The following is a 115,343-nucleotide window of genomic DNA, read 5'->3' as shown; positions in this document are numbered from 1 at the left end:
CGAGGTATTGAGGTTTCCAGCAGAGCTGGCAGTAAAAGTATTCAATAAGGCCTTTGAAGTTTTTGATAGTATCATTGAAAGGCCTAGGGTATTCTTTGTGAATATGCTGCAGACGGCGAAGTTGGGCTTTATAGGTTTCTTTGAACGTAAATGGACCCATTTGAGAGAAGGATTTACGACTTGGCTGTTTGATGCTGTCCAAGGTAGTCCGATCTATATTCCTAGGGCATTTAACTTTTCGGAGATATTCAAAATGTTAGGTAGCCTGTTCAGTGTGGGAATGGAAAAGGTGTATCGGAGCATTGAGCGGAAAAGAGGGGCAGAGCTGGCCGCTAGGGTCCGGTTATGGATCGGAAGGATCGGTCGAGCAGCCGCCCAAGCATGGAGTTGGGTCGTTGCCCTCCATGAACATAGTTTGGATGAAATCATTAGCATGATCAGGGATCGTGGTGCTGAACTGTTGCAAACCTTGGTTGATTCGGTCATTGATTGGATCGTGAGCAATATTATCACGCGGGTGAGTGCAAGGCTGGTCAGCATGTTGGACCCGACAGGGATCATGGCAGTTGTCAATTCCATCGTGACCTTATATAGAGCTGTCGAAACTGCTATCGATAGGGCCAGGGAAATCTTGGAACTGGTCGAAGGGGTGTTGGATAATGTAGGGGAAGTGATGGCAGGTACCTTTATGAATGCGGCTCGGCGTTTTGAGAATAATTTGCAGCGAGCAATACCATTGTTTTTAGAGTTCTTGTCCAATCAGGTAAGCATGAGCCGGGTAGGTAGAAGGATTAGGGAAATGGCCACTCGGGCTGAGGAATGGATAGATGAGAAGATAGATTGGTTAGTGGATCGATTGCTGGCAGCGGGAGATTGGTTGGTTGATCGTGGTCGTGAAGCTGTAGCAGCCATTGTGGGTTGGTGGACAGCGATGAAATCGTTTAGGGCAAGGGATGGCAGGGACCATGAGTTATATTTTAACGGAGAAGAGGAAAATGCCACTTTGATGGTGGCCAGTAGAAGGGGTACAACATTTGAGAGTTTTATTCGAAATGTTCCTGTTGCCAATGATGCCGATAAACAAAGGGCACAGCAGGCAGCTATACCTATAGCGCAAGAAATAGACCGTGAAAAGATGAATTTTATTCCTAGGACATTGACTCCGGAAGAGAGGCGTGTGGCATTTTTGGCTAAGAAAGCCAGATTGGATCTGATGTTGAATAATCTTTCTGAACATGTAGCCATATTGATCTCTGAAGGGGATTTGCCAGATGGAAGTTATGAAAATCCAATTACCATTCGTTGGACCAAACGCGGACATCTGCTTGCTATGACTGACCTGATTCCAAAAGATTCTTTATGGAGAAGCAGGGGCATGAATCCACCAGATCCGATTGAATATGCACCAGCCGACCGAAGGACCCGACTGGAGCTTCCGCCAACAACCCGAAGGGGTTATGGTGGTAGGAATGAAATGCCTGGTGAGGGTACTGAGTTTATTATGATTGGGGTTGATAGCGATAATTTTGTAAGGATAGGGGATAAATTGCAAAGGAGTTCGAGCTCTGGCAGCGGCGCTGAAAAGGATAGGTTCAGAAGATTGATGACAGAGAATTATCATCTGACCTTATCGGGTTATGATTTTGACCATGTCAAAGACCTAGGGTTTGGAGGCAGGGATCAGGTATCGAACCTGTGGCCATTGCAGAATGACCTGAATCGGAACTGGGGTAATTTTGTCTATAGACAGACGGTTGCCTATCGGGATGCTGATGGAAGACCACAGGTAAGTACCCCAATGGATCTAAGGAATAAATGGTTTGTGGTCAATGAAATTGGAGATTTATAAAAAAAAGTGGCTGCCAAATGGAGCAGCCACTAGAATATAATAATTAACCGTTTTTCTTACCAACCTGGGTTTTGTACCAGGTTTTCATTTTTTACAATCGCCGTAGCCGGGATAGGATACAGGTATTGTTTGTTGTTAGGATCCCAAGTACGAGGTTGGGCTTTGAACCATTCCAAGTGTTTATCCGCAGTAAGGGTTTGGAAGTTGGTCGCCTTTCCACCGATAGCGACTTTTGCAACACCTGAAGGTACCGTAATGGATGGTCCAGATTGACTTCCATCATAGAATACGACATCCATCTTACCATCATGGTCTAAATCCATTAAAGTATTCAAGGTTGGTACATAAATACCAGTCCAAGGAAGGTTTGCCATTAATTCTCCTAATTTCCAACGCTTCAGGTCATTGAACCTAAATCCTTCTAGAGCGAGTTCAACCTGTCTTTCGCGACGAACTTCTAGCAAGATAGGATCGGAAATATTAGAGAAGAAAGTCTTTTGAAGGAAAGGGTCAACCTTTGTAGGTAATGCATTGATTCCTCCAGTCACGCCCGAACGAGCACGAAGTGCACCAATTGTTTTCTGCCAATCTGTAACTGATAATTGTTTCAATTCAGCTTTTGCTTCGGCATAATTTAATAAGACCTCAGCAAAACGCATTAATGGAACTGCATTGGTGTTGTATCCGCCATTATCATAGAAACTGTCGTCCAAGGTATATTTGATAGGCTGATACCCGGTATAAGTAAAGCTGCTGAAGTTCGGCGGAGCCGGAGCATCATTGCGTTTGTATCCCGGTGTACGGATCAACTGCGAAAGACGATTGTCCCTGTTTTGGGTCTCTTCAAAGAACTCTTCTGTTTTATAATTTGCACGGTCGGTGTACGGTGTTCCGTCGATGTTCAAGATGCTATTCACGAATTCTCTAGATAAGCTCAATCTTGGTCCATAGGTGGCAGAAGTCCACCACCAGTTGGCATCATTTAAGATTGCCAATTCCTTGCTGAATGCTACTGCCAACATGACCTCAGAGGTCACTGGGGTATTACTGATAAAGAGCTGTCTTTGAGATAATTTAACCCCTTGAGCTGTATTTAGGGAGTATGGACCTTGGGTCATCAGGATATCGCCGGCATCAACCACCATTTTGAAGAAATCATCTGGTTTAGTTGGTAAATCTAGAGCATGGTATTTACGAAAGGTCCCTTCGAAAAGTGCTACTCGGGTTTTTAGACCTAATGCCGTCCATTTGTTGATTACTGTTCCATCGCCTGCGCTCTCCGTGATATTTTGATAAGCATAATCCAAGTCCTCCATGATGTGCTTTACGACCACTTCACGGGAATCTTGCTTTGCGAATAGGACTTCTCTTTCATCTTGTGAAATGGGATGGTCTATCCAAGGCACATCGCCAAAACGGACCACCATATTGTAATAGAACCAAGCCCTGAAGAAACGAGCTAGACCGTTATAATTATTACGGATAGTTTCGTTGACTTCCTCGCGGTTGTTCTTGACTATCATTTGGTTGATGTTTCTCAGGGTTGACCAAGACCAGCCCGTGCTTACTTCAGGAGAATAAGCGCCCTTGACCATAAAGTCATTGAGGCTATTGACAACGGAGTAATCGGTCATGGCATCGCCTTTGAAGGCATCTGAGCCAGAGGTAATGTTGTTATAGAATGAAATACTGTAGGTTTTCAATCCGTTTTCGGTTCCAAAGATATCATCTTCGGTTGCGGTTGCTTGTGGCGTTTCAGATAGTTCACAAGAACTAAACAGTAATGCGATAGCAGGTAGATATAATAAATTTCTTAATGTTTTCATGATTATAATCCAATAGATAGGTTAAAACTATAGCTTTTCATAACCGGGTAATTGAAACCATCGCCATGTCCTGTTGAGATATCAGGATCCGAAGGTCTTAAGTTGCCCACATCTAAATCTTTTGTTCTCTTGTAGAATGGAGACCAGGTAAATAGGTTTTCGCCAGACAATCCAATCCTTAAGCTTTGAACCTTAAGTTTTGAGGTGATAGAACTTGGGAAGTTATAACCTATCTGCAGGTTTTTCATTCGCAGGTAAGAGATGTTCTGTAAGAACCTTGTTTGTGGATTGACCTTGATGGATTCATTATATCCTGCATAACGTGGGAAATACCCATTTGGATTATCTTCAGTCCAGTAATTGTCCACATGCCAAGAAGGTAGGTTGTTGTAAGGTCTGTTGTATTGTCCCCAGAAGATAGATTCATTTCCAGGATACCATTGCTGCTTGCCTACACCTTGGAAAAAGGAGGAGATATAAACGTTCTTCCAATCCAAGTTCAGGTTGAAGCTATAGATATAGCGAGGTTCTTTGTTGCCAATGATTCTTTTATCACCATGGTCATTCAAGGTATTGGTTCCATAGTCAATGACACCGCTGCCATCTAAATCTGCAAACCTGACATCACCTGGATAGATCTTACCAGAATTGGAAGATTTAATTAAAGATTGGGTCGCTGCTGCATCAATTTCGGCTTGGTTCTGGAAAAGACCTTGGGTTTCATATCCCCATATTTCTCCTAGGGTCTGGCCGATATAATAATCGGATAAGTTTCCGGTTTCATTGTTGTAGCGATCAATGGTTGACACATAATCAGCCAAAGTTCCTTTCACGGACCAGTTAAATGGACTTCCTGAAGCTTCAAAGCTATCTCTATAGCCAAGGGAAAGTTCAAAACCCTGCGTGGTCATGTCGGCATAGTTTCCTTTAGGGGATGCTGCTCCAAATACATCTGGTAAGGTCATGCCAACGGTATACATGTTCAAGGTTTTACGTTGGTAGAAATCGGCTGTAAAGGTCAGTTTATTGTTGATAGCAGATAGATCCAAACCAATGTTGGCTGTTCTTGCTGTTTCCCAGGTTAGGTTATTTGGGATAACCACAGGAACCCCGGTATATGGGTTTTTTACACCGCCAATCACTCTATTGGAAATGCTGATGGAATATTGGTCCATAAAGGCATAAGGGTCTATATTACCATTACCCAAAGAACCATAAGAAGCTCTTAGTTTTAAATCAGAGATCGCGCTTTTGTCCACTTCGAAGAAAGGTTCTTCGGAGATCCTCCATCCAACGGATGCGGAAGGAAAAAATGCCCATTGTTCATTGATCGGGAATTTAGACGATCCATCATAACGGCCATTAAATTCAAATAGGTATCGATCTTTATAGATGTAATTCGCACGCATAAAGACCCCGATATTCCTGTATTTGTTGTAACCAGCTGTTGCGGTGGTGTTTTGACCTAAAGCCAGGTTGATATTGTCAACATCTTCGGTCAGTAGACCAGTCTTTGTGATGTAATCGGATTCATAAACGCGTTGCTCATAATTATATCCTAACAAGCCTTTGAAATAATGATCTCCAATGGTTTTTTCATACTCTCCGTATAAGTTTCCGAAAAGGTATCTCCATTGTTGGTCCACGAGGTAGATGTTGTTGTTCATGGAAGTTTCCAGTTTCAGCATCTTACCTTCAGCAACACTATAGGGAACCGGTACTCGTACCCGGGTAGAATTAAAGTCCCGGTTTCTGAATGTGAAATCACCCTTAATCCTTAGAGAATTGTCCAAGAATTTGGTCTCGAATGCGGTGGTATTGCGGAGGTCAGCATTTTTTGTTCCAGTACCGTTTTTACCATAAATGAAATCACCGACTGTATATGCTGCCGAGAAACTGAAGGAGCCATCTGGATTGAAGATAGGCGAGGAAGGGTGGCCTTCATCGGCAATATTTCTCCAGATATTTCCACCTTCACCCGCTGTGGAAGGATCCCAATATTTAGCAAAGGAATAGTCGATGTTATTGGTAATCCTTAACCAATCGTTGACTTGCATTCCTGCCTTTGCTCTGGTGTTATAAGTATTGTAATTGTCGGTATTGTAATTGTACATACCGTTGTAGTCATAAGTTCTTCCGGATAGGTAATAATCGAATCTTCCAGAGTTTCCAGAAATGGAAAGGTTATGGTCCTGCACAAAGGTGTTGTCTTTGATCAGGGTGCCATAATAGTCCTCATTGCCATAATAAACATAGTTTCCTTTCTCATCAACTGTTACCTCTTCGGTGATTCCCTGTTCCTTGCGGCGTTTGAACTCCTCAAGCCATTCCATTGTGAAGATCTGTGTTTTGTTCAGTTTACTAGGGATGGATGAATAGTTGTTCCAGGCATTGTAAGCCGTGAAGAAGTGGGAAGCATAGGTATAACCGTCCGTTATAAAATCGGGTCTTGCGATCGGTTTCTGGAAGGAGGCATTTCCCGAATAAGTAATGCTAGTGCGATCAACTTTAGCCCTTTTTGTGGTAATGAGAACCACTCCAAAAGTACCTCGTGAACCGTAGATTGCCGATGATGAGGCATCCTTTAAAACGGAAACCGATTCGATATCATTCGGGTTAAGAGAGGATGGGTCGCCTTCAACTCCATCGATCAGGATTAGGGCACTTCCACCTTGTCCGATAGAAGTGGTACCACGAATGTTAAAGCTGGGGTTACGGGTCGGCTTACCATCGGCAGGGACGATGTTTAAGTTAGGTACCGCACCTTGCAGCATTTGGCTCGCATTTGCCAATACCCTTCCTTCGAAAACCTCAGGACCTACTTGGTCTACGGCTCCGGTTAGGTTGGCTTTCTTTTGCGTTCCATAACCAACCACAATCACTTCTTCCAAATTGGTGTCATCAGGGCTCAAGGTAATCTGCACATTACTGGAAGTAACCGTTACGTTTTGGGCTTCAAAACCTAGGTAGCTGATCCGCAATTGTTGCCCTTGATTGGCTTCAATTTCGAACTCACCATTGTCATTTGTACTAGTGGACTTTTGGGTGGTCAGGTTAGTAATCGTGACGGAGGATAAAGGATTTCCATCCTTATCTTTTACGACACCTCGGATAGTCGATTGTCGCAGTTCTGAACCAATAGCTTTGAAAGGCTCAGCAAGTCTCAAGTCCACATTTGCCCAACTAGGGTAGGATAGGCATAGGGCGAGACTAACAATTAATGTTTTTCTCATAGTGTATTAAAACGGTTTAGTTATTTGGTCAAAATTGTAGTTTTAAGATTGATTCAATGTTAAGCTAATATTATATTAACTTAAAAATCTTAAATAAGTTTGAAAAATACTGGATAGATAGGAGTTATGTTAAAAGATATTTTAAGATTAATAAAGAAAAAAAAGGAAAGTTTTAGCAAACGATTCTTGAAATATCCTTGTATTTTTAAATCATAACCCTTGATGACATGAGAAAATTATCCCTTTTTATAGCATGCAGTTTAGACGGCTTTATTGCTAAACATAATGATGATCTCAGCTTTTTGGAAATAGTTGAAAAACAAGGCGAAGATTATGGATATGCTGATTTTACCGCAGATATCGATACTATTATTATTGGCAGAAAGACCTTTGATTTTGTGGAAAGGACCTTAGGTGCTGAACATTATGATCAAGCAGGTCGTCAAGTTTATGTGGTTACAAGTTCTGAAAGACCTGCAAAGGGGAATATCATTTTTTACAATGGAAATGTAGTAGCATTAGTAAAGGATTTGAAAGTAGAGGAAGGGAAAGGTATTTATTGTGATGGAGGTGCAGAGCTGATCAATGAACTTCTAAAAAATGAACTGATTGATGAACTGATCATTTCAGTAATTCCAATTTTATTGGGCGAGGGTATCAGGCTATTTAAAGAGCATCAGACGGAGCAAATCTTGGAATTGCAATCTGCAAAATCATTCGAAACTGGATTGGTACAGCTATATTATCGACGAAAGCAAAGTCCAAAATAGCATCGGGAAATCAATAGAATTCTATCAGTTTTTCATTGAATATGTCATACTCATAAAGTTTCCTGTTTTCATTATCTATATACAGCCATTGAATAACGCTTTGCTTATTTTCATGGTTAGTTTCTAGGCTAATGACCATATAGGGTCTGTTTTTAAAGGTTATTTCATCGACTTGATAAATCATCTTGGCTTGACCCTTTTCCTTTAGGATTTCCTTGATAAGGGGTTGGGTGCTGTAAGCGATATAGTATTCTAAGTAAGCAGTTAAATAGGCTAGATAGGAATCCGTTAATTTGAGTTCAGAAGACTTGTCATATTGTAATAGGTTCGGATGATTCTTTCGGAGAGTATGTACCTTTCCATCCTTTAATTTTGAATAGTCCAAAAGGACTTGATTGATATCCATTAAATCATTATCTATATTTCTTAATTTCTCCTTTTTCCATACCACTTCAACGATATCTCCGCGAAGTAAATCTTTGCTAGGCTCATTTTTGGCTTTGAATACCATTGGCCAAGATTTATTCCCTTCTTGCACATAGAATAGAACTATGTCGCCGTCATCATTATATTCTTTAAAGATCAGTGTATCCTTAACCTGTGCATAAATAGCATTTATTTGGATAAATATTAGTGCGCAGAAGAATAGTAAATGTCTAACTATCATGATTTATCAATTTGGAATTGAAGGGATGAATTTTAAAGCATTCAGAATTTACGAATAAAGCTTTAGAAATTTAGCGTTTTAATCGATTATTAACTGAAAGTAAAAATAATGAAACCTATGAATATTGTTTTGAGTACAGGTACACATTTGCTTTTCGGAAAGCTATATTTGCGGCAGATTTATAAAAATAGCTGTATTAAATAATAGAAAACATGAAGATCATTTTAACTGCCGATTTATGTGATGCGTATATGCCAAACCTACAGGTTGTAAAGCCGATAGGGTTCAAGAATTATGGGAAGAAGAAGAGCTTTTATGGGCAGATTGCAACTGTAAAGGTCTATGAAGCCAATGAATTGATCCGTGCGATACTGGAGGAAGATGGAACAGGAAAGGTTTTGGTTGTTGATGGTGCTGGCTCTGATCGCAGAGCGTTGGTAGGTGGTAATATCGCTGCTTTGGCTCAAGCGAACGGCTGGTCTGGAGTGATCATCAATGGAGCTATCCGTGATGTATTGGAAATTGCTGAAGTAGATATGGCTGTTCTGGCACTGTACAGCAATCCACACCGTAGCGCCAAAGAGGTGCAAGGCGAAAGAGATCTTACCCTTCATTTTGCCGATACAGACTTTATCCCTGGGCATTTTATCTATGCTGATGAAGATGGAATTGTTGTTTCAGAAAAGGATCTTTCTTAGTCACTCTAGATCAAAAAGAACCATAGATATACATTCTTGGCTGTAAAAGATGCGCTAATACGCATAGACTGTATTAATTTAACTAACTTTGTAGCTTTACATTCATTTTAAATATTCAGCAGTGTCTTTAGATAAATTAAAACTTAGCAAGCGTCTCCATGCATCGATGACCGAATTGGGTTATTTTACAGCCAAGGAATTCCAGTTAAATGCTCTTTCTCGTATAGTTGGTGGCCATAGTATCCTTGGGATTGCTCCTGAAGGTGCCGGAAAAACCACGACTTACGTCTTGGGGGTATTGATGCGCTTGAAATATACGGATGATGAAGCTCCCAAAGTTTTAGTCTTAGCACCTAATGAAGAAAGAATCAATGAAATCGTAGAGCGCTTTTACACCGTAAGCCGCAATAAGAACCTGCATATCATGGGACTGAAGACCAGCGGTGGGATGGAAGAGGAGATTGAGGACCTGGTACGCGGGGTAGATATCGTGGTGGCGACACCAGCTCGTGCACGTGCTGTCTATCTGAAATTGGGTCTGAACCTGAACAGAATTGAAACCTTTGTTATCGATGATGCTGAAGAAATTGTAAAACAAGGTTTTCAAACCAATGTTCGGGAATTGGCGCAAAGTTGTGGAAAGGTGCAATACTTATGTTTCAGTACTGTAGAACATGATAAGCTGCACCTGATGATCGATGACTTTATGCCTTTTGCTACCTTGGTTGAAGTGGATGAACTGGGAGAAAACAGTCATGAGACCCATGATTTGATGCTCTATCAGGTTCCTAACTTCAGTACCAAGATCAACCTGCTGAATGATCTTATGTCTGACGATGAAGTCTTCGATAAGGTCGTTGTCTTTGTCAATACTAAACATACGGCACATAATCTGTTGGATAGGCTTCATGCCAAAAAAGGCGTGGCTGCTATCTATAAGCCTATGTTCCATGATGATTATGGATTTGATGATATCAATATCTTTAAGCAAAAGCCGGAATGCCGAATCTTGATTGTTGCCAATGAAGGTCTGGAGGATATAGACTTATCCTTGGTGCCTTTTATCTTCCATTTTGAAATCCCAGAGAACAGAGAGGAATTTATCAAGCATGTCCTGAAAACGGGAGATGATGAAAGTATTGCCATAAGCTTTGCAACTGATATTGAACTTCCTGATGTTAAAAAGATCGAACAGAGCCTTGGTAAAAAGATACCTGTTATGCCGCTTCCAGAGGACCTAGCGATTTATAAACCTTCGGAGACTGCCAAAGAAAAAGCTGTTGAAGATGAGAGTAGAGGTGGGGCCTTCCATAAGAAAAAGGAAAGCAATAGCAAGACCTATAACTATGGAAGTGGTGAGAAGGCGCGGATGACCAGAAAGAATAAAAAAAGGTAGTTGCTTAGATCAGCTTTTTGATTTCTTCGATATCATCTATTTCTGATGCTAGTTTGTCTTTTCGCCAACGAACTATTCTGGGGAATCTGAGTGCGACTCCCGATTTGTGCCTGTTGCTTGCTGCAATCCCTTCGAAAGCGATTTCGAATACCAATTCAGGTTTTACGGTACGGACAGGGCCAAACTTCTCTAAAGAGTTTTCACGGACGAATTTGCTGACCTCAGCAATTTCTGTATTACTGAGACCTGAATAGGCCTTGGCAATGGTTACCAGTTTATCGCCATCTTTTACTGCAAAGGTATAGTCTGTATAGTGCCCGCTTCGGCGACCACTACCACGTTGCGCATAAATCAGTACAGCGTCTATGCTCATCGGATCCACTTTCCATTTCCACCAAAAACCTTTCTTTCTGCCGACTTGATAGGCGGAATCTTTAGCTTTCAACATCAGACCTTCTGCGTTTTTATCCCCTGAGGCTTCCCGAATCCTATTAAGCGAATTCCAATCGCTGAAATCCAATAGCTCCGATAATAAGTAATTTTCTGAATTCAATTTATCCAGCAGGTCTTCTAAGATTTTCCTTCTTTCCTCCAAGGGTATGTTTCGAAGATCTTGCCGGTTCAGTTCCAAGATGTCAAAAGCAATAAATTTTATTGGAACCTCCTGCATCATTTTCTTGGAGATATTCTTCCGATTCAAACGCCTCTGCAGTTGGTTGAAACTCATTACCCCATTTTCATTGTAAGGCACAATCTCTCCATCGATCACAAAATCAATATCCTGATCCTTCAGTTCTTCCAATAATTCTGGGAATTGCTCATTGACAAGCTCTTCTCCACGCGACCAAATAAAGATTTCCCCATCCCTTCGGATAACCTGTCCGCGGATTCCATCCCATTTAAATTCCACTTGCCAATCCTGCTCCTTACCAAGACTTTCTAGATCTTGAACTAAAGGATTTGCAAGGCTAAAGGGATAGGGAACAGAAAGGTTGATGTTGATATGTTCACCCTTGATAAATTTTTCAAAAGAGAGCAATTCAGGGTCCCAATCCGACATAAGGCTATGGGCTACCAAATTCGCGTCGAGTTCATAGAACTTAGCAAAGGCATTGATCAAGGTTTTAGAAGATACACCGATCCTAAAACTACTGCCCATGAGTTTGTTGAAGACAAAGCGTTCGGTCTGTCCTAAGCTTTCCCATGACGTCAGGATATACCCCTTGATTTCATCCTCAGGCATTCCTTGCAGGGACATGATTTCCTGCATCCATTGGTCCAAGCTTTTGTCGATGGTATGTTTTGCAGGTGTGATGATCAAGGCGATGGTTTCCGCAAGGTCACCAACTGCGGAATAGGACTCTTGAAATAACCATTCTGGAATCCCACTGTATTCAATGGCCAATTGGCGCATGGTAGTGGTCTTCACTGAACGGCGAGGTCTTTTACCGGTAAATAGACGGATAAACCAATACTTGTCCAACTCTGTAGAATCCGCGAGGAACTGTTCAATTGCAAGGATCTTGCTATTGGTCTTATTGCTGCTGTCCAGCGCATTTATCAATCTTGCCAGTACCTTCATCCTTATTCCTTGATTAGCGGTTCATCAGTTTCATCTTCAGCTCCGAAGGCGGTAGTTATTTCCTCAGCTTCTATGCCTATTTCATTTAAATACCTTGTAAATTCAGCTTTAAAGCCATGCGTCACATATACCTTTTCGGCTCCTGTTTCCTTCACTGCGGTCAATAATCCTGGCCAATCAGCATGGTCGCTAATGGCAAAACCTGCATCTGCACTGCGCCATCGTCGGGCACCGCGCACCTGCATCCAACCGGAGCAGATCGCTGTCTGTGCATTGGGTATATTCTTCAATAAATTGGAACCAAATAGGGAAGGCGGGACGATAATGATTTCCCCTTTCATATCCTTGGGGCGATCATTGAAATCAATGGTTTTATAAGAGGGTAGGGAAATACCACTTTCCGTAAATGCTTCATTGATCCTGGAAATAGCATAATGCACATAAAGGTCTTCATAGACTTCCAAAGCCTTCATGATGCGCTGTGCCTTTCCTAAGGCATAGCCTATGAGTATTGAATTATTACCGTTCTTTTTATTGTTTACCACCCAATCCACTAGGTTTTGGTTGATCTGCTCAACAGGGAGCCAATTGTAAATGGGTAAGCCAAAGGTGCTTTCAGAAATGAATTCATGGCAGCGAACCGGTTCAAAAGGAGTGGAGAGCCCATCATCCTGGATTTTGTAGTCACCAGAAACAACCGTTACTTTCCCTTGAAATTCCAATCGGACCTGTGCAGAACCAATTAAATGCCCTGCAGGGTGCAGGGATACCTTTACAGAATTGATATGGAGAGCTTGGTTATAAGCTAAAGTTTCAACTTTAATATCTTGACCTAGACGCAGTTTCAGGATCGGTGCTGTCAGTTCATGGCAGAGATACTGCTTCATGCCTACCCTTGCATGGTCGGCATGGGCATGCGTAATGATGGCATAATCCACTGGCAACCAAGGATCAATATAAAAGTTTCCCTGAGGACAGTATATCCCTTCTCTCCTAAATTCCAGCATAGGCGTTAGGCTTTTGTTCCTAATCTTTAAAACTATAAAGGAAGATTACATCACCTACATAAACAGGCTTATCAGATTCCTCACTAATAAGTTTAGCTTGAATGGTCGCCTTGACCGTACCACGTAGGTTATTGATAGATTTTACCAAAGCATGCAATTGAACCCGGGTATTGACCTTTACTGCCTGTCCGAATTTAAGGTTCTCAATACCGTAGTTGATTTCCATCTTCACATTCCTAACATCGGCGATCTGCTTCCATAAATGGGGGATAAGGGATAGGGTCAAGTAGCCATGGGCAATAGTGGTTCCAAATGGGCCTTCATTCTTCGATTTTTCCTCATCCACATGGATCCATTGATGGTCCAATGTAGCATCCGCGAATAGATTGATCTGTTTCTGGTCGATTAAATGCCATTCAGAAAGACCTAATTCTTTCCCTTCATAAGTTTTGTACTCTTCGTAATTATTGATGATTACCATAGGTATTATTAGTATATAAAAATAAGCTAGTGATTTTTTTTGATTAATTAAAGGTTATTAATCCAAATTAATCCCAATTAGCTCAGTCTGTAGGGTTTAATTACCCTAATTTCTAACAATTGATAGCTCCATATGTTTGCATAGGAGCCTAGGTTTCCCTAAATGGGATGTGAATTGAATAGGGGGTTATTTGAAAAGCGGATATCTTTTATCAGTGTGTAATATAATAGAAAAACTCACCTACAGCTTCTCCTAACTTATAGATCATCAAAACAGCAATCAATGCTGCAAATCCAAGTATGATTTTTTTATTTATCATAATCCGTTTTTATAATTGGTTATCTTAATTCGGTATTCGTTACAAAATTTACTTAATTTAAGTAAAATTCTTTTTTCAAGCATTAATTTATTTCTGATTCCATGCAATTATACAATTCCAAAATAGAGTTGGACAGCTTAGAACCATCTGAATTACAGATATATCAAGATTTAGATATGGAACCTTATGGCATTGACATAGCCACAAAAGTCTGTAAAAAGCTAATGCAAAATCCTGGCGAGGATAATGGACTTTATTTTTCCCATCGCGATTATTGCGGATTGGGATTGTATTATATCAACCTACAATTTATCCTAGGCGTGGTCAATGATGGGTATGGACCAGCCCCCTTGCTTGCAAGCTGTGATTCTGAAACTGATTTTGTAGATTGGCTGAGTCAAGAATCTGATCAAACCATGTCACTATATGGAAGTCACTTCAATAACCAAACCATTACAAAGTCCCGTTTGGAATGGTATCTCGAAGATAATTATTCGCCTACCTGGAATATGTACTGTTTGTATATGAATGATAGGCGAGGGCAAGAAAGATCATCCTAATATTTTGAATTTTGAATAAAGCCTAATCCAAAAAATAGGCTTTATTGATATTAGTTGATTTTTTTACCGGTAAATAGGATCTGCTTAGTAGCCTTACTACCCAAGGTAGATACCGATAATGAGTTTTCGTCTTTGATATAAACGAACACTCCCTTTGGATCATCGTCATCATTGCTCATAGTGCCGTTCTGCTCATAGACATCAAAAGTTTCCGAAACACTTCCCGAAGCTGGATTTGTTGTGAATTTTAACTGGCCTTCACCCACTTGGGTAACCGTTACGATGCTATTGTCATAACTTGTGAACTTGCCGGTAGAGAGATGAATGCTCAAATCCCCCTGATAACTACCCACGGCATCAATCGGCTTCAAATTACTGTCTTTGCTACAAGACGTAGTTCCAATAAGACCCAATGCAATAAATAGCATAAAGTGTAATTGCTTTTTCATATTAAGTAGATTGTGTGATTTCTTGACGAGAAACAATTTCCTTGCCAAAGATAAAAAAGCTAGGTAATCGGTAAGCGGTTAAATAGGGATGTATTATAAAAAATAAAGAAAATCAAAAAGTTTAATTCTAATGCAGGCTAAGCTGCTTTTTTGGAGTTATTCAAGGCTAAGTAGATAATTGAACCAATCACATTAAAAACCAATACAACCAATATCCAGATCACTCTTTGGCCACTGGATAGGTCTCGGTTCGTGACGATATGGTAGATGGAAAAGACTGTAATAAATAACATTAATATCCAAATCGCACTAGCTAATAAACTGCCTAAGAAAAGTAAGTTCATAATGATTGATAATTATGGTGATTGATGTTGTTATCATGAATTTAGGAAGAATAGTCGGGGAATCAAAATAGGGAAGGGAACCATTAAGGGTTATTTATTGGAGTGAATGTTTCCAACAATGATAATAATTTCACCATTGCGTAACATTTGTTTCATATTCAACATCTTTATTTGTGCCAATTTATTAAGCTATATTAATGAAAAAACAAATCCACACACTAGCGACTGCTTTAACCATAATTGCAGCACTAACTTCTTGCGAAAAAGATCAAGATCACAACAAGTCCAAAGTTGTAAACTATCCTGCTATGGCGGAGGTTGAGACTCCCAATGTATTAATGACGACCAAAGAGAGTGTAAAAGTCTACAATGGGGGTTTTGGTTCAGCCGTAGTCGCAGACCCAAATGATCCTGAAGTATTCTATATGATGACAGACCGAGGAGCCAATGTAGCTGGACAGGCTAAGAACGCTATCATCATTGGAAAAGCAGACTTCGCTCCACAGATTGGAAAATTCAGATTGAAGGAAGGAAAATTAGTCCTGGAGCAAGTAATCGAATTGAAGAATGAAAAAGGTGCCAAGTTAAATGGTTTACCGAATCCTAAGGGAATGGGCTCAACTGGCGAAATCCCTTATGATCTGAATGGACAGCAATTGGCTGCATCTGCAGATGGTATCGACTCTGAAGGATTGGTAATCGCGGCTGATGGGACCTTCTGGATCTCGGATGAATATGGTCCACATATCGTGCATACTGATATGAACGGAAAAACCATTGAACGTATCAACCCTTTTGGTACTGGCTTCGGCGGACGTAAAATTCCTGCTGTCTTTGCGAATCGCAGAGCTAATAGAGGGATGGAAGGCTTGACGATTACCCCTGATGGCAAGACCTTGGTCGGTATTATGCAATCCCCGATGTACAATCCCAGTTCGGCTGCCGTATCTGGTTCTGTAATCATTCGTATCCTGACCTTTAACATCGCAACCGGAGCTACGAAACAATACGCTTACCTAATGGACAATCCCTCACTTACCGGTGTAAGCGAAATATTGGCCTTGAGTAATACGACCTTTCTAACCTTGGAAAGAGATGGTCTCTATGGTGCTGATCCTGCAAAACCTGCGCAATTCAAAAAGATATTCAAAATCGATATAAGCAAAGCGACTGATATCTCGGATGCTTCAAATGCTGCTTCTGGAAAATTGTATAAAGGAAAAACTGTTGAAGAATTAAAGGACCAAGCTGGACTAGCTTCTGCTGGTATTACGCCAGTAACAAAAACGCTAGCCATTGATTTATTAAAGGATCTACCTGAGGTCTATCCACACGATAAGGCGGAAGGTCTTACCATGTTAAAAGGAAATATTCTGGTGGTTTCTAATGATGATGATTTTGGAGTAGTCGATAATGGAAATAGTGGCTTTGCCCAGAAAGTCCTTCCAAGTACCAAAAGCGTGGATAGGAATAGATTGTATTTCATTAAAATGAAATAAGAAGGAGTACAGGATTAATATAAATAAATGAGGCCGTATCAAAATATGAATTGATACGACCTTTTTATTTTGTTTGATTTAGGGAACTGAATTTGTTAGTATATTATTCCTAATAATTGTCATTACCCTGAACCCAAATTCAAGAATGCTTTGCATTAAATATGGATTTAAGGTACAGTATCAAGGGCAGTAAATTTTAAATGATCATCAGACCTAAGCCAAATACCAAAATCAACACCTTCATGACCAGGAGCAATTTCATCTTTAGCAATTATCCTGTAGTATACTATATAAGAAAGATAAGGTTCACTTTGCCTGACTATAGACTTAGGAGCTGTCTTTAATTTAGAAATTAATGCTGGAGTAATTATTTCCTGAATCCTATCCGTAAAGAAGGTTTTAGAATCTATGTATTTTTCTATTCCAGTTTCATTACATAGAATGCATCTAATTGAATCGGTACTATTAATGATTAAGGAGTCAATATTCTTGCTTTCAATCAACTTAATTATGTAATCTGCTTTCTTGTAGATTGAGCTTGTATCTATCTGACCATAAGATTTTGAACAGAGTAAAAAAAGAAAAATTACAGCTAGAGTCTTCATGATCGCATTTTGAGTATCGGATTGGTTTGTTCATCAATAATAATTACAAGCTATCGATCAATGAATCTTTTATACAAAGCCTCTCAAAATGATTAGGTTTATTTTGTGATAAGCGAAATAAACTCACCTACGATAAAACCGAATCTATAAATAGCAAAAGCTGATAATATCACCAAAATTGCTAGAACTAAGTTTCTGTTCTCAATTAATATTTCAATTGTTCTATTCATAGCCTTAAGTTATTAAGAAATATTGAATATTTGAATGTGTTTTTGCGCTTTATTTAAAGCTGTGTTTTTTTTGGATTGGTATATCTTACTAATATCAGATGGTTATTAAGATAAATTTTTAATGCTGACATGGATATTTCATAATCGAAAAAATTGCTAACAAAAGTAATATCATAATTTTTTAGAATATTTAAGAGGCAATAAATTGTGACTAAATTGATGGGGTTATTTAGGAGGGAATAGGAGGTATGTGGTTTTATTTTCCTCTAATAAAATTTCGATACAAAAAGTACTTTACTTTGATTATCAATGTTTTATTTTAAAGTAAATACAAATAAAATTCAAATTTGTGATATTTTATTATCTGAGATGTCTTCTTAGATATTTTAATTTAATCGTCTTATAAGTTAAACTTTTCAAACCAAATCTTACGGCTTCTATGTACTTTACGTGATCAAGCAATTATTGAACAATAATTTTAGCATAGAACGGAGAAACATACTTCACATCGACTACTTAATATTACAATTCTCAATATTTATGAAAAAATAATATTTCTTAATTACATTGCAATTAAGTAGCTAGATATCTTTATTTTTTTAACGACATTATCATAAATTTATAGTAATATCTTTGTTCTTTATATTTGTTTGTTGAACATTAAAACCAACCTTTTTCAGCTCTTCTATATATTTATTTATAGGATGTCCATATGAATTTCTTCCTACAGAGATAACAGCAACATCTAATCTAGCTGCAACAAGTTTATTATAAATAAATTTTCCTGCCTTCCCCCCATGATGTGGAACAACTAAAATATGTGAATTTGAAGTCTTTAGATTGACCAAAATATCGGAAGATAATTGATAATAGTGTGCATCTCCAGAAAGAATTACACTTTTATTTTTAGATTGTACCAGCATTAATAATCCTGACATATTTCTATTTTTATGTTTCTGGGCATTAAACAAAACGACGGAATCTGTAAGTTTATTCATATTCGTCAGACGAACCAATCCACGCCTTGCAGACCGATCTTCTGCGGCTATTGCAATTACATTAGTAGATCCAATTGCAGAGTTTATTTTATTAAAAAGATTTATACAAGTATTGTTTGGAAGAAAATCGCGACATACAAAATGAGAAAATGATTTTTTAATTTCTGACTCACTCATCCCTATCAAGCAATGATAATGGTCCTTATCCCAATGTGATAGAAATAAGACAGGTTTTGATTCTTGATAAACTAATAATCTATTTTCTAATAATTTAATTACATCTTCTTTCAAAAAATGCATTGATGCTCCACAATCATACACTATTACCACGTTAAAATCTGATTTAATCTCATTCCAATTTCCTTGACCTACATTCCGTACAGTTACACTTATATCTCCTTTAAGTTGAAAAAAACTATCTAAGAACTTATTATCATTTGTGTAATAATTTCTAGAAAAATCTCCGAGAGAAATAGGTAAACTAAATATTTCCTCTTCTATATCCTCCGAATTTATATTATAAGTGAATAAAAAAGATTTATCATTCCTTCTTTCAGAAGAAAAACTCTCTTTCCATTTCTTAATGACACTAGGTTTCACGGAATATATTGTGTTCTCTTGAACTTTGCGCTTTTTATAATTAACAAGACAAAACATAGTTGAAGACTTTTCGTCAATAGGCATAGGGAGTTCTATAGTTCTAAAGAAGGTTTCATACTCATTAGAATCAAAAAAGTCAACTACTATTGTGTTATCATACTTATTATATTCTTCTATATAAAGTAAGATGTGGTCTGGATGACGACTTTTATACAAACAATAATCCATATAAAACAAAACAACTTTAATTAAACCTAGGTGTTCCAGAGTCTGGCTTAATACCTGGCTCGTCTATTTTTAACAAAATAGGCATGGGGAAATCGACCCCAGTAAGGATAGCTTCTCCCTCTCCCAATATTGGTAGAAAATCTAAGGTATTCCTATTTGCTGAACTACACGCGTTTGCTATAGCCTCTTTATCAAAATGATTGATTAAACGATGTACAATAAAGGTTCCCATCTGACTCAACGTGCCTGGAGGAATATCTCTTGGCATTTGTGTAGCAATACAAAGAAATAATCCATGTTTACGGCACTCTTTTGCTATTGAGTCAAAAGAGTCAAGTTTTGTTCCTTCGAAAAACTCTCCTCCAATAGTTTTATTTAAAAATTGATGAGCTTCGTCCATAAACAAAGTTAATGGAGTGTTTTTAAAAGATCCCTGCCGAGCTTTGTTAAGAAGAAAAGATCCAATTGAGTTTGCAAGGATTTCTCGTACCTGAAAGTCGAAAGGGACATTAAGGAAATTCAGTCGTAATATTAAGTCATCACTTTTTATGAATTCATCAATTATATGTGATATATCAGATTTATCTTTAGGCTTTTTGAAACCAAAAATTTTTTGAAATACGGGCGACGTAATAATATTATTAATTCTGGATATTAGGCTTACATTATAAGATACATCTGACTCATTTCTGTCTCCCCATTTTTCAGGTACATCTACCTTAACCCTTGGATTTCCCTCCCATCTGGAAGCTGAATCCCAAATACATTCGTGTGTCAACTGGAATGGAAGCCTTTCAATATCAAATTCGGCCATTCCGTTCTCTACCTTTTCGATATGTTCATAATAGAACTTTTCATATGGACGTTTATCTGTACCTGCCTTTTTCAAAAGCCCATTTTGAATTAAAGTCTCCAATTCTACTCCTTCAATAACTCTTTTGATAGTTGCACCATTATTCAATTTTACAATTTTCAAGGATCGAATAGCTTCCATTAACTTAGGTGCTTGAGTTTTTGTAGATGGTTTGAATAAATTAAAAAGGTCATCAATCCTCAATTGGGTGTAATGAAAAACATGCTTTCCATCGCCAATATCGATATTCACTAAACCTTCATATTTACCTGAATACTCTCCAGTTGCATCAATAATTATCGCTTTTGCTTTTTTTTGTGACAATACCTCTAATAGCTTGCTTACGGTAAAACTCTTTCCTCCACCAGTGGTTCCCACGACTGCACAATGCCTGCCAAACAGAGACTGTAGATTTATATGCACTTCAGTATCTCGATTGGCGACCAATCGTCCTAATACTACAGGACTCACATCCTCATCCTCTTTTGCACCAAACCTAGACATAAATTGTTTAACTAGTCCGGAGGAGCAAACATAAACTTTACCTCCTATATTAGGGTAACTGGATAGCCCCTTCTTCACTACAAAGGGATTGTAAAGATCGAAAGATAATAGTATTTCAATTTTGCCTTCTGGATGAAAGTCTTTTGTCTGGAATGACTTTTCACTTAAAGACAACCTCTCTTTCTCAGGAAGAACCAACTCAACTAAACGTCCTAAATATCCGTAATTATCGCCTTCAATCACAACGAAATTACCAACCAAGCCTCCATTGAATTCTTCTCCTTGGTGTATAAAGCCACTAAGAAGTACAGAGGAGGGGAAATGAACTTTAACATACTGCGGTAATACTTGATTAATGTACCCAATAAAGTATTCATGCGAAAATGGATTAATTTTATTGCCCTTCATTTCGTAAGTTTATTGGTTGTAACCTCAATTCGTTATCATAAGTCTGAATTTCAGGATAATAATTTGCAAAATCTTTAAATCTTTCTGAAACAACCATAATTCGGTCTGATTTAATTGCACTTCTAATTACACTTTTATAAGCCTCAGAACCACTATTATGTGCGTAGACTAAATATGGATCTATAACAGCCATTCTAAATCCAGGATTTTGATTAATTGCTTCTTCTATTGCTGCATTTATATGATTATCATTAAAGCTATATCCTATACAAATCAAAAGTGTATCATTACGTTCTCTCAAATTACGCTGAAATCGTGCTATCATCTCAAAAAATGGTTGACCATACGAATCTTTATATTTTCCTTCTCTTGGATATACCATTAAAGGAGTCTTCGTACAATCATCAATGATAATATTTCCTGATTCTTTTTCCCTATGCCAGTTTAATGAACCATGCAATTTATATAAATGAAAAACTCTAGTAATAAAATTATCTTCTTCATTTACCTTACTACCTTCTCGAAGAACAATATCATAATCAAAGAAACGACCACTAAATGTTCTAGGAGAAGTGAATGAAAAACCGTCAATAATTACAGCATTCATTTTGTTTGCTGCTTTTTCAAACAATAAATCATAGTTTAAAGTGAAAACCTTCACTCGAGAACTTGTTTGTTTTCTCTGAAGCAATTTTTCAAGTATTTTGACATGGGGAAAATCCCCTTTAGGTTCTTCAACTGCAGTTTCTTCTCGGATGACTTTAAGAATATCTTCTCTATAATCACTTAATTTGCGATTATTAATTTCAGCATCACCTCCATACTGAATAACTCCCTCCAGTCTGGAAATTAAAGCTTCAAAATCATTAACTGTATTATGATTTATTTTCTTACATAGTTCAATAAATATCGGTTCAGTAATTTTTTCCTTAACCTTTTTCCATAAATCCTTCATCAATGGAAGTCCAACATCTATTGATGATCCAGCGCCTGAAAGAATCAATAAATTCTTAAACGACTTTTGAAAAAATTCTTTATATAATCTTTGCTTTGCTTTTTGAGCATCCTCGATTGTTGGTTTTAATTCAGTCCCATTTTCGTCTTTTTTTGAGAATGGAGCTAAGTTGTCAAATCCTACAAGGTTGCCTTCTTGCATTTTAACATTAGTTGCCGTTAAAAATTTGTCTGGTCCGTTTACAAATAAATAGGACAAATCTGGCCGTGACTCTTGTGCCTGCTGTCTTACACCTTTCACATCCTTACTTGAATCACTTATTGAAATATTTTCTTTCTCTTCAGATTCTTCAGTGGATTTCCTTTTATCATTAAAAGCTAAACTTTCACTCTGTATTACATCTTTTCTTTCAGAAATCGATTCTTCATTACTCTCTCTATTTCCTTTTCTATCCGCTGCAATTACCGCAGATGCTTCCTTGATATCTTCTGATTGGACTTCCAAATGAGTACCATCCTTAACAGATTCATTAACAATCTCATTGCCATCAGCTCCTTGTTCTATTTCTTCATTATCTTGCATATACCTAAATATAATTCTTTTATGATTTTTAATAGCTATAGTTCTTCCAATTTCAGACCTTCACCTATAATTATATTTTCCTGCATCGTCCTGTAAAAAGCTTCCCACTTGTCCATTATTGAATCATGTGATATGATACTCAATTTTCCTTTCACATGATTAAAATATTCTATTCCTCTTAAAGGCGTTTTATGTGTATTCTTTTTGCTACTACCTTCTAAGACTTGGTATACAATATTACTGTTACTTCAATTAACCAAAGAACATCTCATTATTAGCCATTAGTAAATGTTTACAAATCTATTTTAAAGTCAACATTATGGAATAATTCGATGACTCATTCCAACGTTTCACTTTGGTGTTTTTATGATTGGCATGAGGTTAATATTCACTGGCAATATACTCAATAATAGCTATTCTAAATACGGGAAACCATAAGAAAGAGAATGCAATAAAAACATATAGCTGATAACAAGAAAAAACTCTACTTCTAGGAAGTTGATAAAATTGATTTAGCACAATATTTAAACAGTATCACCATGTCTCGATCAGTACGAAAAACTAAACTATTCGGAATCACTGCAGCTGAACAAGAAAAACAAGACAAGCGACGATGGAATAGAACGTTCAGGAAAGTTTGTAAAAAAATAATCCTATTTCAAATAGAAGACCCAACTAAAATCCAAGGTGTAACTAGTGTGTGGGATGATGCAAAAGATGGAAGGAGATATTATCATAATGCCACAAAAAAGATATGAAAAATTAATTTTTCTACTTAATTGATTAGGGGTTACTTCAGTCTACACCTCAACAATCAATTCCTTATCATACCCATTGTAAGGTTCATCGATATATCCATGAGGGTCACAAATAATTTCGGTCTTACCTATATGATAACGTGTTGGAGTATGGATATGACCATGAATCCAAAATTCAGGTTGATGTTTTAAAATAAATTCTTCCATTATTAGAAGCATAAGCCGCAGTTATTGGATCTTTTTTATACTGTTCAGGAACTGACTGTAAACTTGGCGCATGGTGAGTCACTACAATATTTTTAGACAGATCCGAATTTTCTAAACTTTGCTCAAGCCACTTCCTAGATACCTGATGAATTTTATAAGTATCTATTTAGCGCATTTTAGAATAAGAAGGATCACGTCTAATCATTTTATAATCATTCATTGCAGATTGGCAAATGATTCCGAACTCTATTGGATCACCAAAAATTGAAAAATCTGTCCATAAAGTGCAACCATGAAATCGAATCCCATCAATATCAATAAATGAATCTTCCAGCAAATGAACATTGGAGTTTTCGGCTATTGCTTTAACTTTATTTAGCGTTTTCGGATAAGAACCTTTGTAATACTCATGATTGCCAAGCACATAAAGAACAGGCTTATCTTTAATTTTCTTTTGAATCCACTCAATACCCTTTGTGCCAAGATTTATCACCAGCAAGCACTACTACATCGGCCTTTTCAAAAGTTAATTCTGATATTCCAAATTCTTGATGTAAATCACTGATTACCTGAATTTTCATAAATTACATTAAAATTTCAAATAAAACACCAATAAAAATCGAACATAAGCCAAATTTTAAAGATTTCATCTTAATAGTAACTAGCATTATCCTATAATAAACTACTACTTCCCGATACAAAACTTACTAAAAATATTCTCCAGCAAATCATCCGTAGTCACCGTCCCGGTAATCTCCCCAAGATGGTGCAGCGCTTGCCTGATATCCATCGCTAAAAAATCCGAAGTAATCGGGTTATCGATCCCATACAACACCTTCTCCAGCGCTTCCTGCGTATGCTGCAAAGCTTCCACATGCCTGATATTCGTCACCATGACATCATCGGTGTTAATATTAGAAAGATTAACCTGGTTCAGCAGCTCATCCTTCAATTCATCGATACCGATTTGATGCTTGGCCGAAATATATAGCGGATTCAATATCGCATAATCCTTTTTCTGTTCTTCCGAGAGAAGATCAGACTTATTGATAATGGTCACAAAGGGAATATTCAAACCTTTGACCTCATCGATCTGCTCCTGTACGGCAGAGATCTGGTCTTGGGTAGGGTCGAAGAGGTAGATGATCAATCGGGCCTGCTTCATTTTTTCGCGGGTCCGTTCCACGCCGATGGCTTCAACCACATCTTCCGTATGACGGATTCCGGCGGTATCGATAAAGCGGAAAGTTACGCCATGTATATTGATCTCATCTTCGATGGTATCGCGAGTCGTACCGGCAATATCAGAAACAATGGCTCTTTCCTCGTTCAACAAGGCATTCAATAGGGTAGACTTTCCCACATTTGGTTTCCCGGCAATTACCACTGGAACACCATTCTTCAGCACATTGCCTTGTTCGAAGGAACGGATCAGTTTTGCAATGACCGAGTGGATTTGTTGGATCAGGGCTTTCAGCTGGTCACGATTGGCAAATTCCACATCTTCCTCCGCGAAATCAAGTTCCAATTCGATCAGTGATGCGAAATGGACTAGGTCTTCACGTAATTGCTTAAGCTGATTGGAGAATCCACCACGCATCTGCTGCATGGCGATCTGATGGGACGCCGCCGAATTGGAGGCGATCAGGTCTGCCACTGCTTCCGCTTGGGATAGGTCCATTCCACCATTTAGGAAAGCCCTTAAGGTAAATTCACCAGCACGGGCCGCTCTAGCACCTTTCTTGATCAGAAGGGTGATAATGCGTTCAATGATATAGGCCGAATTATGGGTCGATATTTCAATGGTATCCTCCTTGGTATAGGAGTTAGGCCCTACAAAGAGGGTCACCAATACCTCATCGATAATATGTTCGCCATCGCGGATGGTTCCAAAATGCACGGTATGCGAAGCTTGCTTCGTCAAATCCTTACCTTTGAAAACCTCATTGACCAAGCTGATGGCCTTGGAGCCCGATAGACGGATCACGGCAATTGCGCCATTGGCCCCTGGAGAGGTCGCCAAAGCGATAATAGTATCTTGTGAAATTAACCCTGTAGACATATCGCAAAGATAAGAATAGTCGGGAGTATTTGGAATGGAGGATAGCTAAGCTTATGCTATACTTCATTAAAATCTTTAGGTTTATCGCTAGGCTAGCCTGTTTTTGAACCGTCCTGAAATCAGAAAAAGTATTGCCATTCCTTTCTGAGCTTAGATTGATCTTATTCGAGACATATTTTGAATTTTCCGAATATGTCTCGAATAAGGGTAAAGCTAGTCCCGAACAGGAGTCAGGAACAGCTTCCCAACAAAAATCCAGATTTTTTGGCCTTTTCCATTTGTTCAATAATTGAGTAAACTACTTGCCTGCAAAATAGATTGTCAAAATTTCAATACGCAAATGCAAGTGCTCGATGCAATCCCTACCTTTGCTCGGCTTAGAAAATTATTACACATATTTAGCCGAGCAACTTTTATATGGAAGAATCCACTAAAGCACCGCTTTCTGCATACCAGAAATTGGTGATTTTCATACTAGCTTTTACCCAATTTACCGTTGTCCTGGATTTTATGATCATGTCTCCAATGGGGGATATGCTGATGAAAGCAATCGACTTAAAACCTTCTGAATTTGGTGTGGCCGTTTCTGCCTACGCCTTCAGTGCTGGGATTTCAGGACTCCTGACCGCAGGATTTGCCGATCGTTTCGATCGAAAAAAACTCCTGCTGTTCTTCTATTCCGGATTTATTATTGGAACTTTCCTTTGCGGTTTTTCGACCAGTTATCCCATGTTGGTGGCTGCTCGAATAGTGACCGGCCTGTTCGGTGGAGTGATCGGTTCCATTTCCATGGCAATTATCACCGATGTTTTCACCTTGGACCAACGTGGTAGGGTGATGGGTTTTGTGCAGATGGGTTTCGGCGCCAGCCAAGTTTTGGGGATTCCAATCGGACTCTATATCGGCAATGCCTGGGGTTGGCAAAGTGCTTTTCTGATGATTGCCATTGTAGCGGTCCTAATTGCCGTACTGATCTTCCTGAAATTAAAACCTATTACCGATCATATAGGCTTACAGAAAAAACAATCCGCCCTGCAGCACCTTTGGGGAACCTTTACCCGCAAGGAGTATAGAATCGGCTTTATGGCGACCGCATTACTTTCCGTTGGAGGTTTTATGATGATGCCATTCAGCAGTGTTTTCGCCGTGAACAACCTACACGTTACCCACGAACAGCTGCCACAGCTCTTTATGATCTCAGGAATTGCTTCTCTTTTGATTATGCCAATGGTCGGTATGCTCAGCGACCGTTTCGATAAGTACAAGATCTTCGCCATCGCGACCACCTGGATGATGATCATGGTCTTGATCTACACCTCTCTAGGTCCAACAGCGTTCCCGGTCGTAGTCGTATTGAACATCTTGATGATGATGGGAATCCTAAGCCGTGTTACACCATCATCGGCATTGGTGTCCGCTGTCCCTGAGAAAGAAGACCGTGGCGCCTTTATGAGCGTCAGCGCATCCCTGCAACAGATGTCGGGTGGGATAGGAGCCATTATCGCCGGCTTGATCATCGTACAACAAACCAACGAAAGTCCAATCGAACACTATACCACGTTGGGTTATATCGTCGTCGTGATCAGTATTATTACGCTGCTGATGATGTATGGTGTGAGTAGGTATGTCAAGGGGAAGAGTATTTAGTATTTAGTATTTAGTATTTAGACGGTTGAACCAGGATTAATGGGATGGGGGGATCGGCTCCGCTCACCCACCGGATGGGCCAAGATCAATTTTTCGCTTGAAAGTCCCCGATACTGTAGGGGCGAATTGCATTCGCCCGCCATATACAAACTTGAAATAATTTCACCCTTTAAGGTGAATAAAACCTTCAACCATCTCTTTAAATCGACAAAAATATGGTTTCCTCATCTTACGATAGCGGAATGAGAAACTCCAATAAATGAAAAACAATAGATTCTTCGTTTTACTCTGAATCCCTCTTTAGCGCATTTTGATTCTGAACGAACAGTGAAGAATCTGTACGGTTCCCCTCCCAAGAGGTCCTGTCATGCTGTACCGAAGGTACAGGAACTGTACACCAATATAAATTAATTGTAGATAGAAGAACCGTGCGCCAATGCAATGCATTATGTTTTCAATTGGATTTTGCATGGTTCCGAGATTCTTCGTTCCTACCGATGACAAGTTTGTTAGAACTGTGTTTTTAGCCATTCGGACCCATATTTATTTACCAGATGATATTTCTAGCCGCCATACATCCCCAGAGGGGATGAATTATTTTAGCATGAATGGTAAACAATAAAGGGGTAATGCAAAAACGATGTTCGATTAATCGAACATCGTTTTTGCGCGACTTCCAGGCTAACGTGCCATGTCTGCTAAAATAATGGAACCCCAAATGGGGTTCTATATTTAAAAAACAAAAGAGCTAATAGATTTTCATTGCCAACATGATGTCATCACCTTCCAATAAATTTAGCCCAAATTTTTACTTCTCAGAATGACCCCGAAAAGGGCTTAAATTTGTAGAAAAATATTTCACCCACGCTGTGGGTTTTTCCCTTGAAGATTTCTGATGTCTACAAAGATTTCACCCCTTCCAGGGGTTTTCTACAAACATCATCCTTCCGAAGGAAGCGGTTTGGTTAATTTGGGCTCCAAAAGTAACGAATAATGGTTGCCATCTCAACGGTTATCGAGCAAAGCCGAGACGCCGCTCGACCATTGGTCTTGGTGCATCCTCTCATCCCATTAATCCTGGTTCCTTACCAGATCTTGGTCCATCCTCTCATCCCATTAATCCTGGTTCAAATGCATGTGCGGGCGAATGCAATTCGCCCCTACAAAACGTGATAATTTATAGCTGAATGAAATTCTGGAAATGATCCTGTTTCCTGGTCTTGACGGTTATCGAAGCTGTGATGCCACTATATGGTCCTTTGGGATACGATAGAGGTCATCTCGACGCCGCTCGATGGTCATCTCATTTCGACGCCGCTCGATGATCATACAGCTCTTCCTACCAGCCGATCCAATAATTCACCTTCAGCATAAAGGTATTTGTCGGAGCAATTCTCCAGATATTATCGAGGTTGCTGCCCCAGCCGGGTTGATAAACGGGCATCCTGCCGGATCGGTTGTGTTCCCAAACGAGGTAAAGGGTTGAGCCGGGCAGGTATTCCCAGCGTGCTACCAAATTGGAACGGAATTCATTGAAACTGAAATTCGGATCCTTGAAGCTTCCGGCTTGTGCACCCCTGCCTACGCTATACATGCCATCTGCATAGCTGAGCTGCTCCGGACTGAATTCCTGGAAACGCTCTGAATAGGTTCTTGAAAGGGTATTTGTGGCGTATTTAAATCGATCGTACTGCGCAGTCGAAGTAAATGGTGAGCCATAATATTGAATGGAAAGGTCTGGGGTAATATTGCCCTGCAGCCTAAAGGTAAATCCATAAGTCTCCTGACGCATCCTTCCCATCACATAAGTTGCTTCATCTGTATTAATGCTAGGGAGGTCGCTCGTGCTGACATATTGCAGGTTATCCTTGTTCCAAGCATAATTGAACTGGGTTACCAAATGTATATGATTGCCTAAACGGAAAGTCAGGGAAGGCCTGATTTCATTATACCTAGTTTCTCCGTCCAAGAAATGCTTGCCATCGTAGTCTACCTTAAGGAAAATACGTTTTGCACGGTCGGAGTTCATGGAGAAAGTACTTGTAAAGTTGGGGTTATAGCGTAGGTCGTAGCCACCACGGAGCATACGGCTGTCGACTGAATTCCAGCTAAAGGCTTCCTTGAGATCCATTTCTATTCTACGCTTGATGGTCAAGCTCCTAAAGCGAACTGCAAGGTTGTTGTCCATGGCCTTGCCACCGTAGTTCCAAACGTTCCTTTGGGTCAAGGTGATACCGGCAGCGCGGAATGGTCCCCAAGGATCGGTCTTGCGGAAGGCAAGTTCCGATTCGTTCAATTTATAGTCGGTCTGCTTCAGGTAACCGACCTCGTTCAGGTCAAAGCCAGGGGAGGACCAGCTGAAAGTTTCGGCATAGTTCCATTGCGCATTACCTTTCTTACCGGCCTTGATATATCCGCCTGTTCCGCTCAGTGAGGTGGCATCCGGATTCATGTTGAGGTATTCGGCTCCTGATTTGCGTTGGAAGAAGTGCGTGGCATTGGTCTTGGTAGCCATTAGGGCGTCTTTTGTTCCCGAAAGCGTACTGTACATAGCTTTGGTTTCTACATAATATAGGCGATTGGAGAAATACTTGGTGAAATCTACACCTGCGGTAAAGGCATCTTTAACCAGGAACTCCTCTAGATGTGGAGCATCCATTTTACGGTTGACCGAGGTGATCATACCGCCCAATAAGGTGTTGCCGTCCCAGTTCTTCTGTACCCTCGCTACGGTATAGTTGGTCAGAGGTTCGGTTTGGATTTTTTCTTCAGCAGAACCGAGTTGGGTAACCTTTTGGGAAGTTTTAGCAGTTATACTTTCCAAGATCCCAATGGTAAGGCCTTTGCGGTTCGTTCCCGTTAGCTTCATTGCACCCAGGATGGGTACGAAATCGGTGCTGCTGGCAAAGATCTGTTGATTGTCTACTAATGGGTATTGGTATCGAGATCTGGAACCAATCCGGCGGGAATAGAACATCATGCCGCCTTCATTATTGTCAAACTCCAAAATATGCTTTCCCTCCAAAAAGAAGGGTCTTTTTTCCTCATAGAAAACCTCGTAGGCAGTCAGGTTCATGACCGATGGATCCAGTTCGACCTGACCATAATCAGGATTGATGGAAAGATCCATGGTATAATCGGAGATCGCGAATTTAGCATCAAGACCTGCATTAGGTTTCCAGCGGTTACCATCTTGGTAAGGGCTATTAGCGATCTTAGGTTCGCGGATCAGTTTGTTCATCACATAAGGCAGGAACTCAATTCCTTTTGGTTTTGGCAGGTCTTGCATGCCATGCATGGTTCCGAAAGAGAACACGTGTCCATTGTTCTTGATCGGGATCATGGACCAGTTCTGTACCTCATTATTTCTGCGGATAATCCGGCGGACATGCAGTCCCCAGATTCCATCGTCATTCTTTTGATTATAGCGGATTTGGTTGAAGGGGATCCTAAGTTCCGCCGTCCAGCTGGAATCCGCGAGATCTTGATGGGTGCGACCTTCCCAAACGGCATTCCAGGAAAGGTTAACCGATAGCTTGTCCGTAACCGTAAGGTCCGTTTTATTTCCGCCAAGGTTGATATTGAATTCCACTGCCGCGCGGTAATCGTGGTAAGGGTCGAAAGCGATACTGATCAGGTCACCATTGCTATTGTCATCCCGGTTCCCGATAAAGGCGTTCATGGTTTCAGGATGTATATCCTTGCAATAAACCCCTACATAGATGTTCTTGTCATCGTAGAAGATCTTCATCTTGGTCCAAGAACCGGTATAAGCCCTCTCAAAGGGGATAACCTGCGAGAATTTTTCTGACCAAACTCCTTTGTTCTGCCATAGGTCTTCATCCAGTTTTCCGTCGATTTTAGGCTGATGGTCCGAGATTTTGGTGGCTTGGTAATCCCGTTTGTATGCATCTTCAAAAGATACAACAGGTTTACGTTCATCCTGGCAGTAGGCAAAGCTTATATTAATGATTAAAAGTAATGACAGTACGTATTTCATCGGTTGAGTTTAGGAAAACACGAGGTTTTAAATCGATCGTGCCAAATGTATTAAATTATTGATTAATAATAGGGGTGGGGATGTTTAATTTCTGTTACCTGATAGGAAAAAAGGAGGGGGATGCTTGGTATTGAACTAGGATGCCCTTCGACGCCGCTCAGGGGTACGGGATGGGAGGATAGACCAAGATTTGGGGAGAGAGCCAGGATTCAATGGATGGGAGGATTGGCCAAGATCAAAAGTCAGTATAACCGCCATGTTGGTAGGGGTTTATTGCATAAACCCGCTGACATTTGAACCAGGATGTTCGGGATGGGAGGATAGACCAAGATTTGGGGAGAGAACCAGGATTCAATGGATGGGAGGATTGGCCAAGATCAAAAGTCAGAATTACCGCCATGTTGGTAGGGGTTTATTGCATAAACCCGCTGCATATTTGAACCAGGATGTTCGGGATAGGAGGATAGACCAAGATTTGGGGAGAGAACCAGGATTCAATGGGTGGGAGGATTGGCCAAGATCAAAAGTCAGAATTACCGCCATGTTGGTAGGGGTTTATTGCATAAACCCGCTGCAAATTTTGAATAAATATTTCGGATTGCATTGGCGTACAGGTTCTTTACCTTCGGTAAAGAATGACAGGCATATATTATGGAGATCCGTACAGATTCTTCAATAATCGTTCAGAATTGGAAATGTCTCAGGGAGGGATTCAGATCAGAGCGAAGAATCTATTTATTATTTTTTTGAGGTGGTTGTCATTTCGTAATCGTAAGATGAGAAAACCATTTTTGGTCGATTTTATGGGTTGGATAAAGGTTTTATTCACCCTAATGGGTGAAATTATTTCATGTCTGTATATGGCGGGCGAATGCAATTCGCCCCTACAGTATTGGGGACTTTCCAGTGACAAATTGATCTTGGTCCATCCCCATATCCTGTCCCCTGAGCTGTTCCCTAGCGGAGTCGAAGGGGAGTCGAAGGGCATCTTGGATCAACCCCACCCAACCTCATGTGACATGATTTATTAATTTTTTAATCATTGATAATCAGGTGAATATGCTTTTGTTTTATATGTATATACTTATTAATTTTATTTGTATTGTTTTCTATGCTATTTTTGTGATACAGACAGTAGAATATTATTTCTATTATTGATTTACATCTATGTAAATCAATATATTACAACATTAATAAGATTTTGTTATTAATGTTTGTCCAGTATGTTTATACAATGATGAGTTAGCGCGTCAGGACATGAACGAATAATCAACCAGTAATTTATTGCTGAAACCTAAGATTCTCGTTTAGTAAATTGAATTAAAATGTTACTTGTGGGGGATTATGAGGGTGATTCCCCATTAAGTAATATGCTCCCTAATCAAAGTCAATTCTTGTTGAGTGAGCTCCCCAATCGAATCCGAGTTACCGCTCGAACTTTGGAATTGATCCTGGTCTATCCTCCCATCCATAGAATCCTGGTTCATTCCCCGTTCTTGGTCTATCCTCCCATCCCGAACATCCTGGTTCACCCCTCCCGAAACGGAATACATATTACGCCAGAAAATGTCCCATATCTCATATCTCATATCTCATATCTATTGTCTATTATTTAATTTTTGCCTATCTTAAAAGCTATAAACCTTAAAACCTCTATCCTTATGGGAAATATAAACCTCAATCGCAGGCAATTTATTTTTGGGACTGGTGCCTTATTGTCCATTGCAGCCTTGCAACAGGCGGGCTTTGCTGCAGAAATCTTGAAAGCAAGAACTGTAGCCTTGATTGGTGCCGGTTGGTATGGGAAAAGCGACTTGTTTAGGTTGCTACAGGTAAGCGATGTAGAGGTGGTTGCGGTTTGTGATGTGGACAAAAAGCATTTGGAAGAGGCTGCTGAGCTGATTTCCCAAAAACAGAAATCGAAAAAGGTGCCTAAGAAATATTCCGATTATAGGAAGCTATTGGCCGAGAATAAGCTAGACTTGGTGTTGGTGGGCACTCCAGATCATTGGCATGCCTTGATCGGTATTGCAGCCATTGAATCGGGTGCACATGTTTATCTGCAAAAGCCCATCAGTGTGGATGTGCTGGAGGGAGAGGCGGTAGTTGCTGCGGCTAGAAAGCATAATAGAAAGGTTCAGATTGGTACGCAGCGTAGAAGTACGCCGCACATGATCGATGCCAAGGAAAATATAGTAGAGAAAGGTTTGTTGGGAAAGATTTCACATGTTGAAATGTGCTGTTATTACCATATGAAAAGCAATGCCAATCCACCTGAAGAACCGGTTCCGGACTTCTTGGATTATGAAATGTGGACAGGACCTGCGCCATTGAGGCCTTATGATGGGCTTCCGCATGGTGGCTGGTGGCGCGCATTTATGGAGTACGGAAATGGGATCACGGGCGATATGTGTGTGCATATGTTCGATACGGTACGTTGGATCTTAGGTTTGGGTTGGCCCAAAAAGATATCGGCAACAGGAGGGATCTATGTGCAGAAAGAAGCTAAATCCAATATTGCAGATACCCAAACGGCTATTTTTGAATACGATGATCTAAACTGTGTGTGGACCCACCGCACTTGGGGCACGCCGGCAGATCCTGAATTCCCTTGGGCTTTTGTGATCTATGGCGATAAGGGAACACTGAAAGGAAGTACCATGAAATGGGAATTTATTCCAACAAAAGGGGAGAAGATCGTTCGAGATGTGGTCTATGAAAGGGAAAAGTATCCTGAAGATCTGAAAGAACCTCGAATTGAGCTCAATGCAGCGCCAGCAACCAGAGGGCAGATGAGGAATCTTCTGTCGGCAATCGATACCAATACATTACCCGTAGCAGATGTCCTTCAAGGGCATATCTCTACAGCTTCCTGTATCTTGGCCAATCTGTCCATGGAATTAAATCGTCCATTGGTATATGATCCGGAGAAGAAGGTCTGTGTGGGCGATGAAGAAGCTACAAAAAGATTAAAAAGAGAATATAGGGCACCTTGGAAACATCCATACCAAGGCGCTTAAAAAGAAATACTATTTTATGTTGTTTTGTATAGCCTGAAAGAGTTTATTAAAGCTGTGCTTAAGCTCTTCAGGCTCTTTTATTTCTATATGGTCCCCAAACATCATCAGCCATCTCGGGAATTCATGTTCTATGTCGCGGCTTTCAAAAACCATCTCTATTTTATCCCCAACCTTAGCTTCAGATACATATCCATAAGTATTTCTTTGCCAGCGTATAAAGGGAGCGAAATCACGGCTAACCAGAATCTTGGATTTAATCTTGGGTAGCTCTGGAGATTTCTGGTTGGACATATATTCCTCAATGCTGATATGTCTTTTGCTGAATTTATTTTCCAGTGCTGTTACCTGGGCTATTCGATCACTCCTGAACTGCCTGAAGTCCATCCGTTGAAGGCAATAAGCAACGATATACCAAAAGCCTATCTCGTGGACAATGCCGATAGGTTCGATTATCCTGAGGATGGCTTCATCATCCTTGATACCTTGGTATTCAATTTGGATCTGGGTTTTATTGGCAATGGCTTCAATGGTGCTGCTCAATACATGGGGTACCTTTTCAGGGAAGATCGGTACATGCTGTTTCCGCATGATGATCTGTTCCTGCATATTGGTCACCATGTCTTGGTCATTGCTCTTTAATATCGCCTTGATCTTCATCAATGCGGAAGAGTAAAGCGAGAAACCAGCTTGATCCAGGTATTTCTCGGCTAGTTTCTCCGTGGCGACAAAGCAAAGGGCTTCTTCCTTACTGAAGGAGACCGGCGGGAGCCGATAGCCATCCATGATGCTATAACCCATTCCAGCTTCGCCGATGAGGGGGACTCCAGCTTGTTCCAAGCTTTTGATATCCCTATATATGGTTCGTAGGCTGACATCAAATCGATCGGCCAATTCCTGCGCCTTTACAACCCTTTTGGATTGTAATTGAATCAATATCTCAACAATACGGTCGAATCTTTTCTTGATATCTACGGACATGAATAGCTTAGATTTCGCTTAATTTAAAAGTGTCTTTCAGTCTAATTCCTTTTTCAGTGTACTGCAATGTTGCGCATTCATTTACGGAATCATGCTCGAAGAACATGATATATTCATTATCAACGATCTCTTTCCAATAATCTTGTCTTTCCTGCATGGTAACCAATGGTCTGACATCATAACCCATGACATAAGCAATTGGAATATGGCCTACAGAAGGAAGCAAGTCTGCCATGTAGAGAATGGTTTTGCCTTTATATTGGATCTGCGGAAGCATCATAGCTTCGGTATGGCCATAAGCAAAGCGCATTTGGATCTCTGTATCGTATTGTGGGCTTTCAATATCGATGAAATTGAGCTGACCACTTTCTTGGATAGGCATGATATTCTCCTTTAAAAAGGACGCTTTTTCCCTAGGATTCGGATTTACGGCCCACTCCCAATGCTCTTTATTCGACCAATACCTTGCATTCTTAAATGCCGGCAGCAGCTTATCACCCTCTTTTTTAATGGCATCACCACAATGGTCAAAATGCAAATGAGTCAAGACCACATCCGTAATGTCATCACGATGGAAACCAAGTTTAGCTAAAGACTTATCCAACGTATCGTCGCCATGCATATGGAGGTGGCTAAAGAATTTTTCATCCTGCTTGTCGCCGATCCCAGTATCGACCAGTGTCAATCGCTTGCCATCCTCAATTAGCATCAAACGGTTTGCCCAGGTACATAAGTTGTTTTCGTCAGCTGGATTCGTTCTCTGCCAGAGGCTTTTTGGTACAACGCCAAACATGGCACCACCATCTAATTTGAAAAATCCAGTATCTATGCTATGTAGTTTCATTTGTGATTACATTTAATGTTCTCATTTGGCAGGTAAGCCAAGTATTATAAAATTGATGTTTTATGTCGGCTAAACCAAGTATAATTTGAGATTTTCGGTATAATGAAAGTCAAAAGTAAAATTGGTAGTTAATCCTGTAATCCATATAAGCATTTAATTGTCTATTCTACAGACCTTTGGAATACATTAAACCATCAGAGAATATGAGAACAAACAATCGTAGAGAATTTTTAAAGAATGGAGCATTAGCAGGATTGGGACTGATCAGCTCCAATGTTTTATTTGCTAGTTCAACCATGGAAATAAATAAAGACAGTAGCCTCAATTTTCAGGAAACAGGAAAGAGGCTGTTAGGATCTGGAAAACATCAATTGGAAGTATCCGCATTTGGTTTAGGCTGTATGGGTATGAGTTATCACCGTAGTTTCGTTCCTGATCGTCAGGTAAGCATAAATCTAATAAGAAAGGCAGCTGAATTGGGTATTAATTTCTTTGATACTGCCGAGGCTTATGGTCCATGGATTAATGAAGAATTAGTAGGAGAGGCCTTACAGCCTATTCGGAAGGAAATATTGATTGCTACCAAGTTTGGTTTTGTGGACGGCACACCGGCGAAAGGATTGGATAGCAGACCAGAAACGATCAGAAAGGTTGTTGACCAATCGTTGAAGCGTTTAAAGACTGATTATATAGATCTATTGTACCAACATCGGGTTGACCCGAATGTGCCGATGGAGGATGTTGCTGGAACGGTAAAAGAATTAATCCAGTCCGGGAAAGTCAGGAACTTTGGATTGAGTGAAGCCAGTGCAGAAAATATTAGGAAAGCCCATGCTGTACAACAAGTGACGGCTTTGCAAAGTGAATATTCCTTGGTTACCCGCCAACCTGAAACCACAGTGATACCTGTCTGTGAGGAGTTAGGGATAGGTTTTGTTCCTTATAGTCCATTGAGCAGGGGTTTGATTACAGGTTATATCAATGAACGAACCAAGTACAATGCGAACAATGATAATAGACCAGCATTGCCGCGCTATCAAAAGGATGCCATTATCGCCAATTGGACTCTGATTGATGCGCTGAAGGATTTTGGAGACTTGCGTGGTTTGACCGTCGCTCAGGTAGCTCTAGCTTGGTTATTGGCACAGAAACCATTTATTGTTCCTATTCCAGGGACCACCAAACTGGCTCATTTGAAGGAAAATTTTGATTCGAGAGAATTTCAATTTAAACCTGAAGAATTGAAGGAGTTGACTGCTGCATTGGACAAAATCAAGATTGTAGGTGAGCGAGCAGTGGGCCAACAGGCAAGCCAGATCAATAATTAAGGTTTGTAAACCCAACAATTCTGATATTATTTGGGTTGTAATTGAAGAAAATAAATCACGCTATGGAAATTAAGTTGAATTTGAGGTATTTATTGGGTTTTATTCTGGTTTTTTCTTTTGGAAATCTCTTTTCGCAGGAAAAAGCTGTGGATTTGGGTGGAAATAAACAAATTCACTTGGTTAGGATGGCAGAAATTGAGGTAATTCCAGAATATTGGGAAGAATATAAGGAAATCTTGCTCTATGGAGCTCGAGAGTCCGTGGAGAAGGAGGAAGGAGTGATTTCCATTTTCCCGATGGAGATCCAGGCTGAAAAATATAAGATCAGGATTCTCGAAATCCACAGAGATCAAAAAGCCTATGAGGACCATATCAAGTCCAAACATTTCCAGCATTATAAAACCACCACCTTGAAAATGATCAAGGATTTGAAATTGGTAGATATGAATGCCTTAGATGTGGGACTGATCAAGAAGATCTTTATTAAAGAGGGTATTGCAGAAGAGAAAAGGTAATTACCGTAATTGTGGTATCTGAAACCGTAATAGATATAAAAATAACAAGGCTAGAAGTGGGATATTTGAGGAGTTAGTTTGTTATTTTATTAAAGAATAGCATCAATTGAGGGGAAAGGGAAATCCCCTCTTTTTTTTTTGAATTAGGATGCCGCTCACCCATCGGATGGGCCAAGAGCTGGTATTGAGTCAGGATGAAATGGATAAGAGGATGGACCAAGAACTGGTATTGAACCAGGATGAAATGGATAAGAGGATGGACCAAGAACTGGTTTTGAACCAGGATGAAAGGGATGAGAGGATGAGCCAAGAACTGGTTTTGAACCAGGATGGAATGGATTGGAGGATGGACCAAGATCATTATGCATAATGTGTCAGTCTTGGAACTATCCACTCTTTATTTGAAATGGTTTTCTTCATTGGAAATGAGCCGGGGGCTAAAGGACTTCCTTCGGAAGTAGGGACGTTTGTAGAAACCCACAGCGTGGGTGGAATCTTTATAGAAAATAGATGTACGAAAAGGCCAACCCACAGCGTGGGTGAAATATTTTTCAATAAGACTTTCAGCAGAGTGAAAATAGTTTGCTCATCTTACGATTTCGCAATGAGACAACGAACCATAAAAAAACAAAAAATAGATTCTTCGTTTCACTCTGAATCCCTCTCTGGAATATCCAATTCTGAACGAGTAGTGAAGAATCTGTACGGTTCTCTATTATTAATGCTTGTCATTCTTTACCGAAGGTAAAGGACCTGTACGCCAATGCAATTATGACACAGGAAAGGAAATAGTTCTTGGTCCATCCTCGGATCCCTTTCATCCTGGTTCAAATGTCAGCGGGTTTATGCAATAAACCCCTACCTACATTTCGGTAATACTGGCTTTCGATCTTGGTCCATCCTCGGATCCCTTTCATCCTGGTTCAAATGTCAGCGGGTTTATGCAATAAACCCCTACCTACATTTCGGTAATACTGGCTTTCGATCTTGGTCCATCCTCGGATCCCTTTCATCCTGGTTCAAAAGCGGGTTTATTCAATAAACCCCTACGAAAGTGGTGCAAAACTGCGTTTTGTTCCCACTCCCCACCACAAAAAAAGGGGCAATCTTTGCAGAAGCCCCTTAATGGTTATTGTTTCTTGTTTAGTTAATGCTTAGTGGATAAAAAGCAATTCGCGTAATTTTGGCAAAGGCCATTTTGCATCATCAACGATTTTTTCAAGTTTGTTGACGTGGTAGCGGATTTCGTCGAAGAATGGTTTTACGACTTCGTCGTAAGCGATTGCTTTTTCGCGCATGTCTTCGATGGTGTTTGCTTTTTTACGGGCTTGACGCATTTCCTCGGCTTGTTCAAGGATAATGTTCACATGCTTGGAGATACGTTCAACATAGTTCAGTTGTGAACTATAAGCTTCTTTGCTTAGACCTAAATCTTTAAGGCCCTTTACGTTTTCAATCAATTGGTTTTGATAGATCAGACATGCAGGAGCAATTTGGCTAGTTACCACATCGCCAATCACACGAGCTTCAATCTGAAGTTTCTTGAAGAAGTTCTCCAATAAGATCTCATGTCTTGCTTCCGATTCACGTCTTGAGAAGATTCCTAGGGTTTCGAAAAGCTCAAGAGATTCTGGTTTTACATAGACATCAAGTGCTTTTGGCGTTGATTTGATGTTAGAAAGACCTCTACCTGCTGCTTCGATTTCCCATTCTTCGCTATAGCCATTTCCTTCGAAACGAATCGCTTTTGAATCTTTGATATATTTACGGACTACGTTTAAGATCGCAAGGTCTTTTTTAATTCCTTTTTTGATTTGTTTATCAACCTCTGTTTTGAATTCAATCAATTGTGTAGCAACGATTGCATTCAAGATGGTCATTGGCAATGCCGAGTTTGCAGAAGAACCAACTGCGCGGAACTCAAATTTATTGCCGGTGAAAGCAAAAGGAGAAGTACGGTTACGGTCGGTGTTGTCCAATTTCAAATCAGGGATTTTTGGGATACCGTGCCATAAGTTAGCATCAGCCTTAACTTTTTTGGCAACGCGAGCAGATTCTACCTCTTCAAGGATTTCATCTAATTGAGAACCTAAGAAGATAGAGATAATTGCTGGGGGAGCTTCATTGGCACCAAGACGGTGGTCATTGGAATGACTTGCAATAGATGCTCTCAATAAATCAGCATGCTCATAAACAGCTTTGATGGTGTTCACGAAGAAAGTCAAGAACATCAAGTTGTTTTTAGGAGTTTTGCCAGGAGATAGCAGGTTCACACCAGTATTGGTGATCAGGGACCAGTTGTTGTGTTTTCCAGATCCGTTAACTCCGCTATATGGTTTTTCGTGCAATAAAACTTTGAAGTTGTGACGAATGGCAACTTGTTCCATTACGTTCATCAACAATTGGTTATGGTCGATAGCCAAGTTGATCTCTTCAAACATAGGGGCACATTCAAATTGAGAAGGAGCCACCTCGTTGTGACGAGTTTTCAAAGGGATACCTAATTTCAAGGCTTCGTTTTCAAGGTCAACCATGTAAGCTAATACACGTTCCGGAATTGCTCCGAAGTAATGATCTTCTAATTGTTGTCCTTTAGCTGACATGTGTCCGAATAAGGTTCTTCCAGTCAATTGTAGATCAGGACGAGCATTATATAAGGCAAGGTCAACCAAGAAATATTCTTGTTCGATACCTAAAGAAGCATTTACTTTGGTAACGGCTTTATCAAAATACTGCGCAACATCAGTTGCAGCTTTGTCAATAGAAGCGATAGCTTTTAGTAAAGGCGCTTTGTAATCAAGGGATTCGCCAGTGTATGAGACGAATACAGTAGGGATACATAAGGTCTTGCCAGCACCAGTTTCAAAGATAAAGGCAGGGGATGAAGGGTCCCAAGCAGTATATCCTCTAGCTTCGAAGGTATTACGGATACCGCCATTCGGGAAAGAAGAAGCATCTGGTTCTTGTTGTACCAATGCATCTGCATTAAATTTCTCGATTGCGCTTCCATCAGAATCTGGTTCAAAAAAAGCATCGTGTTTTTCAGCTGTTGATCCAGTCAAAGGTTGGAACCAGTGGGTATAATGCGAAGCACCATTTTCTAGGGCCCAAGTTTTCATAGCTTGCGCAATGAAATCCGCTAATTCTCTGCTGATTTGTTTCCCTTCGTCGATAGATGATTTTAATTCGCTAAAAGTAGACTTTGGAAGGTAATCTCTCATTTTTGAGATGCTGAACACATTTTTGTTGAAAATGTGAATGGCGCGTTCTGAATTTACCTCAGTAGTTTCATTGAACATGTGCTTTGAGGCAGTTTCAACTGCGGATAGTCTGGAGTTTAACATGCTGTTAATATTAAATATACTTAAGTTTTTGTTGATTACTGAATTATTTCTTCTAAATTTTTATCAAAAGTATAGTAAAAACAATTTACTTGGATAAAATTTTTGAAAAAAAATGAAAAAACTGAAGATATTTAGTGTTTTTTAACAAAAACAGGTGGTAATTTCTAGAAATTACCACCTGTTTTAATGGAGTTTTGTAAAATTAGTCGACTTCAAGTCCCCAATCTATACCTTTTTCAGTTGCTTTGACACCTTTCTTAATCCAATTAGCAGCTGCTTTTCCTTTTAGGAAGTGATCAAAGAATTGAGCTTCGCGGATTTGTATGTCTTTTCGGTTCTGTCTTTGGATTAAGTTATGGTCATCACCGTTATAATTCAATAACCAAACCGGTTTATTCAACCTTCTCAAAGCTGTGAAGAATTCAATACCTTGGTACCAAGGCACTGCTCCATCATTGTCATTGTGCATAATAGCAACCGGAGTGTTCACCTTATCCATAAAGAATAGGGGTGAGTTCTCGATATATAAGTCCCTAGCTTCCCATAATGGTTTTCCGATGCGGCTTTGGGTATTTTCATACTGGAACTGTCTTGACATACCTGTTCCCCAACGGATTCCACCATAAGCAGAAGTCATATTGACAACCGGAGCACCAGCCCAGGCTGCAGCATACATATTGGTGCGAGTGATCAGGTGGGCAACTTGGTAACCACCCCAACTTTGTCCTTGGATTCCCATTTTGGTTGAATCAACCCAATTATTGTTCCTAGCTAGGAAATGCATTCCTGAATTAATAAATTCTTCAGCGGATCTACCTGGGTAACCAGTTTCATAACGTATATCTGGAGCAAAGACCAAATAGCCATTACTTACAAAATAAGGGATGTTCAAACGCGATGGGGTTGGAGCTGGAGCTTGGTAAGTATATAGCCCATCAGATAAGGTTTCATAGAAATAAGCGATAATAGGATATTTCTTGTTAGGGTCGAAATCTTCTGGTTTATATAGGATACCTTCGGATTTATAACCTTTAGGGGTTGTCCAATGAACCAATTCTGCTGTTCCCCAGTTATAATTTGCCTGTTGAGGATTAATATCAGATAGCCTAGTTTCGTTTTTAAAGTTGGCCAATAGATATAGGTCAGGAGAATGCTGGTAATCTTCCTTGGTATAAATGATCTTGTTTAATTTTTCATCCGCACTAAGCATTCTATAGGTATGAGGACCTGACCACAACTTGCTGATGTCTTTCTTACCTAATTTATATAGACCTTGGATTTTATCTATTTTATTGAAACCATTTAAGAAAACGGTCTTTGATTCATCGATCTGGTTATGATTGATTCTAGGATCATCATTTTTGAACAGTTCTTCAATACGATAAACCATCTGGTTTTGTCGTCCTTGACCATTAGTTAGATTAGTTTTGGTTTTACCATCCAGGCTCAGCTTCCAGATATCATATCGATCATTGATATAGATGTTTTTGCCATCTTTGGACCAACCCGCGATTCCGTAGGGTCCAGGAGCTGCAGGAACGTCATTTTCTTCATCCACGAAGCTAACTGGCAATCCTTCATTTAATTGTTTGCTGGTTTCTGAAGCAATATTGAAGCTGTACCAATTTCCATTGCTACGATTGAAGTAGACAATGTAATCTCCATTTGGAGATAAGGAGGCATATCCGGAATTTGATTTAGTAACCAATTTATTTTTGCCGGTTAAGGTAGAGATTGCATAAATATCGGAACGCATACCACCTTCCCATTGGGTCTCTATCCTGTATTCCTTGTCAGAAGTCGCCATAGCCCATTCATTGTCGGCATCGCCTGTTAAGGAGATTCTATTGAAGGTTTCATCCGATAGAGGGATAACATTTCTATTGGAGGCTAAATTAATCATAGCCGTATAGTTCCTAGAAAGATCTCTTTTTAAGTTCACCAATTGCATAGGTTGCAGATAGTCATCTTGCCAATGCCAAATATCCACTTTTGCATGTTCGAATTCTACCAATGTGGTATCCTTTACTCTTGGGATTGGAGCCAGACCGAAAAACAGTCTTTTGCCCGATTTGCTAAAGGTTAAGGCGCCATCGCCAGAAACAAACCAGTTTTGAGGAATCCCATTTGAATTTCTATCGGCCAATATCACTGCTGAATCTTGGGATGCAGTATAATAGTAGAGCTTAAATTCTTTTAATAGTGATTTTTCTGCTGTTTTGTCCGCCAAGAAACTCAATTGCTTTGTAGCGTCGTCAAACTGTATGTTTTTATAGTTTCCTTTTCCAGAGCTGATTTTCTTTTTGGATTTGTTTGCCAAGTCCATAATAAATAGGCCTGATTCGTTCAAAGAGTCCTTTTCTGGGCCTTTAATGGAGTAAACTAGGAACTTTCCATCATCACTCCATTCGTAACTATCCGCTTTTAGAATATTGCTTGTGTCGGCCGTATTTAAATTTAGGACGGTTAAAGTAGATGTGGGTTTGTCTTTTTTCGATCCCGACTTTGTTTTGCTGCTATCCGAAGTACTTGGAAGTTTAGTTTCATGCAGGAAGGCAACAAAATCATTTCCATTTCGGGCGATTTTATATGATTTGACCTGTCCAAATTTATTGGTCTGGTTCTTTGCGATATTGAAGACCAAAAGAGAGTCCTTTGGCATTTCATCAGGCTTCTTTTTCTTGATCTTTGCCTGTCTAACCTCTTGGAAAGAAGCTTTGATTAAGCTGACCAAATGTTTTTCATCTTTAGTCAACTTTAAATCTGCTCCTCGAGGGATTTGAATCAGATTTTGGTTGTTGGCATTTTTTAAGATGGCAGTGGCATCGCCCTCTTGTGGAGTAATGCTATAAAGAATAAGATTTCCAGATTTGCTGATCTCGGGTTTACTGATAACATTCCAGGAATCATAAACAGTGTGATCGATTGGTTTTTTCTGTGCATACGTTAGGGAAATTGCACTTAAACCAAGAAGTATTAAGCCAAATTTACGTTTCATATAATTTGATGTTTGGAATTCCAATAATACCCAAAATTTGTTAACTTAGGTTAGGTTAAAGGATAACAATTTTAGTATAATCACATTAACACGCTTTATATGAAAAACACAGGGATTATTATCAGTATTATCGCCGGCCTTTCCATCATTGTTTTTGCTATGATCTTTGGTAATGCCTATAAGTATAAGTACAAAAATTCCAATACGATTAATGTGACCGGTAATGCGATGACCAATTTTGAATCTGATATAGTGAAATGGTCAGCGGTATTCAGCCGTAAGTCCATGGATTTGAGCGAGGCCTCTGAACAATTGAAGCGGGACCGTGAGTTGGTGAAAGACTTTTTGGTTCGCCAAGGAATAAATGAGAAGGAAATTTTGTTCAATGCCGTTAATATTGCCCGTGATTTTAACTACCATACCGACCAAAACGGTAATAGTTTCAATACTTTTACAGGATATAGCCTTTCCCAAAATGTTTCCATTGAGTCGAAAGATTTAGATAAAGTGGCTAATGCATCCCGTGAAATCTCCACTTTGATTTCGCAAGGAGTGGAGTTGGCTTCCAATGCGCCGAATTATTATTTCTCTGGCCTTGAAGACCTGAAATTAAAATTAATCTCCGAAGCGTCCCAAAACGCAAAAGTTAGAGCTGAAAATATCGCCAAAGAAGCTGGATCCTCATTGGGATCCCTTGTGAAAGCAGATTTAGGTATCTTCCAGATCACCGGCCAGAACGAAAACGAAGAGTATTCCTATGGTGGTGCCTTTAATGTGACCTCAAGAAAGAAAACCGCGAATATTACGGTGAAGACGAGTTATTTATCGGAGTAGTATTTAGTTTAAAGTATTTAGTATTTAGACTTTTGGTGGACTTGGTATTTGAACCAGGATTGGGTTCGACTCCGCTCACCCACCGAGGATCCGAGGATGGACCAAGATCATGGTTTGAACGTAGTTTCTAAGACTATATTTAATCATATTTCCGTAGGGGCGAATCGCATTCGCCCGCTTCATATTCTGAATAAATAATAGGTTTGTAAGACGTAATTTCCTACATTTTCGGTTTCCGCCACGGTGTCATTCTGACGCAGGAAGAATCTCGGAACCATGCAAACCTAATTTCATTGGCGAACAGGTCCTTGATCTTCGATCAAGAATGACAAGAAAATGTTGAGGCATTCACGTACAGATTCTTCACTGATCGTTCAGAATTGGAAGCCTCCTGAGAGGGATTCAGAGTAAAACGAAGAATCTATTTCTTATTTTTTAAGGATGCGGGTCATTTCGAATCGCAAGATGAGAAAACTGTTTTTTGTGAAGCCTGCTTAGTTCCGAGACCATTCGGCCGAGCCTTCAGGGTGACACAAAAGGGTTATAGAAAAATATTTCACCCACGCTGTGGGTTGTCCTTTTGACGATTCACCTTTCTATAAATATTTCACCCACGCTGTGGGTTGACCATTTCAAACATACAATTTCTAAAAATATGTCACCCCCGCCGGGAGTTTTCTCTACAGTAACAAACTGTCTAAATACTAAATACTTTCTACTAAATACTATTACGGATATAAAAAAAGGTCCTATGATGTTTCACAGGACCTTTTGTCTAAATACTAAATACTTTCTACTAAATACTCCCACTACGGATCTATCCTAACGAATTTACCGTCTTTGTCGAATACGAGGTCTAGACCGTTTGTAAGTTCGACATCGTAGCCGTGGTTTTCTCTTTCGATGCTATTGATGCCAGCATTAGCATAGTTTTGTTTTACATAGTCGTTGATAGCTGTAGGGATCAAATTTTCTGGTAGTCTGGCGGTATCGGCTTTAGCGTCGATATCTAACCATTGACCGTTTTTGTCGAATTTGATCTCGATCCCATTATCAAGAAGTACATCGAATTCTTTTCCAGAAAGGCCTTCTTTTTCTTCAACTACAGAAAGGATTTTCACGCCGCTGAAGTTATCCTTTAGGAATTGATTTGCGCTTTGAGGAAGTTGATCTTCAGTGATTACTGATTCTTTATCACAAGACATCGTTAATGTTGCGATTGAAAACAGGACAGTTAGTGCTAGAAGTAATTTTTTCATTATAAAGTTTTATTAAGATTATTGTGTGTAATTCAATTAGTCATCAATTTTGATGAAGTCTGCATTTTTGTTGAATTTAACTTCGATTCCGTTTGTTAATTCAATTTCATATCCCTTTTTATCTTTTTTAATCTGAACGATTTTATTGTCAGGGAAGCTCTTTTGAACGTATGATTTGATTTTTGCAGGTACAATATCCTGAGGTACAGCCGCGGTATTGGCATCTACTTCAGTCCAATCTCCTTTAGAATCGAATTCTACTTCAGTTCCACTTGCTAAGACAACTTTATATTCGATTGGAGATAGAGTTTCCTTTTCAGATTTAGTCAATGCAACCTTGTCATTGTTATAATGATTTTGTAGAAAGCTTTGTGCTGTTTTTGGCAAGTTTGCAACTTCTATAACCTTTTCTTGTGCGATTGCTTGGAAAGAAAATCCAGCAATAAACAATACCATAAGTGTTTTTATTAGATTTTTCATGTCGTTTAATTTTTTGTTTAATCAAATTTCTATGTCAAATCTGGAAAGAATTAGGAAAAAGAAGTTTTTTTAAGAATTATTTAAACTTTTTTAATTTAAAATGCTGTTCCGCCTGGGCATATTCATATTCTATATGGATATGGGGGTATTTGTCTAGGATCGTTTGGACAATGGAAAGCCCTAAGCCATTAGATTGGCTATCTTGGTTGCCTTTATGGAAACGTTTGAAAATATATTGCGGATTTAAAGCTCCCGAATCGCTGCTATTAGCAAAATCAATTACATTATTACTGATGGTGATTCTAATATGACCTTCTTGGAAATTGTATTTAATGGCGTTCCTGAGGAGGTTGGATATTAAGATATGGGCAAGATCCAAATTCAGGTTTGCAATAAATTGTTCATTTTGTACAAGATCGACCTTAATTTCCTTAAACTGGATGAAATCTTCCAATTCCTCTAGCTTTTTGATGATAAGGTCATTGAAATTGACTTCCGTGCTGCTACTGTACTGGTTGTTTTCAATTCTTGATAGCATTAATAAGGATTTATTTAATGCCACCATTCTATGCAAAGCTTGCTTTGCTTCTGCTATTTTAATGGTTTTTTCCTCTGGCAGATCTCCTTCTTGCAATAGTAGGTCTAATTTTCCAATGGTTATCGCTAGGGGAGTCTGCAATTCGTGTGATGCATTCTCCAGGAATAGCTTTTGCTCTTCAAAAAGACCTTCATTACGATCTATCATTTGTTTGATTTGGGAATTTAACTCTTCAAACTCCTTTACCTTGGTGATGGTTGGTTCGAAGGTTTTGCTATGACCAAACCGGTAATTGCTCAGGTTTCTTAAAATTTTCTGGAAAGGTTGCCAACCCTTGCTCATAACGAAGTAGTTGATGACCAAGATGCTCAATACAATGACTAGGTATAAAACAGCAAGAGCGATGGCGAGATTGATCAGATAATCATCTTCTTCGACAGTGGAAGTCCTGATATCTAAACCGTAGGCTTTTCTATCCTTGGAATAGAAACCAGTCTTTAAGATCCTATAGGGTTCATCTTCATCATCATAGGGCATATACATCAATTCCCTAGAAAAATGGTTTTTATCAATATCTTCCTTGGGTTGAATGGGGTATATCTTGAATTGGTTTATACCATATTCTTGGTTATTGTTGATAATATCGGGGTTGTTGTAGGCTTCACGAATGATTTCTAGCTTTTGGTTCTTTAACCCATCGTCGATGTTGTCATAAACTTCGTCCATGAGGAAGGCATAGAACAGCAAGGCCCAAACTGCCATAATGATCAGGATGGCAATCGCTAGAAACTTATTGGTGTAATATTTAATCGAAACCGACATTATACTAGTTTATATCCGACTCCATACACCGCTTGAATATCCATGTCAGCTGCAGAGTCTTTCAATTTCTTACGGATGTTTTTTATTTGTGAATAGATAAAGTCCAAATTATCGGCTTGGTCGGTATGGTCGCCCCAAACGGACTCTACCAAACTTGTTTTCTCCAATAGCCTATTTGGTCTCAGGAGGAAATAATGGAATAAATCAAATTCCTTGCGATTAAAGGCGATATCGGTATCATTGATGAGAATAATCCTGCTTTCTGGATTTAAACTGACATTTTTATATTTAACCCATTGTTCGCCATCATTGGAATTCCTTCTGATGATCGATTTGACCCTGGCTAGTAATTCAGCAAGATGGAAAGGTTTGGAAAGGTAGTCATCCGCACCTATTTCCAGACCCAATACCTTATCTTCAACGGAATCCTTTGCAGATAGAATCAATACAGGTTGTTTCTTATGTTCATCCTTTAGTGCTCGGAGAATGTCCAAGCCACTTCCATCCGGTAGCATAATATCAAGCAATATGCAGTCATATTGATAATTCATGGCTTTTTCTAAGGCTGTATTGTAATCCATAGCTGATTCAATCAGGAAGTTTTCAGATTTAAGGAATTCTTCAATGGTCAGCAATAGCTCTTTCTCGTCTTCAATAATTAGTATCTTCATCTTAATTCAGTTTACAATAAAGCCAATAGATTCTGGAAAGATTCTGGAATAAGTAGGATCCTTACATAATCACTTTGACACCGGCATAAAAATTCCGAGTAGGCGCTGCATTAAAATAACGGTTTCCCATTGCATTTATGTCATTTCCAAGGCTGTATTTTTCGTCCAGTATATTATCTGCTCCTGTAAATACCTGTAATTTATATTTGCTTGAGATTGGGGTAAGCCAAGAAATTTTAGCCTGTAACACATGGTATTTGGAGGCAGAAACGGTGTTCGCATCGTTTAATGGGATGCTTGAAGTAAAATTATGTAATAGGTTTAAATCTATATCTTTAATGAACTTGAAAGATAAAGTATTTGCCCAAATCCAGTTTGGAACGGAGGTTACTTTGTTTCCATTGAAGTTGTTTTCTCCAATTACATAATCTTTGAATTTATAATCTTGATAAGTAAGGTTGCTGGAGAGAATCAGACCGTTTAGGAATTGAGCATTTTCGTTGGCAATCAATTGGGTCAATATCTGAGCTTCTATTCCTTTTTGATCAATTTTTCCAGCATTTTGGAAGAATTCATTTCCGGCTTCATTCAACTGTCTGATGATAGCATTATCCATTTGATAGTTATATGCGGCAAGATCGGCAATAAATCTGCGATCATGGGTTTCAAAACGGATTCCAGCTTCGTAATTGATTCCTGTTTCAGCATTTAGGTTTTGGTTGATCTTATTATCGGAAGATCTAACTTCGGCAATGGTAGGAGTTGAGTAGCCTTTGGATATGGAAGCTCTCAAAGCAAAGTTCTCGGTCGCTGCATAGGATAGACCTAGCCTTGGCATCCAGCTTTTGTCAAAATTGATTTCTCCATTTACATTATCTTCCCCTTCAGCTGATTTTTTAAAGTTTATGTTGTTGAAATTAAGTCCAATAGAGGCTTCTGCTGTAAGTTTTTGGTAAAGTTTGGTTTTGAACCTATAGAAATAAAAATGTTGTAGATTTTCTAAGTAATCATCATCTGTTTGAGATCCTCTAACCCCCAAATTGTTCTTGTAATTGTTGACATTGTACCAACCTTTCTGGCCTTCTCCGCCTAGTTGCATCTCCCATAAGAAATCTTCTTTATCTCTGTTTTCATAAGAGAAGTATGTTCTAAATCCTAGGTTTTTCTCTGTTCTTGTTTCGTAATTTGTGATAAATGGGTTTTCAAGGTCAGTATAACTTCCGAAGACGGAAACCACGTTTTTCAATCTATTGCTGATTTGGTATTCATTGCTAAGGCCTCCAATAAAGGTTTTGTTATAAATGGCAGCCTTTTGGTCCTTAGCGCTTGGGAAAGGTCCACCTGCTGGTCTAAACTGTGTTGGGTCCTCATCGTACTGCTGTTGGGTCAATCCTCCAGGAGTTTGATAGCCCATATCTGAATAGAGGGCGAATCCTTTTAATTTGCCATAGGCATTATATTTCCATTGATGTGCGGTTTGGAAAAACAATTTGTCCATTGCAGTATGTTGTCGGTAGCCGTCGGACCTCAAGTAAGCTTGATCAAATGAAAAGTTATAGTTTTCATTGACTTGATGGTTAATTTGCAGCTGCTCATGGAATAAGCCAAATGAACCTCCAGAAATCATTAAGGACTTTTCATTATTTATTTGGCCAAAACCTTCAGGGATAAATCGGATAACACCACCTGAATTTGGTCCATATAAAGAACCATCTGGACCTTTGATGATTTGAATGCTGTTGATCCCTACAGGGTCCAAGATGTTTAAATAGGTATTCCCGCTGGCATCGGTAAAAGGGATTTCATCCAAATATATCTTGGTGTTGCGGACTCCAAAAGGGGAGCGGAGCATACTTCCACGAAGGGCAAGTCTATAGCTGCCGGGAGATCTTTCTTCCATCCTTAAACCGCTGGTTGTATTGATGGCGCTCAGGAAGCTGCTTGGAGCCTGAGATTCTATTAATTTTTTGGTCACTACTTTTGCTGAGGTTGTCAGGTCAAGCATGGCTTGAGAATTGAAATGAGCTTTTATTTCGATTGGAGCTATTTCATTTATACTGGTATCCTTTGTGATAGTTTGTGCATTTGCCGAAAGGAGGGAAATTGACGTCGTAAAGCTGATTAAGCCAAGTTGTTTTAAATACATGTAGGTTAATATTGTTTAAAATATTAATATATAAATAATTAGAATGCTTCGTTTAGACCTAAGAATAAACCGTGCTGCCCAAATTTACCAAAAGCGTAGTCAATACAAAGATTAGTTCGGGTAGCTTTGTTAAATAATAATCTCAGGCCTGCGCCGGCTGCGGGCTGCCAAGTTTGGAATAACTTAGTTCCCATTTGGTCATTGGCGGTTTGGATATTCGCAAAGACCACTCCGCTCAAGAATTGATTTCTCAATATCGGGTACCTATATTCTACTTCAGAATAAAAGAAAGAGCTTCCTTTAAAATATCCCATAGTATATCCACGGCCACTGCGGGCATAGGTGTCTTTTGCCGTACCCGGTAAATCTATATAGGGAAGCTTTCCGCCGAGATTGTATGAGCCAAAGTTCCAAAAGGCAATAACATGGTTAGGTCTATCTGTTGATAATTGCCAATATTTTCGGAAATCAGTTTGCAATTGATAGGCATTATGGGTGCTTCCAAGCCAAGTTTGGTTCATTCTGAGGACCATATCGACATAATAGCCTTTATATGCTGAGTTAGGATTGTCCCTTGTCATGTATTGCATGTTCAGCATAAAGCCATTGTTGTTTACTCGTGTGGGATCGAAATTATTCCATCTGCTGTAAATTTCGACGGGTGCCATATTTTCTGCACTTCCAACTGTGCTTAATTGTCTTTTTAGTTCGAAAAATACACCGACACCTACAAACGCTCCGGGGAATAGCTGTTTATATACCCTCTCATTGATGGTATATGCCATATACCGATTGACAAATCGCTGTCTTTCGGGGTTATTCATGATGAGTTCTTCCTCAGTTGGGTTCTCCAAGGTTCCGCCTATTCCTAAACCATAATCAAGGCCTACGGCTTTTGCTACCATGGCACCACCCTTAATATTCCATTTATTGCCGGGAGTATAGATATCGTGCAAGAGGTAGCCTACGATAATCCCTCGGGTAGTGGCACTTAAAGCAGTAGCAGCAATGGACATGGTGGTGTTTGGCTCATTGCCAAGTACTTTACCGCCCACCGCTTTTATTCCAATCTGTGCACCGATGGAGGGGTTATAGTTGATATTAGGTAAATAGGAAATTGCAGATCTTTTGCCAGAGGGCTTTTTGTTGTCTTTTTTAAATGGATTGATATCCCTAAATGCATCTACGATGTCGTAAAGATGGGCAGTTGGTAGGACACTATCCCTTTGTTCTTTCGTACTTACCGTATCATGGATTTGTATTTGCAGCGCGAAGGAAGGTAATTGAGCTAAGACAAATAATAGAAGTAACGACAGCTTTATGCGCATTTTATTTTTTTATTATTGGTTGATTTAGTGGTAAATGCTGATCCATTAGCCGTAAAAATATTATTAATTAGTGAATCCACTTTAAGATTAATGTCATTTTACTTGCTGAAAAGATCGAGATGGCCCAATAGGCCAGTGATCCCACCTGTATGAATAACCAATATTTTGCTTTTCGATTTGAAATAACCTTTCTGAATTAGGTCATATACGCCATACATGAGCTTGCCTGTATACGTTGGTTCGATCATGATTCCTGTAGAGCTGACAAAATTTTTGATAAATTCTATCAATTCTGGTTTTGTTTTGGCATAGCCAGAAAAATGGTAATCAAGATGCATGTAGATCTTTTGGGGATCTATATTCCATTGGGAAAAATCCTGCAGAAGGGAATCGGCACCCTTTAAGACAGGAATGCTATGCACTTGACTATGAAAGTTATTTTGTTCAATTCCCAGTTGAAGTCCAGCAACAGTAGTTCCTGTTCCTGAGGCTACAAAGATATGATCGTAATGTTGATTGAGTTCCTTGATTATATCAGCGCAGCCTAATAATCCGAGTTCAGATTTACCGCCTTCATCAATAAATAAACTGGTTTTGGAGTCATGATTTTCGGAAAATATCTTTTCTTTATTTCTGTAAGATTCACGGTCAACAAAGATAAGTTGGAGACCAAAGATCCTACACATATCCAGAACGGGGTTCCTGACTTCTTCTCCACGGACATAAGCGATAGCTTTAAACCCAAAAGTTGCCGAAGCTGCTGCGCAGGCGAGGAGATGGTTGGACCAGGCTCCTCCAAAGGTTACCAAATGGCTGATATCTTTAGACTTTGCGTACTCCAGTTGATATTTTAATTTACGCCATTTATTCCCAGAAATAAAGGGATGTATTTTATCATCACGTTTGATGAAAAGCCTGATTTCCTTTTCTTCGAAAATAGGGTCGATTATTTCTTCTTCGGGACTGAAAATTTGAAATGGCAAATGCATGGGTTAAAATTATGCTTTTTTCTTGCAGGAAATAGAATGATTATAAAAATGCTATTTTTGCAGCATGGTAGATCATTTGGATAACGAACAAGAGGAGCAGGAGCTCTATGAACATTTAAGGATTGTTGCGGATAAGGGGCAAGCTCTATTGCGCATCGATAAATTCTTGATGAATAGGGTGGAAAATACTTCGCGAAACCGAATTCAAAATGCCATTGATGCCGGAACGGTGAAGGTGAATGACAAAGTGATCAAAGCGAGCTATAAGGTAAAGCCATTTGATGTTATTACGGTGGTATTGCCAGATCCTCCAAGAGATACTGAGGTCTATCCAGAAGATATTCCATTGGATATCATTTATGAAGATGATGATGTGTTATTGGTTAATAAAGAGGCAGGTATGGTGGTACATCCAGGCTTTAACAATTACACTGGAACCTTGGTCAATGCCTTGACTTTTCATTTAAATCAATTGCCAACTTTACCGGGCAATACAGGTCGGCCGGGTTTGGTTCACCGTATTGATAAGGATACATCTGGCCTTCTCGTCATAGCCAAGAATGAATGGGCGATGACCTTTTTAGCAAAACAGTTTTTTGAACATAGCATAGCCAGGAAATATGTAGCCTTGGTATGGGGTGACATTGCAGAAGACGGCACTGTTTCAGGTTATATAGGTCGCAACCTGAAGGATAGGAGGATCATGGATATGTATGATGATGAAGAAAAGGGCAAATGGTCAGTTACTCATTATCGGGTCCTGGAGCGTTTAGGCTATGTGACCTTGATCGAATGTCAACTTGAAACAGGTAGGACGCATCAGATCCGTGCCCATATGAAATCCATTGGACATCCCTTGTTCAATGATGAGTCCTATGGTGGTGACAAGATTTTAAAAGGGACTTCATTTTCTAAGTACAAGCAGTTTGTTGAGAATACATTTGCCTTGCTTCCACGTCAAGCCCTGCATGCCAAGAGTTTAGGATTTATTCATCCAAAATCTAAAGAATTTTTGCATTTTGAGGTACCAATGCCGGAAGATTTCCGTTTAGCATTAGAGAAATGGAGAAGTTACAGCTCAATTAATCAAAGTTAGATTCTAAAAATATTTATGCCCACACATTTTATTAACTACAACGGTACTGTGGTACCTCAAGATATGGCTATTCTAGACGTCGATAGCCGCGCATTCAGATATGGTGATGGAATTTTTGAAACCATGCTATGGAAGGATGGAGATATCCGATTTTTAGATCTTCATTTGGAGCGATTGCAGGAGAGCCTAAGCATGTTGCATTTTGATGATGCAGATCAATTCAATGCATTCTTTATTCGCAGTAAAGTGGAGGAATTGCTTCGTAAAAACAGTATGGTTGGTCAGCAAGCTCGCGTAAGACTAATTGTATTCAGGCAAGGAGGAGGCCTTTACAGTCCAGAATCCAATAAGGCTGCTTACATTTTGCAGGTGGATCGAAAACCGGAGACTCTAAGGGATAAAAAAACTGGGTTAATCATTGATATATATACTGAGTATAAAAAGGCTTATTCAGAGCTTTCTAAGATAAAATCCAATAATGCCCTGATCTATGTTATGGCAGGCTTGTTTAAGAAAAAGAATGCATTCGACGAAGTCTTGATCCTGAATCAGTCGGGTAATTTATGTGAGGCTTTGGCATCGAATATTTTTATCTATTATGACAAGGTTTTGTACACGCCTGCATTATCTGAAGGATGTATTGCCGGTGTGATGCGTCGAGTGGTAATGGATATGGCGCAGGAGCAAGGGATTGAGGTCGTTGAGGCAGAAATAAAACCAGATATCGTAAAGGTCGCTGATGAGATATTCTGTACCAACGCCGTTGAAGGTATACAATGGGTGATGGGCTATAAGCACAAACGCTATTTCAATAAGGTATCAAGGATATTCCAAGATCGACTTTTGTCTTGGTCTTATGAAACTGAGGAATAATTTATCACATTAACATCTTTTTAAGCAGGATCACCTGTCCAAGGTGATAATAGGCGTGTTCTATCTGCCCATCGATATTTCGGATATATGATCCATATTTTTCATCGAAGAATTTTTCTTGAAGTTTAGATTCATGTAAATCTTCAATGGATTTGGCGAAGAGTTCAGATTGATCCATTAATTCATCTTTTAGCTGTTGCCATTCTTCATCGTTTAGTAATTCGCTAGAAGGGAAACTCAGGGAGTCTTTTATGTCCAATTGTCCTGATTTGAAAAAGTGGTTTATGCCCTTTATGTAATATAGGACGTGGAAAGTAAGATCGTATATGCGATTGATATTGGGGATCTTTTTCATAGCCAAGTCGAGATTGACATCTTTCAATTCTTTTTGCCAGTTCGTGTTTGCGATCCAGGTTCCGGAAAGCATGACCTCCCTAAATCTATTTGCAAGATATTTGCTCATATATCGGTTTATTAAATAGCTGTAATCCAGTTGATAAACCAAATATAAAAACAAAAGGGATAGCATTACACTATCCCTTTTACATTAATATATAGTTATTTGTGATTCAAGGCTTAAATCAATGTAGATTAATTTCCCCTCTTTAGAATTAGTTTTTAACCAATTCCACATTTACAGTGATGGCTACTTCAGGAGCTACTGCATCGATTCCGGCAGCGGTTTTATCGGCATATTTGATATTGTAATCAAAACGGTTGATCGAAGTTGTTGCTGTAAATCCAGCTCTAGTTTTTCCCCAAGGATCTAGGATTGTTCCGTTGTTTTGGATTACATCAAAGGTTACATTTTTTGTCACGTCTTTAATAGTAAGGTCTCCAGTTAATTTGAATTTACCTTTGCCGGCTTTCTTAAGCGTAGCATTTTTAAGGGTCATTTTAGGGAATTTCTCTGCACTGAAGAAATCATCACTTTTTAAGTGATTGTCTCTTGCTTCAATTCTGGTATCTATACTGTTTACATCAATATCAAATGAAACTGTAGCATTGTCAAAGTTCACTGAATCTTTAGATTCTACTTGACCTTCTAGTTTGGTAAAATCTCCATCAACGAAAGAGATTCCTAGGTGTTTGATTTCAAAACGAGCGTTCGTGTGTGCTGGATCGACTGACCATTTCGTTTGCGCGAATGCAACGTTGCTAACTAAAATCAGGGCTGTAAAAAAGCTTAATAGAGTTTTCATATTCAATATATTTTAATTTCGTTTTTGTTTAATACTGCAAATTTTGGGATAAAATTAAACATGCACATTGATCTATGATAATAAATGAAAATAGATAGAAAATGTTTTAAAATGAGAGGTCTTGAAGCTGATTAGCTACAATAAAATATAGATTGACGAATGCTGTGATGTGATGTAAAAATTAAATATATTTATTGTGATTTTAGGTAGTAGAGGGCTTATTATTGAAGTTAATAAATTCAATGAAGATTGGATTAAAAAGAGCTGTTTAATAGAAGATTTTGAAATTAATATAATTGACAATATAGTTGATTATTCAAAATCTGAAAAAAATACAATGAAAAGCAAACATGAAATTAGGACCAGAGATTGAAAGTGCAGTAAAGAGAGGAGATACTGTTTACCTTGAAAAGAACCTCAATGATAGCAACATCAATGAAGTTAATGAACAGTCGCAAAACCTATTGATGATTGCGACCTATCAAAATGATTATCCAATGGCTGCTTTTTTGGTAAAGAGGGGGGCTGATCCCAATCAACAAGATGAATTGTTGAACAGTCCTTTTCTGTATGCTGCGGCCTCAGGTTATTTAGATCTAGTGAAATTGTACCTGGCTTATGGAGCTCGCTTTGATGTTTTTAACCGCTTTAATGGGACTGCGTTGATTCCAGCTGCAGAGAAAGGGCATGTTGAGGTTGTCCGTTTATTGTGCCATACCAAGAATTTCCCTATAAACCATATCAATAAGTTAGGCTGGACTGCATTACTGGAAGCTGTGGTCTTAGGGGATGGAAGTAAAGATTATGTAGATATCGTAAGTATCCTACTGAAAGGAGGGGCAGACAAAAGTATCGCCGATAAGGATGGCGTATCTGCATTGGATCATGCCGAAGAGAAGGGTTTTTCAGAAATAGCGGAATTACTGCAGATGTATTAATTAGATATTTGAGAGGGTGGATTAGGTTATTTTCTTGATAACTTTCTCCACTCTTTTTCTTTTACTATCTTTTTCGATTTCATCTAATCGAAGTGATAAAGTTTCAATAACTTTTTTGGACGACTGTGCTTTTATTTTTGTGCTTAGCATTTCAGCATACATCGGTAATTGGTTTGTTGGACAAGAAGAAAGTTGTTTGATTAAGGCATTAAATGCCTCCTCAGCATAGTTTTGATGATCTAGGAGATTCGTTAAAATAGCCACAAAATTATCTCTAGTTATAACTGAACCTTGTTCAACAGCGTTTTCAAGGCTGATGATATTGTTGAAAATCTGATCAGGCACTATCAAGGATATTGTTTTTAATGCGGACATAGCACCCCACTGAAGTCTGTTGTTTTTAATTGTTAAGGCTTCGATAAAATCTTTCCAATAGGAGGAAATCAGTTCAGGAGTGATTTCCCCAATCTCATAAAGTACTTTAATGCTGTCATTCTGCAAATCTTTTTGATTGCCTTTGATCAATTGTATCAGTTCCTCGACAGACTTGCTATCCTTGGTTTTCGCGATTTCTTGCGCTAATTGGATATTTGGTTCCTCATCACGTCTACCTAAGGTCGATGCTAATCTTTCTTTTACCATTTTTTCAAGGTTTGATGTTGTAAGTTAAGAGAAAAATGGATTGTTTTCTTATTGAATGTCAGAATTTATATGCTGATTTTGAGGGAATAATTTAAAATAAACCATTAATCTATGATTTTTGATGATTAACTTATATCCGACTGAAATTAAATCTATTGCTGATCTGTGGATTAGGATGAATGGCTTGATTTTAGATGTAATTCAATAAAAAAAGGGAATGATAGTCCTATTTGTTAAAGAGCACAAACAATTAGGTTTGTAATGCATTATTAAATAAAGAGAATGAAAAAGAAGAATATTTATCGAAGTATAATGAAGATGATACGGTTGGTTGGACTGCAATAGATGGGCAACTAGCTACTATTTATGAGGGTATTGAGCCAAGGCATTATGGTCCTTTATGTGGTTTGCATTTTGCAGCTGGCGGAACTGACCCTATTGATGGAATAAGCGTTTATGAAAATAATCATGAGCCTTCACACTTACATTTGGTTAGCTATGGAATGAGCGAGCTTTACTATAACCCAGAAATGGCGGAAAGTGAATTCAGTAAATGGGGTTTTGAGTTTACCTTTAGGTTGGTGCCTTTTTCAGAAGATGAGGGCGATCCAGGCTGGGCAATGCAAGTTTTCAATAATTTAGCTCGATATGTATACCAAAGTGGAAGATGGTTTGAAGAGAATCAGTTTATTCCAGCTAGGGGGCCAATAAGGTTAAATACGGAAACTGATATAGTAGGGTTTGCTACTTGCTTGGATCCTCAATTAGGGAGGATAAAAACAGCTCATGGTGAAGTATCTTTTATTCAATTAGTTGGAATCACACAAAAAGAACTAGACTATCTAATGGAGTCGCCATCCACTCAAAAAGTTGCTGATTTTTTAGATGAAATGAAGAAGGGTAACCCTTTGTTGGTTACAGATTTAAATAGAAAATAATTAGGCTGTAGTTGGAAAGGTCTGTCTCTTTTAGGATATAAAGTTTAGCATGAAGCATATCAATGGTTTTCAAAAAATAAAGCGAGTTGGACAGATTCTGAAAATCCTATCAAAACATGGGTTTGATGAGGTTGTTTCAAGATCCAACCTGGACAGGATTTTGCCAGATAGTTTTTTGTTCTGGAATAATCATGCTCGGAAAGTTTTTGAAGAAGATTTTAATATAAGGGTTAGGTTGGCGATTGAAGAGCTGGGGCCAACTTTTATTAAGTTGGGTCAATTACTTAGTAATCGTCCTGATATTATTCCAAAAGATTTACAAGAAGAGCTGGTAAAATTGCAAGATGAGGTGGCTGATGAAGGAATTGATATCCGAAAAAGGCTATCCAATGAATTGGAGATTGACCTAGATGCGCATTTTATTTCCATCGATGAAAAACCTATTGCATCTGCCTCAATTGCCCAAGTTTACCGTGCAACACTAAGCAATGGTAAGGAAGTCGTATTAAAAGTAAAACGGGAAGAAATTGATGAGGTAATCCAAGCTGACCTTGATTTTATCAAGGATTTAGTCAAGTTACTGCAGCGGAAATATGAAGTGGTTTATAAAATGAACCTCTATCAGATTGTTCTTTCTTTTGAGAGTTCATTGTTGAATGAGCTTTCATTTACCAATGAAATTAATAACATTGAGCGATTTAGGCGGAATTTTAAGGAGAACAAAGATGTATATGTTCCTAAAGTATATAGGAAGTATAGTACGGATACCTTGATCTGCATGGAATACATCGATGGCGTAAAGGTGAATGATCTAGAAGGTTTTGAGCGATATGGGCTTTATCCAAAATCTGTTTTGCAGAACGTGTTGGATCTTTATCTGGAACAGGTATTGATGCATGGTTTCTTCCATGCCGATCCTCATCCTGGAAATGTATTTGTAAATCAGCGTGGCCAAATTGTCTTTATTGACTTTGGTGCCATGGGGTTTATGATTCCAGAAGACAGGAAAATCATTGAAGCAATGGTGTTGGATTTTTTAGCGAATGATGCTAAAAGCCTGATCAAAAACATAAAAAGGCTTTCGGTAGCTCATCATATTGAAGATGAAAGGCGATTGGAGCGAGATGCTTATGAAATATTTGAAATGATCAAGCAAAATGCATTGGATGATATCGATATCTCCGTGATGCTCCAAAAGCTAAATATCGTATTACAGAGTAACCATATCTTATTGCCTGATTTTGTCTATTTATTACTTCGTGGAGTTTCCATTTTGGAAGGTACCGGCAGACAATTGGATGCCGACCTCAATGTGCCCGAAAGTATTGAACCATTTGCGAAAAAGATAGCGGCAGAGAAATTTTCTTCGGAATATATTCTAGGTCAACTGAAAGAGAAAGCAAAATTTGCGAAGGATGTCTTAACAGAAGTTCCTTTGGATCTATTGACTATTTTAGAAAAGGTAAAGGATGATAAGATTACTGTGAACCATAAGATGCAAGATTTTGATAACCTTCAATTGATCTTACATAGAATGGGGAATAAGTTCTTGTTGTCTATTTTGGCAATGACCTTTGGTGTTGGAGCAAGTATTCTTGCTCATGGTCGCGTTGGTTATTTGATTTGGGGAATCCCTGTGCTTTCTTGGTTTGGGTTTATAATGAGTTTTATCTTATGTTTCGCCTTATTGAGCCATTTGTATAAGAGTAAATGAGACAATAGATTTGAGGTGTGAGATATGAGAATATGTGTCTATTAAAAATAGAAAAACAGGGCAAACGGTGGGTTTGCCCTGTTTTTTGTTAGAATATACTTTTTAAATGTTTGTAGTTTGATTTAATGGTTTCGAAAACTTCGTCCATTCGGCCACCAAGGATTAACTTGCCCATACTTTCTGTCATACCTACGACTTGGTTTGCGCTGATGTGGGAAGGCATTGCCAAGGCACTTGGGTTAGTGAAGATGTTCAACAGGAATGGACCTTCAACTCGTAAGGTTTCTGCAATGACTGCATCTATCTCCTCAGGTTTATGGATATTCATTGCTGGAATACCGAATGCTTCAGCCACTTTTGCAAAGTCAGGGTTGAGCATATCGGTTTGATTATCAACCAAACCAGCTACCTGCATTTCAAGTTTTACCATACCTAAGGCTCTGTTGTTGAATACGATAATTTTAATGGGCAGATTGTATTGTTTGATAGTAGCCAAATCACCTAATAACATGGAAAGGCCACCATCTCCACACATTGCTATGATCTGCCTTTCTGGGTGAGCAAAAGCTGCTCCAATTGCCATAGGCATGGCGTTTGCCATACTACCATGGTTAAAAGAACCTAACATCTTGCGATCCCCAGTCTGTTGAATATACCTTGCGCCCCAAACACAGGTCATTCCAGTATCAAGGGTGAAAATGGCGTTTGGGCTCGCATGTTTGTTTATGACATCAGCAACAAATTCAGGCTGGATGGCATCTTGAGTACCGATATCATCAACATATTCATGAAGGTTCTCCTGGACCTTTTTCGAGAATTTTCCAAAGGAATCCAAAAAAGCATTGTCAACTTTTTGGTCAAGGAGTGGCAATAAGGCAAGAATCGTTTCTTTGATATCACCTACAGCTCCAATATCAAGTTTGCATCTTCTGCCAAGTCTTTCTTCTGCGGTATCAATCTGGATGATCTTATTGTTCGTCGGCATAAAATCATCATAAGGCATGTCCGTACCGAGTAAAACCAAAACATCAGCTTCTTTCATAGCTTGGTAACAAGATGGGATGCCTAATAGGCCAGTCATTCCTACATCATATGGAGGAGGAAGTTGGGCATTCATTTTCCCCCTAAAGCTATAACCTACTGGAGATTTTAGTTTTTCTGCCAATAGCTGTAATTCTGATCTAGCGCCTATTGCTCCAATTCCTGCGTATAAAGTAATCTTTGAGCCTTTATTAATGAGATCCGCTATGTTTTGAAGTTCTCTATCAGAAGGCCTGATTAATGGATTGCAACGGAAAATTTGGGTTGAAGTGACTGATTCTTTGGCTTTCAATTCAGAAACATCTCCTGGCAAGCCGATTACACTTACTCCTTTTTGAGAAATGGCATGTTGAATTGCAGATTGGATAATTCGTGGTGCTTGTTCAGCAGTCGTGATCAGTTGGTTATATCCGCTACAGTCATCGAAAAGCTTGTAAGTATTGGTTTCTTGGAAGTAGCCGGTTCCCATCTGATTAGTTGGAATGGTCGATGCAATGACGAGCATGGGTACATGTGCTCGATGTGCTTCATATACTCCATTTATTAAATGTATATGCCCAGGGCCACAGCTTCCGGCACAACAAGCTAAGCCATCAAGCTCTGCCTCGGCAGCTGCGGAATAAGCACCTACTTCTTCGTGTCTGACATGGACCCATTGTATCCTTCCATCTTTTCTAATTGCTTCATTGAAAAAATTCAAACTATCACCTGTTACTGCATATACCCGTTTAACTCCTGCTTCTACGAGCATTTCTACCAATTGTTCTGCAACTATTTTAGCCATTTTGAATAAGATTTTATGTTTTATTTCCTTATTTAAATAACAGGGATTCAATCTTTTGGTTTCGTAAAACTCAAATAATACGGAATAGAACTTAGTCCATCGTTGAGTTAGAAGGTTCGCATCTCTACGAGATGCTTCAAATGAATCTCAGCACAAAAAAACCTTAACTTAATGACATAGGTTATAGAGGTATAAAAAAAAGCGGCCAAAAGGCCGCTTTTAGTAATCATATTTTATTATAGAAGGATATTAAAACTTATAGGTAACCCCTGCACCTAGAATCTGTCTTACCTGAAGTCCAGGTCCCTTAGTGCCATCACTTTTAGGAACATTCACGTTGTCATCATATACTAATTGCACAGCTGCATTGACCGTGATAAATTTGTTTACTTGAAGATTAAGGTTTGCTAAATAATCCACATCGACATTTTGTGGATCTTCTAGATAATTGGAATATAATTTCAGGATATTTTCAAAAGTTATGTTTTCCATTAATCCGACTTTGTAATATGCATCTAAAGCGGCACCGAATTCATTTCTTGAGAATTTATCCGGATCAACTCCGAAATCAGGTCTTAAGCTTTCTGCACCTACCATAACGAATCTTGCTGATGCAGGAGAGATGTTAATTTTAAAGTTGTCAGACTGTTTATAGGCAATACCTGGACCAAAGCTTAAATATGCTGGAGCAAAAGGAGCAGAAATTTTTCTACCTCTAGTTGCGCCATCATACTCATAACCGTTTGCAAATTGAGTATTGAAGTTCATGAAAAAAGTGTAATACCATTTTTCAGCAGCTTGGTAACCAAGTAAACTATTTAAAGCGAAGCGATCGTCGTTTTTTCTCCAATCCGTTTCTTTTTGGTAGGTCTGTCCGTAGGCTGCGATTAATTTATTATCCCAATTCCATTTGTCTTTTTTGTAATTGAAGTCATAATTGAAAATTAGGTTCCCCGCTAAGGAATTAACTCCACCTGCCGCCCAGTTAGAAAAGGAGCTTTGGTTTAACAAGAATGTATTTTCCCCTTTGATCGTCCAAGTTTTGGTCGTGTCTGCCTGTGCGGCGTCTTGTTGTTCGGATTCTTGGGCTGAAACTTGAAAAGAGAAAAAGGTAACAGCAGATAAAAAAGCAACTTTTAATACTTTCATGATTGATAATTATTTTGTGAATAGTTGTGAAATTTGCGGCGCTAAATTATTAAATCTTAATATCTATGCAAGCCGATGGAATTGAAGAGGACTGAAGTCTATGTTTTTCAGTAATAGGAATTGGGAAACTAATCTTGATTTAAATCATTTAGGAGCAGTTTATATGATTTTAGATTCTTGCCTAATTATATTTTGAAAAAAATAAATGATTGTAACTTTTACAAAATTATATTTTGAATAAAAGGATTTTTCATTATGAAAAAATATAAAATATTCTTTACGATATGATCGCAAAGAGCTGAAATTTTATTTGATATTTGGACTAGAATTTGTTGTAGTAGATAAAAAATAATGAAAGATGGTAATTGCGGTAGATTTCGATGGAACCATAGTTGAACATAGATATCCTAAGATCGGAAAACAGATTCCTTTTGCAATTGATACTTTGAAGCAGTTACAGAATGATTCTCATATTTTGATTTTGTGGACCGTAAGGGAGGGCGAATTGTTACAAGAGGCAATTGATTATTGTAAAGATCAGGGGCTGGTTTTCTATACTCACAATTCCAATTTTCCTGAAGAAGATCGGAGCCAAGGCTCCAGAAAGCTAAGTGCAGATCTATTTATCGATGACCGGAACTTCGGTGGGTTGCCCGATTGGGGGATAATTTACCGAGCAATTAATCGGAAAATGGCCCATGAGCTGCAGTTCAATACAGATGAATTATACCAAGAAGGGCACCGACCTTCTAAAGGTTCAGCTTGGAAAAAGTTCTTCAAATAATTTATTTATTACTTTAAAATTTCTATTTTTATAATATTATTAACGATTTCAATCCTTAACGTTGAGGGGTATGGTAATAATTCTTCAACAATATCCTAAATGTTATTCTAACGCCCAAAAAATATGGGTTTTAAATCTTTCTGAATGGTATTAATAAAGGCTATCCTCAAAAGATAAAACTTTAAAATTAAATGTTTAAGCACGTAAATAGGGGTGTAAGGTTTGGGCTACAAATAGAGAAAAAGAAGATATAGAAGGGGTTAAACACTCGTTTGCCCTGTAAATATGTTATAAATTTGTTCCAAACAAATGCTAATTGTTATAGCAAAATTAAATTGTTGGTTAGATATAGTGTAACTGAATCTACTGACAAAAAAAGTCTAAATAATTAAGTCGATGGAGTTTGTCATTCTACTTGTTCCTTTTTTACTAGCCATATTTCTTGGGAAGATTATCATCCCATACATTATGCTTATTACATATAGGAAGAGGCTATTTGACCCCATCGATGCTAGAAAAGTCCATCAAAGTATAGTTCCTAGGTTAGGTGGAGTTGCATTTGTTCCCATCCAATGTTGTTTATTAGCCATTACCGTTGTATTAGTTTATAAAACCAATTTTGTCAATTTGGGGATTGTGACCTGGGAAGTGTTTCCCATGTTTATCATGCTGATTTGTGGGTTGGTTATTCTTTATATCATTGGTATTGCGGATGATTTAATTGGAGTAAGCTATAAATGGAAGTTTGTAGCTCAGATATTAGTGGCTACATTTTTTCCTTTAGCCGGTTTATGGATCAATGACCTATATGGTTTAATGTTCCTAACTTACCTTCCTGCATGGGCAGGTATTCCCCTCACGATTTTTGCCGTCGTTCTAATTATCAATGCCATCAATCTAATTGATGGTCTAGATGGTTTGTGTTCAGGGTTGGTTGGAGTAGGGTGCCTGGTATTAGGTACGTTATTTGCATTTTACCATGCCTGGATCCATGCTTTATTGGCATTTATTACAACCGGTATATTAATATCATTTTTCTATTATAATGTTTTTGGGGCATCCAAAAGGAGAAGAAGGATATTCATGGGGGATACGGGAAGTATGACTTTGGGTTATACAATGGCCTTCTTAGCAATAAGTTTTGCAATGAACAATAAAAGCATCAAGCCTTTTTCAGAAGGTGCAATTGTTGTTGCTTTCTCAACCTTAATTGTGCCTGTATTTGATGTAGCAAGAGTTATATTTATTAGATGGTTTAAAGGATTGCCCTTATTTAAAGCTGATCGTAGTCACTTGCATCATAAATTACTTCGTTCGGGACTTTCACACAAAAGTGCAATGATGAGCATCATCGGTCTCTCTTTGTTTTTCTGTGCTTTTAATATTATCACGGTCCAATTTATTAGCAATAATATTGTTGTTCTATTGGATTTAGTTTTATGGTTTTTATTTACATTGACTTTCAATTATTTTGTGAACAAAAGAAACGCAAAACTTGTTAATCAAGAAATGGAGCAAGAAATTATTAAAGTAGAAACGGTTCAATTTGCTGAGGATCCAATAAAAGAAGTGAAAACTGGTGTAGCTTCAAATGCAGTTTCCGTCACATTAACAAAAAAAATATAACATTTAGATCATAGATGAATATAGCTATTATCGGTGGTTCAGGTTTTGTTGGCACAAAGCTAATTGGAAACCTCATTGATACTCCCACACTAAACCTTATCAATATTGATAAACAACAAAGTTCTAGTTATCCGCAAATAACAAAGATTGCAAATGTGCTCGACAAAGTTCGATTAAAAGAGCTTTTGAAGGGGCAGGATGTTGTTATTTTGTTAGCTGCTGAGCATAGGGATGATGTTTCTCCAACTTCACTTTATTATGATGTGAATGTAGAGGGGATGAGACATACCCTAGAAGCGATGGAGGCAAATGGTGTCAAAAGGTTAATCTTTACGAGCTCTGTTGCGGTTTATGGTTTAGATAAGGATAATCCGGATGAATCTTTTCCTGCGGATGCCTTTAACCATTATGGAAAGAGTAAGTGGGAGGCTGAACAAGTGCTACAGGAATGGTATAAGACCCATTCGGATTGGAATGTGAATATCGTTCGTCCTACCGTGATTTTTGGAGAGGGAAATAGAGGAAATGTATTTAACCTTTTGAATCAAATCGCTTCAGGGAAATTCATGATGATAGGCGATGGAAAGAACCAAAAATCTATGTCCTATGTTGGGAATGTTGTAGCATTCCTTGAGTTTTTGATTCAGCACAAACGCGAAGGATATAATGTTTATAATTATGTAGACAAACCTGATTTTACCACAAATGATTTGGTTTATCATACCGGTGAGATTTTAGGGAAGAAAATACCTACAACCCATATTCCATATTGGATTGGGATGTTAGGGGGCTATGGGTTTGATGTGTTGGCCTTTATAAGCCGAAAAAAACTGACGATCAGTTCTGTTCGTGTCAAGAAATTCTGTGCAGTTACTAAATATGATTCTACAAAGGCGATGTCTTCGGGTTTTGTTCCACCTTATTCGATGGAAGAAGGCTTAAGGAGGATGTTGAATGCAGAATTTGGGAAGTAATATAAAATAATAATTTTATATTAAACATTTTGAAACTATAAAGCATGGGGCTTAAAGAGCAAGCTGCTAAAGGGGTGTTTTGGGTATTTGCTGAACAGTTTGGTTCACAATTGATAGGTTTTGTCATAAACCTTGTATTAGCTAGGGTTTTATTACCATCGGATTTTGGTACAATTGCCTTATATGGAGTAATTATGAGTATTGGCACTGTTTTAATCAATGGAGGATTGACAAATAGTTTAATTAGAACTCAGGAAATTGACGAAAGGGATCTGTCTACAGTCTTCTGGTTTAATTTTGGAGTTAGTCTAATTATGTATCTTCTGATTTATTTAATAGCTCCCATAGTCGCAAACTTTTATAATGTTCCAGTATTAATCGGATTGATACGAACTTATGCAATAATTTTAGTAATAGATTCCTTTGCAGCAGTACAAGTGTCAAAAGTATTAAAGGCGATGAATTTTAAAACTGCATTTAAGATCCAATTGCCATCAATGATAGCAGGAGGTGGGTCAGGTATTTATTTTGCAACTCATGGTTATGGTCCATGGTCATTAGTCTATTCATCATTAATTCAAAACTTCGTATATACTTTGCAGTATTGGTTGTACAGTGATTGGCGACCCAAATTTTTATTTGATGTAGAAAAGTTCAAATATCATTTTTCTTTCGGTATTCGGTTGACAGCATCATCATTATTAGATACAATTTTTAATAATTTATATAATATTATTATTGGCAAAAAATTTTCCTCAACTCAGTTAGGATATTATAATCGGGCAGATGCTTTAAAGCAATTACCAATTACGAATATTGCAGGGGCATTGAATCGAGTTACATTCCCTTTATTTGCCAAATTGGCCCATGATGATGCCGCTTTAAAAAAATACTATCAAAATATCATATTAGTAGTAATTTTCCTAATAGCTCCATTATCTGTATTAATGGTTGTTCTTGCAGAACCAATAATTAGATTTTTATTAACTGAAAAATGGATGCCCGCCATCCCTTATTTTCAAATTTTATCGATTGGAGGAATTTTATATCCTATACATGCATATAATCTAAATATATTACAAGCTAAGGGCAGATCAGATTTGTATTTGAGAATTGAACTGATTAAAAAAATTATTATTGTAGCAGTAATATTATGCACCTTACCTTTAGGAATGATAGGATTGGTGTGGGGTAGCGTGATAATCTCCGTCATTACTGTGTTCATTAATACCCACTATACCTCGAAGTTTATTGATTATCCAATTTGGAATCAATTTGCTGATTTGTTACCGAGTATTATTAGAGCATTAATTGTAGGAGCCTTAGTTTATTTTATTGATAAATATTTACTTATAAATTACCATGATTTAATACGCTTGATTATTTCTGTGGTCATATATTTGGGTACTTATTTTGGTATTGCGTATCTATTAAAAACTAAGGAAATGGCTATATTGATCGACCTGATTAAAGGGAGCCGCAATAATAAGGAAACTTAAACAACTTTATGGGCATTAAATTGACCAAGAAGGATGTTATTTGGAGTTATTTAGCACAATTTTTTGGAATAGCTTCCGGTATTTTCATCCTTCCTATTATATTACGATTGCTTTCCACTGAGGAAATTGCTTTAAATTATCTGATTGGATCCTTAGGGGCAATGGTTGCTTTGTTTGATTTTGGTTTTGCACCTCAATTCGGAAGGAATATTACCTACGTTTTTAGTGGTGCACAAGAAATTCAAAAAAAAGGAATTCAGGATGCAACTGGATTAGGTGAGATTAATTATCATCTTCTTGCGAATATGATCCATACAGCCAAATTCGTCTATCTCCGAATTGCTATTTTTTCTGGTATAGTACTTTGTACCCTTGGTACTTGGTATATTTATAGCGTTACTAATAGATTCACAAGTGTGGACAATGTAATATGGATCTGGGTATTTACAATTATTTCCATTTTTCTCAGTTTTTATTTTTCCTATTTCGACTCTCTGTTGATCGGTAGGGGTTTAATTCGCAAAGCTAAGATTGCAGGGATTATCTCCAAAATAGTTTATATTTTATTAGCTATTTCCCTATTATTTATGGGTTATGGTTTATTTGGGGTTGTGATCTCCAGTCTTTGTTCCACTTTCATTTACAGGCTTGTTTCTTACCGTTTTTTTTATGACCGAGATTTCAGGGAAAAGTTAAGAGGGATAAAACCTAATACTTATGAAAGGAAGGAGTTGTTCAAAAAGATTTGGCATAATTCGAGCAGGTTGGGTTTGGTATTTATTTCAGCATATGCTATTAATAACCTAAGTATGTTCTTAGCGGGGTTGTATTTAAGTAGTGAAGAGGTGGCATCATATGGTCTTTTAATTCAATTGGTCAGTATCATAGGTGTTGTTGCAGGAACATTGATCAATAGTTACAATCCCACATTTGCATCATTAAGAATTTCTGGAAAAACAAAGGAATTAATGGAAACTTTTTCCTTTGCCCTGTTTGTTTATCTCTCCTTATTTATTATGGGAGCGACCTTTTTAATTTTCTTAGGTCCTATTGTCCTAGAGTTTATTGGCTCAAATGCTGTATTGCCCAATTCTTATGTTATGATGGCCTATTGTTTAGTTGTGATTTTAGAGAATAATCATTCTAACTTTGGCACTTTGATAGTTACAAAAAATGAAGTTCCATTTTTGAAATCCTCTTTGATTGCTGGTGTTTTTGTAGCACTTGGAGACTTCCTTGTATTAAACTATTTATCTATAGGAGTATTAGGATTGATTTTGGTCCAAGGGATAGTCCAATTGGCTTATGCAAACTGGAAGTGGCCATTATTAGTTTGTCAGGAATTTTCAACAAACTATTTACAGATTTTGCGCCTAGGATATAGGGAAACAATTTTGAAAGTTAAGCTTTTATTATGAACAAATTAGCGATAGTGGTCCCTTACTTTAAGATTGATTATTTTGAAGAATGTATAAAATCATTAGCTAATCAAAGTGATAAGAGATTTTCTGTTTATATAGGTAATGATTTAAGTCCTGATGATCCATTTCCAATAATAGAAAAATATTTATCTCCGAATCAGTATTTCTATTTTGATTATGAAGAGAACCTTGGAGGGAAAAATTTAGCCTTTCAGTGGTTGAGAATCTTGGCAGAAATTAAAGAACCATGGTTTCAAATACTAGGAGATGACGATTCTATAGCATTAAATTTTGTAGAAGAGTTTTATAAAAATTTGCCTGCAATTAATTCTGATTGTCATGTCTTGAAATTTAATAGTGTTCTCGATTTTGTTGATGAGAAAGAGGAAAGGTTCTATACAAGTTACCAGACAGGTTATTATGACACGTATGATTTGATTTTAAGGAAGATTTCTGGAGGATTGAATAGCAGTCTAAGTGAACATGTTTTTAGGTCTGAAAGATTTAATGAAGTAGGGTTTGAAATTTATCCCCTAGCTTGGCATACAGATGATTTTTTAATTGTAAGGATGTCCGGATTGGGAAAGACTTATTTCGTTAGTAAATCTAATGTTGTTGTAAGGGTCTTTGGGAATAGCACGTCAGGTTCCGAAAAAAATTTTGATCAAAAGTCAACTGCCACTAAACAATTTTTGAAAGATTTTGCTCAATTTATAATCAAAAATAAAAGGAGTTTTTGGGAAAAAAGAAAGTTTTTAATTGCCATAAGGAAATATAAATCAGAGGTCGGATTATCATACATTTCTGAAATATACTTTTTGTTTGGATGGTTAGGGACTGTTTATTTTCAAATTTATTTAATTGGATTGAATTTAAAGAGAAAATTGGTGTTATCAGAAGGGAAAATATAAGTATCATTCTTTGCAGAGTATTAGAAGTTTACGATAATTAAAATAATATCCTAATACTTTATTATTAATTATTATATCCCTATATTCGCACATGATTCATGTGACAATAATTGTTCCGGTATATAACGTTGAAAAGTACATTAAAGAGTGTTTTGAATCCATTGCCCTTCAAAATTATCCTTATTTGACTTGCATGTTTATCGATGATGGGAGTATAGATGCTAGTTTAGAAATACTTCAAGAGAAAATTGCTTTTTATAATGGACATATCGACTTTAAGTTGCTTAAAAATGAAGGAAACCTTGGCGCATCTGGAACTAGAAATAGAGGGATCATAGAAAGCCAATCTGACTATATTTATTTTTTGGATAGTGATGATGCAATCTCACCTACTTGTATTGGCGAACTAGTATACCATGTCCTTAAACATCCAGGTGTTGATATCGTTCAAGGGGAAATCTTAAGTGAAGTGGTAAATATCAATCATGTCCTTAAAATTTCAGGTAAAGGGTACCCTGACTATTCTTGTAATAAACATTGGGTCAGGGCAAACATATTTAATAGCTTACCAATTTCGCCTTGCAATAAACTTATCCGTTTGGAAATCCTTAAGAAACATGAAATTTATTTCAAGGAAGGTATTGTCAATGAAGATGTTTTATGGTCTTACCATTTAAGGAAGTATATAAAAAGTTTAGCCTTTAATTTTAAAGAGACGTACTTCTATAGACATAATCCAAACTCGGTAACCATATCTGTGCAGAATGAAAGACGTAGGTTGGTTGATCAATTTTTTATACTAAACAGTTTCCTTCAAGATATTGATTCAAAATATAGGGAAATAGATAATTTTGGGATCATAAAGCAATATTCGCATGTTAAATTATTGACTGTTTCTCCTGAAAATCAAGAATTATTTATTACAAGTTTAAACTCGTGTATAAAAAATGCATTGGAAAACAAAGAAATTTTGGGGTTTTATAAACCATTTTTCTATTATTTAACCATTTCAGGCGCGATTTTTGGTAGATCTTTATTCATTTGGCGCAAATTTCTTGGGATTTTATTCAGATATAATAAATCTATTGAAAAACAGCGTGTTAGAGAGGTGTAATTAACAAAAGCTAAACTATTTTTTATTTACTTATTAATTAAAATCATGGGGGGAGTTAAAGCTATCGCATTCTATCTTCCACAATTTCATCCAATTAAAGAAAATGATGAATGGTGGGGAAAAGGTTTTACGGAGTGGACAAATGTTGCAAAAGCAAAACCAATGTTTCGGGGTCATTATCAACCACATATTCCTGCTGATTTAGGTTTTTATGATTTACGTCTTTCTGAAGCGAGAATTGCCCAGGCAAATTTGGCTAAGGCATATGGAATTTCTGCTTTTTGTTATTGGCATTACTGGTTTGGAAATGGGAGAAGGATTTTAGAACGTCCATTTCAAGAAGTTTTAGAAACAGGTAGTCCTGATTTTCCATTCTGTCTCGCGTGGGCTAATGAAACTTGGAGTGGTATATGGCATGGTAATCCAAAAACTATTTTAGTAGAACAGGTTTATCCAGGAGAGCATGATTATATTGATCACTTTTATGCTATTTTACAAGCATTTAAAGATGAAAGATACTATAAAGTAAATGGGAAACCTCTTTTCATGGTGTATAAGCCAATGGAAATTCCTGATTTACCTTTATTTGTTTCAACTTTCCGAAGACTTGCAATGGAAAACGGTCTTGAAGGTATTCATTTAGTGGCGACCAATGTGGATCCTAACTGGGATACTGAAAAACATGGGTTTGATGCATTGACGCCTGCCGTCCACACGAAAGACTCCTACTTGCGGTCTGCTAATAAATTTGTTGATATTTATCGAAGAGCTAAATCAAGTAGGTTGAATAAATATTATAAGAAAATTTTTAAACGTCCGACCAGAATTTATAACTATAAGGATGCGATTCAAGAATTTGATGAGAATGCTGGAAGAAATATTTATTATCCAACAGTGATTCCAAATTGGGATAACAGTCCGAGAAGTGGCTTAAATGGATTCATCCTTCATAATTCCACACCTCAGTTATTTAAGAAAGCGATGGTGAATGCCGTTCGAATGGTAAAGAAATATGATTCTGAAAATCAAATTATTTTTATTAAATCATGGAATGAATGGGCCGAAGGGAATCATTTAGAACCAGATTTGAAATTTGGTCATAAATACCTTGAAGTTGTAAAGGATGTCCTACAAACAAAAGATTAATAGTGTCTTTTAGATAAAAAAAGGTTTCATTTAATTAATTTTCCTCCTCGAAATTAATCACATGATACCTGTAACAAAACCATTTTTACCTCCAATAGAAGATTATAAACAATACTTAGACAGTATTTGGTCTAGGAATTGGTTGACCAACATGGGCCCTCTTGCCAGTAAATTGGAAATGGAGTTAAAGGATTATTTCGATGTAAACCATTTATTGTACGTAACTAATGGTACAGTAGCACTTCAATTAGCAATCAAAGCATTAGACCTAACTGGTGAAATAATAACTACACCTTTTTCTTTTGTTGCCACCACTTCTTCCATTGTTTGGGAGGGGTGCACTCCTAAGTTTGTTGACATTGATTCAAAGACTTTGAATATAGATCCTAAAAAAATTGAAGAAGCTATTGGTCCAGAAACGAGTGCAATTTTGGCAACCCATGTTTATGGAAATCCCTGTGATGTAGAAGCTATTGATGAAATAGCTAAAAAATATAACTTAAAAGTAATATACGACGGTGCGCATGCTTTTGGGGTAAAAGTTAATGGCAGATCAATTTTTGAATTTGGTGATATTAGTACATGTAGTTTGCATTCAACAAAACTTTACCATAGTGTAGAAGGGGGATTGGTTGTGACGAAGAATCCAGAATTGTTGAAGAAAATTTCTTTCATGAGAAATTTTGGTATTTCTGGTTACAGTAGCTTCTCAGAACTTGGTTTAAATGGCAAAAATTCTGAATTTCATGCCGCTATGGGCTTAGTAAACTTTAAGTGGTTAGATAGAATAATATCTCGACGATTAGAAATCATCCAACGATATTCCGAAAATCTAAAGAATTTTAAAGCCAGGGTTCCAGTTTGGCACGAAAATTCAAACCAAAATGGTGCATATTTGGTTTATGTATTAGAGTCAGAAAATCTATTACTAAAAATCAAATCCACTTTGGATACATTTGAAATCTTCACTAGAAGGTATTTTTTTCCGAGTCTATCTTCAAGTTTGCCGTATCTTGATCCAGTATCGATGAAGGTGACTGATGATATAGCGAAAAGAGTTTTATGCTTACCATTGTATTACGAATTGACAAATGATGAAGTGGATTGGATTTGTCGAATTATTTTAAGAACGCAAAATAATTAGTTCATGTTAATTTTTGGAGCCAAAGGCCTTGCTAAAGAAGTTTTGGAGGTTTGCTTGGAAAAAATGAAGGAAAAGGATATCGTATTTTATGATGATATATCATCTGATTTACCCATGAAATTATATGATAGATTTTTTATCCTCCGAAATCTTGGTGAAGCAAGAGAATATTTTGCGAAGATTGATAATAGGTTTATTTTGGGAATAGGAGGGCCATCGTTAAGGGCCTTAGCATTCAGTAAATTTATGGAAGCAGGGGGTACTCCATATTCTTTGTTTTCTAAAACAAGTAAAATTGGTTCCTTTGGTGTGGAGGTAGGGGAAGCTGCAAATGTAATGCTAAATTCAGTCATTAGTAATGATGTTAAGATTGGAAAGGGGGTCCTAATTAATCAGATGACATCAATTGGCCACGATGTAGCTATAGATGATTTTGTTGAAGTATGTCCAGGAACAGCTATTTCTGGACATTGTAAAATAGGAGAATTGACTTTTTTAGGGACAAATTGTACAATTCTTCCAAATATAACAATTGGAAAAAGAGTAATTGTCGGTGCTGGTTCAGTAATTAATAAGGATATTCCAGACGGCAGTACTGTAGTGGGAGTGCCGGGAAAAATAATCAAATACAATAATTATTAAGGTTAAAAATCAGAATAGATAAAAAAAATCATTTATGAAATGAAATAAAAAGAAAAAAGTACACTGAAAAATCACACACTAAAGCACGCTAAAATAGAAACATCTTAGAACAAGTTCGTTATGCTTAGGAAAAAAATAGGTATAATGCAACCATATTTCTTCCCATATTTAGGATATATCAGTTTGATTAAACATACTGATAGATTTATTCTCTTGGACACCGTCCAATTTATTAGACGAGGTTGGATAGAAAGAAATCGAATTTTAAAGCAAAAGGAAGGATGGTTGTATATTCAGGTTCCATTAAAAAAAGAAAGTGGACGATCAACCTTAATTAAAGATTGTGTTTTAGACAACACTAAACCTTGGAAAGATAAAATACTTGCACAATTTCAAATATATAAGAAAATTGCACCAAACTATGAGTTAGTAATGGATTTTTTGAGAAAAACATTTTCAAAAGATTTTGATAATATCACCACCTTGAACAGGCATATATTAGTTGAAATATGCAATTTCCTAGAAATGCCGCGAGATATAGCAATTTTTTCAGAAATGGGGTTAAAAATTGATCACCCTGAAGATTCAGATGAATGGGCATTAAATATTTGTAAAAGATTAGGTGCAAAATTGACCTACATTAATCCAATTGGTGGTATGAGCTTCTTTGATCGAAATAAATATTTTGATGCTGATATTGATATGTATTTTCATCAGATCAATCTTCAGGAATATAAGCAAGGGTATAGAGAGTTTGAGCCAGGATTATCCATCTTGGATGCAATTATGTTCAACTCCAAAGAAGAAATCCATAATATGTTAGATCAATTTGAACTGATTTAAACCCCTGCCATACAAACCAAACAAATATTAGTAACCAACATAATTAGAAAAAATTTATTCAATCATAGGGAATCCTTATTTCTCAATAATAACCAGTTGATATTTTATTTATGGACGAAAATAAACAAAATGTAGATGTTTCAGTTGTAATGACTACATATGGACATGAAGATTTTATTTTAAATGCAATCAATGGGGTTGTTAGTCAGGAATTTAATGGTACTATTGAATTAATCATTTCGAATGATAAATCACCAGATAATACCGACAAAATTATAAATGAATATTTATCTGAAACTAAAATACCTGACAATATCTTTATCAAATATTATTATCAACGGACGAACTTAGGAGCGATTGGGAATTTTTTGTGGGTAATTAATCAAGCTAAGGGAAAGTTCTTAGCAGTTTGTGAAGGAGATGATTTTTGGATTTGTCCTCAAAAACTTGAAAAGCAGGTTGCGTTTTTAACTAATAATCCTGAGTATTCAATTGTATTTTCTAATGTGAATGTTAAAATAGAGTCAGGTAGATTTAATCAAACTAATGAATTGACCAAAATAGAAAGAGAACGAGAATATCAAGGATCTGAAATACTAGAAAATTGGACTGCGCATACTTCTACTTTTTTAATAAGAAACTCTATAGAAATGAAAAGATTTGAGGAATTTTTTAAAAAACATAACTTCATGTATGGCGATACTCCTTTGTTTTTATATGCATTAACCTTCGGAAAAAGTTATGGAACAACAGATTACACATCTACCTATAGAAGACATGAAGGCGGTATAACAAACCAAAATCAAGACAATGTTTTTTATTTAAAATTCATAAACTACTTAAAGTCAATTAAGTCCGCTTTCGAAAATGAATCTTACCATAAGATTTTAAATAAAAGTATTCGGGGGTTTTACCTAAGGTTGTTTTTCAATACAAGTAATTTTAAGCTAGATAAATACTTGTTTTTATTTAAAGCTATGAAAAATGATAGATGGTTTGTTTTTAATGTGATGAAGGAAAAGTTAATTAGGTTGAAAGTACTTCGTTAATGTATAAATATAAAAGTGCCATGAAAGAACTTCGTTCATTTTTTATGCTTGTTAAATGCTTTTTAGTTAACATTTTTCCTGAAAATACCTTACCTGATTTTGTTGGAGAAAGAGTTTTAAAAATATCTAATCGAAAAGTAAATAATGATAAGAAGGAATTTCCTAAAATTATCTGGATGTATTGGGAAACCGATAATCTTCCTTGCTATGTAAAAAAGATAATTGAGCATGTAATAAGCAAAAATCCAGATTTTGTAGTTAATTTACTTAATAATGATTCTGTTAAAGAATATCTGCCAGATCTTAAAGTTATTGGCGAAATGCCAATTGCTAATAAAACTGATTTAATAAGACTGAACTTACTTTATAATTATGGGGGAATTTGGATTGACTCAACAACAATTTTTAACGAGGATTTAAGTTGGGTAATTCAACTTAATGCAAAGGAAAGCTTCGATATAATTGGATATTATAAGGAAACTTCAACCATCGATTTTAAATACCCAGTTATAGAGTCATGGTTTTTAGCTTCAAGATCAGGAAATAAACTTATTGAATTGTGGTTAAAAGCTCTATCCCCTCTTGCAATTTTAGGTGCTAAAAAGTATTTTGAATTATTAAAAAGTAGAAGCGATTATTTAGCAATAAAACAAAATATCAACAGGCCAGAATATCTTTTAGTTTATCTAGCCCAACAAATAGCTTTACGAGAATATGAATTGTTTAATTTATTTCTAAAAAAGAGTGAAGATAGTGCATTTTTATTACAAGAAAGCCGAGGTTGGAAAAACTATGAAATAAATTATGCATTATGTAGGGCACCAATGAAAAACCCACATATTCCAATTGTCAAGTTAACCTCAGGTGATAGGTTGTTAATTGAAAAATTCTATAAGTATAATTTAATAAGGAGAAAGAGTATTTTAGGTTTAGTTTGTGTTGATAAATAAATATTACTTGTGTGAGTAGTTTTAACAATTTAAAAACGAAAAATTAAAAAAAATGTTAATATCATTTATATTACCAGCATATAAATCCAAATTTTTAAACCTTGCTATTGAAAGTATACTTAATCAGGATTATTCTGATTTTGAATTGGTTATTATTGATGATAATTCTCCAGAAAATCTTTTTGAAATAGTTTCGAAATTTAAAGATGAAAGAATTAAATATTATAGAAATCAGGAAAATATTGGTGGAAATGATTTGGTAAAACAATGGAATAAATGTTTAGAGTATGCAAATGGCGATTATTTAGTACTAGCTTCTGATGATGATATTTATGATAAAACTTTTCTTTCTACAGGTATGAAGTTGATTTCAAAATATCCGAAAGTTGATATTATTAGATCAAGGGTAAAATTGATAAATGAAGAAGGTGAGACTATAGGGATTGATGGAATATTAGAAGAAAATTGTAGTCAAATTGAATTTGTGTATGCTTGGCTTAATGGAGGTTTTACAGTTTGTATGGCAAATTATATTATGAAAACTGAGGCTATTAGATCTATTCAATTTATTCAACAACCATTTGCCTTTGGCACTGATATAATAACAGTTTTCTTATTAGCAAAAAATGGACTTGCCAATTATAAAGAAATGTTATTCTGTTTTCGTTTCTCCCAAATTCATTTATCTAGTGATAATTCTAAAATGCCTGTTAAAATTGAAGCTACTACAAAACTTTTTAATAAAATTAAAGCAATTTCTTATCTCCCTCCTTGCAATGACATTGAAAAATTTTGCTTAAATCAAATAAACTGGGATACTTTGTATAGAAAATGCATTTATGATTATTATAATGGAGCAGTTAAGTTTTTGCCATTTAGACAAATATTTAAAATTGAAGAATGTGAATTAGCTAACCGTAAAGATAAAAATATGATGTATGTTCGTTTTTTTATAGATAAATTGTTTAAAAAATAAGTAATTAAATGAAATATTCCATTCCAATAGTAGTCGCATTTACGGAGAATTACTTTATTCCAGCAGTAACTTGTCTATTGTCAATTTTAAAAAGTTCAGATGAAAGGTATCATTTCGAAGTAAAATGTTTATTAACGAAAAATCTTCCAGATAAATACTTGGAATTATTATCTAACTTTTACCCTGATAGGATGAGTTTTTCCTATGTTAATTTAGAAGGTGCATTAGAAGGAGTATATGTAGATGAAAGATATACTATTGCTGCCTCTTACAGATTATTACTTCCAGAAATATTAAAGGAATATGACAAAATAATTTATATAGATTGCGATGTCATTGTAAAAAATGATTTGGGGAAATTGTATGAGGAAATTGAATTAGATCAGAATTATGTTGCAGCTGTATACGAAGCCGCTCTTGATTATCAAATTTCTTATTTAAAAAAAATCGGTTGTGAGCCTGGTTATTATTTTAATTCTGGTTTTTTAATAATGAATTTGGAATTAATGCGAAAGGATAGCATGTCTCAAAGATTTATTGAAGCGTTGAAAGTGCCTTATTTACAGTTTCCTGATCAAGATGTTTTGAATGTTATTTGTAAAGGAAGAGTGTTAGGATTAAATCCTATTTATAACAGTATTAGAACATTTTTTTTACCACAATTTATGCCTGAATTTTTAAGGAGGTATTCAAAGTCGGATTGGGATAATGTTCAAAGAAATGGAACTGTTCATTATACAGGAGGAAAACCTTGGAATGAATTCACTGTAAAATTTGATTTATGGTGGGATATGTTTCTTTTGTTGCCAGAAAACATTAAGGAAATCTGGAAAAAGAATAAAAAAGTATTTTTCTTTTATAAAATTTATAAGACTGGAATTGGGAAAAAGTGCATAATTTTTTCTCAAAACCTATATAGAAAATTAAAATCGAGAGCAAAATGAAACATGCTTTTTTAATCATTGCTCATCAAGATTTTGAAATTTTATCTATTCTCCTAAAACAATTGGACGATTGTCGAAATGACCTGTTTATACATCTTGATAAAAAGGTAAAAATAATGCCAAAATTAAGTTGTCAAAAATCTAGGTTGTTTTTTGTTCAAGATGATAAACGCATTAATGTTCGTTGGGGTGACATAACTCAAATTGAAGCTGAACTAGCACTTTTTGATCTTGCAAAAAATAATGGTTCCTACTCTTTTTACCACATGATTTCCGGTGTTCACTTAACTCTAGTAAACCAAGATGACTTTCATTTTTTTTTCGATTCATATCCTAACCATCAAGTTTTCACTCCGTTATCACAATATAATGGCGAATTAGAAGAAAAGGGAAATATGATAAATCCTTTTATGAAGAGATTTAATGATAATAGATTTATTCAAATCTTGAGACGAATAGGAATAAAATTTCAAAAGATTTCCAAGTTGAGGATAAATAAGGACAGAAAATTTTCTAAGGCCTCAAATTGGGTCAGCATTTCGGAAGCCGCAGTTATATATATTTTAGAAAGGAAAAAAGAAATTTTAAAAAGGTATAAATTTACTATGTGTGGAGATGAATTGTTTATCCCAACAGAACTATCTTATTCGGAATTGAACTTTATGATAATTTATTCAAATAAGTTATTATTTCAAGAGTTTAAAGGGGCAAATGCAAGAGTTTTTTCAGATGAAGATGTAGAATTAGTATTACAATCTAATTGCTTATTTGCAAGGAAATTTAGCTCATCTCATATTCAAATAGTTGAAAAGATTTTGGATAGAATTAAGTCCTAATTATGAAACATGCATACCTAATATTAGCTCATAATGAGTTTGATGTTTTAAATAGACTTGTCGAATCTATTGATGATGTTAGAAATGATATTTATATCCATTTCGATGCAAAAGTCAAAGAGTTGCCAAATTTAGCCGTTAAATTTGCGAAATTATTTATTCTGGAAAACCGGGTAGATGTTAAATGGGGAGATGTGACTGTGGTTGAAGCTGAATTAAATCTATTTGAGATGGCTTCAAAAAATGAAGCATACCAATATTACCATTTATTATCAGGGGTTGATATGCCATTAAAGTCGCAGGATTATATCCATGAATTTTTCCAAGCAAACCATGGTAAAGAGTTTATTGGATTTTATACTAGAGATATTAATGAAGAAATTGATCGGAAAGTTAGAAGGATTCATTTGTTTTCAAGTTCATTTCGGTCAGATGCTGGACTTACCAATCAATTGAAAAGAGTGATTAGGGCTGGTGTAATTAAAATTCAAGAACTTACTGGTTTTAAAAGGAATAAAAATGTTGATTTCAAAAAAGGAACACAATGGCTAAGTATTTCGGATGGCTTAGTAAAGCTAATTTTGACAAAGAAGAATAAAATACTAAGTACATATAAAAACAGTTTTTGTTGTGATGAAATTGTTGTTCAAACTATTTGTTGGAATTCTGTTTTCAAGAATAAAGTTTTTGATTATAAGGATGAGGGAAAAGGCTGTATGCGGGAGATTCGATGGGAAAATAATGTGATCATAGACTGGGAAATTGCTGATTTTGAGTGTTTAATGCATTCTGATAAATTGTTTGCGAGAAAGTTTAATGCTAAGAGTATCAATGTTGTGGATAAAATTCTACAACATGTTCAGTCAAATAAAGCTTAGTTTTGTAGCAACTTTATAATGGAAAGAAAACCACTAATTTCGATAATTGTTCCAGTATATAATGCAGAGAAAACTTTGCATATATGTTTGGAATCCTTATCCTCCCAGACATACAAAGAAGTACAAATAATTTTCATCAATGATTGTAGTACTGACAAAAGCTTAGAAGTTTTGGAAAAGTTCAAAGCACAATCTCAGTTTGAAATTGAAATTATTAATCATGAAGTTAATAGGGGAGTTGCAGCTGCTAGAAATTCTGGTTTAGACGTTGTAAGGGGTGAGTACATTTATTTTGTGGATGCTGATGATGAAATAGATCCCGATGCTTTGGAGTTGTCAATAAACCAATCAGAGAAAAATAATCTCGATATTCTGGGTTTTAGTTGGTACCTGACATTTGAGAAAAATGAAAGAAAGATGAAGCAACCAAATTTTGAAACCCCACTAGATGCTATTGAAAAGATGATGAGGGGAACCATGCGGTGGAACCTTTGGTTGTTTTTATTCAAAACAAAGTTATTTGTTGAAAACAATATTAGGTTTATGGAAGGCAAGAACATGGGAGAGGATTTAATGGTTGCAATCAAATTGTTCTCTAATGCTGAAAAAGTAGCCTATTTAGATCGGTATTTTTATCATTACGGTCAAAGTAACACTGCTTCATTAACTAAAACCTATTCAGATAGCCATATTGAGCAAGTAACTGCAAACGTATCTGAAGTTGAAAACTATTTAAAAAGCAGTGTAATATCAGATAAGTTAGGTAACTTAATGTATTATTTAAAATTAAATATAAAACTACCATTATTAATTTCTGAAAAAGTCTCTCAATATGAAAAGTGGTTAAACTGGTTTCCAGAGGCCAATCCATATGTAATGGAAAACACAGCTCTTCCTTTGCGTACTAGACTTTTGCAATTAGCGGCAGTCAAAAAGCAATTTTGGCTTGTTAAAATCTATAATAAAGTAGTTTTAAAAATTGTTTACGGGATATTGTATAAATAATCATTGTACTTTATGATTCGATTTTTGCTTTATATAATTCTAGGTGTATCGGTGAGTTTTTTCCTCTTCCCGATAGCTTTTACTTTCCTTCCAAGTCTAAATACCAAAATGGTCCTTGCTGTCCTTGGGGTAATGTTCGCTGGTATGAATTGGTTGACTGTAAGGGAAATAAAAATCTCAAAGGGATTTTTATTATCCGTTATTTTAGCATTGTTGTTTTCATTTATCTGCTATTATTCTACCGACATTAATAAAACGACCGATTATGCTTACGCTTCTTACATTCTGAGTTTTGCCGTCTGGTATTTTGGAGCCTATGCAATTTGTTCAATGATCAAAATTGTTCATGGAAAAGTTGACTTTAAGTTAGTTACATATTATGTAACGGCGGTTTGTGTTTTTCAATGTGCTGCTGCATTAATGATTGATAATATTCCTAGTTTTAAGCAATTTGTTGACAGCTATGTATCTCAAGGTCAAGAATTCTTCGATGAAGTAGAAAGGCTTTATGGTATTGGTGCTGCTTTAGACCCAGCGGGAGTAAGGTTTACAATAGTTTTACTGATGATTACTGCTGTCCTAAATAATGATGAAAAAGTTAGGAATAATGCATGGTCTATTAGTTTGTTATTAATCTCCTTTTTCTTTATCGCAATTATTGGAAATGCCATCTCTAGAACTACTATTTTGGGTTTAGGAGCTTCTTTAGGTTATTTATTATTTGGTTCATCTGTTTTCAGAAAAGCAATCAAACAGTATTCAGGAAAATTAAGCCTATTGTTTGGGTTATTCCTGGCCGTAGCAATTGGAATATCAATTTATCTTTATAATACCAACATTGAGTTCTACGATCAAATGCGATTTGCCTTTGAAGGATTCTTTAATTACGTTGAAAAAGGGGAATGGAGAACCGATTCTACAGATAAATTAAATAGAGAAATGTGGGTATGGCCTGAGGATCAGAAGACTTGGTTAATAGGTTCTGGTCTTTTTGACAACTTTGTTTATGGTACTGATATAGGTTATTGCCGCTTTATCCTTTATAGTGGGTTAATTGGCTTTTCTGTTTTTGCACTCTTATTTGTGGTTAATGCATTGGTGTTTATGAAAAGACACCCTGAATATTGGATGTTCTTTTTGATTTTGTTGGTCTTAACCTTTATTATTTGGTTTAAAGTTGCCACGGACATCTTTTTTATATACGCGGTTTTTTATTGCATCGATTCATTAAAGGTCACAGAAGATATAGCTGAAAAAGAAGAAGTTTATGAAGATAGCGTATTGCATCCTAGGTACATTTAACTCTGGAGGTATGGAGCGAGTATTGGCTAATAAAACCAATTATCTTGCAAAACTCGGCCATGATATCAGCATTATTACCACTGATCAGAAAAATCGAAAACCATATTTTGATTTAAATGCTTCTATAAAACAAATTGATTTAGGAATAAATTATACTGAAAATAATAGTTCCGGTCTTTTAAAAAAGATTTTTGACTACCCCCGAAAACAAGCTTTACATAAAAAATTACTAGCTGAAAAATTATCGGAAATCCAACCTGATATCTGTGTTTCTCTTTTTGACCATGAAGTTGGCCTCTTGCCGGATATAAATGATGGCAGTAAGAAAATTGTGGAAATACATTTTTCAAGATTTAAAAGGTTGCAATATGGACGGAAAGGGCTTTGGAAACTTATTGATAAATATAGAAGCAATAAAGATCTTAGGACAGTTCAAAAGTTTGATAAGTTCGTAGTTTTAACTCAAGAAGATAAATCATATTGGGGAGATCTTCCCAATATTGTCGTGATTCCAAATGCGAATAGCTTTCCAGTAGCGCAAAGAAGTCAATTAGATTCCAAAAATGTCATTGCTGTTGGCCGTTATGATTATCAAAAAAGATTTGAAGATCTGGTTGATGTTTGGAAGTTAGTCCATCAAGAAGAACCGGATTGGAAACTAAATATTTTTGGTAAAGGACCTGAACGAGAAAATTTACAGAATCAAATTAATAAACTAGGACTAGAGGATACATTAATCCTTAAAGAACCAGTTCGAGATATTGACAAGCAATATTTGTCCAGTTCCATGATTGCTATGACCTCCAGATATGAAGGATTGCCAATGGCCTTATTAGAAGGTCAAGCTTCTGGATTACCCCTGATTTCCTATACCTGCAAATGTGGACCTAAGGATATTATTCAGGAAGGTAAAAACGGTTATTTGTTAGAGGAAGGAGATAAAGTAGGTATGGCAAATAAAATTTTGACCCTTATCAGAGATCCTGAATTAAGAGATTCAATGGGGCAGCAAGCCTTTGAAATGTCAAACAATTTTTCTGAAGCTATGGTGATGGAAAAATGGATTCAATTGTTTAACGATTCTTTGAATAATCGCTAATGAAAACTATTGTTATATCTGCCGTAAATTTAGTGGAAGCTGGCACCTTGGCTATTCTCCAAGATTGCTTAAAATTCTTGTCTGGCTATGCTGAAAAGCATGGATACCGAGTTGTAGCTATTGTGTATAAGCGAGAATTAACGGATTTCCCAAACATTGAATACATCGAGACCCAATGGCCCAAGAAAAGATGGGTAAATAGGCTTTGGTATGAATACGTCTCTTTAAATAAGATTTCTAAAGAAATAGGACCAGTCGAGCTTTGGTTTGGTTTACATGATACCAGTCCCTCGGTCATTGCGGAAAAAAGAGCGGTCTATTGTCACAACTCATTTTCCTTTTATAAATGGAAAATGCACGATTTGGTTTTTGCACCAAAAATTGCAATGTTCGCGATCTTTACCAAACTGATTTATAGGACCAATATCCATAAAAATGATTATTTGGTTGTTCAACAGGATTGGTTCAGAAGGGGATTAAGCAAAATGTTCAATATCGATCCTAAGAAAATTATAGTTACCAGGCCTAAAATTGCTGATACTCCTATAGAAATCTCTGATCAAAGTTCGGATGCTGATTATTCTTTTTTATTCGCAGGATCGCCAAATAGCCATAAGAACTTTGAAGTCATCTGTGAAGCCTCAAGGATACTGACGGAGGATCATGGAATAAAAAACTTCAAGGCTATTATTACAGTAAAAGGTAATGAAAATAAATATGCTGATTGGTTGTTTAAAAAATGGGGGAGTGTTAAGAATATTGAATTCATGGGCTTTATCCCAAGGACACAATTGTTAGAGCTTTATGGAAAGACAAATTGCCTCATATACTCTTCCAAAGTTGAGTCTTGGGGTCTACCGATTTCCGAATTTAAGAAATATGATAAGCCCATGCTTTTAGCTGATTTACCTTATGCCCATGAAACGGCAGAAGGTAGTAAGTTGACCGCATTTTTCAATCCAGATAATCCAAGAGAATTAGCCGATTTGATGGCCAAATTGATCAAAGGAAACTATTCATCCCTAAAACAACAACCTGTTATTCCGCTTGATGAACCGAAAGCAGACAATTGGGAAGAATTATTTAATGTTTTACTAAAATAAACGCCATACAGTTTACCAATATGAAAGTTCTACAATTAGGGAAGTTTTATCCAATCAGAGGAGGAGTTGAAAAGGTTGAATACGATTTGATGCTTGGTTTATCAAATCAAGGGGTTCATTGCGATATGCTATGTGCTTCTACAGAAGACCATCCAGAAGCCACAATCCATTTAAATAAGTTCGCTACCCTTTTTGTTGTTGCCACTCAAATCAATGCTGCAGCGACCAAATTAGCCCCTAAGATGATCACTAAACTGCGGAAGATTGGCAGGAATTATGATGTCATTCATGTACATCATCCCGACCCAATGGCTGCTCTGGCTCTGTACCTGTCAAATTATAAAGGGAAAGTAGTACTTCATTGGCATAGTGATATATTAAAGCAGAAAACCTTATTGCGTTTATATAAACCTCTTCAAGATTGGTTAATTAAAAGGGCAGATGTTGTTGTCGGAACAACCCCGATTTATGTAGAGCAATCTAAATTTCTTAAAGTGGTTCAATCAAAGGTGGATTTTATTCCCATCGGTGTCGATGTAGATCCTGAGTTATCTCCTTTGGTTGAAAAGATTAAAGGGGAATATCCAAATAAGAAGATAATTTTTTCATTAGGTCGATTAGTTGAGTATAAAGGATACGAATATCTAATTAAATCCGCTAAATACTTGGATGACAGTTACCAAATTGTCATCGGTGGAAAGGGGCCATTAAAAGAAGATTTGGAAGCCCTGATTGTCGAAAATGGATTGGAATCAAAAGTGAAATTATTAGGGTTCATGACTGATGAAGAGGTAGTGGGATATTACCAGGCCTGTGATCTGTTCTGTTTAAGTTCAATCTTGAAAACGGAAGCTTTTGCAATTGTTCAAATCGAAGCAATGGGCTATGGAAAACCAATTGTTTCAACGAGAATTCCCGAATCTGGAGTTAGTTGGGTAAACCAAAATGGGGTTTCGGGATTGACGGTAGAAATTGAGGATGAGCGCTCTTTGGCCGATTCATTCCTCACAATCTTGACCAATGAAGATGTCTACAAAAATTTATCGGAAGGAGCGAAAAAACGCTATTTTGAGCATTTTACGCGACAAAAAATGGTAGATAAATGTTTACAAATATATAATAAGATTTTAGCCTAATATTGCCAATACCTAATTTAGCGCAAAATCGTAGAAGATGCTTTTTATTGACGTTCAACAAATTTTCTTACGATTCTTTCGTTGTTCTTATTCTTTCTTGCTAAATTATCATTATTTAACCTAAAAAAATATTGATTAATGGACGAAAACATGAATGCAAAGAGCCATAAGGTTCCAAATCAATTATTTTTCAATTTAATCCAAGAAGATCTAAACCTTGGAAAAACAGTGAAATTTAATGTTTCTGGAAACAGTATGTTGCCTTTTTTGAGGCATGCAGATCAAGTTGCAATCAAACAACCCATTGATAATAATGTTAATATAGGTGATATTCTTTTAGCCAAACATGAAGGTAAAATTGTTTTACATCGACTCGTTGGAATGAAAGATGATACATTAATCTTAGCCGGCGATGGAAATCTCTATCAAAAGGAAATTATCCTAAAAAATGATGTTTTAGCAATCGTGATGAACGGATATAGGGATCGAAAAGAACTTCATGTTAATTCTTGGTATAATAAGAAGTTAGGGATATTATGGTACTATTTAAGGCCATTGAGATACCTCTTAAGTAAATTTAATAGTTGAAAAATGAAATTGAGAAATGATTTGCAGTTACGGAAATTAGGTAATGACTTTATCATCATCGATCCAGGACAGGATATGATTGATATGTCTAAAGTTTTTACGCTTAATGAAACTGCTGCATTTTTATGGGAAGAGTTACAAGGTAAAGAATTTACTGAAGAAACCGTTTCCCAGATTTTGTTGGAAAATTATGATGTTCAAGAGGAGATTGCTTTAAATGATGCTAAAAAGCTAATCCAAACCTTTGTAAAAGGAGGTTTAATCAGAGATTAAAGTAATGCTAAAAAACAGGATTATTAATATATTTTTTTTATTACTTAAATCTGGATTGTGGAAAAATGCTAATTTAGATACTGAGTTATTTCCTTTAACTAACCGGGAATGGGAAGAAATTTATAAAATTAGTATAAATCAAACCGTAGAATGTATCGTATTTGACGGGATTCAAAAATTAGAGCCTAAATATCAACCAAGTAAAAGCTTATTGTTGAATTGGGCGGTCCGTGTTGAAAAGCATGCGCAAAGGAATGAAAGAATGAATGAGATCATCATTAAGTTACATTCAGTTTTCCTAGGTCATCATGTCAACAGCATATTGCTAAAAGGCCAAGGTCTCGCTATGTGCTATGACAATCCTTCTAGAAGGGTATGCGGTGATATTGATCTATTTTTTGAAGACAAAACATCTTATACCAAAGCATTTAATATTATTAACGAAAAAGGATTAGAGATCAATTCTATGCCTGGATTTAGTTCCGAGTATAATTTCGAAGGATTTGAAGTCGAACATCATCAAAACATGTTTGATATACATAATCCCTTCGTTCAAAAAACATTGGAAAAAATCAGATTGGATGAGGTCAATAACTTTACGACATTAAATATTGAAAACACTAAAATTAAATTACCGTCAGCATTAGAAACTATTATTCAAGCAAATTCTCATATTCTGAAACACCTGCTTTCCTACGGTATAGGAATTCGACAATTATGTGATTCTGCTAGAATTTATGCTCATTATAAAGAGGAGTTAAGGAGTAAAAATCTAAAAGAGATTTATTCCAAACTGGGGATAAAGAATTGGATAGATATGTTACACCATTTGTTGGTGAAATATTTGGGATTAGAAGAATCTAACCTTCCCTATAATCTGACAACAAATCTGAATGCAGATTGGATGATGGAGGATATTTTAGTGTCCGGAAATTTTGGTTTTCATAATGCAAATTTCGCTGATAAAGAAGTCAATTTGAATGGCGGTCGTGCGAATAAAAAGAGAAGAATATGGAAAAGCTTTTTGAAGTATGTTAAGGTAACGCCTTCAGAAGCGATTTGGTTTCCAATAATGCAATATTACTCAAGGTTCAAAATATAAAGTATTGCTTGCAGGAATTACATATCAGCTAAAGTGGGCTTGGGAACAAGCAAAGGGACATAAAAATGAACTGATAGTTTTTTTCATCCTAGAGTTAATCGGGATCGCTTGTTCTTTATACTTTGTTATCTGGTCGAAACATGCGATTGATTTTGCAATCAGCGGGGATAAAGCCTCTGTAGATAAAGCGCTTATTTTAACCGTATTTTTTATCGTTCTTGGACTTATTGTTAAAGCTTGGGGATCTTGGGTCAATGAAAAAACAAGAGCAAAAATGCTCATTGAAGTTCAAAATAGATTGATCAAGATCCAGATGTTGTCAAAATGGAAAGTAATTAAAAATTGGCATACGGGGGATATGCAGATTAGGATAAATAATGATGCCAATGAAATCGTTCAGATGATTGGGTTCTCATTTATCTCTTTTCTGATCACCGTTATCAAATTACTGGCCTCTTTTGCGCTGTTATGGTCTATGGACCCTATGCTCGCTTTATTGATACTGGCAATTTCACCATTGTTCATTTTTACCAAAATTTATTTCAAGAAGCTGAGGTTTATCAATAGGTCCTTGAAAAAAGCAGAATCAAATTTGGGTAAGGTAGTGCAAGAAAACTTGAGATTTAGAATGGTTTTAAGAGCCTTGGGACTCCAAAATTTTAGATGGCAAAAAGTCGAGGAGAGCCAAGCGAACATATATGATTTAAAATTGAAAATGTTGAATTTTTCAACGATTTCACAGAGTTCTTTGAAGTTACTTATCAATATCGGATTCCTTTTAACTTTTGTTTGGGGTGTATATAAATTGAGAACCGATGAAATCACATTTGGGATGATGACCGCATTTCTTCAATTAGTCGGAAGGATTCAAGGTCCATTATTACTCCTTATGAGTTTCATACCTGTTTTTATCAAATTTAGAACAGCAGCAGAAAGGGTTGAGGAGGTTTATAAAACGGAAGTGGAAGAAGAATATTCTCCTGAATTTATTAAAGATCCTTATGAATTGATCATCAAAAACTTAAGCTTTAAATATGAAGACAATTTAGTGATTGATGATTTTAACTTGAAGGTGAAAAAAGGAGAACCAACTGCAATCATTGGATCCAGCGGTAAAGGGAAAACCACATTAATCAGGTTATTGTTGGCTGTTATCCAGCCCAATAAAGGTGAAATCTATGTGGAAACTGGTTTAAAAACCTACTCCATAAACCATAATCACCGAGTGAATATAGCTTATGTTCCTCAAGGAGATAAATTGTTTTCTGGTACCATCAAGGAAAATATCCTGACGGATACTGAAAATGTCAACCCTGAAAAGCTATATGAAGTCTTGTACCTCAGTTGTTCTGAATTTGTCTATGAACTACCCGACGGTTTAGATACAATAATAGGAGAGTCAGGATATGGTCTCTCTGAAGGACAAGCACAGCGCATTGCATTGGCAAGAGCATTAATGAAAGAAAACAGTATTTGGTTATTTGATGAAGTAACGTCGGCTTTAGATCATAAAACAGCAGAACTATTAATAGAGAGGTTGATGAGTGCAGCGAAAAACAAAATTGTCATTTTTGTAACACACGACTTAAAATTGGCTGAAAAGTGTAGTCAATCAGTTTATATGCAGTAATTATATTTTTTTGAAGGAAATAATGAAAACAGTGGACTATTTAGTTGCTGAGAATTTAATTAGGGTCGTTTATGATGATTCTATTGATATTCAAAGTAGTTTATCTTCATTTATTGATTTTGAGGTTCCTGTTGAACAAGGTGCAGAAGCCATAGTGAATATTGAAATCGTTTTGGAACCGACTGATATTGATCTGACAAATGCCAAGCTTTTGAGTGATGTTTCAATCATTTGGGGTGATAGATTCAAATTTGAAGAAACAGAACAAAAGTATATCACCTCTGTGGAAAATGCGAATGCTAAAGACACTGAGATTTGGAGAATGGTAAGCGATAAAGAATTTAGATTCTCCAAAATTCATATAAAAAAACAGGAGTTGTATGACTCCAATATTTTAAGCTGGCTGATAATGGTTGCATTTGGCCAGAGAGTTCTTTCAAATAATACAGCTTTGATCCATTCATCCGTAGTGGAAAATGGAGAGTATGCTGTATCCTTTTTAGGGAAAAGCGGAACTGGGAAAAGTACCCATAGTAGATTGTGGATAAGCACCAATGAAGGTTTTCAACTGTTAAATGATGATAACCCAGCTGTTAGAATCGAGGGCGACGAAGTCTATATTTATGGAACGCCATGGAGTGGGAAAACAGCTTGCTATATTAATAAAAAGCGGAAATTAATGTCAATCGTAAGATTAACACAAGCGAAAGAAAACCAAATGGTATGGAAAAGCAAAGGTGTAGAATCCTTGTTGGCTCTATTGCCAAGTTTTACTGCAATCAGATGGAATTCCAATATTTTTTCTGCCATGGTTAACATACTGGAAAACATTATCCAGCGAACTAATGTTGGACAATTAAATTGCCTCCCAAATCCGGATGCAGCCAAACTATGCTTAAATGAAATTAAAAAAGTAAATAAACTTGAAAATGAATAGATTAATTATCAGCCTGTTTGCATTGACTTTGTTTGTACTTAGCTCATGCGTTGTTTCTAAAAAGGTAACTTACCTTGAAAATATGGTTCCAGGTTCTGAATATCCTATGCAGGAAATTCCAACCTTAAAGATTCAGAAGTATGATAGATTGAGCATTATTATCAGTTCAAAGACTCCTGAATTGGCAGCACCTTTCAACCCTGATGGTGGCATTTATAATGTAGGTGATAAAGGTGAAATTTCAACTTCCGGAACTGGAGCTCCAACTGAAAAAGGATATTTAGTGGATAAAAATGGTAATATCGACTTCCCTGTCTTAGGTATCATTCAAGCCGAAGGCAAAACTGTTGAAGAACTAAAGAAATTCATTTTAGATAGATTAGTCAATGAAAATTTGATCAATTCCCCTCTAGTAAGAATTGAGCTTCTAAACATCAAAGTAATGATGATGGGTGAAGTTGCTTCGGTTGGTATTTTAAATGTTCCAGATGGTCAGATTTCTATTCTAGAAGCAATTACCCGTAGTGGAGGTCTAACAACAAATGCGTTGACTGATGCCATTACTGTAATCCGAGAAGAAAACGGTTATAGAAAAATGTATACAAGTAATATTGAAGATGTTAATCTATTTGATTCTCCAACCTTTTACTTGAAACAGAATGATATCGTTTATGTCAAACCTAAATCTGCTGTTCCTTCTCCTCGAGAAGACCTTACTTGGAGATATGTAGGTTTTGCAACCGGTTTGTTAACATTAGGAGTAAGCCTTTTAGCATTATTTAATAGAAACTAAGAAATTAATGGTTAATCATTCAATGAATAAATCTTTTCAAGGAAAAGGTAAACAAGATCAATCTCTTTATGTATTAGATATCTTGCGATATCTTTTAGGGAACTGGAAATGGTTCTTATTATCGATCTTGATCTTTGGTGGATATTTTTATTACCAATACAGTAAAACTCCATTTTTATATAAAAAGGACCAAACTGTAATGATTAAAACAGCCACCAATTCCATGAGTGCCTCTAGGATAACCAGACCAAATAACTTTTACAACATGGTAAATGTTAATTCTGAAATCCTTCAGCTTAGATCTCAAGAATTAATGCGAAATACCATTAGTCTTTTGAACGCTGATATCAGTTATTCTAGAAAGGAAGGGTTAAGGTCAGTAGAGCTTTATAAAACATCACCGTTTATTGTTCGTTTTAGGAATGCAGCTCCGCAATCAGGATTTTCATTTAACTTGAAATATAAAGGCAATAATCAGGTTGAATTATCTTCATTTTCAAATTCAGACCCAGATAAAACAATTACGGTTAAACTTAACTCGGAAGTCAAAACCCCTGTCGGAAATTTGATTATTTCAGCCAATTCCGACAAATCATATCGCGTTAACTTATCTGAACAAATTACGATAACCAAAAACCCTATTGAGTCTATGGTTAGTTATTTCTTGGGTAATTTAAAGATCCTTCAAATGGAAGATGTAGAAATTCTTCAGATGACTTTGGAAGATGCATCCCCGTTGAGAGCGGAAGATATGATCACAAAATTGATTGAGGTATATAATCAAATGACTATTGAGGATAAAAAGACTGTAGCAAATAATACTGCAGATTTTATCAACGATAGGATCGTGATTATTGAAAAGGAACTTAGTTCAGTTGAATCCAGTCTTGAAGGAATGAAAACCCAGAACCAAGGTTTAGATGTGAAATCCGCTGGGGAACAATATTGGACCGAATCAAGGACCTACCAAAGCTCCAGCAAGGAATTGGAAACTCAAATGAAGTTAGTGGAAATTATGCGCCAAAGATTGAGTGATCCTAGCCGGGTTGATGATCTAATTCCAAGTAATACTGGCTTGGTTGATAATAATATTGAAGGAATTATTTCTGAATACAACACATTATTGTTGAGAAGAAACCGCTTAATGAGCGGAAACAGCTCAGAAAACCCAATTGTCCAAGACTTAAACAACGCCTTAAGCCAAGTTAGGCAGAATATTGCAAGAGCGATAGATAATGTAATTTCCGGTTTTAGGATCAGGATGAGCAACATGAAGGATGAAGAGAATGCCGCTATTGGTAAAGCAAAAAGCCTTCCTTCAAAACAAAGGATTATGTTATCTGCTGAACGTCAACAAAAGGTTATTGAAGAGCTTTATATTTTCTTGTTGAACAAACGTGAAGAAAATGCTATCAATAGAGCAATGACTGATGATAATATCCGCGTAATTGACTCTGCATCGGGTTCAAATCTTCCTTTTTATCCTAGCAAATTGAAAAAAGTAGCTATCGGTGTTGCAATTGGTATCGCAGTTCCAGCAGCAATATTGTTGTTGATGTTATTGTTGAACACCAAGGTTAGAAACCGTAAGGATATTGAAGATGCTGTAAGTGTTCCTTTCTTGGCTGAAATTCCTTTCTCCACAGAAATGAAAACCGCTAAGAGTGATATCGTTATTAAAGAACAAGGCGTGGATGAGGTTACTGAAGCATTTAGGATTTTCAGAACCAACTTGAGCTTTATGTCCTCTGGTGATAAAAAGCAAAAGGTCGTGACCTTTACCTCATTCAATGTTGGTGCTGGTAAGACCTTCTCTGTAATCAATTTAGGGGTTAGTATGACCTTCTTGAAAAAGAAAGTGGTATTGGTGGATTTAGACCTTAGAAAGGGTACTTTAAGTAATATCACCAAATTCCCAATGCCAATTGGTGTGACTCATTACTTATCAGATAGCTCTGTTACGGTCGATGAGATCATTTATAAAGATAGAACGGATTCTGAAATAGATATCGTTCCAATTGGTGTGATTGCACCGAACCCGGTAGAGCTTTTATTGAGCGAACGCCTTGATCAATTAATCGCTGAACTTAAAGAACGTTATGACTATATTATTGTAGATAATGTTCCTCTAGGAATCGTTGCTGATGCTGATATCGTTAATAGAATTACCGACGTTACTATATTTGTGGTGCGTGCGGGCAAAATGGATAGAAGGCAATTGCCAGATGTTCAGAAGATCTATGATTCTTCAGCATTGACAAATATGGCAATCCTATTAAATGGTGTGAAATTCGGGAATAACCCTTATGGTTATGGCGGATATGGATACGGTGGTTATGGCTACGGCTATGGCTATGGCTATTCTGCACAACAAAAAAGAGGATTCTTTTCAAGACTTTTCGGAAAGAAATAAAATAGACCATAATAAAAAAGCCCTGCAGAGAATTTCTGCAGGGCTTTTTGTTTTGCTATACCTTTTCTGACTCAATGATTTTATGAATCGAGTTAATAAACCCTTCCAATTCCTTGTTTTGCTTTTTTACGATCCTAGGTTTTAAAAACACCCAAACAAAAGCAATCCAACCTAAAGTCAAAGCATAGCTTATAATCGCCATTGTATTGCTCATTCTCAAACTGAATTCATAGAGGTAAAATATCATACCGATCGTTAGCAACACAAAATAAAGATTCATAAAACCCGTTTGGATACTCTTTTGTTTCTCTTGGATACTGAGCAAAGAGTTTAAATAGGCTCGGTTATCCTGACCCTTATTCAGGTGCTTAAAAGTGCTATAAAATAGATTAAACTTAATTAATGACAGTGAAATCGCAAGTATAATAAACGACATCCCAACTTTCGGATATATGGTTTTTGCCTCATAGAGAAACCAAATCGACAGTATAAAAACTGCAGTTAATCCTAGGGTGATATTAGATACCCATTTCTTCTTCATCGATTCTCTTTTATATCCAGAAATCCGGTTTGTTAAATCAGTCAAATCTGGAGAAATAATAGGCTGTTTCTGCCATATCTGTGATAGATCAAACTCTTTATTTGCCATGATTTTTAAATTTTGTATTTAACTTTTCTTTAATTCTATGGATTTTTACCCTGATATTGGCATCTGATAAACCAACGATCTTAGAAATTTCCTGTTGTTTGATTCCTTCCAGTTCTAATGAAATAATGATCCGATCTAATTCTGCGAGTTCTGAAATAAATTGATATAATAGTTTTATTTCCTGGTCTAATTCAGGATTGTCATTGTCTTCATCAGCTACCAGTATCTCGGCTTTGGAAAGTTTTTCATTTTTTTTGATTTGACTTAAGCAAGTATTCGTGGCTATCCTAAATATCCAAGTCCCTATGCTGGCCTCATTCCTAAATGTAGAGAGCTTCTCCCAAACTGTTATGAAAGTTTCTTGAGCCAAATCCTTGGCTTGATCATGGTCATTTATATAACCCATGCACAAGCGATAGATCTTGTTCCAATATTCTTCATATAATTTGTTGAAATCCATTATTTAAGAAAGTTTTGGACTTGTTGCATATACCAATCCTTTGCATCATACATAATAAAGTGCAAACTATGATCAGCATAGCTTAGATCAGCAGTTTTCAAATTTGAATATTGTTGCTCTATGGCAGGCTTAATACGGATAAAGGAACTTTCAAGTAAAATTAATGCAGGACATTCTATGGTTTTTATCTCATCTCTTAAGTCAGTATTACTGAAATCACAAAACATCTTCCCAAAAGTTGCCCTATCTGATTTCATAGACCAATCTACAATTAAATTCTGTTTACTTGTATCCTGTACCATACCTGCCATTCCTTGTTTCTGCATAGCTCTAAACTGCTCGTCACTTAATGATTTAATTTGGTTGACCATTGGAGAACAATCATAGTTAGGATTTGATTTAAAATTTGGATCACTTAACGCTGCTAGACATGGAACTGCATCTACAACCACTATTTTACTTATTAATTTAGGTTCCGCAGCAGCAATAGACATGGCCAATCCGCCACCCATACTGTGTCCAATGATTATTGGGTTATTTATATTATCTGTTTTAATAAAATTGATGATTTCATCCCTCCATCCTTTAAATGTAGGGTCAGTTTGAGCAGGAACTGAGGCGAAGCCAGGCATAGTCAGTACATAATAGGTGTAATCATCACCTAAGCCTTCAATAGTTTCTTTCCAGACATCTCCTGAAGATGCAAAACCAGGTATGAATAAGATATTTTGCTTTCCATTCCCTATTTTTTCTACTCTGAAACTATTTTCTTTTGTTTGTCCATCTGCTGTTGAAACCAATGCTACAAAGGCGATAACGGCTATTAAAATGTTTTTCAAGTTCATAAGTAATTCTTCTTGTTTTCCTTTAGATATGATTTCAAAAAGAATGTTACACTTATTTCTGAAAATAATGATTACTTCCGAAATATATTTCTGTAAGGAATTGAAATACAGTAAGCTAAAATATTTTTTTAAGCCATTTTTTTTCTGTTCTGAAGTTTATTTGATCAAATATTATTCGTTTTTTGGTTCCAAATTACTTTGAACATCTTAGCTTAATTTTTTAAATTTATTATGAATGTGGGCCAAAAGCTTGGACCTGTATTCGGCAACCAAATTCAAAACTAACACTGATTATGTCCGTAAATCCAAATTTTCGAAAATTAAGCCTTTTATTATTGTTCAGCATCCTATCCATTCCATTGTTTGCTCAAGAGCCACCTCAATTAATTGTGAGATCGGATGATATCGGATCTTTTAATGCGGCTAACCTTGCCATTATTGAAACCTACAAAAATGGGATAACAACCTCTGTAGAATTGATGGTAAATTGCCCTTGGGCTCCTGAAGCTGTTAAAATGCTAAATGAAAATCCAAAACTGGATGTCGGAGTACACCTGATGATTACCAGTGAATGGGAAAATTGCAAGTGGCGACCCTTAACTGCAGCAAAAAGTTTGGTTGATGAGTATGGAAATTTTTTCTCTTTCATTTATCCGAATCCAAAAGTTCCAAATGCATCCATTCAGGAGCATCAATGGAAATTAGCTGAAATTGAGGCAGAGTTTCGTGCGCAGATTGAATTGGCGAAAAAGATGCTTCCACGCATTTCCCATATTTCCACCCATATGGGCTGTGGAAATTGGAATGATGAAGTAAAAGCTATGTTGGTTAGACTGTCTAAAGAGTATAACCTCCTTCAAGATATGGATTATGAATTCAAGATGTTCCCAAACCTAGATCTGAAAAGTAAAGCAAACGTGGAAGACAAAATCCAAGCGTTTTTAAAGGCGCTAGAGGAATTAAAGGAAAATGAAGTTTATCTCTTTGTGGAGCATCCTGGCCTTGATGTGAGTGAAATGGAAAATGTGGGCCATGAAGGTTATAGAAATGTTCGTGAAGATAGGAGCGATGTAACCAAAATTCTAATCGATCCTAGAATAAAAGCAAAGATTAAGGAACTTGGAATTGAATTGACTGACTTTCAATCCTTACAAGCTCGTAAATAATTTCTTTGAAAAGATTACATGAAAAATCTGTGGAAAGGAGAATAGAATATAACATATAAAGAAATCAAGAAAAATGCAGATATCCATATTCTATATAAATATTGCTTCATTCTGTAATCTCCAGTGATAAACCAGTTTGCATAGATCACAACACTTGAGGATAAAATAACAAAACTGAAAAATAAAACTATGACCATATTGTGCCTTTTTCCATTAAATATATTTTTTCATTCAATAAATTAGGTCAAATATTGGTTTCACTTTTTTTGTCGATTGTGTTCAAATATATTTAAAATATTCGTAATAGGAAAATACATTTCTTAATTTTAGCAATAATGACACTTGTGTTAAAAAACATATTTTATTTAGTCTCACTTTTCGTATTTGTAAATAAAGTGTTTTTATTTGAATTTTATATATTTGTTCATTAAAAAATTAAGGCTTTTGACGAGTTATGGGGTTAAAACAAAAAAAGCTCACTTTGCTAGATAGATTATTTCTCTCGGTATTTGTTTTAAATATTTTAAATTATTTTCTTTACGAAAAAACCTTGTTGTCGCTAAAAGTGATCTTTTCCTTCTTTCTATTTGGGATAGTTATCTATTTCCTAATCAGAAAACATAGCTTATTTAATGCTGTGGGAAAATTGGAAAGTGTTTTTTATAGCATTATCCTTTCAGGATCTTACCTGACCTTTATTTTTCTAAGCCTAAACTTCTTTTTCTGTTCTTCTACAACCCAAGTTTCTAGCTATAAGGTTAGATGTAAGATCAATAAAATATGGATTCCCGGAGAAGAGATTGCCCCAAAAGTGGTCAAAGCTGAGTTTGATGGCGGATACCATAAAAGAATAGGACTTTCTAAAGAAATAAGGCAACAAAATATTCATCCAGATTCCCTAAGCGTTCATCTTTCTTTTGGCTTATTTGGAGTCCCGGTTATTAAAAAAGTCGAGTTTGATAAAACTCATACCTAAAAGTTGTTATTATAGGTTGAGCCATCGATTTCATCAGCCATAAAATGGATAATAGCACCGTAATTATCCGCAGTAATGGGCGCTGAAAGATAGTTCAATACTGTTTTAATAGGGTTGGTGTTTTCTAATTCCAAAGGAACGTCCTCAAAAATATTGTAAGAGAAGGTCGCGGTTTCCAAGATTACCTTTTGTTCATCCGTCAATTCCTCGTCGTTGAGGTATCTATTCAACGCAACTTTCAAACTATTTTCATCAAAATCAGATTGAACAAATATTAATGCCTTCCTTCCCCAGGTGATACTCATAACATAGATCAGGTCATCATCCTTTAATTTTGCTAATTCTTCCCTATAATTCATCATTCCTGTTTCTGCAATATCTAAATAGAGATCAAATAGAGGGATCTCATAAGCAATCAAAATATTGGATACTGGCATTTTATTATTTATGTCCAATCCAAACCATTTTCCCAAATCCATTTTTTGTCCAAAATTAGCATAGAGATCCTCTAGATTTCGAATCGGATAAAAGGAATAGCTAGCAATTCCTGAACTAGTTGGAGCTCCTTTTGACTTCAATTCATCAGCTATTACCTGATACATATTTTCCTTTGTCGGCACAATTTCGGGAAATTCGTATTTAAAGGTCGTGGATAGGAGAAAAATCTTCTCCTTGGTCTTGATATCCTTGAATTCATGTTTCTCCGTATTGATAGATTTTTTACTTAGGACGGCTCCTAAATAAAGCTGTTCAGGGTTTTTGCTGAATAAAGTCGCGGAAGATTTTGTTTCTTGTGCTGAAATGATTCCAAATGTCAAAATAAATAGCAAAGTTGTTAATAGTCCAGTTCTCATATTTATTTCTTTTCAGGGGTAAAAACATAATTCTTTATCAACCAGATCAATCTGGAATTATTTAAGGGGTCTGCATCAAGCAAATGCCTATTGTCTGGCATTTCATATTGTTGCCCGAAACTCAGGTGGCTGCTTTTGCTATTATTTGCGTTTTTCTTGTAGTAGCTCACTTTTAGGGTTAGGATAGAATCGGCGTTAATGCTCGCCCAATTCTTCCAGGTATTGTTTTTGGCCTCATGGATCTGAAGGATTTGCTCCGACCATTTTATTTGATAGGACCCCATGGGCATTTTTGATTTATAAACAAACATGGAATCCTCTTTTATCAAGATGGAATCAGGCCTGAAATAAGTAACTCGATTTCCGAAATGCAGTTTGATATCTGGTTCAGTAAGATTTTTTACAACAAAGCCTTTTAGGTACTCAATAAAATCCTCATTCTTTTCAGAAGTATATTTATATAATATGATTCTGGGCTTCTCTACAGGTTCGGGCTCGGGTTCTGGTTCCGGTTTTGGGGCTGGCTTCGGTTCCGGTTCCGGTTCGATTTCCTTAGGTCCGCAGGAATGGAGAATACAAAATAGAAAAGAGAACGGTATTATTAAAAAATAAATAGGTAATCGCTTGGTTAATAGTATCATATATTAGTTTTTAATAAAATGGTAGCAGCTAGTGAGTCCGTAAACTATAGTAAATATAAAAATTATTTCTAAATATTTAATAAAATAAATAAAGCAGTTGAAAAATGTGGATTTCAACTGCTTTATATCGGCTTTATAAACTTATTGTTAAAAATATATTAATATCCTTGGCCCTTACTGTTCTCTGCTCACAAAGTAATCAATCCAAATTGGGGCAAAAGGAGAGGTACAACCTTTTGAAACGGGATAATCCTTATAGACACCTAACTTATGTCCAATTGCTATAGCGCGATCTCTATAATGAGGTTGTTTTATACCTATCTGAGCTAATGTGCTGTTCATGGTCCATTGAACCTCAGGCTTTGCTTCCAGCATGTGTTTTTCGATATAATCCAATAATTTTGGGGTATCTTCCAATTCAGGATTTCTGGCAATATTTCCGGAAATCAAACTCCAAGCTAACCGCTGCAACATCACATTCTCAGCTTTTTCCCATTGTAATCTCAAGGTCTGCTTGTCTAAACTATCTTTGATTAAATAACTATATAGCCAATCAATTACATTCGCAAAGTTCTCTGATGATACCATCGACGTCAATTGCTCATTACTTAATTTTTTAGGGTCCAGAATTAAGATGGCAACACATCTAGCTTCCATATTGTTGGTCTCCCATAGTTCAAGTCCCAGTTCCTGATCTTTTTTTATTTTGGCAGCTATCTTACGGACATCGCCCATCTTAACTCCAAATTGATTATCGCCGGCGCCTCTTTTTTTATTTTGTGCAACTAGTTTTTCTGAACCTAATGATTTTAATTCATCTAAAACCTCTTGTGTGGTTATTTTAGCCATGTCTTTATAGGAAGTTTAAAGTGGTTTACTTAGTGTATTTAGTAATAAAGGATAGGACCTAATATTTTACTCCTGTAAAAATAAGAATTATTGCCTAAGATTAATTTCATTGCATAAAAAAACTCCTTAGGCGGGGAACCTAAGGAGTTTTAACTAACCAATTATTAACCTAAATTATGAAATTTGATTAGATATATTCAATGTCTGTGCCGAAATGGAAATTAACATTTCGTTTAACTATTTTTAACATTTTTGTTGTTGAATAGCGATAAAATGCATTGATTATCGGGCTTGATTTCTTATGGCTAACAAGACTGTCAGTCTGACATTCTATAAGCCTGTACATTTTGTCACCCAGTAAATTAACTTTTTGAAACGATCAATTCCCCTTTAAGTATATTTAAATCATCAACACATCTTTTACACGATTCAAAACGTCTTACAGGACTTGGTAATTCCTTTGCTTTTTCATTTGAACTAAACTCTACGATATAACCAATCTGATCCATGGTCGTGAAGTAAACGAGGTCGGCATTGTTTTTATCTGCTGCATTGTAAACCATGATTCTCTTATTGACCGAACGATTATCAATCCATTGGTCTATTTTTTTTGAAGTTAACCAGCCAGTTACCTTTGCGTTGAATTTCAAATACAAAGGGAACTCTAGATAATTCAAGAGATAACAATAATATTTGAAGTCAATTTCATAAGGAAATAGAAGTAAACAAGTATTGGGGTCGATTCGGACGAGCTTGATAATGACATGATATTCCATTTCATTGATCATTTCGCAGAAATCCATACATGCTTCCTTAACTTCACTGTAAATAGGGCCTTCAATTAAAATGCCTTTATCATTATTTATTTCAGGATAATCGTTTTCAGAAAATTCGGGCCGGCTTGCAGTGGATTTACCCGTCATCCAACTCACTATAAGAACAATAATGACTATAGCAATAATGACTATACTGATAATTGTACTCATGGCATTTTAAATTAATATTGGTTTGAGAGACCTAAAATAATTAGGCCTCGTCTAAAAATAGAAATAAAATGTTGATTATAAAATAATTACTGCTTTTTGTTAAAGAAGACGAAAAATGGTTATTGTTCCAAAATGATTTTCAATAGGTCGTATTTTGCTTGCCAAATATCCTGACATGATTTCAGGTAATCACTGCTGGCTTTATTAAAGTCTATCAATAATATTCTGCCACTCTGATAGGCCGCCAATTTCTCCTCCTTGTTTTGGAGCGCTAGATTTTTTATTTTCTCCAAAGCTTCAATCTTTTGTTTTGAAAATATTATTTTTCCCTGCTTTTGTTTTTGGTCGATTCCATCATTCAGTTGAAGGTCTTCCAGTTGCTGCAAAAAGACTTTTTCACTGAGTTGAGCTTTCCTGATTGCACTGCTATTGCTAAAATAGGCTGAAATAGGTATTCGAAGGCCCAGGTTTGCATAGCTATAGCCATACCAATTGCTTTTATCGACCAGGTTTAAGGAATTACTGAAGTATTGAGCACCGTAATAGGCATTAAAGCTAAGGCTCGGTAAGGCCTGACGCTTTATCCCATTCAATTGAATGATAGATAATTGCTGGTCTAATTCTATTAACTTCTGATCATAACCCTTTTTTTCATATCCTTCTAATTCCATTATTATTTCTTCCATATTATTGCTCAAAACGGTTATGGAATCTAATGGATAATATCTACCTAGCTCTAAATTCGCTTCCTGCAAAATGGACCATGATTCATGCATCAGGATTCTTTTTCGTTGTACTTCCTGTTGGGAAAAGCTATATTCTTCTGAACTCCCTCTTCCAGCCAAAAACCTTTCTTTATTGATGGCATTAATTTCTTCAAATAAGGCTGAATCTTTTAAGGCAAATTGGTATTGCGCTGTCGCCAATACAATGGAAGCATAGGCAAGCGTAGCATTGGTCCTCCAATCTTGTTCAGCTAAAGATTCCTCAACCTTGGCTTTTTCTAAAGCGATTTGGTCCTCCTGTTGTTGCGTTTTCCTGTTGGGATTAAATAAGTCCCATTCCAATTGTAGACCAGCCTTAGAATTCCATTTGGTAGAAAACTTTAATGGTAATATTGCTCCTTCTTCAGCATTGGGATCAAATGCTATTGCGGGTACTGGAGTAGTTGGAATTATTAAATTCCTTTGCAAGTTGGCATCGCCATAAATCACAGGAAATCGCTCTGATCTTCTAACATTCAATTGCTCTTCCTGAACTTCTTTATTCAGTTTCTTTTCCTTTAAACTCCTTCCTTGACCAGCATAATTCCAGAGGTCCATTAGGCTAAGGCTCTGGGCATTTCCGGATATGGAATATCCTATTATGAGTAATATGGTAAAGATGGATTTCTTCATATTAAAAAACTGAGGCTGGTTCTAATTTAGATATTTTTCTAACGGCAAATAAAGAGCCCCCAATGGAAATAATCATGGTAACCAATAATAAGAACAAGGCAAAAGGTATACTCACATTTATATTTAAACCACTTTTTTCGACCCCAAACTTAAAACCATAGATCAGCATCATGGCTATCCCATAACCAATTGATGCATATAGAAAGGCTTGCGCAATGATCAACCGATTGACAAATTTGTTTTTGGCTCCAATTGCCTTTAATGTACCGTAATCCTTGATCCTGTCTAAAGCAGATGAATATAGAGTTAAGCCAATTATAAAAAAACCAGAAATCATGGCGAATACTACGAGAGTTCCAAAGCTCATCCCCATATTTGATGAAATCAAGATTTCCTTAACCGTTGATGATCTTAGCTTTTCAGCATCCCATGCCCTTAAATGAGGAAAATTCTGATTGATTACTTCAATCATCTCTTTTTTGTCCTGTCCATCAGTAAGCTTGGCAATGATTAAACTGACCTTATCTTTGGGGAAGTTTCCGAAATAAGTCGCATTTTCCAGCGTGGTATACATAAAACTGGCCCCAAATGCTTGCGCGTTTTTTGTGATGACCGCTAATTTGGCACTCTTACCATTGATCTCTATTGGTTTATTTAAATAAAGAGAAGTTTCCCAACTTCTTGCATTGAAATATTCAGCACTGACAGCATAAGGCTGTAAAAGATCCTGAACAGACCCGCTATCAATTTTATTAAATTCTGGACCCATTATAAATGCAGGGGCAGGGGCCCCAACTAAGGTTACGGCAGCAGTCTTGCCATCCAAAAAGGTAGCTTGGGCATTGGCAAGGATAATTGGCGTCGTTTTTTCAATGCCTTCCAAACTGCCTATTTCCTGGACAGCTCGTTGGTCTATGCTATTGATGGAATTCACATTCCTGCTTTGGGATTCTATGATCCATAAATCATTCTTTTCTACCGGCGCATTGTTTACCAAATTCCCCATTAATCCCATTAAAAAGAATAAGAGGCTTAATTGTTGGCCAATTAGAAATACACTGATTACGATGGCAGTAATTATTCCAAAGCTCTTTGCTCGATCAAAGCGAATGAATTTCCAAGCTAATCCCAACATACCTTATAATTTTACCTTACATTCTACTTTCGAATTGATCAATAAAGAAGGATTTTTCTTTGGTTCAATCCGTATCCTGCGTACTCTTCGATCTTCAGCTTCATTTGCTGTTTCAAATAAAATAGATTTATTCATCAAGGTAGGACTGACATAAACAATCTTTCCTTTACCAATGACAGTTGGTTTACCCACAAAATTGATATCGACGGTTTGGCCTATTTTCACACTGTCAGCGAATAACTCATCAACCTCTGCTTCAATAATGATATTATCCTTGTCCACAATTTTACCCAATTCTTCAGTACCATTAATAGTTTGGCCCAATTGAACATTTAATTCAGCGATGACGCCTTTCTTGATGGCTGTAATCTGATAATCCTGTAAGCTTTGCTTGTTCTTGGAAATTAAAATAGATTGCTCCTTTTCTGAAGCTTTATTGGCTTTTATCTGGCTCCTCAAACCTGAAATAAGTTCCTCCTGTTGTTTTAGGTTGGAAAGATCATTTTCAACTTTTTCTTTAGTTTCCGCATTTTTGGCAAAAAGAGCCTTAGAAGTCTCATATTTAGATTTTAATTCTTGTAATATGATATCCTGCTTCGCCAGATCGCTGAGATTAGTTTGATGCGCTGCTTTCAAACTCTCTAATTGCGCTTGGGACTGAGCAACATCTAATTCTTCGCTATTCTCTTTTAAGATCATTAAGACTTGTCCCTGTTCAACTTCATCGCCTTCCTTAACCCTTATTTCTTTGATTTCTGCACTGACTGGCGAACTGATCTGAACCCAACCGTCCTCTGGTATTACTTTGCCAATTGCTATCACAGAACCATAAATGGCTGAGACTTTCGCTTTCTCTTCTTCCTTTTGTTTCTTTTCATTCTTGCAGCTGACTACAGCTAGCAATAAGACCAAGAAACTCAAAATGCTTAGGCTATTTGTAATCTTCCTCATTTCGAATACTATTTGAAACATTTCCTTCTTCAACATATATAACTTCGTCTGCGAATTTTTTTAACCTTAAATCATGTGTGACAATAATCACTGCTTTTCCCTCTTGAGCTAGTTCTTTGAGTTCTTCCATAATGATGGACGCACTTTTTGCATCCAAGGAAGCAGTAGGCTCATCGCATAAAATCATGCTGGGGTTGGTAACTAAAGCTCTTGCGATGGCTACACGTTGTTTTTGCCCTCCACTTAATTTCTTTGGCAAATTGTGCAATCTGTCGGATAATCCCACCGCTTCCAAAGCTGAAATTGCCTTTTCTTTGGCTTCCTTTTTTTCAACGGATTGCAATAATAATGGCTGCATCACATTCTCCAATGCGGTTAGAGGCTCCAATAAATTGAATTGCTGGAAAACAAAGCCAATATCATGCAAACGTAAATCCGCAAGTTTGTTCTCCGATAAACTCGTTACCTCTTTATCTTTATAATAAACTTTTCCTGAACTTGGATAGATAATACATCCTATGATGGATAATAAAGTAGTTTTTCCAGAACCGGATGGCCCCATGATCAACGTTAATTTATTTGAATCAAAACTTAGGCTACTTTTAGCCAATGCAGTAATGCTAATGTCTCCAGTTTGATATACTTTATCTACGTTTTCCAGGCGAACAATTTCTTCGGGCATGCTTTTCTAGCTTTGATTTTAAAAATAACCAAGAATTCATCTAAAGCCAAAAACAAAAGCTAATTTCTTTATATAAATGGGAAATGATTGTTAAAAAAACTTTAACTTCATAGTGAGTAATCGCTTCGATCGATTCATTTCGAATAAACCTAATGCCATGAATAAACAAATCAAATTGTCCTTTGCTGCATTTCTATTGACTTTTGCCAGCGCCCAAGTTCAAGCCCAACCCTATATTCAAAATAAGGCTCCTTTGATCCAAAAGCCTTATATGGAATTGCCTTTAGGAGCGATTAAACCTCAAGGCTGGTTGGAAGAAATGCTAATTACCCAGAAAAATGGAGCTACAGGTCAATTAGATCAACTTTATCCACTGGTTATGGGAGATCGAAATGGCTGGTTAGGTGGTGATGGCGATCAATGGGAGCGTGGACCTTATTGGGTTGATGGCCTCTTACCTTTGGCCTATCAGTTAAATGATAAAGGTTTAAAAGCCAAAGCACAGCGTTGGGTGGAGTGGGCCCTGCAAAGCCAATCGGAAGATGGTTATTTTGGTCCAGCAAAAGATTATGATTATGAACCAGGTATCCAAAGGAATAATTCCCATGATTGGTGGCCCAAGATGGTCATGCTCAAAATATTGCAGCAATATTATTCGGCAACTGAAGATCAAAGGGTAGTCAACCTTTTTACAAAATATTTCCATTATCAACTAAAAACATTAGAAGAGAAGCCCCTTGGACATTGGACCTTTTGGGCTGAATATCGATCAGCGGATAATTTACAGGCAGTTTATTGGCTATACAATATTACCGAAGACCCAAAATTGCTGGAACTAGCCGATATCCTGCATGCGCAGGGTTTTGACTTTACCCAAAAATTTATCCAACGCAACATGCTTGCTACATTTAGGAGCATACATTGTGTCAACCTTGCTCAAGGACTCAAGGAGCCGGTTATTTTTTATCAACAAAGTAAAGATCCTAAACATCTGGCCGCAGTGAAACAAGGACTGTCTGATATTAAATTATTTAATGGTCAGGCTCAAGGCATGTATGGAGGCGATGAAGCCTTGCATGGGAGCAATCCTACCCAGGGTTCCGAACTCTGTTCTGCAGTGGAGTTGATGTTTTCCTTAGAAAAGATGCTAGAAATTACCGGCGATGTAGGATTCGCAGAGCATTTAGAAAAAGTGGCGTTTAATGCATTGCCAACACAGATTTCCGATGATTTTATGCGTCGGCAGTATTTCCAGCAGGCCAATCAGGTTCAGATCACTAGGCAGATGTACAATTTCGATGTCAACCATCAAGGAACAGATGTTGTTTTTGGGCTTTTGACAGGTTATCCGTGTTGTACTTCCAATATGCATCAAGGCTGGCCGAAATTCACGCAAAACCTGTATTATGCAACCGCAAATAAAGGAATTGCTTCCATGATCTATGCTCCGTCATCCGCTGTGGTAAAAGTTGGAGAAGCAGGTAAAATGGTACAAGTCTCCCAAGAAACCTTCTATCCATTTGAAAGTAAAATCAACCTCAAATTCAATCATCGAGAAAATGCAGTTGAATTTCCATATCAGATCCGAATTCCTTCATGGACAAAAGATGCCAAAATCCTTATCAATGGGGAGGAGTTTAATGCCGATGCGAAACCAGGTTCAGTCATTGAAATCAAAAGAGCCTGGAAAAATAATGATGTCATGACTTTGGATTTTCCAATGGAATTTAACTTTGAGACTTACCATGAAGGTTCACGTGCCATAGAAAGAGGACCTTTGGTTTATGCTTTGGATATTCCTGGTGAAGAAAAAGAAGTGTTCTTGGATGACAAAGAAAAAGTAGCCTATGGAAATTCCTTTATTGAAGTCAGGCCTACTGCAGATTGGAATTATGGCTTACCATTGTTCAACAAAAAGGAAATGGCCACGCTATTCCAAGTCTCTGAAAATCCAAATACCAATAAGGAATATCCTTGGAACCGTGAAAATGCCCCTATTGAATTGAAAGTAAAAGCAAGGCAATTGCCTTTCTGGAAACTTTATAATGGCATGGCAGGACCCATGCCGACCGCAGATATGTATGGTTTGAATATTAATGAATTAAAAGAAGTTGAAATCCGATTGATACCCTATGGTTGTACTACCTTAAGGATATCTCAATTTCCAATGCTTAGAAAATAAACCCTATTAACCATATATTATGAAAGTTATTCCTTCACAACGATTAGAGTCTCTCGATATCCTTAGGGGCCTTGACCTGTTTCTGTTGGTTTTTTTACAACCGGTCTTGATGTCTATTGGACAGATCTGGGATAACCCTGCTTATCACAGCATGTTGACCCAATTTGAACATGAAGCATGGGAAGGCTTTAGGCTTTGGGACTTGATCATGCCTTTATTCCTATTTATGACAGGTATTACCATTCCTTTTTCCTTAGATCGGAAAATTGGAAATGATAGCCCTGAAGTATATAGGCACATCATAAGGCGATTTCTGATTTTATGGATTATTGGGATGATTGTGCAAGGTAATCTTTTAGCATTTGATTGGCACGTATTACGATTATATTCCAATACATTACAAGCAATCGCTACAGGATACCTCATTACCTCCTTGGCGTATCTTCATTTTAGCTTTAAAAAACTCATCGGATTAGGCTTGTCCTTATTGATCATTTATTCTATCCCAATGTCCACATGGGGTGGATACGAACCTAATTATAATTTTGCCATCTATCTAGACAAAATGTTTCTTCAAAATTTTATGGATGGAGTGAAATGGCAAGGCGATGAATGGATATTTTCCGAACATTATCAATATACCTGGATTTGGAGCAGCTTGACTTTTGTTGTTACGGTATTAATGGGCTGTCTTACCGGTAAAGTGATCAAGGATGGGAAGGATAAAGATCCCAATGGAACAACTATAAAATTGATCATCGCCGCTGCAATCTGTATCGTTGTAAGTTTGATCTGGCAATTTCAACAACCGATCATTAAGAAAATATGGACAGGTAGCATGACCTTGTTCTCTGGTGGTATATGCATCTTATTGATGGCTGTTTTTTACTATGTAATCGATGTCAAACAAATAAAAATGCCTTTCCGCTGGCTAAAAGTTTATGGTATGAATTCCATTGTAGCCTACGGACTGGCTGAAGTTATTGATTTCAGAAGTTTGGTCCATTCCTTGACTTTTGGTTTAGAAAAACATTTTGAAGAGTATTCTCATTTGATACTGACTATCGGAAATTACTCTATTGTTCTTCTAATACTTATCTTCTTATATAAAAGAGGGATTTTTGTCAAAATCTAGACTTAGTCAGCTTATTCCGTTTGTTATTCCTTAATTTTAGAAGGAAATAATCTTTTCAAAGGAAATCAAATGGAAGACAAAAATGTAATTCCTACACTTGATATGCATGGATTCCGTGAGGAGCAATTCGCTGGAAAAAAAGAATTGCTCTTCAATGAGATCCTGGGTGAAAAGATTATTGAGAAACCCCACAAGCATGACTTCTTTATTATTATCCTTTTTGATCATGCCTCTGGTGTCCATAGTATAGACTCTGTCGATTATTCCATTGCTGATCAGGAAGTGCATGTTCTTTTTCCAGAACAGATCCATAAGTGGCATATCGCTGCCGGATCAAAAGGATATCAGCTTATGATTGAAAAATCCTTCCTAGAGCAATTTGCTCCAGCTTTTCGATATTCTTTTACCAATTACCAGAACCATCCCGTTATTAAACTTAGCAAGGAGGCATTTGAAAAGTTGCTATATGAGTTCAATGCTATCCGCGATGAATTACTTGATCCCCAACCTGTAAATCAGCTGATTTCTGCACGTGCAGCTGTTATTGCAGCATTGGTCAGTAAAGAAGCTGAATTTGATATTGAGGAATTTAAGGTTTATCAAACCCAGCCACGTCTAGCCAAGTTCAATTGGCTTATTGATAAATTTTACAAGAGCCAGAAATCGATTTCTTTTTATGCTGAACAATTAAACATCAGTTCTAATTATCTGAATATCCTTTGCAAAAAGAATCTCAAAGTTTCTGCAAATAAGCTTATCCATCAGCGGATTACTCTTGAATCCAAAAGGCTTTTACAGACCTCTGATCGTAGCGTTAAGGAAATAGCGTTCGATCTGGGATTCTCGGATCATGCCTATTTTTCTAACTTTTTCAAGAATCAAACAGGTCTAAGTCCTAGTCAATTCCGCTCGCAGTTATAAAATTTACAAGGATTTGGATATTATTTCCAAGAATTTAGATGGAGAGCATCTTACCTTTGTATTGTAAATCACACATTCAAAATTATTGGAAATGAAACTTTCAAGAAAAGACTTCTTAAGGAATTCCGCCATGAGTGTTGCAGGCTTAGCATTGGGTTCAAATGTCCTAGCTGCAAATGAAGATATTAAATCTAGAGCAATGGACTCCATCAATTACAATAAAGACATGAAAAATCTAAAACTTAAAAATGTAAGACTAGAGACTGGCTTTGAATTTATGGAAGGTGAAGTGGCTTCAACCAAAACTGAACTGTTTTTGATTGAAATCGAGAATGGTAAAATCAAAAATATCAGTGCCAATTCCAATGATCCTGATGCCATTGACGCCAAGGGATTATTGATGTTGCCTTCCTTCAAGGATATGCATATCCACCTGGATAAAACATTTTATGCTGATAAATGGCAAGCTGTCAAGAGGAGAAAAGGAGGCGTGAAGGGAATGATCGCTCTTGAACAGGAAATCATGCCGGATTTGTTGAAGACATCAACCTTCAAGGCAGAGAAATTGATCGAATTATTGCAATCCCATGGATCAGGCTTTGCAAGGAGCCATGTCAATATTGAACCCACGTCGAAATTAGAATCCCTAAAAAACCTCCAAAAAGCATTAGACCATAAAAAGGACGGATTTGGAGCTGAATTGGTAGCATTCCCTCAACACGGTGTATTCTATACAGACACTGTTCCTTATCTAAAGGAAGCTGCAAAAATGGATATTGATTTTATTGGTGGTCTGGATCCATTCAGTATTGATGGAGCTATTGAAAAGACCATGGACTTTACCGTCCAGCTGGCTTTGGATAATCAAAAAGGAATTGATATACATCTCCATGAAACTGGAGATTCAGGGGTAAAAACCATAGAATATCTGATTGCTAAAGTTAATGAGAATCCAAGCCTCAAAGGCAAAACTTATTTGAGCCATTGTTTTGCTTTAGGCAAAATTGACCAAGCTAAACAAGAAGAGCTGGCTGAGAAATTAGCGGATGCTAGAATAGGTATTATATCCACGGTTCCATTTGGAGGATTGATCATGCCAATTCCTACCTTAATGAACAAAGGGGTAGAGGTAATGGTAGGTAATGATAGTATTGTAGATCATTGGAATACCTTTGGTTCTGGAAGTGTTTTGCAAAAGGCAAATTTGGCAGCGCAATTATATGGCTATTCAACGGAATTGGGATTGTCTAGGATGTTGAAATTAGCAACTGCAGGTCCTACACCTTTGGACGAAAAAGGTACTCAGCTTTGGCCAAAGGTTGGTGATACGGCAGACCTGGTTTTGGTAGATGCAAGTTGTTCAGCTGAAGCGGTATCAAGGGTTTCTGAAGTTAAATCTTTAATTTATAACGGAAAGGTAGTGTATTGATTATGAAGATAGTAACAATTTGTCTATGTCTGGTATTGGGATTTTCATCTTGCCAGGCTTCAACTAAAAAAGAACAGGAGATTGAAATCGTGGACCAACAAGGACTGGTTAAATTGGTAGAGAGCAAAAATATTAAAGCAGTGGAATCGGCTCTCAAAGCTGGACAAGATGTCAATACGGTTGATGCTAATAAAAGGAACTTGCTATTGATCGCTACGATAAACCAAGATTTACCCATGGTAAAGTTGTTGGTTTCATTTAAAGCAGACGTTAACCAACAAGCTGATAATTTAGATAGCCCGTTTCTATATGCGGGAGCAACAGGCCAAATTGAAATGCTGAAGCTATTTTTAGAAAATGGGGCGAGGTTTGATGTCTTTAATCGTTATCATGGGTCGGCTTTGATTCCAGCCTGTGAGCGCGGACATGTAGAGACCGTTAGATTATTGGCCAATACAAAAGGGTATCCTATCGATCATGTCAATAGGTTAGGTTGGACTGCTTTAATGGAAGCTATCGTATTAGGTGATGGGAGCAAGAAATACCAAGAAATCGTACAAATATTAAAAGATGCAGGTTCTAAAATGGATATTCCTGATAAGGATGGAATAAGTCCACTCCAACATGCAAAAAACCGAGGATTCAAAGAAATCGTCAAAATAATAGAGGGATAAATCAAAAGATTTATCCCTCTATTATTTTGGTATCACTTGACCTAAAGATTGCTTTCAATAGCACCTACTTCTTCAGAGAACAATTCAATTGGTTTATCCAATAAGACTGCAATCACCGTTGTATTTTTATCCAATCTATCCTTAGGAATATCAATATATACAATTCCTGGCGTAGCACTCCAGTAAAGCTTGTTATAAATCTCATGGCCAATCATAGAACCTTCACCTACAATTCGGATCCTTGCGATATTGTTCTTTAATCCCTTGATGGCAATTGGACCTGTTGGTTGACCCTCTACAAATAGATATAATGTTTGTTTGTCAGGGGATAAGGCTGTTTTTCCGTTAAAGTGATTTGCTGGAATTCCTTTAGCAGCATCTTGGAGAACTTCAGCATGTTTTTTAACCCAATTTTTAGTTTCCTCGCTATGGAAGTTAAAGGATTTATCCAATTTGCTGCCATCTTCATTGATATAACCTTTAAATAGATTTGCACCAATTGAGGTCATATCCACAATTTTACGGATGGATTCTTGTGGGGTTTTTGCATATAGAAAGTCAGTAATTCCAACTGGTTCTGGTAGGATATGAGGATTAATAGATGGCTTTTTATTGAATTTTACTGCAACAACTGAGGCAACGGGGTCAAAATTAGCAGTCGGAATCTGCAACTTTAATTTACCAAATTGATATTCAAAAGGAACGTTTTCGTTTGTTCCTAGCATCTTTATTTCCAAGGGCTGATCATCAAAACCTTGCATCTCTACATAATCCTTAACCTGATCTAGGTAAATAAATAAGGTTTTACCATCTTTAGAAAAACTGTTCTTTTCATTTACTAAATCTTGCGATAAACCAGCTCTAGTGCCATAAATGGCTTCCGAATATTTCTTGGTCCATCGGGCTAACTCCTTGAGGATCGCAACCTGTTCTTCAGGAATTGTTCCATCAGCCTTTGGGCCAATGTCCAACAATAAGTTACCACCCATTGCCAAACATTCAATCAAGGTCCTCACAATCATATTTGGACTCTTGTAATGTTTGTCAAAATGCTGGTATCCCCAAGAATCATTCATGGTATAGCATAACTCCCAATACCTATGGTCAGGACGCCGAACTGGGATACCCTGTTCCGGTGTAGCATAATCGCCATGATTGTTCAATCGAGAATTTATAATGATATTCTTGTTATACTTACGAAGTAAATCTAAAGTTTCCTTGGCTTTCCATTCTTCAGAAGAATGCTCCCAATCACCATCAAACCAAATCAGGTCGGGCTTATAGGCAACTGATAATTCTTTTAATTGTCCTTGATAATAATCTTGGAATTGAGTCCAACGGTTGGGGTCTTCCTTGATATCATACCTTTTTTGGGTCCTCGTGATGATATCGTAATTCGGATGGCTCCAATCGGGCAAAGAGAAGTAAAGACCAGTCTTTAAGCCAGAGGCTTTAAGTTCCTGCACAAAAGGAGTCAAAACATCTTTTTTCGCAGCCGCATCCTTAGCAATAGTTGTTGGTTGATCCATCTTACTATCCAATAAGGAAACCCCATCATGGTGTTTAGTGGTAATTACAGAATACTTCGCGCCAGAATCTTTGATCAATTGAACCCACTCCTTTGGATCGTACTTATCGGCAGTAAATCCTTGGAGCTGTTTCATATAGTTTTCATGGCTTAGATAATTATTGAAAAAAGCCCAAGATTCTGATATTCCATTTACGGAATAGATCCCCCAATGAATAAATATTCCCAATTTAGCATCATCGAACCATTCCATTTTTGGGCTTTCAACCTCTTTTCTGATTTCCTGCCCATTTGAATGAGTAAGCAATAGTCCCAATGCTAATGTGATTAGAGTACGGCGCATAAAGTTTATTAAATTGTTTAAGTTTCTGCTTAACTAATAATGATACAAATAAATTTTTTAATAGCTTAAATAAAGCTGAAAAATCCAATGATTTTTAGATTTCCAATTGATCTTATTCGAGGCATATTCGGAATTTTCCGAATATGCCTCGAATATGGGTAAAGCGAAGTTAAGAGAACAGTCCAAATGATTTTCCATTTTTTTTAATTAAAAATTTTTCCCGGATTATGGTTTATGGATTTCTAAAAAAATTAAGGAATTCCAATATATTTGAAAGAATAGCGATAAAATATTATTCCCATAGCATGCAAGTAAAGAAAATAGCCATTAAGGATAAGCTTGAACCTCAGAAACTGATCAAGGTTGCTGTCTTTGATCGCGCAAAAAATCAGACGAAGCCGCATAAGCATAATGGCTACTTGGAATTGGTTTTCTTATCGGAAACTAGGGGCAGGCACTATATTGATGGGAGAGAGGCGGCAGTTAAGGTCCCTTGCATATTAATCATCCGAAAGGATAATGTTCACCATTGGGAATTGGAAAATCCTGTGGAAGGCTTTGTCCTTTTGGTAAAGAAATTATTTGTGGAGCAAAGCTTAGATTTTGAAATCAATAGGCTTGTCGAAAGCATCAT

The 115,343-nt window shown here is 36.9% G+C and carries 101 protein-coding genes (2 of these 101 cut by a window edge); 56 read left to right on the top strand and 45 right to left on the bottom strand.

Features of this window, described 5'->3' with window-relative positions:
• A protein-coding gene (locus CKW03_RS11910) for an eCIS core domain-containing protein (protein WP_197700935.1) crosses the window boundary here: on the top strand, positions 1–1,849 show its 3' portion. Its footprint begins 2,432 nt before the window's first position; 1,849 of the gene's 4,281 nt are visible here — the last part of the coding sequence; its start codon lies beyond the left edge, outside the window; its stop codon occupies positions 1,847–1,849.
• Between the two features lie 56 nt (positions 1,850–1,905).
• Here the strand turns inward: CKW03_RS11910 and CKW03_RS11905 are convergent, their stop codons facing one another.
• Together CKW03_RS11905 and CKW03_RS11900 are read right to left on the bottom strand one after the other, a co-directional pair.
• Positions 1,906–3,675: a RagB/SusD family nutrient uptake outer membrane protein gene (locus tag CKW03_RS11905; RefSeq protein ID WP_093097205.1), complete on the bottom strand. Its 1,770-nt coding sequence runs from the start codon at positions 3,673–3,675 to the stop codon at positions 1,906–1,908.
• A gap of 2 nt (positions 3,676–3,677) precedes the next feature.
• Positions 3,678–6,908, bottom strand: a complete 3,231-nt coding sequence (locus CKW03_RS11900) for a SusC/RagA family TonB-linked outer membrane protein (protein WP_093097201.1) — start codon at positions 6,906–6,908, stop codon at positions 3,678–3,680.
• 227 nt (positions 6,909–7,135) lie between these two features.
• Here CKW03_RS11900 and CKW03_RS11895 point away from each other — a divergent pair, with 227 nt between their 5' ends.
• Positions 7,136–7,678, top strand: a complete 543-nt coding sequence (locus CKW03_RS11895; RefSeq protein WP_093097198.1) for a dihydrofolate reductase family protein — start codon at positions 7,136–7,138, stop codon at positions 7,676–7,678.
• A gap of 10 nt (positions 7,679–7,688) precedes the next feature.
• Here CKW03_RS11895 and CKW03_RS11890 read toward each other — a convergent pair whose 3' ends face one another.
• Complete coding sequence (locus CKW03_RS11890; RefSeq protein ID WP_093097194.1) at positions 7,689–8,345, bottom strand: hypothetical protein; 657 nt, start codon at positions 8,343–8,345, stop codon at positions 7,689–7,691.
• A 212-nt stretch (positions 8,346–8,557) separates the two neighbouring features.
• Here CKW03_RS11890 and rraA point away from each other — a divergent pair, with 212 nt between their 5' ends.
• Positions 8,558–9,043: a ribonuclease E activity regulator RraA gene (rraA, locus tag CKW03_RS11885; protein ID WP_093097192.1), complete on the top strand. Its 486-nt coding sequence runs from the start codon at positions 8,558–8,560 to the stop codon at positions 9,041–9,043.
• Positions 9,044–9,164: 121 nt separating this feature from the next.
• Complete coding sequence (locus CKW03_RS11880; RefSeq protein ID WP_093097189.1) at positions 9,165–10,439, top strand: DEAD/DEAH box helicase; 1,275 nt, start codon at positions 9,165–9,167, stop codon at positions 10,437–10,439.
• Positions 10,440–10,443: 4 nt separating this feature from the next.
• Here the strand turns inward: CKW03_RS11880 and CKW03_RS11875 are convergent, their stop codons facing one another.
• Genes CKW03_RS11875 through CKW03_RS11865 form a run of 3 tightly spaced genes read right to left on the bottom strand, consistent with a single transcriptional unit; the run spans position 10,444 to position 13,509 of the window.
• Positions 10,444–12,021 carry an ATP-dependent DNA ligase gene (locus CKW03_RS11875; protein ID WP_093097187.1) on the bottom strand — a complete coding sequence of 526 codons (1,578 nt, stop codon included), beginning with the start codon at positions 12,019–12,021 and terminating at the stop codon, positions 10,444–10,446.
• A 2-nt stretch (positions 12,022–12,023) separates the two neighbouring features.
• Positions 12,024–13,028, bottom strand: a complete 1,005-nt coding sequence (locus tag CKW03_RS11870; RefSeq protein ID WP_093097185.1) for a ligase-associated DNA damage response exonuclease — start codon at positions 13,026–13,028, stop codon at positions 12,024–12,026.
• Positions 13,029–13,047: 19 nt separating this feature from the next.
• Positions 13,048–13,509, bottom strand: a complete 462-nt coding sequence (locus CKW03_RS11865) for a MaoC family dehydratase (protein ID WP_093097183.1) — start codon at positions 13,507–13,509, stop codon at positions 13,048–13,050.
• 420 nt (positions 13,510–13,929) lie between these two features.
• On the opposite strand from CKW03_RS11865, the gene CKW03_RS11860 reads away from it, so the two are divergent.
• Positions 13,930–14,388 (top strand): hypothetical protein, encoded by a 459-nt coding sequence (locus CKW03_RS11860; RefSeq protein ID WP_093097180.1) that lies wholly within the window; start codon positions 13,930–13,932, stop codon positions 14,386–14,388.
• A gap of 50 nt (positions 14,389–14,438) precedes the next feature.
• On the opposite strand, the gene CKW03_RS11855 is transcribed toward CKW03_RS11860, so the two are convergent.
• Positions 14,439–14,837 (bottom strand): hypothetical protein, encoded by a 399-nt coding sequence (locus CKW03_RS11855; RefSeq protein WP_093097177.1) that lies wholly within the window; start codon positions 14,835–14,837, stop codon positions 14,439–14,441.
• Between the two features lie 137 nt (positions 14,838–14,974).
• Positions 14,975–15,181, bottom strand: coding sequence for a PLDc N-terminal domain-containing protein (locus tag CKW03_RS11850; RefSeq protein ID WP_093097174.1), 207 nt, complete (start codon positions 15,179–15,181; stop codon positions 14,975–14,977).
• Positions 15,182–15,378: 197 nt separating this feature from the next.
• Between CKW03_RS11850 and CKW03_RS11845 the strand changes: the two genes are divergently transcribed.
• Entirely contained in the window at positions 15,379–16,680 is a 1,302-nt protein-coding gene (locus CKW03_RS11845; RefSeq protein ID WP_093097172.1) for an esterase-like activity of phytase family protein, read from the top strand.
• Positions 16,681–16,847: 167 nt separating this feature from the next.
• On the opposite strand, the gene CKW03_RS11840 is transcribed toward CKW03_RS11845, so the two are convergent.
• From CKW03_RS11840 to mnmE, 7 genes are all read right to left on the bottom strand, one after another.
• Positions 16,848–17,285 (bottom strand): hypothetical protein, encoded by a 438-nt coding sequence (locus tag CKW03_RS11840; RefSeq protein WP_093097169.1) that lies wholly within the window; start codon positions 17,283–17,285, stop codon positions 16,848–16,850.
• 841 nt (positions 17,286–18,126) lie between these two features.
• On the bottom strand, positions 18,127–19,341 hold the full coding sequence (locus CKW03_RS11835) for a ComEC/Rec2 family competence protein (RefSeq protein WP_093097167.1): 1,215 nt from the start codon (positions 19,339–19,341) through the stop codon (positions 18,127–18,129).
• 16 nt (positions 19,342–19,357) lie between these two features.
• Positions 19,358–21,106, bottom strand: coding sequence for an ATP-binding protein (locus CKW03_RS11830; RefSeq protein WP_197700934.1), 1,749 nt, complete (start codon positions 21,104–21,106; stop codon positions 19,358–19,360).
• Positions 21,093–22,643, bottom strand: coding sequence for an SIR2 family protein (locus CKW03_RS11825; RefSeq protein ID WP_093097164.1), 1,551 nt, complete (start codon positions 22,641–22,643; stop codon positions 21,093–21,095). Before CKW03_RS11825 ends, CKW03_RS11830 begins: the two co-directional genes overlap by 14 nt.
• An 800-nt stretch (positions 22,644–23,443) precedes the next feature.
• Entirely contained in the window at positions 23,444–23,608 is a 165-nt protein-coding gene (locus CKW03_RS20655; protein WP_197700933.1) for a hypothetical protein, read from the bottom strand.
• A gap of 166 nt (positions 23,609–23,774) precedes the next feature.
• Positions 23,775–24,107 carry a metallophosphoesterase family protein gene (locus tag CKW03_RS20650; RefSeq protein WP_197700932.1) on the bottom strand — a complete coding sequence of 111 codons (333 nt, stop codon included), beginning with the start codon at positions 24,105–24,107 and terminating at the stop codon, positions 23,775–23,777.
• 186 nt (positions 24,108–24,293) lie between these two features.
• Positions 24,294–25,670 (bottom strand): tRNA uridine-5-carboxymethylaminomethyl(34) synthesis GTPase MnmE, encoded by a 1,377-nt coding sequence (gene mnmE, locus CKW03_RS11810; RefSeq protein ID WP_093097159.1) that lies wholly within the window; start codon positions 25,668–25,670, stop codon positions 24,294–24,296.
• Between the two features lie 417 nt (positions 25,671–26,087).
• On the opposite strand from mnmE, the gene CKW03_RS11805 reads away from it, so the two are divergent.
• Positions 26,088–27,317, top strand: a complete 1,230-nt coding sequence (locus tag CKW03_RS11805) for an MFS transporter (RefSeq protein WP_093097157.1) — start codon at positions 26,088–26,090, stop codon at positions 27,315–27,317.
• A gap of 1,339 nt (positions 27,318–28,656) precedes the next feature.
• Here CKW03_RS11805 and CKW03_RS11795 read toward each other — a convergent pair.
• On the bottom strand, positions 28,657–31,317 hold the full coding sequence (locus tag CKW03_RS11795) for a DUF5916 domain-containing protein (RefSeq protein WP_093097152.1): 2,661 nt from the start codon (positions 31,315–31,317) through the stop codon (positions 28,657–28,659).
• A 256-nt stretch (positions 31,318–31,573) separates the two neighbouring features.
• Between CKW03_RS11795 and CKW03_RS11790 the strand changes: the two genes are divergently transcribed.
• Complete coding sequence (locus CKW03_RS11790; RefSeq protein ID WP_095067881.1) at positions 31,574–31,996, top strand: hypothetical protein; 423 nt, start codon at positions 31,574–31,576, stop codon at positions 31,994–31,996.
• Between the two features lie 97 nt (positions 31,997–32,093).
• Complete coding sequence (locus CKW03_RS11785; protein WP_139185452.1) at positions 32,094–32,348, top strand: hypothetical protein; 255 nt, start codon at positions 32,094–32,096, stop codon at positions 32,346–32,348.
• Between the two features lie 330 nt (positions 32,349–32,678).
• Here CKW03_RS11785 and CKW03_RS11780 read toward each other — a convergent pair whose 3' ends face one another.
• Positions 32,679–32,906, bottom strand: coding sequence for a hypothetical protein (locus CKW03_RS11780; protein WP_139185451.1), 228 nt, complete (start codon positions 32,904–32,906; stop codon positions 32,679–32,681).
• 72 nt (positions 32,907–32,978) lie between these two features.
• Between CKW03_RS11780 and CKW03_RS11775 the strand changes: the two genes are divergently transcribed.
• Positions 32,979–34,337 carry a Gfo/Idh/MocA family protein gene (locus CKW03_RS11775; RefSeq protein WP_093097800.1) on the top strand — a complete coding sequence of 453 codons (1,359 nt, stop codon included), beginning with the start codon at positions 32,979–32,981 and terminating at the stop codon, positions 34,335–34,337.
• 9 nt (positions 34,338–34,346) lie between these two features.
• On the opposite strand, the gene CKW03_RS11770 is transcribed toward CKW03_RS11775, so the two are convergent.
• Positions 34,347–35,315, bottom strand: a complete 969-nt coding sequence (locus CKW03_RS11770) for a helix-turn-helix transcriptional regulator (protein ID WP_093097142.1) — start codon at positions 35,313–35,315, stop codon at positions 34,347–34,349.
• A 7-nt stretch (positions 35,316–35,322) separates the two neighbouring features.
• Positions 35,323–36,159, bottom strand: a complete 837-nt coding sequence (locus tag CKW03_RS11765) for an MBL fold metallo-hydrolase (RefSeq protein WP_093097139.1) — start codon at positions 36,157–36,159, stop codon at positions 35,323–35,325.
• A gap of 203 nt (positions 36,160–36,362) precedes the next feature.
• Here CKW03_RS11765 and CKW03_RS11760 point away from each other — a divergent pair, with 203 nt between their 5' ends.
• The 3 genes from CKW03_RS11760 (at position 36,363) to CKW03_RS11750 (ending at position 38,372) form a co-directional block, all read left to right on the top strand.
• On the top strand, positions 36,363–37,487 hold the full coding sequence (locus CKW03_RS11760; RefSeq protein ID WP_236736468.1) for an aldo/keto reductase: 1,125 nt from the start codon (positions 36,363–36,365) through the stop codon (positions 37,485–37,487).
• Positions 37,488–37,549: 62 nt separating this feature from the next.
• Entirely contained in the window at positions 37,550–38,002 is a 453-nt protein-coding gene (locus CKW03_RS11755) for a putative quinol monooxygenase (RefSeq protein ID WP_093097137.1), read from the top strand.
• A gap of 166 nt (positions 38,003–38,168) precedes the next feature.
• Positions 38,169–38,372 carry a hypothetical protein gene (locus CKW03_RS11750; protein ID WP_093097134.1) on the top strand — a complete coding sequence of 68 codons (204 nt, stop codon included), beginning with the start codon at positions 38,169–38,171 and terminating at the stop codon, positions 38,370–38,372.
• Between the two features lie 784 nt (positions 38,373–39,156).
• Here the strand turns inward: CKW03_RS11750 and CKW03_RS11740 are convergent.
• Both CKW03_RS11740 and CKW03_RS11735 read right to left on the bottom strand, forming a co-directional pair.
• On the bottom strand, positions 39,157–41,346 hold the full coding sequence (locus CKW03_RS11740; RefSeq protein WP_093097129.1) for a glutamine synthetase III family protein: 2,190 nt from the start codon (positions 41,344–41,346) through the stop codon (positions 39,157–39,159).
• A gap of 202 nt (positions 41,347–41,548) precedes the next feature.
• Entirely contained in the window at positions 41,549–44,344 is a 2,796-nt protein-coding gene (locus tag CKW03_RS11735; RefSeq protein ID WP_093097126.1) for a S9 family peptidase, read from the bottom strand.
• A 99-nt stretch (positions 44,345–44,443) separates the two neighbouring features.
• Here CKW03_RS11735 and CKW03_RS11730 point away from each other — a divergent pair, with 99 nt between their 5' ends.
• On the top strand, positions 44,444–45,178 hold the full coding sequence (locus tag CKW03_RS11730; RefSeq protein WP_093097124.1) for an SIMPL domain-containing protein: 735 nt from the start codon (positions 44,444–44,446) through the stop codon (positions 45,176–45,178).
• 809 nt (positions 45,179–45,987) lie between these two features.
• Here CKW03_RS11730 and CKW03_RS11725 read toward each other — a convergent pair.
• The 7 genes from CKW03_RS11725 to CKW03_RS11695 form a co-directional block, all read right to left on the bottom strand.
• Positions 45,988–46,437, bottom strand: a complete 450-nt coding sequence (locus CKW03_RS11725; protein ID WP_093097121.1) for a PepSY-like domain-containing protein — start codon at positions 46,435–46,437, stop codon at positions 45,988–45,990.
• A 36-nt stretch (positions 46,438–46,473) separates the two neighbouring features.
• Positions 46,474–46,917: a PepSY-like domain-containing protein gene (locus CKW03_RS11720; protein ID WP_093097118.1), complete on the bottom strand. Its 444-nt coding sequence runs from the start codon at positions 46,915–46,917 to the stop codon at positions 46,474–46,476.
• A gap of 76 nt (positions 46,918–46,993) precedes the next feature.
• On the bottom strand, positions 46,994–48,277 hold the full coding sequence (locus CKW03_RS11715) for a sensor histidine kinase (RefSeq protein ID WP_093097114.1): 1,284 nt from the start codon (positions 48,275–48,277) through the stop codon (positions 46,994–46,996).
• The gene (locus CKW03_RS11710) at positions 48,277–48,948 is read right to left on the bottom strand and encodes a response regulator transcription factor (RefSeq protein WP_093097111.1); all 672 of its coding nucleotides are present in this window, start codon (positions 48,946–48,948) and stop codon (positions 48,277–48,279) included. Before CKW03_RS11710 ends, CKW03_RS11715 begins: the two co-directional genes overlap by 1 nt.
• Positions 48,949–49,009: 61 nt before the next feature.
• Entirely contained in the window at positions 49,010–51,094 is a 2,085-nt protein-coding gene (locus tag CKW03_RS11705; RefSeq protein WP_139185449.1) for a TonB-dependent receptor, read from the bottom strand.
• A gap of 38 nt (positions 51,095–51,132) precedes the next feature.
• The gene (locus CKW03_RS11700) at positions 51,133–52,422 is read right to left on the bottom strand and encodes a BamA/TamA family outer membrane protein (protein WP_093097108.1); all 1,290 of its coding nucleotides are present in this window, start codon (positions 52,420–52,422) and stop codon (positions 51,133–51,135) included.
• Positions 52,423–52,520: 98 nt separating this feature from the next.
• Complete coding sequence (locus tag CKW03_RS11695) at positions 52,521–53,411, bottom strand: 1-aminocyclopropane-1-carboxylate deaminase/D-cysteine desulfhydrase (protein WP_093097106.1); 891 nt, start codon at positions 53,409–53,411, stop codon at positions 52,521–52,523.
• 64 nt (positions 53,412–53,475) lie between these two features.
• Here CKW03_RS11695 and CKW03_RS11690 point away from each other — a divergent pair, with 64 nt between their 5' ends.
• Positions 53,476–54,507 (top strand): RluA family pseudouridine synthase, encoded by a 1,032-nt coding sequence (locus tag CKW03_RS11690; RefSeq protein ID WP_093097103.1) that lies wholly within the window; start codon positions 53,476–53,478, stop codon positions 54,505–54,507.
• 15 nt (positions 54,508–54,522) lie between these two features.
• On the top strand, positions 54,523–55,380 hold the full coding sequence (locus CKW03_RS11685) for an aminotransferase class IV (RefSeq protein ID WP_093097100.1): 858 nt from the start codon (positions 54,523–54,525) through the stop codon (positions 55,378–55,380).
• Between the two features lie 4 nt (positions 55,381–55,384).
• On the opposite strand, the gene CKW03_RS11680 is transcribed toward CKW03_RS11685, so the two are convergent.
• The gene (locus CKW03_RS11680) at positions 55,385–55,843 is read right to left on the bottom strand and encodes a hypothetical protein (RefSeq protein WP_093097098.1); all 459 of its coding nucleotides are present in this window, start codon (positions 55,841–55,843) and stop codon (positions 55,385–55,387) included.
• Between the two features lie 148 nt (positions 55,844–55,991).
• On the bottom strand, positions 55,992–56,582 hold the full coding sequence (locus tag CKW03_RS11675) for a YceI family protein (protein ID WP_093097095.1): 591 nt from the start codon (positions 56,580–56,582) through the stop codon (positions 55,992–55,994).
• A 350-nt stretch (positions 56,583–56,932) separates the two neighbouring features.
• On the opposite strand from CKW03_RS11675, the gene CKW03_RS11670 reads away from it, so the two are divergent.
• On the top strand, positions 56,933–57,520 hold the full coding sequence (locus CKW03_RS11670; protein WP_093097093.1) for an ankyrin repeat domain-containing protein: 588 nt from the start codon (positions 56,933–56,935) through the stop codon (positions 57,518–57,520).
• 21 nt (positions 57,521–57,541) lie between these two features.
• Here the strand turns inward: CKW03_RS11670 and CKW03_RS11665 are convergent, their stop codons facing one another.
• Positions 57,542–58,162, bottom strand: a complete 621-nt coding sequence (locus CKW03_RS11665) for a hypothetical protein (RefSeq protein ID WP_093097090.1) — start codon at positions 58,160–58,162, stop codon at positions 57,542–57,544.
• A 407-nt stretch (positions 58,163–58,569) separates the two neighbouring features.
• On the opposite strand from CKW03_RS11665, the gene CKW03_RS11660 reads away from it, so the two are divergent.
• Both CKW03_RS11660 and CKW03_RS11655 read left to right on the top strand, forming a co-directional pair.
• Entirely contained in the window at positions 58,570–59,100 is a 531-nt protein-coding gene (locus CKW03_RS11660) for a suppressor of fused domain protein (protein WP_236736467.1), read from the top strand.
• 49 nt (positions 59,101–59,149) lie between these two features.
• The gene (locus tag CKW03_RS11655; protein ID WP_093097085.1) at positions 59,150–60,814 is read left to right on the top strand and encodes an ABC1 kinase family protein; all 1,665 of its coding nucleotides are present in this window, start codon (positions 59,150–59,152) and stop codon (positions 60,812–60,814) included.
• An 88-nt stretch (positions 60,815–60,902) separates the two neighbouring features.
• On the opposite strand, the gene CKW03_RS11650 is transcribed toward CKW03_RS11655, so the two are convergent.
• A complete protein-coding gene (locus CKW03_RS11650) occupies positions 60,903–62,639 on the bottom strand; it encodes a thiamine pyrophosphate-dependent enzyme (RefSeq protein WP_093097083.1) in 1,737 nt (578 codons plus the stop codon).
• A gap of 249 nt (positions 62,640–62,888) precedes the next feature.
• On the bottom strand, positions 62,889–63,788 hold the full coding sequence (locus CKW03_RS11645) for a DUF3078 domain-containing protein (protein WP_093097080.1): 900 nt from the start codon (positions 63,786–63,788) through the stop codon (positions 62,889–62,891).
• A gap of 358 nt (positions 63,789–64,146) precedes the next feature.
• Here CKW03_RS11645 and CKW03_RS11640 point away from each other — a divergent pair, with 358 nt between their 5' ends.
• From CKW03_RS11640 to CKW03_RS11500, 29 genes are all read left to right on the top strand, one after another.
• Positions 64,147–64,572, top strand: coding sequence for a BT0820 family HAD-type phosphatase (locus tag CKW03_RS11640; protein WP_093097078.1), 426 nt, complete (start codon positions 64,147–64,149; stop codon positions 64,570–64,572).
• Between the two features lie 396 nt (positions 64,573–64,968).
• The gene (locus tag CKW03_RS11635) at positions 64,969–66,198 is read left to right on the top strand and encodes an MraY family glycosyltransferase (protein ID WP_093097075.1); all 1,230 of its coding nucleotides are present in this window, start codon (positions 64,969–64,971) and stop codon (positions 66,196–66,198) included.
• 14 nt (positions 66,199–66,212) lie between these two features.
• On the top strand, positions 66,213–67,172 hold the full coding sequence (locus CKW03_RS11630; protein WP_093097073.1) for an NAD-dependent epimerase/dehydratase family protein: 960 nt from the start codon (positions 66,213–66,215) through the stop codon (positions 67,170–67,172).
• Positions 67,173–67,216: 44 nt separating this feature from the next.
• Positions 67,217–68,671: a lipopolysaccharide biosynthesis protein gene (locus tag CKW03_RS11625; protein ID WP_093097070.1), complete on the top strand. Its 1,455-nt coding sequence runs from the start codon at positions 67,217–67,219 to the stop codon at positions 68,669–68,671.
• Positions 68,672–68,679: 8 nt separating this feature from the next.
• Positions 68,680–70,089 carry an O-unit flippase-like protein gene (wzx, locus tag CKW03_RS11620; RefSeq protein ID WP_093097068.1) on the top strand — a complete coding sequence of 470 codons (1,410 nt, stop codon included), beginning with the start codon at positions 68,680–68,682 and terminating at the stop codon, positions 70,087–70,089.
• Positions 70,086–71,003, top strand: a complete 918-nt coding sequence (locus CKW03_RS11615; RefSeq protein ID WP_093097065.1) for a glycosyltransferase family A protein — start codon at positions 70,086–70,088, stop codon at positions 71,001–71,003. The genes wzx and CKW03_RS11615 overlap by 4 nt, the downstream gene beginning before the upstream one ends.
• A 91-nt stretch (positions 71,004–71,094) precedes the next feature.
• A complete protein-coding gene (locus CKW03_RS11610; RefSeq protein WP_093097062.1) occupies positions 71,095–72,117 on the top strand; it encodes a glycosyltransferase family 2 protein in 1,023 nt (340 codons plus the stop codon).
• 45 nt (positions 72,118–72,162) lie between these two features.
• Complete coding sequence (locus CKW03_RS11605) at positions 72,163–73,263, top strand: glycosyltransferase WbsX family protein (RefSeq protein ID WP_093097059.1); 1,101 nt, start codon at positions 72,163–72,165, stop codon at positions 73,261–73,263.
• A 61-nt stretch (positions 73,264–73,324) separates the two neighbouring features.
• Positions 73,325–74,407, top strand: coding sequence for a DegT/DnrJ/EryC1/StrS family aminotransferase (locus tag CKW03_RS11600; RefSeq protein ID WP_093097056.1), 1,083 nt, complete (start codon positions 73,325–73,327; stop codon positions 74,405–74,407).
• Between the two features lie 3 nt (positions 74,408–74,410).
• The gene (locus CKW03_RS11595; RefSeq protein ID WP_093097053.1) at positions 74,411–75,049 is read left to right on the top strand and encodes an acetyltransferase; all 639 of its coding nucleotides are present in this window, start codon (positions 74,411–74,413) and stop codon (positions 75,047–75,049) included.
• A 120-nt stretch (positions 75,050–75,169) separates the two neighbouring features.
• Positions 75,170–75,892 carry a WbqC family protein gene (locus CKW03_RS11590; RefSeq protein ID WP_197700931.1) on the top strand — a complete coding sequence of 241 codons (723 nt, stop codon included), beginning with the start codon at positions 75,170–75,172 and terminating at the stop codon, positions 75,890–75,892.
• A 110-nt stretch (positions 75,893–76,002) separates the two neighbouring features.
• The gene (locus tag CKW03_RS11585; RefSeq protein WP_093097048.1) at positions 76,003–76,941 is read left to right on the top strand and encodes a glycosyltransferase family 2 protein; all 939 of its coding nucleotides are present in this window, start codon (positions 76,003–76,005) and stop codon (positions 76,939–76,941) included.
• A 20-nt stretch (positions 76,942–76,961) separates the two neighbouring features.
• Positions 76,962–77,891, top strand: coding sequence for a capsular polysaccharide synthesis protein (locus tag CKW03_RS11580; RefSeq protein WP_157739503.1), 930 nt, complete (start codon positions 76,962–76,964; stop codon positions 77,889–77,891).
• Between the two features lie 52 nt (positions 77,892–77,943).
• Complete coding sequence (locus tag CKW03_RS11575; RefSeq protein WP_093097043.1) at positions 77,944–78,867, top strand: glycosyltransferase family 2 protein; 924 nt, start codon at positions 77,944–77,946, stop codon at positions 78,865–78,867.
• A gap of 8 nt (positions 78,868–78,875) precedes the next feature.
• Complete coding sequence (locus CKW03_RS11570; protein ID WP_093097041.1) at positions 78,876–79,811, top strand: glycosyltransferase family 8 protein; 936 nt, start codon at positions 78,876–78,878, stop codon at positions 79,809–79,811.
• The gene (locus tag CKW03_RS11565) at positions 79,808–80,647 is read left to right on the top strand and encodes a beta-1,6-N-acetylglucosaminyltransferase (RefSeq protein WP_093097038.1); all 840 of its coding nucleotides are present in this window, start codon (positions 79,808–79,810) and stop codon (positions 80,645–80,647) included. Before CKW03_RS11570 ends, CKW03_RS11565 begins: the two co-directional genes overlap by 4 nt.
• A 2-nt stretch (positions 80,648–80,649) precedes the next feature.
• Positions 80,650–81,525 (top strand): beta-1,6-N-acetylglucosaminyltransferase, encoded by an 876-nt coding sequence (locus tag CKW03_RS11560; protein WP_093097035.1) that lies wholly within the window; start codon positions 80,650–80,652, stop codon positions 81,523–81,525.
• A gap of 18 nt (positions 81,526–81,543) precedes the next feature.
• Positions 81,544–82,530 (top strand): glycosyltransferase family 2 protein, encoded by a 987-nt coding sequence (locus CKW03_RS11555; protein ID WP_093097033.1) that lies wholly within the window; start codon positions 81,544–81,546, stop codon positions 82,528–82,530.
• A gap of 108 nt (positions 82,531–82,638) precedes the next feature.
• Positions 82,639–83,832 (top strand): hypothetical protein, encoded by a 1,194-nt coding sequence (locus CKW03_RS11550; protein ID WP_197700930.1) that lies wholly within the window; start codon positions 82,639–82,641, stop codon positions 83,830–83,832.
• A gap of 10 nt (positions 83,833–83,842) precedes the next feature.
• Positions 83,843–84,931 carry a glycosyltransferase family 4 protein gene (locus CKW03_RS11545; protein WP_236736466.1) on the top strand — a complete coding sequence of 363 codons (1,089 nt, stop codon included), beginning with the start codon at positions 83,843–83,845 and terminating at the stop codon, positions 84,929–84,931.
• Positions 84,931–86,034, top strand: a complete 1,104-nt coding sequence (locus CKW03_RS11540) for a glycosyltransferase family 4 protein (RefSeq protein WP_093097025.1) — start codon at positions 84,931–84,933, stop codon at positions 86,032–86,034. The genes CKW03_RS11545 and CKW03_RS11540 overlap by 1 nt, the downstream gene beginning before the upstream one ends.
• Positions 86,035–86,054: 20 nt before the next feature.
• Positions 86,055–87,170, top strand: coding sequence for a glycosyltransferase (locus tag CKW03_RS11535; protein ID WP_093097021.1), 1,116 nt, complete (start codon positions 86,055–86,057; stop codon positions 87,168–87,170).
• A gap of 138 nt (positions 87,171–87,308) precedes the next feature.
• Entirely contained in the window at positions 87,309–87,758 is a 450-nt protein-coding gene (locus CKW03_RS11530) for a S24 family peptidase (protein ID WP_093097018.1), read from the top strand.
• Positions 87,759–87,761: 3 nt separating this feature from the next.
• On the top strand, positions 87,762–88,031 hold the full coding sequence (locus CKW03_RS11525; protein ID WP_093097015.1) for a PqqD family protein: 270 nt from the start codon (positions 87,762–87,764) through the stop codon (positions 88,029–88,031).
• A 4-nt stretch (positions 88,032–88,035) separates the two neighbouring features.
• Entirely contained in the window at positions 88,036–89,133 is a 1,098-nt protein-coding gene (locus CKW03_RS11520; protein WP_093097012.1) for a nucleotidyltransferase domain-containing protein, read from the top strand.
• Between the two features lie 4 nt (positions 89,134–89,137).
• A complete protein-coding gene (locus tag CKW03_RS11515; protein ID WP_093097009.1) occupies positions 89,138–90,763 on the top strand; it encodes an ABC transporter ATP-binding protein in 1,626 nt (541 codons plus the stop codon).
• Between the two features lie 22 nt (positions 90,764–90,785).
• On the top strand, positions 90,786–91,700 hold the full coding sequence (locus CKW03_RS11510; protein ID WP_093097007.1) for a hypothetical protein: 915 nt from the start codon (positions 90,786–90,788) through the stop codon (positions 91,698–91,700).
• A complete protein-coding gene (locus CKW03_RS11505; RefSeq protein WP_093097004.1) occupies positions 91,693–92,493 on the top strand; it encodes a polysaccharide biosynthesis/export family protein in 801 nt (266 codons plus the stop codon). The genes CKW03_RS11510 and CKW03_RS11505 overlap by 8 nt, the downstream gene beginning before the upstream one ends.
• A 22-nt stretch (positions 92,494–92,515) precedes the next feature.
• Complete coding sequence (locus tag CKW03_RS11500; RefSeq protein WP_236736465.1) at positions 92,516–94,906, top strand: GumC family protein; 2,391 nt, start codon at positions 92,516–92,518, stop codon at positions 94,904–94,906.
• Between the two features lie 55 nt (positions 94,907–94,961).
• Here CKW03_RS11500 and CKW03_RS11495 read toward each other — a convergent pair whose 3' ends face one another.
• The 3 genes from CKW03_RS11495 to CKW03_RS11485 are packed head-to-tail and all read right to left on the bottom strand — an operon-like array spanning position 94,962 to position 96,860.
• Entirely contained in the window at positions 94,962–95,555 is a 594-nt protein-coding gene (locus tag CKW03_RS11495; RefSeq protein WP_093096999.1) for a hypothetical protein, read from the bottom strand.
• Positions 95,545–96,015 carry an RNA polymerase sigma factor gene (locus CKW03_RS11490; RefSeq protein ID WP_093096996.1) on the bottom strand — a complete coding sequence of 157 codons (471 nt, stop codon included), beginning with the start codon at positions 96,013–96,015 and terminating at the stop codon, positions 95,545–95,547. The genes CKW03_RS11495 and CKW03_RS11490 overlap by 11 nt, the downstream gene beginning before the upstream one ends.
• Positions 96,015–96,860, bottom strand: coding sequence for an alpha/beta fold hydrolase (locus tag CKW03_RS11485; protein ID WP_197700929.1), 846 nt, complete (start codon positions 96,858–96,860; stop codon positions 96,015–96,017). The genes CKW03_RS11490 and CKW03_RS11485 overlap by 1 nt, the downstream gene beginning before the upstream one ends.
• Before the next feature lie 293 nt (positions 96,861–97,153).
• Here CKW03_RS11485 and CKW03_RS11480 point away from each other — a divergent pair, with 293 nt between their 5' ends.
• Both CKW03_RS11480 and CKW03_RS20415 read left to right on the top strand, forming a co-directional pair.
• The gene (locus tag CKW03_RS11480) at positions 97,154–98,026 is read left to right on the top strand and encodes a ChbG/HpnK family deacetylase (RefSeq protein WP_093096993.1); all 873 of its coding nucleotides are present in this window, start codon (positions 97,154–97,156) and stop codon (positions 98,024–98,026) included.
• Between the two features lie 481 nt (positions 98,027–98,507).
• On the top strand, positions 98,508–99,002 hold the full coding sequence (locus tag CKW03_RS20415) for a hypothetical protein (protein ID WP_337975700.1): 495 nt from the start codon (positions 98,508–98,510) through the stop codon (positions 99,000–99,002).
• Here CKW03_RS20415 and CKW03_RS11470 read toward each other — a convergent pair.
• The 8 genes from CKW03_RS11470 to CKW03_RS11435 form a co-directional block, all read right to left on the bottom strand.
• Positions 98,999–99,856 (bottom strand): hypothetical protein, encoded by an 858-nt coding sequence (locus CKW03_RS11470; protein ID WP_093096987.1) that lies wholly within the window; start codon positions 99,854–99,856, stop codon positions 98,999–99,001. The genes CKW03_RS20415 and CKW03_RS11470 overlap by 4 nt on opposite strands.
• 2 nt (positions 99,857–99,858) lie before the next feature.
• Complete coding sequence (locus tag CKW03_RS11465) at positions 99,859–100,497, bottom strand: hypothetical protein (RefSeq protein ID WP_093096984.1); 639 nt, start codon at positions 100,495–100,497, stop codon at positions 99,859–99,861.
• Between the two features lie 174 nt (positions 100,498–100,671).
• Complete coding sequence (locus tag CKW03_RS11460) at positions 100,672–101,346, bottom strand: DNA alkylation repair protein (protein ID WP_236736464.1); 675 nt, start codon at positions 101,344–101,346, stop codon at positions 100,672–100,674.
• A gap of 362 nt (positions 101,347–101,708) precedes the next feature.
• On the bottom strand, positions 101,709–102,332 hold the full coding sequence (locus CKW03_RS11455; RefSeq protein WP_139185447.1) for a hypothetical protein: 624 nt from the start codon (positions 102,330–102,332) through the stop codon (positions 101,709–101,711).
• Positions 102,333–102,451: 119 nt separating this feature from the next.
• Positions 102,452–103,729 (bottom strand): TolC family protein, encoded by a 1,278-nt coding sequence (locus CKW03_RS11450; protein WP_093096978.1) that lies wholly within the window; start codon positions 103,727–103,729, stop codon positions 102,452–102,454.
• A 1-nt stretch (position 103,730) separates the two neighbouring features.
• Positions 103,731–104,864: an ABC transporter permease gene (locus CKW03_RS11445; protein ID WP_093096975.1), complete on the bottom strand. Its 1,134-nt coding sequence runs from the start codon at positions 104,862–104,864 to the stop codon at positions 103,731–103,733.
• Between the two features lie 3 nt (positions 104,865–104,867).
• Positions 104,868–105,815, bottom strand: coding sequence for an HlyD family secretion protein (locus CKW03_RS11440; RefSeq protein WP_157739499.1), 948 nt, complete (start codon positions 105,813–105,815; stop codon positions 104,868–104,870).
• A complete protein-coding gene (locus tag CKW03_RS11435) occupies positions 105,796–106,497 on the bottom strand; it encodes an ABC transporter ATP-binding protein (protein WP_093096969.1) in 702 nt (233 codons plus the stop codon). The genes CKW03_RS11440 and CKW03_RS11435 overlap by 20 nt, the downstream gene beginning before the upstream one ends.
• Positions 106,498–106,654: 157 nt before the next feature.
• Here CKW03_RS11435 and CKW03_RS11430 point away from each other — a divergent pair, with 157 nt between their 5' ends.
• The 5 genes from CKW03_RS11430 to CKW03_RS11410 all read left to right on the top strand — a co-directional run bounded on the left by CKW03_RS11430 (position 106,655) and on the right by CKW03_RS11410 (position 112,838).
• On the top strand, positions 106,655–108,679 hold the full coding sequence (locus CKW03_RS11430) for a beta-L-arabinofuranosidase domain-containing protein (protein WP_093096965.1): 2,025 nt from the start codon (positions 106,655–106,657) through the stop codon (positions 108,677–108,679).
• 19 nt (positions 108,680–108,698) lie between these two features.
• Positions 108,699–109,814, top strand: coding sequence for an acyltransferase family protein (locus CKW03_RS11425; protein WP_093096962.1), 1,116 nt, complete (start codon positions 108,699–108,701; stop codon positions 109,812–109,814).
• A 69-nt stretch (positions 109,815–109,883) separates the two neighbouring features.
• Positions 109,884–110,735: a helix-turn-helix domain-containing protein gene (locus CKW03_RS11420; protein ID WP_093096959.1), complete on the top strand. Its 852-nt coding sequence runs from the start codon at positions 109,884–109,886 to the stop codon at positions 110,733–110,735.
• 91 nt (positions 110,736–110,826) lie between these two features.
• Positions 110,827–112,164, top strand: coding sequence for an amidohydrolase (locus CKW03_RS11415; protein WP_093096956.1), 1,338 nt, complete (start codon positions 110,827–110,829; stop codon positions 112,162–112,164).
• Positions 112,165–112,166: 2 nt separating this feature from the next.
• Entirely contained in the window at positions 112,167–112,838 is a 672-nt protein-coding gene (locus tag CKW03_RS11410) for an ankyrin repeat domain-containing protein (protein WP_093096953.1), read from the top strand.
• A 41-nt stretch (positions 112,839–112,879) separates the two neighbouring features.
• Here the strand turns inward: CKW03_RS11410 and CKW03_RS11405 are convergent, their stop codons facing one another.
• Positions 112,880–114,709, bottom strand: a complete 1,830-nt coding sequence (locus CKW03_RS11405) for an alpha-L-fucosidase (protein ID WP_093096951.1) — start codon at positions 114,707–114,709, stop codon at positions 112,880–112,882.
• Positions 114,710–115,014: 305 nt separating this feature from the next.
• On the opposite strand from CKW03_RS11405, the gene CKW03_RS11400 reads away from it, so the two are divergent.
• Positions 115,015–115,343, top strand: the beginning of a protein-coding gene (locus CKW03_RS11400) for an AraC family transcriptional regulator (protein WP_157739497.1). The gene runs 481 nt beyond the window's last position; 329 of the gene's 810 nt are visible here — the first part of the coding sequence; its start codon is at positions 115,015–115,017; its stop codon lies off the right edge, out of view.

This window comes from Sphingobacterium mizutaii (assembly GCF_900187125.1).
Lineage (GTDB): Bacteria > Bacteroidota > Bacteroidia > Sphingobacteriales > Sphingobacteriaceae > Sphingobacterium > Sphingobacterium mizutaii.
This window is presented reverse-complemented; position numbering and strand designations above follow the sequence as displayed.

Excerpts from the sequence above, each read along its gene's own strand:
- CKW03_RS11905 (WP_093097205.1), bottom strand. The coding sequence starts at position 3,675 with ATGAAAACATTAAGAAATTTATTATATCTACCTGCTATCGCATTACTG.
- CKW03_RS11900 (WP_093097201.1), bottom strand. The coding sequence starts at position 6,908 with ATGAGAAAAACATTAATTGTTAGTCTCGCCCTATGCCTATCCTACCCT.
- CKW03_RS11895 (WP_093097198.1), top strand. The coding sequence starts at position 7,136 with ATGAGAAAATTATCCCTTTTTATAGCATGCAGTTTAGACGGCTTTATT.
- CKW03_RS11890 (WP_093097194.1), bottom strand. The coding sequence starts at position 8,345 with ATGATAGTTAGACATTTACTATTCTTCTGCGCACTAATATTTATCCAA.
- rraA (WP_093097192.1), top strand. The coding sequence starts at position 8,558 with ATGAAGATCATTTTAACTGCCGATTTATGTGATGCGTATATGCCAAAC.
- CKW03_RS11875 (WP_093097187.1), bottom strand. The coding sequence starts at position 12,021 with ATGAAGGTACTGGCAAGATTGATAAATGCGCTGGACAGCAGCAATAAG.
- CKW03_RS11870 (WP_093097185.1), bottom strand. The coding sequence starts at position 13,028 with ATGCTGGAATTTAGGAGAGAAGGGATATACTGTCCTCAGGGAAACTTT.
- CKW03_RS11865 (WP_093097183.1), bottom strand. The coding sequence starts at position 13,509 with ATGGTAATCATCAATAATTACGAAGAGTACAAAACTTATGAAGGGAAA.
- CKW03_RS11860 (WP_093097180.1), top strand. The coding sequence starts at position 13,930 with ATGCAATTATACAATTCCAAAATAGAGTTGGACAGCTTAGAACCATCT.
- CKW03_RS11855 (WP_093097177.1), bottom strand. The coding sequence starts at position 14,837 with ATGAAAAAGCAATTACACTTTATGCTATTTATTGCATTGGGTCTTATT.
- CKW03_RS11850 (WP_093097174.1), bottom strand. The coding sequence starts at position 15,181 with ATGAACTTACTTTTCTTAGGCAGTTTATTAGCTAGTGCGATTTGGATA.
- CKW03_RS11845 (WP_093097172.1), top strand. The coding sequence starts at position 15,379 with ATGAAAAAACAAATCCACACACTAGCGACTGCTTTAACCATAATTGCA.
- CKW03_RS11840 (WP_093097169.1), bottom strand. The coding sequence starts at position 17,285 with ATGAAGACTCTAGCTGTAATTTTTCTTTTTTTACTCTGTTCAAAATCT.
- CKW03_RS11835 (WP_093097167.1), bottom strand. The coding sequence starts at position 19,341 with ATGGATTATTGTTTGTATAAAAGTCGTCATCCAGACCACATCTTACTT.
- CKW03_RS11830 (WP_197700934.1), bottom strand. The coding sequence starts at position 21,106 with ATGAAGGGCAATAAAATTAATCCATTTTCGCATGAATACTTTATTGGG.
- CKW03_RS11825 (WP_093097164.1), bottom strand. The coding sequence starts at position 22,643 with ATGCAAGATAATGAAGAAATAGAACAAGGAGCTGATGGCAATGAGATT.
- CKW03_RS20655 (WP_197700933.1), bottom strand. The coding sequence starts at position 23,608 with ATGGAAGAATTTATTTTAAAACATCAACCTGAATTTTGGATTCATGGT.
- mnmE (WP_093097159.1), bottom strand. The coding sequence starts at position 25,670 with ATGTCTACAGGGTTAATTTCACAAGATACTATTATCGCTTTGGCGACC.
- CKW03_RS11805 (WP_093097157.1), top strand. The coding sequence starts at position 26,088 with ATGGAAGAATCCACTAAAGCACCGCTTTCTGCATACCAGAAATTGGTG.
- CKW03_RS11795 (WP_093097152.1), bottom strand. The coding sequence starts at position 31,317 with ATGAAATACGTACTGTCATTACTTTTAATCATTAATATAAGCTTTGCC.
- CKW03_RS11790 (WP_095067881.1), top strand. The coding sequence starts at position 31,574 with ATGTTGGTAGGGGTTTATTGCATAAACCCGCTGACATTTGAACCAGGA.
- CKW03_RS11785 (WP_139185452.1), top strand. The coding sequence starts at position 32,094 with ATGAGAAAACCATTTTTGGTCGATTTTATGGGTTGGATAAAGGTTTTA.
- CKW03_RS11780 (WP_139185451.1), bottom strand. The coding sequence starts at position 32,906 with ATGAGATATGAGATATGGGACATTTTCTGGCGTAATATGTATTCCGTT.
- CKW03_RS11775 (WP_093097800.1), top strand. The coding sequence starts at position 32,979 with ATGGGAAATATAAACCTCAATCGCAGGCAATTTATTTTTGGGACTGGT.
- CKW03_RS11770 (WP_093097142.1), bottom strand. The coding sequence starts at position 35,315 with ATGTCCGTAGATATCAAGAAAAGATTCGACCGTATTGTTGAGATATTG.
- CKW03_RS11765 (WP_093097139.1), bottom strand. The coding sequence starts at position 36,159 with ATGAAACTACATAGCATAGATACTGGATTTTTCAAATTAGATGGTGGT.
- CKW03_RS11760 (WP_236736468.1), top strand. The coding sequence starts at position 36,363 with ATGAGAACAAACAATCGTAGAGAATTTTTAAAGAATGGAGCATTAGCA.
- CKW03_RS11755 (WP_093097137.1), top strand. The coding sequence starts at position 37,550 with ATGGAAATTAAGTTGAATTTGAGGTATTTATTGGGTTTTATTCTGGTT.
- CKW03_RS11750 (WP_093097134.1), top strand. The coding sequence starts at position 38,169 with ATGGGCCAAGAGCTGGTATTGAGTCAGGATGAAATGGATAAGAGGATG.
- CKW03_RS11740 (WP_093097129.1), bottom strand. The coding sequence starts at position 41,346 with ATGTTAAACTCCAGACTATCCGCAGTTGAAACTGCCTCAAAGCACATG.
- CKW03_RS11735 (WP_093097126.1), bottom strand. The coding sequence starts at position 44,344 with ATGAAACGTAAATTTGGCTTAATACTTCTTGGTTTAAGTGCAATTTCC.
- CKW03_RS11730 (WP_093097124.1), top strand. The coding sequence starts at position 44,444 with ATGAAAAACACAGGGATTATTATCAGTATTATCGCCGGCCTTTCCATC.
- CKW03_RS11725 (WP_093097121.1), bottom strand. The coding sequence starts at position 46,437 with ATGAAAAAATTACTTCTAGCACTAACTGTCCTGTTTTCAATCGCAACA.
- CKW03_RS11720 (WP_093097118.1), bottom strand. The coding sequence starts at position 46,917 with ATGAAAAATCTAATAAAAACACTTATGGTATTGTTTATTGCTGGATTT.
- CKW03_RS11715 (WP_093097114.1), bottom strand. The coding sequence starts at position 48,277 with ATGTCGGTTTCGATTAAATATTACACCAATAAGTTTCTAGCGATTGCC.
- CKW03_RS11710 (WP_093097111.1), bottom strand. The coding sequence starts at position 48,948 with ATGAAGATACTAATTATTGAAGACGAGAAAGAGCTATTGCTGACCATT.
- CKW03_RS11705 (WP_139185449.1), bottom strand. The coding sequence starts at position 51,094 with ATGTATTTAAAACAACTTGGCTTAATCAGCTTTACGACGTCAATTTCC.
- CKW03_RS11700 (WP_093097108.1), bottom strand. The coding sequence starts at position 52,422 with ATGCGCATAAAGCTGTCGTTACTTCTATTATTTGTCTTAGCTCAATTA.
- CKW03_RS11695 (WP_093097106.1), bottom strand. The coding sequence starts at position 53,411 with ATGCATTTGCCATTTCAAATTTTCAGTCCCGAAGAAGAAATAATCGAC.
- CKW03_RS11690 (WP_093097103.1), top strand. The coding sequence starts at position 53,476 with ATGGTAGATCATTTGGATAACGAACAAGAGGAGCAGGAGCTCTATGAA.
- CKW03_RS11685 (WP_093097100.1), top strand. The coding sequence starts at position 54,523 with ATGCCCACACATTTTATTAACTACAACGGTACTGTGGTACCTCAAGAT.
- CKW03_RS11680 (WP_093097098.1), bottom strand. The coding sequence starts at position 55,843 with ATGAGCAAATATCTTGCAAATAGATTTAGGGAGGTCATGCTTTCCGGA.
- CKW03_RS11675 (WP_093097095.1), bottom strand. The coding sequence starts at position 56,582 with ATGAAAACTCTATTAAGCTTTTTTACAGCCCTGATTTTAGTTAGCAAC.
- CKW03_RS11670 (WP_093097093.1), top strand. The coding sequence starts at position 56,933 with ATGAAATTAGGACCAGAGATTGAAAGTGCAGTAAAGAGAGGAGATACT.
- CKW03_RS11665 (WP_093097090.1), bottom strand. The coding sequence starts at position 58,162 with ATGGTAAAAGAAAGATTAGCATCGACCTTAGGTAGACGTGATGAGGAA.
- CKW03_RS11655 (WP_093097085.1), top strand. The coding sequence starts at position 59,150 with ATGAAGCATATCAATGGTTTTCAAAAAATAAAGCGAGTTGGACAGATT.
- CKW03_RS11650 (WP_093097083.1), bottom strand. The coding sequence starts at position 62,639 with ATGGCTAAAATAGTTGCAGAACAATTGGTAGAAATGCTCGTAGAAGCA.
- CKW03_RS11645 (WP_093097080.1), bottom strand. The coding sequence starts at position 63,788 with ATGAAAGTATTAAAAGTTGCTTTTTTATCTGCTGTTACCTTTTTCTCT.
- CKW03_RS11640 (WP_093097078.1), top strand. The coding sequence starts at position 64,147 with ATGGTAATTGCGGTAGATTTCGATGGAACCATAGTTGAACATAGATAT.
- CKW03_RS11635 (WP_093097075.1), top strand. The coding sequence starts at position 64,969 with ATGGAGTTTGTCATTCTACTTGTTCCTTTTTTACTAGCCATATTTCTT.
- CKW03_RS11630 (WP_093097073.1), top strand. The coding sequence starts at position 66,213 with ATGAATATAGCTATTATCGGTGGTTCAGGTTTTGTTGGCACAAAGCTA.
- CKW03_RS11625 (WP_093097070.1), top strand. The coding sequence starts at position 67,217 with ATGGGGCTTAAAGAGCAAGCTGCTAAAGGGGTGTTTTGGGTATTTGCT.
- wzx (WP_093097068.1), top strand. The coding sequence starts at position 68,680 with ATGGGCATTAAATTGACCAAGAAGGATGTTATTTGGAGTTATTTAGCA.
- CKW03_RS11615 (WP_093097065.1), top strand. The coding sequence starts at position 70,086 with ATGAACAAATTAGCGATAGTGGTCCCTTACTTTAAGATTGATTATTTT.
- CKW03_RS11610 (WP_093097062.1), top strand. The coding sequence starts at position 71,095 with ATGATTCATGTGACAATAATTGTTCCGGTATATAACGTTGAAAAGTAC.
- CKW03_RS11605 (WP_093097059.1), top strand. The coding sequence starts at position 72,163 with ATGGGGGGAGTTAAAGCTATCGCATTCTATCTTCCACAATTTCATCCA.
- CKW03_RS11600 (WP_093097056.1), top strand. The coding sequence starts at position 73,325 with ATGATACCTGTAACAAAACCATTTTTACCTCCAATAGAAGATTATAAA.
- CKW03_RS11595 (WP_093097053.1), top strand. The coding sequence starts at position 74,411 with ATGTTAATTTTTGGAGCCAAAGGCCTTGCTAAAGAAGTTTTGGAGGTT.
- CKW03_RS11590 (WP_197700931.1), top strand. The coding sequence starts at position 75,170 with ATGCTTAGGAAAAAAATAGGTATAATGCAACCATATTTCTTCCCATAT.
- CKW03_RS11585 (WP_093097048.1), top strand. The coding sequence starts at position 76,003 with ATGGACGAAAATAAACAAAATGTAGATGTTTCAGTTGTAATGACTACA.
- CKW03_RS11580 (WP_157739503.1), top strand. The coding sequence starts at position 76,962 with ATGAAAGAACTTCGTTCATTTTTTATGCTTGTTAAATGCTTTTTAGTT.
- CKW03_RS11575 (WP_093097043.1), top strand. The coding sequence starts at position 77,944 with ATGTTAATATCATTTATATTACCAGCATATAAATCCAAATTTTTAAAC.
- CKW03_RS11570 (WP_093097041.1), top strand. The coding sequence starts at position 78,876 with ATGAAATATTCCATTCCAATAGTAGTCGCATTTACGGAGAATTACTTT.
- CKW03_RS11565 (WP_093097038.1), top strand. The coding sequence starts at position 79,808 with ATGAAACATGCTTTTTTAATCATTGCTCATCAAGATTTTGAAATTTTA.
- CKW03_RS11560 (WP_093097035.1), top strand. The coding sequence starts at position 80,650 with ATGAAACATGCATACCTAATATTAGCTCATAATGAGTTTGATGTTTTA.
- CKW03_RS11555 (WP_093097033.1), top strand. The coding sequence starts at position 81,544 with ATGGAAAGAAAACCACTAATTTCGATAATTGTTCCAGTATATAATGCA.
- CKW03_RS11550 (WP_197700930.1), top strand. The coding sequence starts at position 82,639 with ATGGTCCTTGCTGTCCTTGGGGTAATGTTCGCTGGTATGAATTGGTTG.
- CKW03_RS11545 (WP_236736466.1), top strand. The coding sequence starts at position 83,843 with ATGGAGCGAGTATTGGCTAATAAAACCAATTATCTTGCAAAACTCGGC.
- CKW03_RS11540 (WP_093097025.1), top strand. The coding sequence starts at position 84,931 with ATGAAAACTATTGTTATATCTGCCGTAAATTTAGTGGAAGCTGGCACC.
- CKW03_RS11535 (WP_093097021.1), top strand. The coding sequence starts at position 86,055 with ATGAAAGTTCTACAATTAGGGAAGTTTTATCCAATCAGAGGAGGAGTT.
- CKW03_RS11530 (WP_093097018.1), top strand. The coding sequence starts at position 87,309 with ATGGACGAAAACATGAATGCAAAGAGCCATAAGGTTCCAAATCAATTA.
- CKW03_RS11525 (WP_093097015.1), top strand. The coding sequence starts at position 87,762 with ATGAAATTGAGAAATGATTTGCAGTTACGGAAATTAGGTAATGACTTT.
- CKW03_RS11520 (WP_093097012.1), top strand. The coding sequence starts at position 88,036 with ATGCTAAAAAACAGGATTATTAATATATTTTTTTTATTACTTAAATCT.
- CKW03_RS11510 (WP_093097007.1), top strand. The coding sequence starts at position 90,786 with ATGAAAACAGTGGACTATTTAGTTGCTGAGAATTTAATTAGGGTCGTT.
- CKW03_RS11505 (WP_093097004.1), top strand. The coding sequence starts at position 91,693 with ATGAATAGATTAATTATCAGCCTGTTTGCATTGACTTTGTTTGTACTT.
- CKW03_RS11500 (WP_236736465.1), top strand. The coding sequence starts at position 92,516 with ATGAATAAATCTTTTCAAGGAAAAGGTAAACAAGATCAATCTCTTTAT.
- CKW03_RS11495 (WP_093096999.1), bottom strand. The coding sequence starts at position 95,555 with ATGGCAAATAAAGAGTTTGATCTATCACAGATATGGCAGAAACAGCCT.
- CKW03_RS11490 (WP_093096996.1), bottom strand. The coding sequence starts at position 96,015 with ATGGATTTCAACAAATTATATGAAGAATATTGGAACAAGATCTATCGC.
- CKW03_RS11485 (WP_197700929.1), bottom strand. The coding sequence starts at position 96,860 with ATGAACTTGAAAAACATTTTAATAGCCGTTATCGCCTTTGTAGCATTG.
- CKW03_RS11480 (WP_093096993.1), top strand. The coding sequence starts at position 97,154 with ATGTCCGTAAATCCAAATTTTCGAAAATTAAGCCTTTTATTATTGTTC.
- CKW03_RS11470 (WP_093096987.1), bottom strand. The coding sequence starts at position 99,856 with ATGAGAACTGGACTATTAACAACTTTGCTATTTATTTTGACATTTGGA.
- CKW03_RS11465 (WP_093096984.1), bottom strand. The coding sequence starts at position 100,497 with ATGATACTATTAACCAAGCGATTACCTATTTATTTTTTAATAATACCG.
- CKW03_RS11460 (WP_236736464.1), bottom strand. The coding sequence starts at position 101,346 with ATGGCTAAAATAACCACACAAGAGGTTTTAGATGAATTAAAATCATTA.
- CKW03_RS11455 (WP_139185447.1), bottom strand. The coding sequence starts at position 102,332 with ATGAGTACAATTATCAGTATAGTCATTATTGCTATAGTCATTATTGTT.
- CKW03_RS11450 (WP_093096978.1), bottom strand. The coding sequence starts at position 103,729 with ATGAAGAAATCCATCTTTACCATATTACTCATAATAGGATATTCCATA.
- CKW03_RS11445 (WP_093096975.1), bottom strand. The coding sequence starts at position 104,864 with ATGTTGGGATTAGCTTGGAAATTCATTCGCTTTGATCGAGCAAAGAGC.
- CKW03_RS11440 (WP_157739499.1), bottom strand. The coding sequence starts at position 105,815 with ATGAGGAAGATTACAAATAGCCTAAGCATTTTGAGTTTCTTGGTCTTA.
- CKW03_RS11435 (WP_093096969.1), bottom strand. The coding sequence starts at position 106,497 with ATGCCCGAAGAAATTGTTCGCCTGGAAAACGTAGATAAAGTATATCAA.
- CKW03_RS11430 (WP_093096965.1), top strand. The coding sequence starts at position 106,655 with ATGAATAAACAAATCAAATTGTCCTTTGCTGCATTTCTATTGACTTTT.
- CKW03_RS11425 (WP_093096962.1), top strand. The coding sequence starts at position 108,699 with ATGAAAGTTATTCCTTCACAACGATTAGAGTCTCTCGATATCCTTAGG.
- CKW03_RS11420 (WP_093096959.1), top strand. The coding sequence starts at position 109,884 with ATGGAAGACAAAAATGTAATTCCTACACTTGATATGCATGGATTCCGT.
- CKW03_RS11415 (WP_093096956.1), top strand. The coding sequence starts at position 110,827 with ATGAAACTTTCAAGAAAAGACTTCTTAAGGAATTCCGCCATGAGTGTT.
- CKW03_RS11410 (WP_093096953.1), top strand. The coding sequence starts at position 112,167 with ATGAAGATAGTAACAATTTGTCTATGTCTGGTATTGGGATTTTCATCT.
- CKW03_RS11405 (WP_093096951.1), bottom strand. The coding sequence starts at position 114,709 with ATGCGCCGTACTCTAATCACATTAGCATTGGGACTATTGCTTACTCAT.